This is a genomic window from Anaerobacillus sp. QJM3NY_32 (assembly GCF_056173645.1).
Map to the genome: position 1 here is coordinate 3,511,077 of NZ_CM149684.1, position 114,573 is coordinate 3,625,649.

At 40.5% G+C, this 114,573-nt stretch carries 120 protein-coding genes, 1 tRNA gene, 1 other RNA gene, 1 pseudogene and 1 riboswitch (2 of these 124 running past the window's edge); of the genes and pseudogenes, 25 read left to right on the plus strand and 98 right to left on the minus strand.

What is annotated here, in order from left to right; translation table 11 throughout:
• On the plus strand, window positions 1-267 hold the end of the coding sequence (locus AC0VYH_RS18295; protein WP_475369072.1) for a DmpA family aminopeptidase. The gene continues 750 nt to the left of window position 1, outside the view; 267 of the gene's 1,017 nt are visible here — the last part of the coding sequence; its start codon lies off the left edge, out of view; the stop codon is at window positions 265-267.
• Between the two features lie 43 nt (window positions 268-310).
• Here the strand turns inward: AC0VYH_RS18295 and AC0VYH_RS18300 are convergent, their stop codons facing one another.
• Complete coding sequence (locus AC0VYH_RS18300) at window positions 311-1,069, minus strand: SDR family NAD(P)-dependent oxidoreductase (RefSeq protein WP_475372884.1); 759 nt, start codon at window positions 1,067-1,069, stop codon at window positions 311-313.
• Between the two features lie 96 nt (window positions 1,070-1,165).
• Between AC0VYH_RS18300 and AC0VYH_RS18305 the strand changes: the two genes are divergently transcribed.
• Window positions 1,166-1,534 carry a MerR family transcriptional regulator gene (locus AC0VYH_RS18305; RefSeq protein WP_475367928.1) on the plus strand — a complete coding sequence of 123 codons (369 nt, stop codon included), beginning with the start codon at window positions 1,166-1,168 and terminating at the stop codon, window positions 1,532-1,534.
• Window positions 1,535-1,600: 66 nt separating this feature from the next.
• Here AC0VYH_RS18305 and AC0VYH_RS18310 read toward each other — a convergent pair whose 3' ends face one another.
• The 11 genes from AC0VYH_RS18310 to AC0VYH_RS18360 all read right to left on the minus strand — a co-directional run bounded on the left by AC0VYH_RS18310 (window position 1,601) and on the right by AC0VYH_RS18360 (window position 17,376).
• Complete coding sequence (locus AC0VYH_RS18310; protein WP_475372885.1) at window positions 1,601-2,707, minus strand: glycerate kinase family protein; 1,107 nt, start codon at window positions 2,705-2,707, stop codon at window positions 1,601-1,603.
• Between the two features lie 16 nt (window positions 2,708-2,723).
• Window positions 2,724-5,339, minus strand: a complete 2,616-nt coding sequence (gene mngB / locus AC0VYH_RS18315; RefSeq protein ID WP_475372886.1) for a mannosylglycerate hydrolase — start codon at window positions 5,337-5,339, stop codon at window positions 2,724-2,726.
• A gap of 22 nt (window positions 5,340-5,361) precedes the next feature.
• Window positions 5,362-7,305, minus strand: coding sequence for a PTS 2-O-a-mannosyl-D-glycerate transporter subunit IIABC (gene mngA, locus AC0VYH_RS18320; RefSeq protein ID WP_475372887.1), 1,944 nt, complete (start codon window positions 7,303-7,305; stop codon window positions 5,362-5,364).
• A 119-nt stretch (window positions 7,306-7,424) separates the two neighbouring features.
• Window positions 7,425-8,156, minus strand: a complete 732-nt coding sequence (locus AC0VYH_RS18325; RefSeq protein WP_475372888.1) for a MurR/RpiR family transcriptional regulator — start codon at window positions 8,154-8,156, stop codon at window positions 7,425-7,427.
• Window positions 8,157-8,308: 152 nt separating this feature from the next.
• On the minus strand, window positions 8,309-9,403 hold the full coding sequence (proB, locus tag AC0VYH_RS18330; protein ID WP_475372889.1) for a glutamate 5-kinase: 1,095 nt from the start codon (window positions 9,401-9,403) through the stop codon (window positions 8,309-8,311).
• 157 nt (window positions 9,404-9,560) lie between these two features.
• The gene (locus AC0VYH_RS18335; protein WP_475372890.1) at window positions 9,561-10,598 is read right to left on the minus strand and encodes a ribonucleotide-diphosphate reductase subunit beta; all 1,038 of its coding nucleotides are present in this window, start codon (window positions 10,596-10,598) and stop codon (window positions 9,561-9,563) included.
• 14 nt (window positions 10,599-10,612) lie between these two features.
• Window positions 10,613-12,826 carry a ribonucleoside-diphosphate reductase subunit alpha gene (locus AC0VYH_RS18340; RefSeq protein WP_475373803.1) on the minus strand — a complete coding sequence of 738 codons (2,214 nt, stop codon included), beginning with the start codon at window positions 12,824-12,826 and terminating at the stop codon, window positions 10,613-10,615.
• Between the two features lie 154 nt (window positions 12,827-12,980).
• A riboswitch (cobalamin riboswitch) is annotated at window positions 12,981-13,156 on the minus strand.
• A gap of 358 nt (window positions 13,157-13,514) precedes the next feature.
• Entirely contained in the window at window positions 13,515-14,852 is a 1,338-nt protein-coding gene (locus AC0VYH_RS18345) for a sensor histidine kinase (RefSeq protein ID WP_475372891.1), read from the minus strand.
• Entirely contained in the window at window positions 14,824-15,510 is a 687-nt protein-coding gene (locus AC0VYH_RS18350) for a response regulator transcription factor (protein WP_430244791.1), read from the minus strand. The genes AC0VYH_RS18345 and AC0VYH_RS18350 overlap by 29 nt, the downstream gene beginning before the upstream one ends.
• Window positions 15,511-15,656: 146 nt before the next feature.
• Window positions 15,657-16,187, minus strand: coding sequence for a hypothetical protein (locus tag AC0VYH_RS18355; RefSeq protein ID WP_226615170.1), 531 nt, complete (start codon window positions 16,185-16,187; stop codon window positions 15,657-15,659).
• Between the two features lie 103 nt (window positions 16,188-16,290).
• Entirely contained in the window at window positions 16,291-17,376 is a 1,086-nt protein-coding gene (locus AC0VYH_RS18360) for a mechanosensitive ion channel family protein (protein ID WP_475372892.1), read from the minus strand.
• 135 nt (window positions 17,377-17,511) lie between these two features.
• On the opposite strand from AC0VYH_RS18360, the gene AC0VYH_RS18365 reads away from it, so the two are divergent.
• Window positions 17,512-18,411, plus strand: a complete 900-nt coding sequence (locus AC0VYH_RS18365) for a DUF4349 domain-containing protein (RefSeq protein WP_475372894.1) — start codon at window positions 17,512-17,514, stop codon at window positions 18,409-18,411.
• Between the two features lie 11 nt (window positions 18,412-18,422).
• Here AC0VYH_RS18365 and AC0VYH_RS18370 read toward each other — a convergent pair whose 3' ends face one another.
• The 5 genes from AC0VYH_RS18370 to AC0VYH_RS18390 are packed head-to-tail and all read right to left on the minus strand — an operon-like array spanning window position 18,423 to window position 22,143.
• Window positions 18,423-19,364: an ABC transporter permease gene (locus AC0VYH_RS18370; protein ID WP_242057283.1), complete on the minus strand. Its 942-nt coding sequence runs from the start codon at window positions 19,362-19,364 to the stop codon at window positions 18,423-18,425.
• Between the two features lies 1 nt (window position 19,365).
• Window positions 19,366-20,292 carry an ABC transporter ATP-binding protein gene (locus tag AC0VYH_RS18375; RefSeq protein WP_194218864.1) on the minus strand — a complete coding sequence of 309 codons (927 nt, stop codon included), beginning with the start codon at window positions 20,290-20,292 and terminating at the stop codon, window positions 19,366-19,368.
• A gap of 1 nt (window position 20,293) precedes the next feature.
• Window positions 20,294-20,992, minus strand: a complete 699-nt coding sequence (locus tag AC0VYH_RS18380) for an ABC transporter ATP-binding protein (RefSeq protein WP_475372896.1) — start codon at window positions 20,990-20,992, stop codon at window positions 20,294-20,296.
• Window positions 20,989-21,369, minus strand: coding sequence for a GntR family transcriptional regulator (locus tag AC0VYH_RS18385; protein ID WP_226615176.1), 381 nt, complete (start codon window positions 21,367-21,369; stop codon window positions 20,989-20,991). The genes AC0VYH_RS18380 and AC0VYH_RS18385 overlap by 4 nt, the downstream gene beginning before the upstream one ends.
• Before the next feature lie 3 nt (window positions 21,370-21,372).
• Window positions 21,373-22,143 (minus strand): hypothetical protein, encoded by a 771-nt coding sequence (locus tag AC0VYH_RS18390; RefSeq protein ID WP_430244802.1) that lies wholly within the window; start codon window positions 22,141-22,143, stop codon window positions 21,373-21,375.
• Between the two features lie 186 nt (window positions 22,144-22,329).
• Here AC0VYH_RS18390 and AC0VYH_RS18395 point away from each other — a divergent pair, with 186 nt between their 5' ends.
• Complete coding sequence (locus AC0VYH_RS18395) at window positions 22,330-23,298, plus strand: class F sortase (RefSeq protein WP_226615178.1); 969 nt, start codon at window positions 22,330-22,332, stop codon at window positions 23,296-23,298.
• A gap of 76 nt (window positions 23,299-23,374) precedes the next feature.
• Here the strand turns inward: AC0VYH_RS18395 and AC0VYH_RS18400 are convergent, their stop codons facing one another.
• The 8 genes from AC0VYH_RS18400 to AC0VYH_RS18435 form a co-directional block, all read right to left on the minus strand.
• Window positions 23,375-24,784 carry an alanine/glycine:cation symporter family protein gene (locus tag AC0VYH_RS18400; RefSeq protein ID WP_226615179.1) on the minus strand — a complete coding sequence of 470 codons (1,410 nt, stop codon included), beginning with the start codon at window positions 24,782-24,784 and terminating at the stop codon, window positions 23,375-23,377.
• 209 nt (window positions 24,785-24,993) lie between these two features.
• Window positions 24,994-25,632, minus strand: coding sequence for an SDR family oxidoreductase (locus AC0VYH_RS18405; protein WP_226615180.1), 639 nt, complete (start codon window positions 25,630-25,632; stop codon window positions 24,994-24,996).
• Between the two features lie 82 nt (window positions 25,633-25,714).
• Entirely contained in the window at window positions 25,715-26,764 is a 1,050-nt protein-coding gene (locus tag AC0VYH_RS18410) for a GGDEF domain-containing protein (RefSeq protein WP_475365806.1), read from the minus strand.
• Window positions 26,765-26,954: 190 nt separating this feature from the next.
• Window positions 26,955-28,058 carry an NADH:flavin oxidoreductase gene (locus tag AC0VYH_RS18415; RefSeq protein ID WP_475372897.1) on the minus strand — a complete coding sequence of 368 codons (1,104 nt, stop codon included), beginning with the start codon at window positions 28,056-28,058 and terminating at the stop codon, window positions 26,955-26,957.
• 261 nt (window positions 28,059-28,319) lie between these two features.
• Complete coding sequence (locus AC0VYH_RS18420; RefSeq protein WP_475365808.1) at window positions 28,320-28,787, minus strand: divergent PAP2 family protein; 468 nt, start codon at window positions 28,785-28,787, stop codon at window positions 28,320-28,322.
• Between the two features lie 181 nt (window positions 28,788-28,968).
• Window positions 28,969-29,340, minus strand: coding sequence for a VOC family protein (locus AC0VYH_RS18425; RefSeq protein ID WP_475365809.1), 372 nt, complete (start codon window positions 29,338-29,340; stop codon window positions 28,969-28,971).
• Between the two features lie 129 nt (window positions 29,341-29,469).
• Entirely contained in the window at window positions 29,470-31,401 is a 1,932-nt protein-coding gene (locus tag AC0VYH_RS18430) for an endonuclease MutS2 (protein ID WP_475372898.1), read from the minus strand.
• 415 nt (window positions 31,402-31,816) lie between these two features.
• Window positions 31,817-32,584 carry an SDR family NAD(P)-dependent oxidoreductase gene (locus tag AC0VYH_RS18435; protein WP_475365812.1) on the minus strand — a complete coding sequence of 256 codons (768 nt, stop codon included), beginning with the start codon at window positions 32,582-32,584 and terminating at the stop codon, window positions 31,817-31,819.
• Between the two features lie 196 nt (window positions 32,585-32,780).
• Here AC0VYH_RS18435 and AC0VYH_RS18440 point away from each other — a divergent pair, with 196 nt between their 5' ends.
• Window positions 32,781-34,133, plus strand: coding sequence for an alanine/glycine:cation symporter family protein (locus AC0VYH_RS18440; protein ID WP_404683253.1), 1,353 nt, complete (start codon window positions 32,781-32,783; stop codon window positions 34,131-34,133).
• 38 nt (window positions 34,134-34,171) lie between these two features.
• Here AC0VYH_RS18440 and AC0VYH_RS18445 read toward each other — a convergent pair whose 3' ends face one another.
• From AC0VYH_RS18445 to AC0VYH_RS18475, 7 genes are all read right to left on the minus strand, one after another.
• Complete coding sequence (locus AC0VYH_RS18445; protein WP_475372899.1) at window positions 34,172-35,926, minus strand: ABC transporter ATP-binding protein; 1,755 nt, start codon at window positions 35,924-35,926, stop codon at window positions 34,172-34,174.
• A 219-nt stretch (window positions 35,927-36,145) separates the two neighbouring features.
• Complete coding sequence (locus AC0VYH_RS18450) at window positions 36,146-36,781, minus strand: nitroreductase family protein (protein ID WP_194218849.1); 636 nt, start codon at window positions 36,779-36,781, stop codon at window positions 36,146-36,148.
• Between the two features lie 116 nt (window positions 36,782-36,897).
• Window positions 36,898-37,398 (minus strand): Crp/Fnr family transcriptional regulator, encoded by a 501-nt coding sequence (locus AC0VYH_RS18455; RefSeq protein WP_475365814.1) that lies wholly within the window; start codon window positions 37,396-37,398, stop codon window positions 36,898-36,900.
• Between the two features lie 71 nt (window positions 37,399-37,469).
• Entirely contained in the window at window positions 37,470-37,886 is a 417-nt protein-coding gene (locus AC0VYH_RS18460; protein WP_194218847.1) for an RrF2 family transcriptional regulator, read from the minus strand.
• A 70-nt stretch (window positions 37,887-37,956) separates the two neighbouring features.
• Window positions 37,957-38,307: an IDEAL domain-containing protein gene (locus tag AC0VYH_RS18465; protein ID WP_242057233.1), complete on the minus strand. Its 351-nt coding sequence runs from the start codon at window positions 38,305-38,307 to the stop codon at window positions 37,957-37,959.
• Between the two features lie 84 nt (window positions 38,308-38,391).
• Window positions 38,392-39,399, minus strand: coding sequence for an LLM class flavin-dependent oxidoreductase (locus AC0VYH_RS18470; RefSeq protein WP_475372900.1), 1,008 nt, complete (start codon window positions 39,397-39,399; stop codon window positions 38,392-38,394).
• 218 nt (window positions 39,400-39,617) lie between these two features.
• Window positions 39,618-40,379, minus strand: a complete 762-nt coding sequence (locus AC0VYH_RS18475) for a DeoR/GlpR family DNA-binding transcription regulator (RefSeq protein WP_475365816.1) — start codon at window positions 40,377-40,379, stop codon at window positions 39,618-39,620.
• 285 nt (window positions 40,380-40,664) lie between these two features.
• Between AC0VYH_RS18475 and purU the strand changes: the two genes are divergently transcribed.
• Window positions 40,665-41,531: a formyltetrahydrofolate deformylase gene (purU, locus tag AC0VYH_RS18480; protein ID WP_408962563.1), complete on the plus strand. Its 867-nt coding sequence runs from the start codon at window positions 40,665-40,667 to the stop codon at window positions 41,529-41,531.
• 43 nt (window positions 41,532-41,574) lie between these two features.
• Here the strand turns inward: purU and AC0VYH_RS18485 are convergent, their stop codons facing one another.
• From AC0VYH_RS18485 to AC0VYH_RS18505, 5 genes and pseudogenes are all read right to left on the minus strand, one after another.
• Complete coding sequence (locus tag AC0VYH_RS18485) at window positions 41,575-41,661, minus strand: YjcZ family sporulation protein (protein WP_136948892.1); 87 nt, start codon at window positions 41,659-41,661, stop codon at window positions 41,575-41,577.
• A 119-nt stretch (window positions 41,662-41,780) separates the two neighbouring features.
• Window positions 41,781-41,885, minus strand: a pseudogene (locus tag AC0VYH_RS18490) (YjcZ family sporulation protein); the annotation flags it as partial.
• 377 nt (window positions 41,886-42,262) lie between these two features.
• On the minus strand, window positions 42,263-42,880 hold the full coding sequence (locus AC0VYH_RS18495) for a flavodoxin family protein (protein ID WP_475365817.1): 618 nt from the start codon (window positions 42,878-42,880) through the stop codon (window positions 42,263-42,265).
• A gap of 110 nt (window positions 42,881-42,990) precedes the next feature.
• A complete protein-coding gene (locus tag AC0VYH_RS18500; RefSeq protein WP_194218840.1) occupies window positions 42,991-43,293 on the minus strand; it encodes an EthD family reductase in 303 nt (100 codons plus the stop codon).
• Window positions 43,294-43,378: 85 nt separating this feature from the next.
• Entirely contained in the window at window positions 43,379-43,975 is a 597-nt protein-coding gene (locus AC0VYH_RS18505) for a TVP38/TMEM64 family protein (RefSeq protein ID WP_475365818.1), read from the minus strand.
• A gap of 354 nt (window positions 43,976-44,329) precedes the next feature.
• On the opposite strand from AC0VYH_RS18505, the gene AC0VYH_RS18510 reads away from it, so the two are divergent.
• Window positions 44,330-45,616 (plus strand): hemolysin family protein, encoded by a 1,287-nt coding sequence (locus tag AC0VYH_RS18510; RefSeq protein ID WP_194218838.1) that lies wholly within the window; start codon window positions 44,330-44,332, stop codon window positions 45,614-45,616.
• A gap of 54 nt (window positions 45,617-45,670) precedes the next feature.
• On the opposite strand, the gene AC0VYH_RS18515 is transcribed toward AC0VYH_RS18510, so the two are convergent.
• From AC0VYH_RS18515 to AC0VYH_RS18575, 13 genes are all read right to left on the minus strand, one after another.
• Window positions 45,671-46,450 (minus strand): sulfite exporter TauE/SafE family protein, encoded by a 780-nt coding sequence (locus tag AC0VYH_RS18515; RefSeq protein WP_194218837.1) that lies wholly within the window; start codon window positions 46,448-46,450, stop codon window positions 45,671-45,673.
• 56 nt (window positions 46,451-46,506) lie between these two features.
• Complete coding sequence (locus AC0VYH_RS18520; RefSeq protein WP_194218836.1) at window positions 46,507-46,734, minus strand: sulfurtransferase TusA family protein; 228 nt, start codon at window positions 46,732-46,734, stop codon at window positions 46,507-46,509.
• Between the two features lie 16 nt (window positions 46,735-46,750).
• Window positions 46,751-47,872 carry an MBL fold metallo-hydrolase gene (locus AC0VYH_RS18525; RefSeq protein ID WP_475365819.1) on the minus strand — a complete coding sequence of 374 codons (1,122 nt, stop codon included), beginning with the start codon at window positions 47,870-47,872 and terminating at the stop codon, window positions 46,751-46,753.
• Between the two features lie 80 nt (window positions 47,873-47,952).
• Window positions 47,953-48,516: a sulfurtransferase TusA family protein gene (locus AC0VYH_RS18530; protein ID WP_475365820.1), complete on the minus strand. Its 564-nt coding sequence runs from the start codon at window positions 48,514-48,516 to the stop codon at window positions 47,953-47,955.
• Between the two features lie 20 nt (window positions 48,517-48,536).
• Window positions 48,537-48,845 carry a rhodanese-like domain-containing protein gene (locus tag AC0VYH_RS18535; RefSeq protein WP_194218833.1) on the minus strand — a complete coding sequence of 103 codons (309 nt, stop codon included), beginning with the start codon at window positions 48,843-48,845 and terminating at the stop codon, window positions 48,537-48,539.
• A gap of 11 nt (window positions 48,846-48,856) precedes the next feature.
• A complete protein-coding gene (locus tag AC0VYH_RS18540) occupies window positions 48,857-49,216 on the minus strand; it encodes a rhodanese-like domain-containing protein (protein WP_404683267.1) in 360 nt (119 codons plus the stop codon).
• 12 nt (window positions 49,217-49,228) lie between these two features.
• Window positions 49,229-49,708: a DsrE/DsrF/DrsH-like family protein gene (locus tag AC0VYH_RS18545; protein WP_194218831.1), complete on the minus strand. Its 480-nt coding sequence runs from the start codon at window positions 49,706-49,708 to the stop codon at window positions 49,229-49,231.
• Window positions 49,709-49,761: 53 nt separating this feature from the next.
• The gene (locus tag AC0VYH_RS18550) at window positions 49,762-50,022 is read right to left on the minus strand and encodes a metal-sensitive transcriptional regulator (protein WP_194218830.1); all 261 of its coding nucleotides are present in this window, start codon (window positions 50,020-50,022) and stop codon (window positions 49,762-49,764) included.
• A gap of 138 nt (window positions 50,023-50,160) precedes the next feature.
• Window positions 50,161-50,529 carry a YidH family protein gene (locus tag AC0VYH_RS18555; protein ID WP_226615201.1) on the minus strand — a complete coding sequence of 123 codons (369 nt, stop codon included), beginning with the start codon at window positions 50,527-50,529 and terminating at the stop codon, window positions 50,161-50,163.
• 113 nt (window positions 50,530-50,642) lie between these two features.
• On the minus strand, window positions 50,643-51,770 hold the full coding sequence (msrB, locus tag AC0VYH_RS18560) for a peptide-methionine (R)-S-oxide reductase MsrB (RefSeq protein WP_475365821.1): 1,128 nt from the start codon (window positions 51,768-51,770) through the stop codon (window positions 50,643-50,645).
• Between the two features lie 3 nt (window positions 51,771-51,773).
• Window positions 51,774-52,817 carry a sensor histidine kinase gene (locus AC0VYH_RS18565; RefSeq protein ID WP_194218827.1) on the minus strand — a complete coding sequence of 348 codons (1,044 nt, stop codon included), beginning with the start codon at window positions 52,815-52,817 and terminating at the stop codon, window positions 51,774-51,776.
• Window positions 52,814-53,506 (minus strand): response regulator transcription factor, encoded by a 693-nt coding sequence (locus AC0VYH_RS18570; protein WP_475365823.1) that lies wholly within the window; start codon window positions 53,504-53,506, stop codon window positions 52,814-52,816. Before AC0VYH_RS18570 ends, AC0VYH_RS18565 begins: the two co-directional genes overlap by 4 nt.
• A 12-nt stretch (window positions 53,507-53,518) precedes the next feature.
• Window positions 53,519-54,016 (minus strand): DM13 domain-containing protein, encoded by a 498-nt coding sequence (locus AC0VYH_RS18575; RefSeq protein WP_475365824.1) that lies wholly within the window; start codon window positions 54,014-54,016, stop codon window positions 53,519-53,521.
• A gap of 240 nt (window positions 54,017-54,256) precedes the next feature.
• Between AC0VYH_RS18575 and AC0VYH_RS18580 the strand changes: the two genes are divergently transcribed.
• Window positions 54,257-54,625, plus strand: a complete 369-nt coding sequence (locus AC0VYH_RS18580) for a winged helix-turn-helix transcriptional regulator (RefSeq protein WP_194218824.1) — start codon at window positions 54,257-54,259, stop codon at window positions 54,623-54,625.
• An 89-nt stretch (window positions 54,626-54,714) separates the two neighbouring features.
• Here the strand turns inward: AC0VYH_RS18580 and AC0VYH_RS18585 are convergent, their stop codons facing one another.
• Window positions 54,715-55,692, minus strand: coding sequence for an acyltransferase family protein (locus tag AC0VYH_RS18585; protein WP_194218823.1), 978 nt, complete (start codon window positions 55,690-55,692; stop codon window positions 54,715-54,717).
• A gap of 338 nt (window positions 55,693-56,030) precedes the next feature.
• Between AC0VYH_RS18585 and AC0VYH_RS18590 the strand changes: the two genes are divergently transcribed.
• Window positions 56,031-57,473 (plus strand): carbon starvation CstA family protein, encoded by a 1,443-nt coding sequence (locus AC0VYH_RS18590; RefSeq protein WP_475372901.1) that lies wholly within the window; start codon window positions 56,031-56,033, stop codon window positions 57,471-57,473.
• An 18-nt stretch (window positions 57,474-57,491) separates the two neighbouring features.
• Here the strand turns inward: AC0VYH_RS18590 and AC0VYH_RS18595 are convergent, their stop codons facing one another.
• The 3 genes from AC0VYH_RS18595 to AC0VYH_RS18605 form a co-directional block, all read right to left on the minus strand.
• Complete coding sequence (locus tag AC0VYH_RS18595) at window positions 57,492-58,097, minus strand: nitroreductase family protein (RefSeq protein WP_475372902.1); 606 nt, start codon at window positions 58,095-58,097, stop codon at window positions 57,492-57,494.
• A gap of 176 nt (window positions 58,098-58,273) precedes the next feature.
• Entirely contained in the window at window positions 58,274-59,266 is a 993-nt protein-coding gene (locus AC0VYH_RS18600) for a Gfo/Idh/MocA family protein (protein WP_475372903.1), read from the minus strand.
• Between the two features lie 15 nt (window positions 59,267-59,281).
• Window positions 59,282-59,938 (minus strand): GTP pyrophosphokinase, encoded by a 657-nt coding sequence (locus tag AC0VYH_RS18605; protein ID WP_475372904.1) that lies wholly within the window; start codon window positions 59,936-59,938, stop codon window positions 59,282-59,284.
• Window positions 59,939-60,132: 194 nt separating this feature from the next.
• On the opposite strand from AC0VYH_RS18605, the gene AC0VYH_RS18610 reads away from it, so the two are divergent.
• Window positions 60,133-60,330: a hypothetical protein gene (locus AC0VYH_RS18610; protein ID WP_475372905.1), complete on the plus strand. Its 198-nt coding sequence runs from the start codon at window positions 60,133-60,135 to the stop codon at window positions 60,328-60,330.
• Between the two features lie 43 nt (window positions 60,331-60,373).
• Here the strand turns inward: AC0VYH_RS18610 and AC0VYH_RS18615 are convergent, their stop codons facing one another.
• The gene (locus tag AC0VYH_RS18615; protein WP_475372906.1) at window positions 60,374-61,699 is read right to left on the minus strand and encodes a short-chain fatty acid transporter; all 1,326 of its coding nucleotides are present in this window, start codon (window positions 61,697-61,699) and stop codon (window positions 60,374-60,376) included.
• Window positions 61,700-61,817: 118 nt separating this feature from the next.
• Window positions 61,818-63,260, minus strand: coding sequence for a 4-hydroxyphenylacetate 3-monooxygenase, oxygenase component (gene hpaB / locus AC0VYH_RS18620; RefSeq protein ID WP_475372907.1), 1,443 nt, complete (start codon window positions 63,258-63,260; stop codon window positions 61,818-61,820).
• A 190-nt stretch (window positions 63,261-63,450) separates the two neighbouring features.
• On the opposite strand from hpaB, the gene AC0VYH_RS18625 reads away from it, so the two are divergent.
• Window positions 63,451-64,185: a SurA N-terminal domain-containing protein gene (locus AC0VYH_RS18625; protein ID WP_475365829.1), complete on the plus strand. Its 735-nt coding sequence runs from the start codon at window positions 63,451-63,453 to the stop codon at window positions 64,183-64,185.
• Between the two features lie 25 nt (window positions 64,186-64,210).
• Here AC0VYH_RS18625 and AC0VYH_RS18630 read toward each other — a convergent pair whose 3' ends face one another.
• Complete coding sequence (locus tag AC0VYH_RS18630) at window positions 64,211-64,624, minus strand: acyl-CoA thioesterase (protein WP_475372908.1); 414 nt, start codon at window positions 64,622-64,624, stop codon at window positions 64,211-64,213.
• A 208-nt stretch (window positions 64,625-64,832) separates the two neighbouring features.
• Here AC0VYH_RS18630 and AC0VYH_RS18635 point away from each other — a divergent pair, with 208 nt between their 5' ends.
• Window positions 64,833-65,255: a VOC family protein gene (locus AC0VYH_RS18635; RefSeq protein ID WP_475372909.1), complete on the plus strand. Its 423-nt coding sequence runs from the start codon at window positions 64,833-64,835 to the stop codon at window positions 65,253-65,255.
• Window positions 65,256-65,398: 143 nt separating this feature from the next.
• Here AC0VYH_RS18635 and AC0VYH_RS18640 read toward each other — a convergent pair whose 3' ends face one another.
• Both AC0VYH_RS18640 and ilvD read right to left on the minus strand, forming a co-directional pair.
• Complete coding sequence (locus AC0VYH_RS18640) at window positions 65,399-66,379, minus strand: nuclease-related domain-containing protein (RefSeq protein ID WP_475373804.1); 981 nt, start codon at window positions 66,377-66,379, stop codon at window positions 65,399-65,401.
• A 139-nt stretch (window positions 66,380-66,518) separates the two neighbouring features.
• Window positions 66,519-68,213: a dihydroxy-acid dehydratase gene (gene ilvD, locus AC0VYH_RS18645; protein ID WP_430244867.1), complete on the minus strand. Its 1,695-nt coding sequence runs from the start codon at window positions 68,211-68,213 to the stop codon at window positions 66,519-66,521.
• A gap of 244 nt (window positions 68,214-68,457) precedes the next feature.
• Between ilvD and AC0VYH_RS18650 the strand changes: the two genes are divergently transcribed.
• Both AC0VYH_RS18650 and AC0VYH_RS18655 read left to right on the plus strand, forming a co-directional pair.
• Window positions 68,458-69,252 (plus strand): helix-turn-helix domain-containing protein, encoded by a 795-nt coding sequence (locus tag AC0VYH_RS18650; RefSeq protein ID WP_475372910.1) that lies wholly within the window; start codon window positions 68,458-68,460, stop codon window positions 69,250-69,252.
• Complete coding sequence (locus AC0VYH_RS18655; RefSeq protein WP_475372911.1) at window positions 69,242-69,682, plus strand: SRPBCC family protein; 441 nt, start codon at window positions 69,242-69,244, stop codon at window positions 69,680-69,682. Before AC0VYH_RS18650 ends, AC0VYH_RS18655 begins: the two co-directional genes overlap by 11 nt.
• A gap of 56 nt (window positions 69,683-69,738) precedes the next feature.
• On the opposite strand, the gene AC0VYH_RS18660 is transcribed toward AC0VYH_RS18655, so the two are convergent.
• On the minus strand, window positions 69,739-69,897 hold the full coding sequence (locus AC0VYH_RS18660) for a DUF1540 domain-containing protein (RefSeq protein WP_194218808.1): 159 nt from the start codon (window positions 69,895-69,897) through the stop codon (window positions 69,739-69,741).
• A 171-nt stretch (window positions 69,898-70,068) separates the two neighbouring features.
• On the opposite strand from AC0VYH_RS18660, the gene AC0VYH_RS18665 reads away from it, so the two are divergent.
• Together AC0VYH_RS18665 and AC0VYH_RS18670 are read left to right on the plus strand one after the other, a co-directional pair.
• The gene (locus tag AC0VYH_RS18665; protein WP_475372912.1) at window positions 70,069-71,271 is read left to right on the plus strand and encodes an MFS transporter; all 1,203 of its coding nucleotides are present in this window, start codon (window positions 70,069-70,071) and stop codon (window positions 71,269-71,271) included.
• A gap of 89 nt (window positions 71,272-71,360) precedes the next feature.
• Window positions 71,361-71,903, plus strand: a complete 543-nt coding sequence (locus tag AC0VYH_RS18670; RefSeq protein WP_475367956.1) for a DUF6944 family repetitive protein — start codon at window positions 71,361-71,363, stop codon at window positions 71,901-71,903.
• Between the two features lie 40 nt (window positions 71,904-71,943).
• On the opposite strand, the gene AC0VYH_RS18675 is transcribed toward AC0VYH_RS18670, so the two are convergent.
• A complete protein-coding gene (locus tag AC0VYH_RS18675; protein ID WP_430244874.1) occupies window positions 71,944-72,495 on the minus strand; it encodes a DJ-1/PfpI family protein in 552 nt (183 codons plus the stop codon).
• Between the two features lie 184 nt (window positions 72,496-72,679).
• Here AC0VYH_RS18675 and AC0VYH_RS18680 point away from each other — a divergent pair, with 184 nt between their 5' ends.
• The 4 genes from AC0VYH_RS18680 to AC0VYH_RS18695 all read left to right on the plus strand — a co-directional run bounded on the left by AC0VYH_RS18680 (window position 72,680) and on the right by AC0VYH_RS18695 (window position 75,319).
• The gene (locus AC0VYH_RS18680; protein ID WP_430244876.1) at window positions 72,680-73,558 is read left to right on the plus strand and encodes a LysR family transcriptional regulator; all 879 of its coding nucleotides are present in this window, start codon (window positions 72,680-72,682) and stop codon (window positions 73,556-73,558) included.
• 116 nt (window positions 73,559-73,674) lie between these two features.
• Window positions 73,675-74,106: a carboxymuconolactone decarboxylase family protein gene (locus AC0VYH_RS18685; protein ID WP_475372913.1), complete on the plus strand. Its 432-nt coding sequence runs from the start codon at window positions 73,675-73,677 to the stop codon at window positions 74,104-74,106.
• Between the two features lie 173 nt (window positions 74,107-74,279).
• A complete protein-coding gene (locus AC0VYH_RS18690) occupies window positions 74,280-74,819 on the plus strand; it encodes a PadR family transcriptional regulator (RefSeq protein ID WP_475372914.1) in 540 nt (179 codons plus the stop codon).
• A 14-nt stretch (window positions 74,820-74,833) separates the two neighbouring features.
• Window positions 74,834-75,319, plus strand: coding sequence for a DUF4188 domain-containing protein (locus AC0VYH_RS18695; protein ID WP_475367960.1), 486 nt, complete (start codon window positions 74,834-74,836; stop codon window positions 75,317-75,319).
• An 83-nt stretch (window positions 75,320-75,402) separates the two neighbouring features.
• Here the strand turns inward: AC0VYH_RS18695 and ssrA are convergent.
• The 13 genes from ssrA to rpoN all read right to left on the minus strand — a co-directional run bounded on the left by ssrA (window position 75,403) and on the right by rpoN (window position 89,245).
• Window positions 75,403-75,761, minus strand: a transfer-messenger RNA (tmRNA) gene (gene ssrA / locus AC0VYH_RS18700).
• Between the two features lie 100 nt (window positions 75,762-75,861).
• Window positions 75,862-76,329: an SsrA-binding protein SmpB gene (gene smpB / locus AC0VYH_RS18705; RefSeq protein WP_194218797.1), complete on the minus strand. Its 468-nt coding sequence runs from the start codon at window positions 76,327-76,329 to the stop codon at window positions 75,862-75,864.
• A gap of 98 nt (window positions 76,330-76,427) precedes the next feature.
• A complete protein-coding gene (gene rnr, locus AC0VYH_RS18710; protein ID WP_430244884.1) occupies window positions 76,428-78,755 on the minus strand; it encodes a ribonuclease R in 2,328 nt (775 codons plus the stop codon).
• 38 nt (window positions 78,756-78,793) lie between these two features.
• Complete coding sequence (locus AC0VYH_RS18715) at window positions 78,794-79,540, minus strand: alpha/beta hydrolase (protein ID WP_475372915.1); 747 nt, start codon at window positions 79,538-79,540, stop codon at window positions 78,794-78,796.
• Between the two features lie 362 nt (window positions 79,541-79,902).
• Complete coding sequence (gene secG, locus AC0VYH_RS18720) at window positions 79,903-80,133, minus strand: preprotein translocase subunit SecG (RefSeq protein ID WP_098445013.1); 231 nt, start codon at window positions 80,131-80,133, stop codon at window positions 79,903-79,905.
• A gap of 299 nt (window positions 80,134-80,432) precedes the next feature.
• Window positions 80,433-81,722, minus strand: a complete 1,290-nt coding sequence (gene eno / locus AC0VYH_RS18725; protein WP_224882172.1) for a phosphopyruvate hydratase — start codon at window positions 81,720-81,722, stop codon at window positions 80,433-80,435.
• Window positions 81,723-81,748: 26 nt separating this feature from the next.
• Window positions 81,749-83,281, minus strand: a complete 1,533-nt coding sequence (gene gpmI / locus AC0VYH_RS18730; RefSeq protein WP_475367963.1) for a 2,3-bisphosphoglycerate-independent phosphoglycerate mutase — start codon at window positions 83,279-83,281, stop codon at window positions 81,749-81,751.
• Window positions 83,274-84,035, minus strand: a complete 762-nt coding sequence (gene tpiA, locus AC0VYH_RS18735; RefSeq protein ID WP_475367964.1) for a triose-phosphate isomerase — start codon at window positions 84,033-84,035, stop codon at window positions 83,274-83,276. The genes gpmI and tpiA overlap by 8 nt, the downstream gene beginning before the upstream one ends.
• Window positions 84,036-84,076: 41 nt before the next feature.
• Complete coding sequence (locus AC0VYH_RS18740) at window positions 84,077-85,261, minus strand: phosphoglycerate kinase (protein WP_475367965.1); 1,185 nt, start codon at window positions 85,259-85,261, stop codon at window positions 84,077-84,079.
• 133 nt (window positions 85,262-85,394) lie between these two features.
• A complete protein-coding gene (gap, locus tag AC0VYH_RS18745; protein WP_404683297.1) occupies window positions 85,395-86,402 on the minus strand; it encodes a type I glyceraldehyde-3-phosphate dehydrogenase in 1,008 nt (335 codons plus the stop codon).
• A 47-nt stretch (window positions 86,403-86,449) separates the two neighbouring features.
• Complete coding sequence (locus AC0VYH_RS18750; protein ID WP_430244892.1) at window positions 86,450-87,481, minus strand: sugar-binding transcriptional regulator; 1,032 nt, start codon at window positions 87,479-87,481, stop codon at window positions 86,450-86,452.
• 149 nt (window positions 87,482-87,630) lie between these two features.
• Window positions 87,631-87,867, minus strand: a complete 237-nt coding sequence (locus AC0VYH_RS18755) for a glutaredoxin family protein (RefSeq protein WP_430244894.1) — start codon at window positions 87,865-87,867, stop codon at window positions 87,631-87,633.
• 82 nt (window positions 87,868-87,949) lie between these two features.
• Window positions 87,950-89,245 (minus strand): RNA polymerase factor sigma-54, encoded by a 1,296-nt coding sequence (gene rpoN / locus AC0VYH_RS18760; RefSeq protein ID WP_475367966.1) that lies wholly within the window; start codon window positions 89,243-89,245, stop codon window positions 87,950-87,952.
• Between the two features lie 192 nt (window positions 89,246-89,437).
• On the opposite strand from rpoN, the gene AC0VYH_RS18765 reads away from it, so the two are divergent.
• The gene (locus tag AC0VYH_RS18765) at window positions 89,438-89,716 is read left to right on the plus strand and encodes a hypothetical protein (RefSeq protein ID WP_475367967.1); all 279 of its coding nucleotides are present in this window, start codon (window positions 89,438-89,440) and stop codon (window positions 89,714-89,716) included.
• 164 nt (window positions 89,717-89,880) lie between these two features.
• On the opposite strand, the gene AC0VYH_RS18770 is transcribed toward AC0VYH_RS18765, so the two are convergent.
• Window positions 89,881-89,959, minus strand: a tRNA-Arg gene (locus tag AC0VYH_RS18770).
• A gap of 302 nt (window positions 89,960-90,261) precedes the next feature.
• On the opposite strand from AC0VYH_RS18770, the gene AC0VYH_RS18775 reads away from it, so the two are divergent.
• Together AC0VYH_RS18775 and clpP are read left to right on the plus strand one after the other, a co-directional pair.
• Window positions 90,262-90,648, plus strand: coding sequence for a YhjD family protein (locus AC0VYH_RS18775; RefSeq protein WP_475365843.1), 387 nt, complete (start codon window positions 90,262-90,264; stop codon window positions 90,646-90,648).
• A 164-nt stretch (window positions 90,649-90,812) separates the two neighbouring features.
• Entirely contained in the window at window positions 90,813-91,397 is a 585-nt protein-coding gene (gene clpP, locus AC0VYH_RS18780; RefSeq protein ID WP_098445023.1) for an ATP-dependent Clp endopeptidase proteolytic subunit ClpP, read from the plus strand.
• 206 nt (window positions 91,398-91,603) lie between these two features.
• Here clpP and AC0VYH_RS18785 read toward each other — a convergent pair whose 3' ends face one another.
• The 16 genes from AC0VYH_RS18785 to AC0VYH_RS18860 all read right to left on the minus strand — a co-directional run bounded on the left by AC0VYH_RS18785 (window position 91,604) and on the right by AC0VYH_RS18860 (window position 105,385).
• A complete protein-coding gene (locus AC0VYH_RS18785) occupies window positions 91,604-91,858 on the minus strand; it encodes an HPr family phosphocarrier protein (protein WP_430244900.1) in 255 nt (84 codons plus the stop codon).
• A gap of 322 nt (window positions 91,859-92,180) precedes the next feature.
• Window positions 92,181-93,122, minus strand: coding sequence for a DNA-binding protein WhiA (gene whiA, locus AC0VYH_RS18790; protein ID WP_194218784.1), 942 nt, complete (start codon window positions 93,120-93,122; stop codon window positions 92,181-92,183).
• Window positions 93,123-93,162: 40 nt separating this feature from the next.
• A complete protein-coding gene (locus AC0VYH_RS18795) occupies window positions 93,163-94,131 on the minus strand; it encodes a gluconeogenesis factor YvcK family protein (protein ID WP_226615241.1) in 969 nt (322 codons plus the stop codon).
• 1 nt (window position 94,132) lies between these two features.
• Window positions 94,133-95,023, minus strand: coding sequence for an RNase adapter RapZ (gene rapZ, locus AC0VYH_RS18800; RefSeq protein ID WP_194218782.1), 891 nt, complete (start codon window positions 95,021-95,023; stop codon window positions 94,133-94,135).
• Window positions 95,024-95,068: 45 nt separating this feature from the next.
• Window positions 95,069-95,542: an 8-oxo-dGTP diphosphatase gene (locus AC0VYH_RS18805; RefSeq protein WP_408962562.1), complete on the minus strand. Its 474-nt coding sequence runs from the start codon at window positions 95,540-95,542 to the stop codon at window positions 95,069-95,071.
• A 367-nt stretch (window positions 95,543-95,909) separates the two neighbouring features.
• The gene (gene trxB / locus AC0VYH_RS18810; protein WP_276511794.1) at window positions 95,910-96,869 is read right to left on the minus strand and encodes a thioredoxin-disulfide reductase; all 960 of its coding nucleotides are present in this window, start codon (window positions 96,867-96,869) and stop codon (window positions 95,910-95,912) included.
• Window positions 96,870-96,990: 121 nt separating this feature from the next.
• Complete coding sequence (locus AC0VYH_RS18815) at window positions 96,991-98,571, minus strand: tetratricopeptide repeat protein (RefSeq protein WP_475367968.1); 1,581 nt, start codon at window positions 98,569-98,571, stop codon at window positions 96,991-96,993.
• Window positions 98,572-98,762: 191 nt separating this feature from the next.
• On the minus strand, window positions 98,763-98,900 hold the full coding sequence (locus tag AC0VYH_RS18820; RefSeq protein WP_165994973.1) for a hypothetical protein: 138 nt from the start codon (window positions 98,898-98,900) through the stop codon (window positions 98,763-98,765).
• A gap of 67 nt (window positions 98,901-98,967) precedes the next feature.
• The gene (hisIE, locus tag AC0VYH_RS18825) at window positions 98,968-99,597 is read right to left on the minus strand and encodes a bifunctional phosphoribosyl-AMP cyclohydrolase/phosphoribosyl-ATP diphosphatase HisIE (RefSeq protein WP_194218778.1); all 630 of its coding nucleotides are present in this window, start codon (window positions 99,595-99,597) and stop codon (window positions 98,968-98,970) included.
• A complete protein-coding gene (gene hisF, locus AC0VYH_RS18830; protein ID WP_475365845.1) occupies window positions 99,594-100,352 on the minus strand; it encodes an imidazole glycerol phosphate synthase subunit HisF in 759 nt (252 codons plus the stop codon). Before hisF ends, hisIE begins: the two co-directional genes overlap by 4 nt.
• Before the next feature lie 2 nt (window positions 100,353-100,354).
• The gene (hisA, locus tag AC0VYH_RS18835; RefSeq protein ID WP_475365846.1) at window positions 100,355-101,074 is read right to left on the minus strand and encodes a 1-(5-phosphoribosyl)-5-[(5-phosphoribosylamino)methylideneamino]imidazole-4-carboxamide isomerase; all 720 of its coding nucleotides are present in this window, start codon (window positions 101,072-101,074) and stop codon (window positions 100,355-100,357) included.
• 1 nt (window position 101,075) lies between these two features.
• Complete coding sequence (hisH, locus tag AC0VYH_RS18840; RefSeq protein WP_404683306.1) at window positions 101,076-101,711, minus strand: imidazole glycerol phosphate synthase subunit HisH; 636 nt, start codon at window positions 101,709-101,711, stop codon at window positions 101,076-101,078.
• Window positions 101,712-102,305: an imidazoleglycerol-phosphate dehydratase HisB gene (hisB, locus tag AC0VYH_RS18845; RefSeq protein WP_408962561.1), complete on the minus strand. Its 594-nt coding sequence runs from the start codon at window positions 102,303-102,305 to the stop codon at window positions 101,712-101,714.
• Window positions 102,305-103,576: a histidinol dehydrogenase gene (gene hisD / locus AC0VYH_RS18850; protein WP_475365847.1), complete on the minus strand. Its 1,272-nt coding sequence runs from the start codon at window positions 103,574-103,576 to the stop codon at window positions 102,305-102,307. Before hisD ends, hisB begins: the two co-directional genes overlap by 1 nt.
• Window positions 103,563-104,204 (minus strand): ATP phosphoribosyltransferase, encoded by a 642-nt coding sequence (gene hisG / locus AC0VYH_RS18855; protein WP_427391271.1) that lies wholly within the window; start codon window positions 104,202-104,204, stop codon window positions 103,563-103,565. Before hisG ends, hisD begins: the two co-directional genes overlap by 14 nt.
• Window positions 104,204-105,385: an ATP phosphoribosyltransferase regulatory subunit gene (locus AC0VYH_RS18860; RefSeq protein ID WP_430244921.1), complete on the minus strand. Its 1,182-nt coding sequence runs from the start codon at window positions 105,383-105,385 to the stop codon at window positions 104,204-104,206. The genes hisG and AC0VYH_RS18860 overlap by 1 nt, the downstream gene beginning before the upstream one ends.
• A gap of 305 nt (window positions 105,386-105,690) precedes the next feature.
• On the opposite strand from AC0VYH_RS18860, the gene cax reads away from it, so the two are divergent.
• Together cax and map are read left to right on the plus strand one after the other, a co-directional pair.
• Window positions 105,691-106,761 (plus strand): calcium/proton exchanger, encoded by a 1,071-nt coding sequence (cax, locus tag AC0VYH_RS18865; protein WP_475372916.1) that lies wholly within the window; start codon window positions 105,691-105,693, stop codon window positions 106,759-106,761.
• Window positions 106,762-106,973: 212 nt separating this feature from the next.
• A complete protein-coding gene (gene map / locus AC0VYH_RS18870; RefSeq protein ID WP_194219587.1) occupies window positions 106,974-107,729 on the plus strand; it encodes a type I methionyl aminopeptidase in 756 nt (251 codons plus the stop codon).
• A gap of 36 nt (window positions 107,730-107,765) precedes the next feature.
• Here the strand turns inward: map and AC0VYH_RS18875 are convergent, their stop codons facing one another.
• From AC0VYH_RS18875 to glpK, 7 genes are all read right to left on the minus strand, one after another.
• On the minus strand, window positions 107,766-108,272 hold the full coding sequence (locus AC0VYH_RS18875) for an acyltransferase (protein WP_475365851.1): 507 nt from the start codon (window positions 108,270-108,272) through the stop codon (window positions 107,766-107,768).
• A complete protein-coding gene (gene ppaX, locus AC0VYH_RS18880) occupies window positions 108,269-108,913 on the minus strand; it encodes a pyrophosphatase PpaX (RefSeq protein ID WP_475372917.1) in 645 nt (214 codons plus the stop codon). Before ppaX ends, AC0VYH_RS18875 begins: the two co-directional genes overlap by 4 nt.
• Window positions 108,903-109,853 carry a nucleoside recognition domain-containing protein gene (locus AC0VYH_RS18885; RefSeq protein ID WP_475373805.1) on the minus strand — a complete coding sequence of 317 codons (951 nt, stop codon included), beginning with the start codon at window positions 109,851-109,853 and terminating at the stop codon, window positions 108,903-108,905. Before AC0VYH_RS18885 ends, ppaX begins: the two co-directional genes overlap by 11 nt.
• A gap of 10 nt (window positions 109,854-109,863) precedes the next feature.
• Window positions 109,864-110,676: a prolipoprotein diacylglyceryl transferase gene (gene lgt / locus AC0VYH_RS18890; protein ID WP_475372918.1), complete on the minus strand. Its 813-nt coding sequence runs from the start codon at window positions 110,674-110,676 to the stop codon at window positions 109,864-109,866.
• 36 nt (window positions 110,677-110,712) lie between these two features.
• Window positions 110,713-111,651, minus strand: a complete 939-nt coding sequence (gene hprK / locus AC0VYH_RS18895) for an HPr(Ser) kinase/phosphatase (protein WP_194218766.1) — start codon at window positions 111,649-111,651, stop codon at window positions 110,713-110,715.
• A 221-nt stretch (window positions 111,652-111,872) separates the two neighbouring features.
• Window positions 111,873-113,549 carry a glycerol-3-phosphate dehydrogenase/oxidase gene (locus AC0VYH_RS18900; protein ID WP_430244960.1) on the minus strand — a complete coding sequence of 559 codons (1,677 nt, stop codon included), beginning with the start codon at window positions 113,547-113,549 and terminating at the stop codon, window positions 111,873-111,875.
• A 272-nt stretch (window positions 113,550-113,821) separates the two neighbouring features.
• A protein-coding gene (gene glpK / locus AC0VYH_RS18905) for a glycerol kinase GlpK (RefSeq protein ID WP_430244932.1) crosses the window boundary here: on the minus strand, window positions 113,822-114,573 show its 3' portion. It continues 745 nt past the right edge of the window; only the last 752 of its 1,497 coding nucleotides appear in the window; its start codon lies off the right edge, out of view — the gene reads right to left on this strand; the stop codon is at window positions 113,822-113,824.

The window sequence follows — 114,573 nt, forward strand, 5'->3', positions numbered from 1 at the left end:
GGATCGATTATCACAACAGGTAGTGGTGAAGTTATCATTGGGTTTTCCACCGCTAACACAGTCTCTCATCAATATAAACCGCAAACTCAATCACTAGAAACCATTCATGAAGAAGAAATCGACACCGCTTTTCGTGCCGTTGGGGAAGCGACGGAAGAAGCCGTTCTGAATTCGTTAGTAACCGCCACAAATGTGATTGGACGAAAAGGGAATGAGAGACCAACGTTAATGGATTTACTTCAGAAATTTAGTATGAAACTTACATAAAATAAAAATCCTCCCGTCATCACGACAGGAGGATTTTATTTTATTAACGGTTGCGTGCTACATAAGGATAGATTGGGTTTTTCAATTGGAATTCATACGTATTGCCATCAACGATTCCAACGACCTTATTGCTATCGTAAAGATCTAGCATAAAGTCTGCCATTTCTTTTGCTGTATGGAACTTTGGCACAGTCCATTCATATTCGAAATTATCTACATCCATTGAACGGTTTGCAAATTCTGTCTCCGTCGCTGCAGGTGCCAGAACTTTAGCCTGCATTTTTGCTCCCTGTCCTTGAAGCTCCTGAGCAAGTCCTTCTGTAAAGGCACTTACAAAGAATTTCGTTGCACAATACGTCACGGCATCGGCTACGATCGTATAGCCTCCACCAGATGAAACGTTAATCAATTGCGTTCCTTCTACATTCGCATAGTCACGAACATACAAGGACGAAAGAATCGTTAACGCCTCATTGTTCAAACGAAGCATTGTTTCAATTTTAGGAAGCTTCTGCTCACCAACTGGATCGAAATTACCGAATCCTGCATTGTTAATAAATGTTTCAATTTCAATATTTTCTAAGCTTTCATAAAATGCGTAAACATTATCATTCAAAGATAAATCTGCTTCACGAATAATCACATCAAGGTCAGAATTGATTTTGTGTACTTCGCTTTTCAACTCTTCTAATTTGGCTGTGCGACGCGCAGCAATGACAAGGTTCTTCCCTCTTGCCGCAAACGCTAGTGCAGCTTCATATCCAATACCTGAACTTGCTCCTGTAATAACGGTGTACTTCATGCCAATCCCTCCACTTATTCATTATGATACAATCTTATTGTAGACGTTTGAGTGCACTCTAAGTCAAACGATAACTAAAAAGTAAGAGGCGATTGAATGTACTCGATAAGTGAAATAGCCGAAAAGGTTGACATAAGTGCTCATACCCTTCGTTATTATGAAAAAGAAGGAATCATTAAGCCTGTTCGTAATGATAGTGGTGTTAGACAATTCGACGAAAAGCACTTGCAATGGTTGCAATTTGTTAAGAAATTAAGAGAAACCCAAATGCCCGTATCCCAGATCAAAGAATATACGCGGCTATTTCTAAAAGGAGAGCACACGGCGAATGCCCGTCTTAATCTTCTTGAAGAACACCAGCAGTATATTCGTGATCAAATTGAAACACTGCTCGCGACGGATGACATGTTAACAAAGAAGATTTCAACTTATAAAGAACTCATGAGGAAATCTTTAGTTAAATAATGGAGAGAAAAACCCGATTCCTTTCTTGCGTTAGAAAGGAATCGGGCTTTGATCACTATTCATCGTTTACTTGTCTCTTTCGCTACTCCAAATGCGCATTACTTGTTCAGCTGAAAAAGCAAGTTGTGCTTTCGCGATGTCTGGTTTAAGCGCATGTTGTAGTGAATGGCATCCCTGCTGTATCGAAACAACTCCAGTTAATTTCTCATATAAGTTATGCACTGGTTCAACGACCTGTCCTGCTAATGCAATGCAAGGAACACGATGCTTTTTGGCTAGTTCTCCAACACCAGCCGGTACTTTCCCATAAGCCGTTTGACGATCGATTTGCCCTTCACCAGTAAAAGCAATGTCCGCGACAGACAGCTTTTCCTCTACTTTTAAAAGTTGAAGCATCCACTTTTTACCAGGTACATAAGTTGCGCCAAGAGAATAGAGAGCTCCGCCAATTCCACCGGCTGCACCAGCACCTTTTTGTCGTTCGGATATAGAAAGAAGGTCTGCCACTCTATGAAGGGCAGCATCGTAAGAGGGAATCTCTTCTTTCTTCATCCCTTTTTGTGGTCCAAAAACATAAGCCGCTCCACGTTTTCCTGCGTAAGAATTATCTACATCTGTCACCAAATAGAGGTTAGCGCTCAGCTTCGTGTTACTTTTACGGATCGTCATCGTATGTTGCAAAGGGTTATGGAGGAGTGGCAGTTCTTTACCGGAGTGATCTAAACACGTATATCCAAGTGCTTGTAACATTCCAAGTCCTCCATCCGTAGTACCAGTCCCCCCGAGAAAAACGTAAATGTCACTTGCGCCTTTGGCCTCTGCATCCTGAATTAATTCACCGACACCGTAGCTTGTTAACAGTGAAGGTTTAAGTTCTTCAGAAGAGATCAAGTGTAATCCAACTGCTTCAGCTGATTCAATATAAGCAGTTTGACCCGCTCGATAATACCGAGCATCCCTTAACTTCCCGTCTAGCTGATGAATCTCCGCCGTCTCGAACTGTCCGGGAATTGTCTGGATTGCCTCTAGTGACCCTTCTCCTCCATCTGCCACAGGAATAACTTCAACGAAACTATTTGGGAAGACTCTCTTAACACCTACCTTAACTGCTTCACCTGCGTCCTTCGAGGAAAGAGAACCTTTGAATGAGTCCATTGCAATCAATACATTCATTTCTCCACCTCCCTGGCTATTGAATCAAAAAGCTCTTCACCTGACTAGGTAAAAACAATATGTTGGATTCTTTGTGTTGATTATCAACCCTAACTTCATTTAAATTCGCTTCCCTCACTTTATAAATAGTGGGATGATCTAACCTAATCGTTTGATCTTGACGAGAAGGATTATAATATCGAATGATGAAAGCATCTTCAGATTCAGCCTTTTTCAACGTACTCATCACTAGCTCTGTTTCTTCAAAAGAAAACCAACTGAATTCAGAAGGAACTTGAACGTTTTCTGGATTCAACTTCATTGCATTATGCGGGATTTTGTTATACGAAAGAAAAGGGCTGACATATCTTTTCACACGATGGGCTACTTTAGCTGCATCTCGATTTCCTTCCACATATGCGAATCCAAAGTCAAAGGTATATTCGCCAAGCATTTGTGAATCAGGTGTTGGTAATTTGATTCCTGATGGACGCCCTGGACGTCGAACAAGCTCTTCCTTACCAAGAACACCAACGCTTCTAAAGAGCGTAAGCGCAATAGTGTCATAGGAGTCTCCGATAATCTCATATTCTCGAACGCTTTTCGTCATGACAAACGCGCTCTTCTCCTGATCCTCAAGACCCACATAACTAAGGAAAGGATAAATCGCATCCGGTCGTTCATCCCAACCTTCTGACTCCCAAACCGCCATTCCATCATCGATAACGTTACGATCAATTGTACCAAATTGTTGATCTGCAAAAGAAAAAGAACTGGATATATTTGTTGGAACTAAGACGCGGATCCGGTGATCTTTCACATTATTTTTAACTTTACATGAAACTTCGATCGCATTCCCTTCAATTGGAATCGATAGCTCAATATGGAGATCTAAGGTTTCCATGCGCCCATCATCTTGCTTTCTCGCTTCAAGATCCGCCGGTACAATCCATTGATAAGCGATCTTAACATGATGAGTATGAGGTGTTGACTGTAAACTGATTTGAGCATCAGTTATTTCCTCAGCACTAAAGCGTGGTATTTCTCCTTCTAAAGGAGAGAAATCATATTCATCACCATCATCCCCAACATTCTCAAGTCCAAGAACGCCTTTATGAGTTTGACCAGTCTGTTTATCAGTTAGTGATAACGTACCGTTTTGCTCAAACTGAATCGAGTAAGCAACCGTTTCAACGGAGCGATGGTTTTCTCTTGGAAGTGCTAGCTGATAATCGTTTGTTTCAACTACATAGTAAGTGTGATATCCGATACCAGGAAGTTGGGTTTTCACTTCAATTGTAAATTCTACAAACGGATCATAGTTCCCGTAATGTACGATTTGACGGTCAATTAAACCGGGATCAATCACTTTTGTAGAAAGAATTTCATATTCGAGTTCTTTTCCATGGTCGTCCATGAGTTTAAATGAACTAAACTTTGTCGTGACAGTCGTTGTTGTTACTTCTTCGCGCTCCTCAGGAAGAAGATTAAAGAAAACAAGACGATCCTCTTTGCGATCTGTATTGATATGGTCTGTGATTTTACGTTTATAGAAATCGACCAAGCGGTCTGTCCGTTCTTCAGCATTCTGGAAGCGCGCCATAATTTCCGCATGAACTTTATCAGAACAGCAACATCCGATACTATCATGTGCATGGTTTTTCATAATTTCTTTCCATATCGGCTCAATTAAACCGTGATGATACTCAAATCCTAGTTTGTAGGCGAGTGATGCTAAAGGTTCTAGATGATTCGTCAGTTTATTCTCAATCCGAGTATTTGCTGCTTTTATATCCGCTCTAGTTGAGTAAATACTTCTATGGACTCGCTGGTATTTACCGTGAAGAAACTCTCCGTAAATCTCATCAAGGCCTTCATTTTTCTCGATTCTCTCAAGCAAATCTTCATATCGGCTTAAGAAAAATTCTCTTTCTGGATAAAGCTTTTCTAATACGGAAATGACTTCATATATATTTTGCTGGATGGGCATCTGATCATGTCCATTTGGTAACAGAACGTCATCGCCAGTTGCCCCTCGATCGAGCACCGTAAAGTATTTATCCATTCTTTTCTGTAGTGCTTCCTCTTCTTCTGGTAAGTACTTTCCAATAGCGTACCCGAGCGGCATGAGTTGAACAAGAACTTTTGAGTCACCAGGAGCCGACCAGTAGAATTCAGTTTTATCTGTTCCGTGATTTTCAGAAGTTCCTCTCCAGAAAATTGAATATTTAATGTCAAACCCATTCAGAATTTGTGGCATTTGCGCAGACTGTCCAAACGAATCGGGAAGGTAGCCAATTTTCATCGGCTCCCCAAATTCTGCACTGTCTTTCATACCGTAATAAAGATTTCGTACAATGGACTCTCCCCCAACAACCATCTCGTCCGTCTGCGTGTACCACGGACCAATAATCAACTTACCTGCTTGAACAAGTTTCTTCACGCGTTCTCTTTGCTTCGGACGAATTTCAAAAAAATCCTCTAAAATCGCTGTTTGTCCATCTAATACATAGTAAGGATAATCAGGATCGTTTTCTAATCTTGTTAGAATCTCTTCCATATTATTTACGAGTAAAATCCGTGATTCTTCTGTTGAAAAATACCATTCTCGATCCCAATGCATGTGAGGGACGATGTGGACGTTTTTTGTCATAGCTGCTCACCTCATTTAAAAATTATGCTGCTTGTTGCTTTAATGCTTTTTCATATCCATATTTTTTGATCTTTTGTTTTCTCGTTAAGATAAGAAGGATCGTTGAAATGGCTGCACCAATTACTGCGGCACCAAACCAAATGACTGCATTCATAACCCCGCCCGTTCCTCCTTGAAGGAGAGCAAGTGAGAAAATACCTGCGCCAGGTACGTTTAACCCGATATTCGCTACAGAAATAATCGCTCCGGTCACCGCTGATCCCGCTACAAGTGAAGGAATAACGCGTAATGGGTCATTAATCATAAACGGAATGGCTCCCTCCGTGATTCCTGCTAAACCAAGAATCCACGTCTGTTTTCCAACAGCTTTTTCACTTTGACTAAACGATTTATTTGCAATGATGGTAGCTGCTGTAACGGAGAAAGCGGAAACCATTTTTACTGAAGCGAAAGTGGCATAAGGAATAAAGTTACCGCTCGCCATGGCTCCAATACAAAATGTGTATGCTGCTTTATTGACTGGACCGCCTAAATCAAAGGATACAAACCCTCCAATTAATGCTCCTAAAATAATCGCATTCGTTCCTGTCATACCATCAAGCCAGTTAAGTAGCGTTTCATTTAGCCACGTAACTGGCTCGCCAACGACAAATAACATAATTAAAATGGTGATAAGAGAACCGAGCACCGGATACACCCAAAAGCTTACAAATCCTGCGAAAGTACCACTAGGCTTAATTTTTTGCTTCATGTATTTCAGTAGATAACCAGCAAGGAAACCACCAAGCATCCCACCAAGGAATCCGCTTCCAATCATATTGGCTGCGACACCAGCTGCAAATCCAGGTCCGAGACCAGGTTTATCCGCGATGGAGTATGCCATGTAGGCAGCAAGAATTGGAACCATTAGTGTGCTAAGTAACAGTCCACCTAACGTTTTAACCTGGAATAACCACGATCCCTCGGTTGCTAGCACATCTTCTAACCCAAATCCCTGCGCAATAAGTGTGGCAAATGCTGAAATCATTCCACCTGCGACAATGATTGGAATAATGTAAGAGATCCCCGTTAAAATCGAATCCTTTATTTCAGTTTTAAAAGGTTTGTTATCTTCATCTTCAGTCATATCATCTAAATGCTCCGTGTTTGAAGTAGAAGATTGTTTCCTTTGAAGGACTTTTTCAATTAAACCTTTGCCATCTTTCATAGGTGAAGCGACATTCGTTTTCACAGTTGGTAAGTGTTTGAAGCGTTCTTGATCCTTTACAGCTACATCATTTGCGAAAATTACGCCTACTGCTTCACTTAAGTCTTTCTTTGAATGACGACCTTCAATACCATTCGCACCTTGCTTCTCTACTTTCATTCTTACATTCATTTCTTTTGCAGCCTTCATTAAAGCCTCTGCTGCCATATAAGTATGAGCAATCCCTGCTGGACAGGCCGTAACACCTAGCACAAGCGGTCGAGTCTCCTTACTTGTGACTTCTTCCTCTTGCGGTTTATCTTCAGCGTCACCAAGAGCCTCATATAACTCATTTGCTGTTTTCATTTTGACTAATTGATCTTTATAAGTTGAATCCGATAGGCGTGTGACTAACTCTGCTAAGAGGGAGACATGGGTTGATCCTGCTTCTGCTTCAGGAATAGCTAGAAGAAAGACCAAATCTACCTCGTTAGTCGGATCAACACTTTCCCAATCTTCTATTGGTTTACTTACCGTCGCTACAGCGAAGGCTGCCTCTTTCACACCTTTTGATTTACCGTGCGGAATCGCAAGTCCACCTTCAAAACCTGTCGGTGAAAGCTTCTCTCGTTCTAACACAGCGTTGAAGTATTGATCTCTATCTGATAGCTTTCCTGCTACTTCCAGCGCTTCAGTTAATGATTCAATCGCTTCACGTTTTGTAGCATAATTTTGATTTATCTTAATTAAATCGAGAGAAGTGACGTTTTGTAGATTCATTTTTTTACCTCCCCATCAAGTAATCGCTTACAAACTCATCATAATTGTTTTAAAGGTTCGGATCGCCATTTTGTTAGCGCATTCACAAAAACTATTAGAAATAGATAAGCTCTGTGTATTTATACACAGAGCTTTCGGTAAGATTCAACTAATAACCGGGCAATCATAGCCATAGGAACGAAATTTGTAGTGTTATAGCCTTTTGTCTCTTCTTTTGGAGCGTAACAATATAGCATTAAATCAGCTATCTCAGTTAAGCTACTTTCGCCAATATGACTCATTCCAATGATTCTAGCTCCTTGATTTTTCGCATATTTCCCTAGATCAAGAGTTTGCTCTGTTTCTCCTGATTGACTTAACAGAATGACAACGTCTTTCTTAGTAAAACGTTGTAAGGATGCCATATTCTCATGACGGTGTTCAGAAAAAGTAACATCTTTATGAAATGGCTTAATGTTCATCACAATTAATTCACTTATATAAGAATGTGCTCCCGCCCCAAACACTAGGAGACGTTGAGAATGATGAATCCACTCACTAGCCAATTGAATCAACCGCTTATCCGTTAGTTCCATCGTTCGTTCCATTTCATATTGAAAAGATGGGCTTTTTGTTTCTTTTGTGGCCATTTCATCTTTCAATCTAAGTTTCAATTGCGTAAACCCTTCATACTCCAATTTCTTCATAAGTCTCATAACAGAATTCGGTACTGTATGAGTTTGCTGGGCAAGATGTTGCACTGACATGTTGACAACATCCGATCGATTTTGGAGAATGTATTGAATAATTTGATCTTCGAGATCCGTTAATTGAAATTCAAATTTACGATATCGATCTGCTAAAGATAACATGCTATACCAGTCCTTCAGTTAGATTAGTAGCTCTATTCTACCATCCTTTACTATTATGTACTAAAGCCATATGATTTTTTATATCGTGGATTTTTACTTCGAAGAAAGAGATGCGCCCTCATTCCATCTTCGGACACATCTCTTCTTTTTTCTTATAACCTCATCATCTCTGACACCCATTGATCTCTATGAATGACTTCAACTGTGGCGTTCTCATTCTCGTGATCTTGAATCACGTTCTCCAAGAAAGCAGATGAATATCGAACCTGTCCTTTTCCAAGTTTTCCATTCTTTCCGAGTACTTCCACAACATCTCCAACCTCAAAAGAGCCAACTACTTGCTTGATTCCGCCATAAAGCAAACTTTTGCCATTTAAAACAATCGCTTTTTCTGCACCCTCATCAATATAAAGCTGACCTGATACGTGAGAGTGCATCGCAATCCATTGTTTTTTAATTGGGAAAGATGTTGCTTTCTCTCGACTGATATAAGTTCCATCTCCGACACCAGAGAGAATTCGAAGTAACTTTTCGCAGCCTGTTTCATGACCAATAAAAACTCGAACGCTCAGATTTAAAGCTGTCTTTGCTGCGATTAGCTTTGATTTCATGCCCCCAGTTCCAGCACTCGAACCAGCTCCCCCTGCTTGCCCAATCATCTTGTCGCTAATTTCAGTGAGAGAATGAAACTTGATGGCATCAGGGTTAGTTGCTGGGTTGGAATCATATATACCGTTCACATCCGTCAAAATGATCAATTCATTTGCATGCACAAGTCCACTTACAAGAGCTGAAAGCATATCGTTGTCACCAAACTTTAACTCTTCCGTTGAGACCGTATCATTTTCATTAATAATCGGCATGACCCCTCTTGCCAGCAATTCAGAAAGCGTATCAAACGCATTTTTGTATCGTTCTTGATTCGAGAAATCGGGGCGTGTTAAAAGAATTTGAGCGACTGAAATGTTCCGCTGACTGAATTCCTCTATATAAGATTTAATAAGTAAACTTTGACCAAGAGCGGCTGCAGCCTGCTTTCCTTTTAACGTGACGGGTCTTGCTGGATATCCAAGTTCTTTAAAACCTGCCGCAACTGCGCCTGAAGAAACAAGAAGTACTTCATGTCCTTCCTGACGAATTAATGCGAGGGCGTTAACATGATCAATGAGCTTAACTAGATCAATTTCTCCCTTACCGTTTGTTAATGAACTGCTCCCAATCTTAACAACAATTCGTTTCTTTCTCATGTTACATCTCCTTATATGAATACGTTCTTTCACGTTAAAGTACAAAATGATTTTTAGTATCTTACCACAAAATTTCTTTTTTGTCGTACATTACTTTTACTCTTAATGTCTAAAAAAAGATCAACTCATTATTTGAGTTGACCTTTCTTTCATTTCTTTATAAATCATCAAATCCATTATCATCAGACACTTTTGTATACTGACGTGATTTCTGTTCGAAGAAATCACTTTTCCCAGCGTTCACATCCGCGTAGGCTTTGATCCACCGCATAGGGTTCTCTCGGTGACCTTCAAATGGGCGTTCGATACCAAGCTGATTGACGCGATTGTTTGCCATAAATTTAATGTAGTCATTGAGTTCGTTCATTGTAATACCAGGGAAACGATTACCAATAATGTATTCTCCCCATTTCATCTCAAGCTCAGCAGCTTCACGAAATGTATTCGTGATGAAATCATGATTTTCTTTCGTATTCAGTTCAGGATGCTCATTGAACAATTCTTTCACTATATTAACGAACAACGTCACATGCAGCTGCTCATCCCGATTAATATAGTTAATCATTGTTGAGGTAGACACCATCTTTTGATTTCGAGCAAGGTTATAAAAGAAAGCGAACCCGGCGTAGAAGAAAAGCCCTTCAAGAATAATGTCATAAACAATCGATTCAAAAAACGTTTGTGGTGTTGGATTTTTAACAAATGCTTCATAACCAGAAGCAATAAATTGGTTTCGTTCTAAGAGCACGTCATCATACTTCCAATATTCAAAAATGCGGTCTTGCTCATTTTTATTTACAATGGAAGAAAGTACATAGCTATATGACTGATTATGCACAACTTCCTGGAACGAAAGCACCTGCATGAGCGCAGAAAGGCTTGAATCTGTTAAGTAATCCGCAACCTTACTTGAATAGTCGGTTTGAATCGAATCTAGGAAGGCAAGAAGACCAATAATCTTCTTAAACGTATCTTGCTCATCTTCGCTTAATGCTTCCCATTGCTTCACGTCGTTCGACATATTGATTTCAAACGGAGTCCAAAAGTTTCCTAGCATATTTTTGTACATAGGATATGCCCAGCTAAAGCGGACATCATCCCAGTTTAAAACGTTTGAGCTTTCTCCATTAATAATTCCAGTCGAGCTATTCGGTGCGGAGACATCGTATAGCTTTCTTTGTTGAATCGTAGCCATTTCCAATTCCTCCTTTAGCTTGCGCAGCTTTCACAGTCGTCAATATCTACAGATGTACTTCGTGTATAGTAGGTTGTTTTCAACCCTTTTCTCCAAGCTGTCATATGAATGTTCAATAAGTCCTTCGCTTTTACCGTACTTTGCACATAGATATTAAACGATATTGATTGGTCCACATGACGCTGTCTGGCTGCATTCTGCTCAATACTCCAAAGCTGATCAATGTGATAAGCCGATTTGTAATACCAGGTCGTTTCAGGTGAAAGATCAGGCGCTGTAACAGGAATTTTGTAGTTCTTCTTTTCTTCAGAGTATTCTTTTTGGAAAATCGGATCGATTGATGCTGTAGATCCAGCTATTAAACTTGTTGAACTGTTAGGGGCAACCGCTAAAAGATAGGCATTTCTGACACCATTCGTTTGGACCCTTTCCTTAAGGGACTGCCATTTTTCACTAACGTAACCTCGTTGCTTAAAGTACTCCCCATTTTGCCAATCAGAGCCTTCAAAGAGAGAGTAGCTTCCTTTTTCAACGGCAAGCTCATGACTTGCCTGTATCGTTAAATAATTGATTGTTTCATATAGTTCGTCCGCATAGTCTGCCGCTTCCTGACTTTCCCAGACAATCTCTTTTTTCGCAAGGAGGTGATGCCAACCAAACGTTCCAAGACCAATGCTTCTATACTTCTCATTCGTTAACTGGGCTTGAGGCACTTCGATCGTATTAATATCGATCACGTTATCCAGCATTCTTACCTGAATTGGAATTAATCGCTCTAGTGCATTAGCTGCAACCGCACGCCCAAGATTAATACTTGATAGATTACAAACGACATAGTCACCAGGCGTTTTCGTAATGATAATTTTACCGTCTTTCGTGATTTCCTCTTCAACAGTCGTTGCACTCATATTTTGCATAATTTCCGTACAAAGATTGGAAGCATAGATCATACCAGCATGCTTATTCGGATTCGCTCGATTCACCGTATCTCGATAGAACATATAAGGCGTCCCAGTTTCCAATTGTGATTTCATAACTCGCTTCATAATCTCAATCGCCGGCACGGTTTTTCTTGAAAGTTCAGGATGGTTCACACATTTCCTATATTTCATACGAAACTCTCCTGATCCTTTTTCTTTGTCATAAGCATCTTCAAGAGAGAACCCCATCACCTGACGGACTTCATGCGGATCAAATAAATACCAGTCTCCACGGTCTTCCACTGTTTCCATAAAGATATCTGGAATACAAAGACCCGTGAAAAGATCATGTGTCCTCATTCGTTCGTCTCCGTTATTAAGCTTGGCATCAAGAAATTCGAAAACGTCTTTATGCCAGACATCAAGATATACAGCAACAGCACCTTGACGCTGTCCTAGCTGGTCTACGCTCACAGCTGTATTGTTTAACTGCTTCATCCATGGTAAAACCCCAGATGAATTTCCTTTAAATCCTTTAATATCACTCCCACGAGAACGAATTTTCCCGAGATATGCTCCAATTCCTCCTCCATTTTTCGAAACGGTCGCTACATCTGTATTGCTGTCATAGATTCCTCTAAGACTGTCATCCACCGTATCGATAAAGCATGAGCTTAGTTGTCCATAGCTTTTCCCTGCATTTGAAAGAGTAGGAGTTGCTACTGTCATATATAAATTAGATAGCGCCCAATACGCTTCTTCAATCAGATTTAACCTCTTATCTTTTGGTTCATTTACCATGAGCGTCATAGCAATGACTAGAAAGCGCTCTTGAGGTAATTCATACACATTCTTATCATGATCTGTAGCTAGATAGCGGTCTGCGAGCGTTCGTAGTCCGATGTATGTAAACAAACGATCTCTTGATGGCTCGATTAATTTAGCAACATGCTCTACTTCATTCTTGGAATAAGACTGAAGGAGTGCCTTGTTATAAATCCCTTCATCTGTCAGCTTTTGTAGAAGGCGATAGAAGCTTCCCCCACCATATACCTCTTTCTCAGTTCGATGTGAAAGAGACTTACGATAGAGCGAACGAAGATGAAAAGCTGCTGCCACATAAGTCCAGTCAGGTTCTGTTGCGCTAATTCGTTCAAGGGCATTTAAAACTAGAATATTACCAACCTCTTCTTGCGTTGATTCTTCTGAAATACCATCAATTGTTTTTTCAATAAAACTCTCACTAGCAAGTAACGGGTACTCATCTAGGAGCGTTCTTACTTCCTCTATCATTTTTGTTACTGTCATTTCTGCTACAGTACTCATATACCTCTCTCCTTTATCCATCCAAAATAAAAAGCTCACTCTCGGAAGAGTGAGCCTGGAGAAAACGACAACGTATAAATGAACGTACTCGTACATTTACCCTGCCATTTCTCACCCTCAACCCCCGAAGAATAGAAACGTTTTTGACTATACGGCAGGTCTACTGGCTTGTGCTTCTTCCTTGGCAAGCCTTCCCGGAATTAACTCCAGTGGCTTCTTGCCTTGTCCACACGACAGTTGCGAGGACAGCTCCGGATTCAGACCGGATTCCCTATTAAGTCGTTATACGACACCGCATACTCAATTATTTAATTACGTACAATTTACACCATATATAGTATCTGAAACACTTGATAGTTACTAAATATTGATAACCTCATCTTACATGATGCTTTAATTTAGCACAAGCTTTATTGTTACATTGACTTCGATTTATTTCAACTCTAAAGACACTCACCTATCACTTTCAACATGCTCATGCATATATTGTTGATAACTAAAAAAGTTTCCTAAAGGAAAGAAAGGTGAGTATGATGAAAAGATTATCTTCGGTTAATTTTAAGAAATTGGCTGGCTATACACAACTCTGTCAGAAATTTGGTATTTTGAGTGAACAAGAAAGCAAAGAAATTCTACAAAAGTTAAGTGAGCATAAAACATAAAGTTCTAACTACGATTGAAAAGGAAGCGAGATCACGATCCTTCCTCCCTTTTTATTGTCTTCGGCGTAAATGTTACCATTATGCTTTTCTACTATTGTTTTCGTAATCGATAGACCAATGCCAGAACCTGATTTGTCACCTGTATAGAATCGTTCAAAAACGCGCTGTGGATTCTCGCCAAAGCCTTTACCATCATCTTCAACCTCAATATAAACTTGACCATTATCTTGGTGGACATGTACTTCTATAACGGACGAAGCGAATCGAAGGGCATTACCGAATATATTCATAAAAGCTTGCTTCATTTTATCACTGTCCATCTTAACGTCTATGGCATGATCAGTGTCATACCTTACCTCTATTTGCCGTTGATGTGCAAGTGGTTTTACCGCAGTGATGACTTCCATCAACACGTGATGAAGATCGACTACTTCATAAGTAAAAGATTCATCTACTGTTTCTAACCTAGTTAAATAAGAAATGTCCTGCACGATCTTTTTTAAACGCTGCGTTTCTTTCACGATTACTTCAAGACTATACTCGACGTCCTCTCCTACGATTACTTCATCTAGAATCCCTTCCGCATTCCCTTGAATGGCCATTAGAGGTGTTTTTAATTCATGAGACGCATTTTGAAGGAATTCCTTCTGATCAAAATCATTTTTTCGAAGTTGCTCCGTTAGTTCTTGAAACGTCTTAGCAAGTTCATTGATTTCATCCTTTGTTTTAAGCGTCAACGGGGGTTGTTCCTTGCGCATCGTAAATTCCCTCATGTGGTTGGCAAGTAATCGAATTGGCCCCGCTATTCCTTTCTGCATAATAGCAGCAAGGAGCACGGCAACAGCAGCAGATACTAAAAGACTAACAGCCTGTGATTGCTGAATAATCCGATTGAAACCTTCAAGACTTTCTACCTTCGTAAATAGCACAATACTGCCAACTTGCTCTCGTGAAAGACTAATTGGCACTTCCTCTGTAACGTATAATTTTCCTTTGTTTTCTTCATAATCAATTCGAACTACTTCATCGACATTCGAATAAATTGCCTTCTCGTTTGCATTATAAATTATAAATTGAGATGAGATTAAATTGCCTGCCATTTCAATTCTTCTGCGATCAAGTAACCCATTAGGTGAATTTTCGCCCTTCCACTGTCGATCTTCGAGCATTTGACTAATTTGCAATCCCTCTTTTTGCAGCTGTTCTCTCGTTTCGCGCACAAGATATTCTTGAAACAAATATTGAAATGAAATAGTAGTAATAAGCAGAATAACAACAATAAGAACGATATAACTAAGAAACAATTTGGTACCGATATTAACCTTCTTCATCGATTTTATAGCCATACCCCCAGACTGTCGCAATCTTCGCTTGCGCATTTGCATCTGACATCTTTTTACGTAGCCTTTTCACAAGGTCATCAATAATCCTGCCATCACCTACATATTGATAACCCCAAATGGCTTCAATTAATCTCTCTCTTGTAAACGGTTGTCCTGAATGTTGGAGGAGATAGGCGAGCACATCGTACTCTTTCGGCGTTAAAGCCATTTCTTCCTCATTCACTAATAACAGTCTTTTTTTCTTATTTAAACGTACGTTCTGAACAGTGATTTCTTGTGAAGAATGGTTTTTCTCTAGGCGATTCATCCGTTTGAATAGATTCTTAATACGCACAACAAGTTCTCTAGGGCTAAAAGGTTTCGTTAAGTAATCATCAGCACCAAGTTCAAGGCCTAGTATCCGATCAAGCTCTTCATCTCTTGCGGAAACAACGATAACGGGAATGTAAGAATACTTTCTTAACCGTCGAAGGAGTTCAAGTCCATCAACATTTGGCATCATAATATCTAATACTAATAAATCGGGTTCAATTGTTTCTAGAGCACTTAACACTTCTGCCCCATCTGTAAAGGTTGAGACAATAAACCCTTCTTTTTTTAAATACTTCTCTAAAATATCACGTATATTTTGTTCATCATCTATCACAAAAACGTGCTGCATCTCTCTCAACTCCGTTCCCTTTTCACATCTTAGACGAAATGTGCTTTTCATACTCTTTATATTATCCTAGCCTTATCTGACAGTAAATCAGCCGCATGTCTTCAAGACATACGAAAGAGATAGGGGGCCCCTATCTCTCGCTAAGATTAGCTAAGTTTTTCAATCAGCTGATCAAGTATATCATTTTTTTGTTTCACAATTTCTTGAGCCTGCTCTCGCTTGGCTTCCATCTCTTCGCGCATTTCTTCTCTTGCGGCTTTCTCTTCGTCGGTTAACTCTGGACGCTCTCCACTCTCTTCAAGTTCCTGCTTCTTAGACTCTCTCTCTTCATGAGCAGCCTGTGCTTCATCATGCATCGCATCAAGCTGTGAGTTTAGATCAGCAAGCTCTTTCTGAAGCTCATCGACACCTTCAACACTAGAAGCATCCTGATCAAGCAAAAGGTCGATTAATTGATCTTTTTTCTCAGCAGTTGCCATTTTCAGTTCGCGATCTAGAGAGCGGTCTTCGAAGTGACCTCTTTTCCCATGATGTCCTCTAGGACCTGCCATCTCCTGGGTTTGCCCTACTGTTTGCTCTTCTATTTCAGTTGACTCGTCATCTGCCGCATTAACATTTGCTCCAGCTATCCCCCCAGCTAAAACCATAGAGGCAACACCAATCATCCATTTGTTCATCTTCATCAATCTCCCTTCATAGGTATGTTCTTACAATACCTATTATGGACAACAACTTACGAAGAAATTTGTAAGAATGATGTGAAAATGATGTGAGTTTGCTTTATCTCTTTTTTAATTGGTCGATCACTTTAGCATCCAAACTACGTACATGCAAATCACGCTGTGGAAACGGTATCTCAACGTTGTGATCTGCAAGAATTCGGTTAATGCGGAAGTTTAAATTACTCTTCGTTTCTACCGCTGCTTTTGGTGACGAGATCCAAATGAATAGTTGAAAATCAAGTGATGAATCACCAAAACCAAGGAAATTCACAAAAGGAGGAGGAGTCTCAAGCACATACATGGAATTTTCTTTCTCTTCCACAGCTACTTGAAGCAATAGCGATCTCACAAGCTCCACATCTGAACCGTATGCCACCCCTATTGGTAAAACGAGGCGCAATCTTGAGTCTCCATAAGAGTGGTTCACAACCTGCTCTTCGATAAAATACGAATTTGGCATAATAATCCGTTCATTGTCTAGTGTTCGAATAATCGTGGCACGCATGTTAATTTTTTCAATGTCTCCAATAACATCGTTTATGATCACTCGATCACCTACTTTAATTGGTCTTTCAAATAAAATAATTAAACCAGAAATAAAGTTATTTGCGATGTTCTGCATTCCAAAACCGATTCCAACCCCAAGTACTCCTGCAAAGACCGTTAAAGCACTTAGATCAATCCCGACTGTCGTTAAACTAATAACGACCGCTATCACCATCAATGTGTAATGAAAAACACGATTGAACGTAAATTGCAAGCCTGTATCCAGGCTGTATCGATCATAAAGCGGAGGCATAAGAAAGGAAGTTGCAATCTTTGAAAATCGATTTGCAAGAGTAATGATAAATAGTGCAATTAATATAAGAAACAACGAGATTTCAACACTACCAATTGCAAATAATTGACTAAACATCCAACTGTTATCGGAAAAATAAAATAAAACAAATAGCAGGATGGCATACCCTGTTGTCCAATTTATAAATGAGAGGAAAGCTGGTCGAATACCGTTTGGGTAATTCTCCTCTTTGTCTCGTTTTGTCAGCCATAATTTGATCAGAAATCGAATCAGGAATAGACCTAGTATTACAGAAATTGTAATGACTATGTCCATAATGTTCGCATTTTCTAAAATTGAATGCACAAAAGGCAACCCCTTTTTTATTCAGTTATCCTTTATCATATCATGGAAATTGTAACCTCCGCAGGTCTTACACCGTCTAATTCTTTAAGAAACTTCTAATCGATTTACAAATAATCACGAAGCGGGGACAAACTTATGAGAAGATGGATCCTTCTTATCTGTACATCAATTCTTTTACTAGCAGGATGTAGTTCTAATAATGGAAACTTTTCAAATGAAAGTAGCGATATAGCTACTTCAACTGATCAATCCACAGATGAAAACCAGGGAGGAAATGAAAGAGAAAAAGAGAAAAATTCGTCTTCTATAGAAAAATCAGAAACGCCTGCCTTACAGCAAGATCGCAAGGTAATCTTCAATGCAAACCTTTCCTTAACAGTTGAAGATTTACCTAAGGCTACTGCCAAAATCAAAGATCTAACTAGAACTTATAAAGGTTATGTTGTCGAAGAAAGTATTGCTTCAGAAGAAGATTCTCTTTTTGGATCAATGACCGTACGCATACCCCAACCTGAATTTGACTCTTATCTCAATGAAGTTGAAGGGCTTGGGAAAGGAGCTCCTCAAAAATCGATATCCGGAACCGATGTCACCGAAAACTACGTTGATCTTACCTCAAGGCTGAAAGCAAAGGAAGCTGTTCAAAAAAGACTGGAATCATTTCTTAACGAAGCAACCAAAACAGAAGATCTGTTAGCTATATCTAATGAGCTTTCCCGTGTACAGGAAGAGGTCGAACAGCTGAAAGGTCAAATAAATTACCTCAATAACCAAAGTGAATATTCGACTGTTACGATTTCACTCGAGCAGCAGAAAATCATTGTTCCTTCTATTGATAAGAATGAATTTCAAACGCTAACAGAGGCAAAAAAAATGCTAATGACAACTGTAAATGGGCTCCTTTCCTTTTTCTCCACAGCGGCTGTACTCTTGATTGGTCTCTCACCTATTTTGGTCCCGCTCATTCTTATAGGATTATTTTTCTTGTATAGAAAGCGAAAAAAGAAGAATCAAAAAGCCGATCAGCATACCTGATCGGCTTTTCCTTATGATGCTACATCACGTTTCGTGAATAGTAGCCATGACAATGACAAGAACAAAACAAAGTAGACGAGAAGCATGGTCAACGAGAAACCGAGCGTCATACTTTCAATTATAGGTGAACCATCGAAATAAACACTTAAGTCCGTATTGGCAAAGAGGATATACTTCACCCAATCGTATTGACTAAGAATAAAAGTAAGTTGGCTCCCTGTAAACATAAGGAATATAGCTAATCCAATCGCAAGAGAGGAACTTCTAAAGATACTCGATAGCATGAAAGCAAATGTTACCATCATAAGCAAATTCACACTGGCAAGTGCATATTCAACAATATAATGAATGGCCATACTCGTTTCGGCCACTTCCCCACCTGAATAAGTTAGGTATGGTTGATCGACTGCACTAAAACCAAGGAATAACCCGCCGATAATAAAAGAAGAAATGTATAAGATGACGAGAGAAAATAGCGCAAATAATAGCGTTGAAATAAATTTAGAAGCAAGGATTTTCGTGCGTGAAGCAGGTCTGATCAACAATAACTTAATGGTTCCCCACGAATATTCACTCGCTATAACACCTGCGCCGATAATAATCGTAAAGATGGAAATTAAACTCACAATGCCAGTTGAACTATCCATAAAACTCCATATTGAATCACTTTCTAAAGGGGGAATATCATTCTCTAACCGATATTCATTTATCGCAATAGAACGTTCCTGACTGTCTTTAAAGGCTTTGGGCATTCCCTCTGAATCTTTTAGCGTTTGTTCTGCCTGTTGGATCGCATTTTCAGAATCAGTGCGCCAGTTCGTAGTCTCATCACTCGCATTCATATTAGTAAAAATGCCTGCTACAAGTACGGCTGCCACCACAAGTCCGATCATCACCCACGTTCCAACTCTTCTATAAATCTTCATGTTTTCATTTTGTATTAAATGTAGCATACTAGACAACTTGCTCACCCCCAGTTACTTCCAGGAACACATCTTCTAACGTTTTCACAGAGGATTGAATACCGTATACGCGGACACCCTTTTCCACGAGAACAGCTGTTACCTCTGGAATAAGCTCATGTTCTATTTTAATCGTCAACTTACGCTCCGATTTTTCCATCTCACAATCAGGGAAATTTGCTTTAACAGCGTGAACCGCGTGTTCTACTGGATCGACTTCAAATGAAACCATAACGGCGTGATCATTTTGAACAAAGTCATTCACTCGCTGCACATCGACCATTTTTCCGGCCTGAATAATGCCAATTCGATCACACATGAGTTCGATTTCGGATAATAAATGACTAGAAACAACTACAGCAACATTTTCTTCTCTTGCAAGCGTTCGTAAATATTGTCTGATTTCTCGAATACCCGCGGGGTCTAGTCCGTTTGTTGGCTCGTCTAGAATGAGTAGCTTAGGTCGGTGTAGCAGTGCCTGGGCAAGTCCAAGACGCTGTCGCATTCCAAGTGAATATCCCTTCACTTTTTCATTGATACGACCTTGGAGTCCAACCAATTGAATGACTTCTTGAATGCGTTCTTTTGAAACACCTTTGACCATTCGAGCATAATGAACAAGGTTTTGGTACCCAGTCAAAAATTTGTACATTTCAGGATTTTCAACAATCGCTCCTACTTTTACAATCGCATTCTCGTAATCTGTTTTAATACTGCTTCCATCAATGAGAACTTCGCCTTCCGTCATTCTCATTAGACCAACCATCATCCGAATTGTTGTTGTTTTTCCTGCTCCATTCGGCCCCAGAAAACCAAACACTTCACCTGGGTATACATCAAATGAAAGTTGATCAATGATTGTTTTCTTTCCAATTACTTTTGTTAAATCTCGAATCTGAACAACTGGTTTTACAGCCATTTTACCCCTCCTCTTGATACAACTTTTTCAACCACTCTACTATTCTCATACGATCTCGCTCGCGAATGGTTTCAACATCTTCGAGCGCGAGAACCTTACCATTTCGAATCGCAATAACCGTTTCAAGTAATGGTTCGATTTCCGTTACTTCATGTGTCGTGATGATCACCGTTTGTTTTTCTAAGTCGATAAAAGAAAGTAAACTTTTCACAATTGAATCTCGCACCATCGGATCAAGACCTGATAACGGCTCATCCATCAGAATAATAGGTACATCTCTCGCAAGGGTAAGAGCAATCTTCAATCTCCCACGATTTCCTTTAGATAAATGCTTCACCTTTTGATCCTGATCCACTTCCATAAATTTAACAATATCGTGGGCCTTTTCAAGATTAAAATCGCTAAATTGACTTGCAAAAAAGCGGATTGTCTCTTTCACTGTGAAGAATGAATAGTAAGCGTCTAACTCTGATAAATAAGCAACTTTATTTGCCGAACGCCTCGAAACATGTTCTTCATTAAGCATTACGTTGCCTTCACTAGGCACTACAAGACCTGCGATTATCTTCATGAAAGTAGATTTCCCACTACCATTGGAGCCAACAAGGCCAATGATTTTCCCTTCAGGAATTCTTACGTTCACATCTGATAGAGCTTGTTTTCTAAGATAACGTTTAGATACGTTCTCGAATGTAATCATGATTGATTCTCCTTTTCGTTCGTAACGTAAGTTCGAATACCTTCAATCATATCTTCTCGAGAAAATCCCATTTGCTTCATTTCATCAATGAAATTCTGGATGTGGTTAATCTTGAGCTGTTCTCGAAGTTCGGTCAGTCTTTCTTTTTGCTCCGTTACAAACGTCCCTTGCCCTCGTTTCGTCTCCACAATCTCCATCCTCTCCAGTTCATTGTAAGTTCTCGACACTGTATTTGGATTTACGCCTGATTGAATGGCCATATCCCTTACAGAAGGAAGCTTTTCACCAGTTTTTCGTTCCCCTTTAATAATCTCCCAGCTAATGCGGTCCACTAGCTGCAGGTAAATCGGCTTTGAGGGATTAAATTCTTCTCCCATCCCTTACACCTCCACTTTTCGATCAAGTACCCAGCATGTCATTATGAAAACAAGGATGATAGTAATGAGATCAAATATTACATTCCCAATTGCAAACGGAAATGTTGAAACGGTTAATTCAAATGCCTGCTGACTAACCTCCATATTTAACGGTGACGGTAGCTCCACATACCCCCACTCGATCATCACTTCATAAAGACGAGTCCCACTCAACCATGAACCAAACCAACTGATAAAACCAACAATTAAGAGAATAAGAAGAAGTGCCCACTTGCCGATATACGTTTTCAGAACTTGATACAAAGTCCAATAGAAGATTAGCCAAACCCCCATATAGACTGATCCTGTAATAATAACGGTGAGAAAATAAAATCCGAACAGCCACACATTATCAATTGGAAGTTGAATGAGGCTAGGTTCAAGGTTATAAGCTAGAAGAGATAAACTACTGACAATACCAATAGATAGCAGTAATGCTAATAACCCATTTAGCAATTTAGCTCCGAGTAAACGAGCTCCTGATTGTGGATTGTGTAGCCAGAGGTGTAAGTTCCTTCCTTCAGTGTTCAGACTAATTAATAAATAGAGTGGCAAAAAGAAGACGTGCATCGCCGTTAGTACGGCTCCAATAATAGCTGTTAAATAAGGGATTTCCCATCTTGCAGAGGCAAGAAAAAATCCAATCATTACTAGTAAATCAAACGCTGTAACGCCTAATAGAAGGGCTCTTGAAACACGAAATTCCTTTCGTAATAACCCACTCCAATTCTTCATGATATAGTTCCCCCTCAATGTGTTGGTGTATTAGTTACATAGTACACCAGTACTTTGGAATGGTCAATATTTTTATTTTCAATTTCACAAAAAAATGATCCATTTGAATATTGATTTCGTTAGCTATATAAGAGTATAGTCAATAAAAAATGCTAAGATATAACTTAAGTAAAAGAGGTGAAGAACGTGAAAAAAGTCTTATTGCTCGTAGTTGGTGCGATTATTTGGCTCGTACTCGCAGGGTACAATAACTACGCTGAACCCGTAACGAATACAGCCGTTGAAAAAGAACAAACGAATGCTGCGTTAGAGGTAGAAGAGATAGAGAAACCAGATGTGCTATCAGACGAATTTCTTCTTCTTGATGATCAGAAGAAGAAAATCGAAGAAGCCAAAGAATCCCAAAACGTTCAAGAGGGAATGGAGCCTGTACAAGTAGAGATTCCTGCAATCGATGTTAAAGCTCCCGTTGAAAATGTCGGTATATTAGAAAATGGACAAATGGGTGTTCCCGAGGACATCAACAAAGTTGGTTGGTTTGAACCTGGCTTTAAACCAGGAACAAAAGGAAATGCTGTCTTAGCTGGGCACGTAGATAGTAAAACAGGACCGGCTATTTTCTTTTATCTTGAGAAGCTTTCAAAAGGTGACGAAATTATTTTGACTGATAAAGAGGGGGAAAAAATGACATTCGTTGTCACTGGTAAAGAACGATATCCTTACAACGACTCTCCTATCGAAAAAATATTCGGAACAACTGATTCACGCACGTTGAATCTTATTACGTGTGTTGGAACATTTAATCGCTCAAAAGGAACACATGAGGAGAGACTTGTTGTTTCTACAGAGTTAAAGGAAGATCCGAGTAAAGAGAAAAAAGAAGTAGATCCTAACGAAGTTCCAGATGCTCCAACAAACCTTAGCGTTAGTGGGAATTTCTTATCATGGCATGCTGTTCGCGACGAAAATGTTGTAGGATACCGCATTTACAAAGCTGACGCATACGGTGTTTATAAGCAAATTGAGAGCATTTCTAACCTTGAACGTAAGAGCTTCTCAGATCCCGACGCTTCAACCTCCTCATACTATGTAACTTCTGTAAATATATTTGGAAACGAATCAGCTCCATCTAAAAAAATGACTCCTGAGAAATAACAAAAGCGCGGCTGGATTTTTTCCAGCTGCGCTTTAGTTTCATTAAATGAAGAAAATGTCTCTATACATCAAATGATTAACTCGCTTTTTTCATTTGAGATTCTACAAGATAACGATTAAAATAATCATCTGTTTCGCTTCGTATGACTTTATAAAGTAATAATAACGCAATTAAGTTTGGAATCATCATCAAAGCATTTGCCATATCCGCAAAAGCCCAAACAGTAGTCAGGTTCGCAACTGTACCAACAAAGCATGCCAATACATATACTGCTCCATAATAAATGGTTACTTTCGTACCAACTAGGTATTCAAAGCATTTATAACCATATACGTACCAACCAATAATGGTTGAGAACCCAAAGAAAATAACGGAGAAAGTTACAATATACTCTCCGATCAGACCGAGACTTGAACCAAATGCAGCCGTAGTCAAAGCACCTGCTTCTAGATTCGGATCATGCACGACTCCCGACAGGTCTCCTCCCGTTGGGTCCCAAAATCCAGAGATAAGGAGCACAAGGGCTGTCATTGTACAAACAATGATCGTTACGATAAACGTACCAGTCATGGCTACGAGAGCCTGTTTCACTGGATGATCGGCTTTCGCATTACCAGCAATAAGGGCAGCCGTACCAAGTCCTGCTTCGTTCGAGAAAATCCCTTTGGAAACTCCTGATTTTACAGCTTCCATTACAATAACACCTGAAAATCCTCCTACCGCCGATATAGGTGAAAAGGCATATGTAAAAATCAGCTTCATAGCTGGGATAACAGCATCTATGTTAATGACGATAATAATGAGTGCACCAACTACGTAGAGAACCGCCATAATCGGAACAAAGAAACCTGCAACAGAACTAATTCGCTTTACGCCACCGAAGATGATGAGCGAAGTAAGTGCAGCAAGGATAATCCCAGTTACCCATCCATCAATTTGGAAGCTTTCATCAACAACACTTGCGATTGTATTTGATTGTACGCTATTTCCGATTCCGAGTGAGGCAATCGCTCCAAATAAAGCGAACGAGATAGCGAGCCACTTCCATTTTGACCCTAGTCCCTTTTCGACATAATACATCGGCCCTCCGGCATATTCTCCGTTATCATTTTTCACACGATATTTCATCGCAAGTAAAGCTTCTCCATACTTCGTTGCCATTCCAACAAGACCTACAATCCACATCCAGAAAATCGCACCTGGACCCCCAATTGTAATCGCTGTAGCAACTCCTGCAATATTACCATTTCCTATCGTGGCAGCTAGTGCTGTCATCAGAGCTTTATAGTTACTAACGTCACCTTCAGCACTGCTATCCTCTTCTTTTTCTTTTGAGAATGCTAATTTGAAAGCATATCCCAGCTTTCGAAACTGCAGTCCTTTCAGAATAAATGTGAGAAAGACACCTGTCCCAAATAATAAAATTAGGCTTGGTGCTCCCCAAAGAACTCCATTAATTTTCTCTAGCCAATCTAAGATGTTCATTCTCTCTCTACTCCTTTGTGTTAACGCTTTCATGCACTGACCTTTACCACATTATCATTTGTAAGCTTGAAGCGCAATTCCCACCTTTAAATTTGGGGAAATAGTCACTATTCAATTTTTACTATAGCCCATTAAGAAATTCAATTAGTAACTTTCTCCAACGTAAAAGAGAGACTTAACATAAGTTAAGTCTCTCTAGATAACTGCTCTTACAATTGACCGATGGCATCACTTATCGATTGATCGCCATTTAAAACTTCAAATGTTCGGTTAAACGTATGCTTGTTCTCCAAGACTTCAGTAAGAACAGCAGCCACATCTTCACGTGGTATTTCACCAGATTTATCTTCAAGTGTTTCGGCTGCTCTAATTTGTCCTGTTCCAGGCTCATTTGAAAGACTACCTGGACGAAGAATAGTATAAGTTAAGTTTGTTGCTTTCAAGTGCTCATCGGCACGTTTTTTCGCATGTAAATAAGGCTTCATATTATCTGGACCTTTTTCAGGATAATCAGATCCAACAGTACTTAGCATGACAAAGCGTTTAATTCCTTGTTGCTTCGCTTCATCAACTGCTTTAATCGCACCTTCCTGGTCAATCATAATGGTTTTATCTGCGCCAGTGTGCGGTCCTGAACCTGCAGCGAAGATAACCGCTTCACATCCGTACAGCGCTTGTGAGAAATCTTTTTCAAGATCGCCAAGCACGGTTTTACCGCCTGCATCTTCAATCGCCTTAACTTGATCTGTATCGCGAATCATACCAACTGGCTCATGACCGCGTTCTGCTAATTTTGTAATTAAATGTGTTCCTACTTGTCCGTTTGCTCCAATAACGAGTACTTTCATGACAATTCGTCCTCCTTTAAAAACCTTAACACTTGTTATATTCCGCAAATTCATCTTTTTAAACCAACGAATGTGCAAAATGCTAAAAGCATACTTCGTTTCGCCCATTTTTCTTCGCTCTGTAAAGAGACTTGTCTGCTCGTTCAACGGATGCCATTAATGGTTTTTCAAGATCGAGTTCAGCTAATCCAATTGAAACAGAAACATCCTTTATTTCGTCTCCCATCTCGGTCATAAATCGCTGCTTACTTAAATTGTGCTGCAAATCCTTCATGCGATCATATGCCTCATCTTTCGTTGATGCTTCAAGCATGACAATAAACTCTTCTCCTCCGTATCGTGCAACGAGCCAATTATCGCTTTGATCTGAAAGGAACATGGCAAATTCAGCCAAAACGCGATCCCCGTTAAGATGACCATATTTATCATTAATTTGCTTAAAAAAATCAAGATCAAGCATGGCTACCATTTTTATCAAATGAGTCTCCTGAGCTTTCGCTTTCTTTAGAAAACTTCTCAGATTAAGTAATCCGGTCAGAGAGTCGTGTTCAGCATAAAAGCGAAGTTGCTGACTCATCTCAAGATTATTAGTGCTCATTTGAATAAAGAAATACATAATTAGGGCAGATAGCTGAAAGGAGATAAACCGTATTAAATAAGAATAGAGCGTGATGTCTTCTGAAATGATATAGCCAACGATCGCATCTGAAATAAACCAGATGCCAACAAAATAAAAAAACAGCTTCAAATATGTGAGGTTTCGAAAAAGCTTCTGTCGTACTAGCATTGTTACAACTGTTGGGATTAACAAGGTGAAAAAGATCTCTAAGTAAATAAAGTCACCTGGAAAAGCGAATCGAGCTAGTGTAATGATTATGAGCACGGGAATGCCATATTGATACCCATGGTACAGAATTAGTATTACCATAGGAATGGTTCGTAAATCATATAGATACCCGTCTAACGATACCGGCAACATATAAAGGAAAATAATACCGATTGCCACAATGAATATGTGCGCGACAGCGACAACCTGACTCGGCCACCGCTTCTGAAAGGCAAGATAGTATACGCTTTGGATGCATAGGTGCATAAATAATAAGATGGAAAAGTTCGCTAATAAAGATTGCATCTGCCGTGTCACTTCCATAATGGTTATTTTTTAATCATTCTTACTTATAGATTTTACACCTATCTTAGCATTTTTTGGAAAATAATAGAACGTTATTATCCTATGTATTATGAATAAAACCAAGTATCCCTCTTTCTAGAGAAATACTTGGTTTTATTATAAGCAGTCAAATTATGACCACTTCACTTATTTAGTATAATTTTTGGAGAGCTTCTTTATCAAATGGTAATAAATCATCTGCGCGGCCATCACGTACTTTGCTTACCCATTCAGGGTCCATTAATAATGAGCGACCAATTGCTACAAGATCAAACTCTTCATGATCAAGCTTTTCAATCAAACCATCAAGACTTGTCGTATTTGCTCCAGCAAAGCTTGTAAATTCTCCATCTAGTCCGACTGAGCCTACTGAAATAACCGGCTTACCAGTTAGTTTCTTCGTCCAACCAGCTAGATTCAATTCGGAACCTTCAAATTCAGGCTCCCAGAAACGACGTGTTGAGCAGTGGAAGATATCTACTCCAGCTTCAACGAGCGGCGTTAGGAACTGTTCTAATTCCTCAGATGTAGTCGCAAGCTTCGCTTTAAAATCGTTCATTTTCCATTGAGAAAAACGGAAAATAATCGGGAAGTCTGGCCCCACTTTACGACGGCAGGCTTTGATGATTTCTACAGCAAATTGAGTTCTCCCTACAAGATCGCCACCATAACGGTCAGTCCGTTTATTTGTCTGCTCATAGAAAAATTGGTCGATCAAATAACCATGTGCTCCGTGAAGTTCAATCGCATCAAATCCAAGTCGCTTCGCATCTGCTGCTGCATCTGCATACGCTTCAACTAGCTGTTCCACTTCTTCTGTTGTCAAAGGCTCGTTTACCTTCTCACCAGATAGTGCTAGACCTGAAGGACCAACTGGTTGTGCTTCTTCGTTTGGCAGTTCCCCCATTTTTCGGGTCATCCCAACATGCCAAAGCTGAGGTGCAATTTTACCGCCAGCTTCATGGACTTCTTTCACAACATTTTCCCAGCCTGCTAGTGCTTCTTCACCGTGAAAGACAGGAATGCTCGCACCTGAAACCGATGAAGGATGGTTAATCCCAGTTCCTTCTGTCACTATTAGCCCCACGCCATTTTCTGCTCTACGGCGATAATAACCAGCTACATCTTCACCTGGTACGTTTCCTGGTGAAAAGCCTCGAGTCATTGGCGCCATAACTGTGCGATTTTCTAAAGATAATTTTTCACTATTGAACGTTCTAAATAACGCTTCAGTTGTTTTCGTTGTATGTGTCAATTTATTTCCTCCTCTAACCTGTTTGCATTCATTATTATTTCAAAATCATTCTCCAAAAGAAAGAAATCTGTTTATGTAATGTGCTGGTGATCCGATGATTCCTGTAGAAAGCTATTAATCCCGCGATACTTAGGATATTTCCGCGAAAAGTCGATTTTTTCCGCTATAACTGAAATATATCCGCGATTTTGCGATTATTTCCGCGATCTGCCAATTCACGAAAAAAATCATAGGCGAAGCGCCTATGATTTCCTCTCTCTACTACTTATTCTCATATTTAGCTGAAAGAAAGCCTAAAGCTGACCCTAATATGGCTCCACCTAGGACCTCAACAGGTTGATGTCCAAGAAGCTCTTTCAACTCTTTTTCCCTTTCCACAAATTCCATGCTAGGGTAATCTCCAGAGATCGTCGCTAGATTATCCTCTAGATCGTTTACTAGAGCAGCAATTTCTCCTGTATGACGCCTAACCCCCTGGGCATCGTACATAACAATCACACCGAAAATAGTAGCGAGAGCCGTTTCTGTATGACGAGATCCTTTATTTGAAGCAATGTAAGAAGTAAGGGCTGCAACACCAGCTGAATGCGAACTAGGCATTCCACCCGTTGTCGCAACTTGCTTCACATCCCATTCTCCTTTTAACACCTTATGAGTTAGGATCTTCAAACCCTGAGCAATCGCAATTGAGGAAACTGCTGTTAAAATTCCTCTGTTCATTTTTTGCATCTCTCTCATCCTCCACTTTGCCATCTTTTCTGCCTGAGCAGAATGTTCTATTAGATGCATTACCCTTTAGGAAGGAATTTTACGCAGAGAATTTTTTTTAGGAAATCTACCACGCTTACATTCAAATTTCTTTCATGCAATCAAAGAAATCTTTAGTAGCTGATACAATCGATTCTCGATTTCATCTATGCTGATCAACAAGAATGGGATTGCCATCAGGGTCTTCTATTGTAAAACTCGTTGGCCCTTCACTTGATTCATCCGCTTCAGAAAGAATATTCACTCCGTTTTCTTTTAGCTGCTTTTGAAGTGTTCGAATATCTGTAAACACTTCAAGATTTTCAGCGTTCTCATCCCAACCTGGATTAAACGTTAGAATATTTTTGTCAAACATCCCTTGAAACAGGCCAATGACGGTACTGCCATTCTTCATAATGAGCCAATTTTGAGAAATATCTCCTCCAAACGATTGAAAACCTAATTTTTCGTAAAAATGCTTTGAGGCTTGGATATCCTTTACACTTAAACTTAAAGAAAAAGCTCCGAAATTCATATTCATACCTCCTCATTATAGTTGCTATAAACGATTCTTCTCTATTCCCTCCTTTACTACCTTCTTTTAATTGGATTAAGATAACGTTACTTATAGTGTGGTTCCAAACTAGAATTTTTTCTTTGCTTTTCAATACTCTTCATAATCAATTTTCACACCATCAATATGCTTGCGATTCATCAATTTCTTTTTCTTTCTGTTCTCAACAGTTTCAAATAGGATATCAAAATCATAATTCTCCGGATAAAGCTCGCTAGCAGGCAAGAGTAACTTTACACGCTTCGTATGAATCGTTTCTTTTTGGCCATTTATCATTACAATCAAATCCCCAAAATCGTCCATTGGTTTATAAACGATTCCTTTCTCTTTCAACGAAGGGATCGCTACACTATCTCCAATCGAATAATTCTCAAAAATCTTCTCGACCTCCACTTTTTTCTGGCTTCGCGGTTTCTCTACTTTTTTACTTTTTAGCTGCTGCTCATAGTGCCAGTTATCTTTTTGGTTGAACCCTTCTCGATAGGATTGCTTTTCTTGGTACGTGATTTCATGAGCTCGCTCAATAATATTCGGATGCATACCAAGACGTAATGCGATGGCAAATGCCTGACTTTCCCCTGGAACACCCATCCGTAGTTTAAACGTTGGACGCAATGTCTCTGGATCGAACTCCATTGATCCATTCTCAAAATCTGGATGAGCTGAAGCGAAATTTTTCATTTCACTATAGTGTGTTGTGGATAGAATAGTTGACCCCAGACGATTCAATTGTTCTAAAATGGAAACGGCAATACCCATCCCCTCACCGGGATCTGTACCCGAACCAAGTTCATCCAGAATAACAAGAGAATCCGGCGCTGCTGCTTGTAAAATAGAAATAATGTTCGATATTCGAGAAGAGAAAGTACTCAACGATTGTTCAATGCTCTGTCCGTCTCCAATATCAACTAATATTGATCCAAACATCCCAAAAACAGAAGACTCATCAGCAGGTATGTGTAAACCACATTGCACCATCATTGAAAGAAGCCCGACTGTTTTAATTGATACGGTTTTTCCACCAGTATTGGGACCGGTTATCACAAGTCCTTTATATGCTTTCCCTAACTCAAGGGAAAGCGGTACAGCCTCATGAGAGAGTAAGGGATGACGACCATTTTGTAACTCAAGTATTGGCTCGCTTGATAGCTTTACTTGATTGCCATCAATCGCTACACTATATTTCGCCTTTGCAAAAATATAATCGTAGTGTGTCATTGTTTCAATGTTGATTGAGATCTCTTGCGCATATCGCTCCACTTCTCCAGTTAATCTGCTTAGAATTCGCTGTTCCTCCAAGTATTCATCTGCCTTTACTTCATTTAATTCCATTTGAACTTTACGAACTTCTTCAGGTTCAATATATACAGTCGAACCGCTTGAAGATTGGTCATGAACGGTTCCTTTTATTTGTTTCCGATATTCTTTCTTCACAGCGACAACATAGTGGCCATTTCGATCGCTGATGATCGTATCCTGAAGTGCCTTCCTTTTCGAAGATGAACGCAGAAGATGATTCAGTTTTTCTTTCACTCGTTCTTCATAAACGGTTATTTTCTTTCTAATTCTCCCAAGCTCCTTACTCGCTGCATCATCAATCTCACCATTTCTGATCGCTCGTTTCAATTCTTCTTCAAGATCTGTAATCTCATAAAGAGAATAGATATAAGTTGAAATTGTAGGCGCCAGCCATTCTTTCCCCGTCATAAACTGTTTCAGTTTCCGGCCGCTTTCGATTAAATCAAGCACAGTTATCAGCTGATCTGGCCGTAAAGGAACACCTTTGTTTAATTGTTTCATCACCTGGATAATGCCATGAAGACCATGAAGAGGGACGCTTGAACTTTTCTTAATAATTTCTTTCGCCTCTGTCGTTTCATTTAATCGATTTTGCACAACCTCTTTATCATGCAACGGTCTCATTTTCTGGATCTCACTTTTTGCTTCTTCTGAAAGGGCATAGTGAGCTACTTCGCTTCGAATTTTATCAAATTCAAGTGTTACCATAGTTTGTTCGTTCAATGTTCTTCCTCCTCGATTCGTATATGTTCGCGCATCTTAAGAAAAACTTCCATTCAATTAACATTCATGTCACTTCCTTTCCAACAAAAAAAGAGCTACGAATGAACACAGGTTCATTCGTAGCTCTTCTATAAAAGGGTAGACGACACCCATCCTCCCCATGCTTAAAAAGCATACAAAAAGCTGCGCACAGAGCGCAGCTGGAATGGTTGTTGTCATTCTTGAGCTTTTCTGTGTTCTTAACTAAATTGACAGAAGGCATATTTAAATAAGCATAGAATACATGCTACTTTAAAAGCCAATCCATCTATAAAATTACGTTAGTTAAGAATCACCGATAACATAAAATTTGCCCCTTTTACTTTTCAGGTTACATTTATTATAAATGGGAATCGTTGTTCTTTCAAGTTGCTTTTTAGAAAGCGTGTGAAGTCGTTCCGCCATCAATAACAATATTTTGTCCGGTCGTATAGCTCGCATACGGTGATGCAAGAGATAAAAAGGCTGGAATCAATTCATCTAACCGACCAACTCGATGCATAGGATTACTTCCTTTGATTTTATTTAAAAGAATAGGATTCTCTAATGCTATTTCGTTAAACGGCGTTTTAATAAAGCCAGGACTTATCGCATTAACAGTAATCCCGAGTGGGGAGAGCTCCTGTGATAACTGTTTTGTTAATTGCACTACAGCCGCTTTACTTGGACCATACGGGGTGGAAAAAGGGAGTCCAACTTCACTTGCCATCGATGCAATGTTAATAACCCTAGATCCTTCGCCTTCTTTTAAATCAGGGAGAACTGCTCTAGTCATCATATAAACTGATTTCACATTCGTTTCCATCACATCGTCCCATTCATCCGGTTCAAGATCTTCAATTGTCTTTCGAACAGTTTTCCCAGCATTATTAACGAGAATGTTAATTGTCCCTATGCTTTCATGAATGTCACTTATGATTTGCTGAATACTTCCCTCATTCGTGACATCTCCTACAAATGCAACGACTGATCTATTTGTTTCCTTACTTATTTCTTTTGCTGCATCTTCAAGAACTTCTTTTGTTCTACCAACAATGGCCACAGTAGCTCCCGCTTCGGATAGAGCACGTGCAATTGTTTTACCAATGCCTCTGCCTCCACCTGTAACGACGGCCACTTTATTTGTGAAATCAAAATACTTCATCTAGCATCCTCCTCTACTTTATCTACCATACAAAATATTCTTATTTCCATCCATTAGAGTGCTTCAAAGATGATGTAAAAACCTTATTTGTATCATTATTCGACAGCATCCTAAAATAATTATTTTGTATTTGAAAGGTAATTGTGGTAATTTGTTAGAATATTTAGTATTAAGATACATAAAGGAGGAGTTCTTATTGGAAGCAGCATTAAATAACATTAGTGGATTTGTATGGGGGTGGCCTCTGCTCGTCCTACTTGTGGGAACGGGTATTTACCTCACTATTCGCCTTGGGTTTCTCCAGTTTACCATGCTTCCATATGCGTTGAAGCAAGCCTTCACGAAGAAACAAGATAAAAACGCAGAAGGGGATATCTCTCACTTCCAGGCTTTGATGACGGCACTTGCCGCTACGATCGGAACAGGAAACATTGCCGGTGTCGCAACGGCTGTTTTTGTTGGTGGACCTGGTGCCGTTCTCTGGATGTGGATCAGTGCTCTCTTTGGAATGGCAACGAAATATGCTGAGGCAATCCTTGCTGTTAAGTACCGTTCGGTGAATTCGAATGGTGAAATGTCCGGTGGGCCGATGTACTACCTTGATAAAGGACTTAATATGAAGTGGCTTGGGATGATTTTTGCCTTTTTTGGTGCTTTCGCAGCTTTTGGAATCGGAAATATGGTACAGTCCAACTCAGTAGCAGATGCTGTCGCTACTTTCGGGATCGCTCCGTGGATTACTGGACTTGTCCTAATGTTCTTTACTGGAATGGTTATTCTCGGTGGAATTAAAAGCATCGGTAAAGTGACGGCTTACTTTGTTCCAGTTATGGCCTTATTTTATGTTATTGGTGGATTAGTCGTGATCTTTATGAATCTTAGTCTTGTTCCTGCTGCTGTTTCCCTTATCTTCTCAGACGCTTTTACAGGTGAAGCTGCTGCTGGTGGTGCCATTGGTGCCGTAATCCGTTATGGTGTAGCACGTGGGGTATTTTCGAATGAAGCTGGACTTGGCTCTGCGCCAATTGCGGCGGCGGCTGCTAAAACCGATTACCCAGGACGTCAGGCACTTGTCTCTATGACACAGGTGTTCATTGATACGATTGTTGTCTGTTCCATCACTGGAATCGCGCTCGTTATGGGTGATCTCTATGGTGGAGATTTGAACGGAGCAGCCTTAACGACAGCGACGTTCGAGAAATTCCTGGGTGTTCCTGGAGCGCTCATCGTTACAATTGGACTTATTTTATTTGCTTATTCAACTGTTCTCGGATGGTCCTACTATGGCGAAAAATGCTTCTCTTATCTTTTTGGAGACGCGTCGATTAAATATTATCGTTTCGTTTTCGTATTGGCCGTTTTTGTCGGAACAACGTTAAAACTAAACGTTGTTTGGCTTCTTGCTGATATTTTCAATGGCTTAATGGCACTACCAAACTTGATTGGACTTCTCGGTCTTTCAGGAGTTGTTGTCGCTGAGACAAAACGCTTCCTTGAAAAAGTGAAGGAAGAAAAAAGAGAAGCGCATTCAACGGGTGTATCTAATTAATACTTAAAAAAGGTGTCGGGAGATCCCGACACCTTTTCTTATAAACTTTCTTCAATTTGAAACTGTTGCTGAGCAAGCTCTTTATAAAGACGGCTTGTCATATATAGCTCTTCATGTGTGCCCTGATCTGATACAATACCGTTTTCCATAACTAAGATTTGATCGGCATGAACAACGGTCGAAAGACGATGAGCAATAACAATCGTCGTACGTCCCTTCATTAAATTGTTCAACGCACGTTGAACCTGAACTTCTGACGTACTATCAAGACTAGATGTAGCTTCATCCAACAAGAGAATGTATGGATTTCGAACAATCGCTCTTGCAATTGCAATCCGCTGTCGCTGCCCACCAGAAAGCTTGATTCCTCTTTCGCCAATTTCTGTATCAAAACCGTTTGGAAGATCTTGAATGAAAGGCAGGGCATAAGCTTGCTTTGCTGCCTCTTCAATTTTCTCATCCGAAACATCTTCTTCTAGCCCATAGACAATATTCTCTTTAATGGTTCCTGCTATGAGCGGACTTTCCTGAGAGACATATCCAATTTGCTTCCGCCATGAGACAAGTGAAAAGTCATGAATATTTTTTCCGCCAAGTGCGATTTCACCTTTTTGAGGTTGATAAAATCGTTCAATTAATGAAAATGTAGTCGTTTTACCGCTACCACTTGGACCAACTATTGCAGTGATTTTACCGGGTGGTACTTCAAAGGAAGCCTTTTTCAACACAAGTTCTTTCCCATAGGAAAATTCAACGTTATGAAATGAAAGCACCTTTGCTGGATCTTCAACTTCATCTCCGCTCAGTCGTTCTTCACTATCATGATCAAGTAAAAATTGCAGACGTTCTGTTGCGCCCATTGCTTTTTGGATTGCTGTTAAGAACCTTGCCATTGAGCTGAATGGAATAATGATTTGAAAAAGGTATAAAAGAAAAGCGACAAGCTCTCCAGCTGATAGTTCTCCTGTTGATACGCGAACGCCACCGTAGCCTACAATGACGACGAGAACCCCCATTAACAATAACGTCATAAGAGGCATAAGAAGGGCATAGATTTTCGCTTCCTTCATGCTGTAAGAGAAGACATTTTTAATGCCATTTTTCCCATTCTCTTCTTCCACATTCTCTGCCATCGAGAATTTCACAAGACGAACTTCTGATAATACTTGTGTGATTGTTGCTGTAAACTTAGCCGTTTCTTCCTGCAATCCCTTTGATACTTTATACATTCGCTTTCCGATAAAACGAATCCCAATCATCATAATAGGGACAACCGCAAGTAAAATGGCTGTTAATTTCCAATCAAGGTATAGTAATATCCCAATAGAACCGACAATCGACAGCGTACTCGTTAACAAACTAATTAAATGATTCGAGACAAGATCTTTTATTACTCCAGTATCATTCACAATACGACTTGTCGTATCCCCAACCCTATTGCTGTCAAAATAAGTTATTTGAAGGGAAAGGACTTTCTTCATTAAACGCTCTCTCAACCGAGCTACCACTGTCTCCCCTATATACAACAGGAGGTACATAGATAAACCAGAGAAGATCGCCTGAACAACAAAGGCAGCAATTAATAATGTAATAACTCCCGAAGAAAGCGAGCTACCTGAGAGCTGATCAACTAGATTTTTCGTGAAAAATGGCACGATTAATCCAGCTACGGTTCCAATCATACTCAATGCAATAGCAAGTGCTACAAGAGACTTTGAAGGATTTGTATCACGAATTAATTTTGATAGTCCGCGCCAATTCATTTTTTTCTCCGTATTTGCTTTTTGTTCCATTATATTCCCCCTTACGATCTCTCCTTAGTATACCTTGTCTTATCGTTAAATCAGAAAACGGAATGGAAATCATTCCGACGTTTCATCATTTCTCAAATACACACTCGCTAGAAACACTATGAAAAATAAGTGTAGTGAGACTATTGCGTTTAGCTATCAAGACTATGTTAAGACAGAAAAAAGGAAGGGACAGTGCCCTTCCTTTAACATGATTTAAGATTAGAAGCTTTCTTTCACGACAACACGCTCAAGTGGGAAGCGAGCTGTTCCATGCGCTTCAACAGCTGCTTTACCAACAGAAATAAGCATTGTTGGAACATAACGTGAAGGAATGTTAAACTCTTCTACAAGGGCAACTGGATTAAAACCACCCATTGCCACTGTGTCATAGTCTTTTGCTTTTGCAGCAAGCATCAATTGCATTGCAGCCAACGAGCTATTCTTGATTGCTTCGCTTAAAGCAAAGCCTTCTCTTTCGTAAGCGCCATTGATTTGGCTAACAAGCGTTTCTTTTATAGCATTTTCCATAAATCCTAATTCGACTGCCTGGCCATAAATTTCTTCAGCATGTAGATTAGCTTCAAGGTCTCCTAGAATAACAATAGTAGCAGAGCTATCTACGATTTGCTGCTGATTAAAAGCAATTGGAAGTAGCTTTTCTTTTTGCTCATCACTTTCAATAACAAGGAACTTCCAATGTTGAAGGTTCCAAGAAGACGGAGCTTCAATCGTAGCATTTAAAATCTCATTCATAACTTCCTCAGGAATTTCGATTCCTTTCTCAAATTTTCTTACAGAATGACGATCTTTCATAACATCTAGAACACGATTGTTCTCTTGTACACTAACAGACATCGTTTATTTCTCCCCTTTTTCTATCCATAAAATTTCTCTCAATTGATGGTCTAATAACCTATCTCACCTATACTATAATGTAACATATATCATTACAGTTAGAAAACAAAAAATCATTAGCAATTGTGGCAGTATCTTCCCTTTTTGCTAGTATTTTTATTAATCAAATTCTGAAATCCATTTTTAACCTGCTTCACAAAAGAAGTTGCTGTGCGTTCAGGAAAATCAATGATTAATTTTAATCTTGAAAGCTCCGTTGTTAGTTTAATTGCTAATTCAGGGTAAGCCAGATACAAAGCACGATAGGACGTTTGATCAAGTTGAATGAGCTCAACATTAGTTATTGTTTTTGCATACAAGTTTTGATGTACAAAAATAGAGCGATTGCCCAAAACATCATTCGGCCCAAGAACTGCTAGAGACTCATTCATGTTATCCGCATGATAAATGGCAATATTACCACTTTTAATAATGTATACATCGCGATTTGTATGTTCTGGCTTTATCAAAAATCTTCCGTTGTTTCTCTTAATTAGCTGACCGGATCTTTCTAATCGATTCCAATCTTTCATATTAAGCTTGCTTCCTTCATTTCTTACCACCAGACCTGTACTCATGTCTGCTCACCCCCAATAATTTTATTGAAACTTTTTTTGTTACAGTTAAGATATAAAACAAAAACAATTACTTATAATTGTTTTTGTTTTAGGCTTTGAATAATATCACGAATCGTATATTGTTTCAAGAATGCTGTTAAATGATTCTCAGCATCTGTGAAAATATCGCCCAGTACATTTGATAAATTCGCTCCCACAAGACAATACTGATTCGAATCAGGACACCTTGGTTGGAGAGTACCTATAGAGGTAAGGTTATAGATCTTATCAAGCGTGACATCTTCTACACGACAAGATAAAGTAAACCCACCTCCAGCACCCTCTTTTGAAACGATATAACCGTTTTTCTTGAGTAAACTAAGAATTTTTCTCATACGAACGGGATGGACAGAAGCACTTCCGGCAAGATAATCACTAGTTGCCATCTGCCCTGGCTTAATTGCGAGCAAAGCCAGACTGTGTACGGCGAGAGTAAAATCACTATTCAATTGCAGCGCCTCCCAACACTTTCTTCCACTTCCATCCTATCGTACTTCTTTTGTAGCTGGCAAGAAAATTTTAACAGGGAACTGCTTCCTCCGACTCATGTCGAAGCTGCTTAAGTTGTGCAGAAAGTTCCATGAACCATTGTTTATCTTTCGTAATTAAAGAAACTTCAATAAGGTTTAACAAGAAGGATTCATCCTGTTCAAAATTTGGTTCCTCCAGCTGGGAAATACGATTCTGGAAAGTTTCGATTACTTTTCCTACAGTTTCAGGATTATCACATTCTAGAACAAATACTTTAATCGTTCCAAGATAGTTATTTACAGATTCAACATATCCATGAATTAGTTCATCATGGACTGACTTTCCTTTTACCCAATCACCTTTTTGATATTGAGTTTGTTGATGTAATTGATTCATCATCATTTACCTCCTTATTTGGAAGACTAGTTTGTGTTCCAACTGAGTCAAGGTATAGTGTAATTCTAATTATTACAGTTCATTTTGTCAAGAAGAGGGTTTCTCATCTATTTGAAATGCATCTGCAATGAGTTTATAAGACTTCAGTCGAGTTTGAAAATCGTGTGTAATCGTATTAATGATCACTTCATCTGTTTGATAAGCATTTGCTAATTCTTCAATTTGTTTTTTCACCTGGGTCGGACTACCTACGATCATTCTTTTTCTGTTTTCCCGAATCCGTTCTTTATCAAACACTGTATATGGAAAGCTACGCGCTTCATCAGGGGATGGAAATCCGTCACCTGACTTTCCTTGTTCGATTAATAAGATCGATAAATCCAAACTAGATGCCAAATATTCTGCTTCTTCTTCTGTTTCACCACAAATGACAAATATAGCTACATTTGTTTTCGGTGTCTCGTTAAATTCAGATGGTACAAAACGAGAACGATATTTGTCAACCACATTCGTTCCACCATATCCATTAATGAAATGTGCAAAGGTAAACGCAAGTCCGCGCTGCGCTGCCATCATTCCACTTGCCCCACTTGATCCTAACAACCACATCTCAGGTGCCGTGCTTCCAAGCGGTGTTGCTCGTACGTTCATTCTCTCAGGGTCTTCCCCTTTCAAATAGGCAGCTAGTTCGTTCACCTGCTCTAAATAGTTATCAATCCCCATACTGTTCCCCCCAGCGAGAGCTTTTGTAACATTCGGCATCCCTCCTGGAGCGCGTCCAAGCCCAAGATCAATACGATTGGGATTTAACGTTTCAAGCATACGGAAGTTTTCCGCTACTTTGTATGGACTATAATGTGGTAACAGCACTCCACCAGAGCCAATCCTCAAACGCTTTGTGTTCGCTGCCAGATGTGAGATCAGGACTTCAGGACTAGACCCAGCCAGACTCTTCGTACTATGGTGTTCTGAAACCCAGAATCGATGAAAGCCTAGCTTCTCAACTTCTTGTGCAAGTACTGTTGTTTCTCTAAGTGCTTCTGTTGGCGTATTGCCTCTTGATACAGGTGATTGATCAAGTACGCTTAACTTCATATTCTTTCCGCTCCTTTAATGTAAAAATCATCATTACAGTTTATCTTATCAGATGAAAAATTGTTGACCAATAAATATGCTTACTTTTAGATGAACCTCTTCATACTAGTAGTTACCCTTTTAAGACACAAAAAAACGGACCGTCACGCCCAATTGGTTACGCCGGTCCATTCTTTAGAAAATCATAAGCTCTCTTTATATGACGTCATTCTAGAAACTTAAGTCTCTGCAACAACGAGCTTAACCTGATGTCGCCTTAGCATTTCCTGCACTTTCTCTTCAGGAATTTGATCCGTAATAATAAGATCAATATCTTCAAGATGAGCAAAAGTAAAAAACTCAGAACGATAGAACTTTGAATTATCAGCAAGTGCGATAACATACTGAGATTGTTGAATCATCTTTCTTTTCACCATTCCATCTTCTTCATGAGCAATGGTTAATCCCTGCTCTGAGATTCCTATGACTCCTATAAAAGCAATATCTGCATTGTAGGTCGCCACCTTTTCGACTACAGCCGAACCATATAGGAAACGATGATCTTTCTCGAGTTTGCCTCCAAGAAGATGAATATCAATATGACTTCCGCTCGATAGAATATCTGCTTGATGAATGGAATTTGTAATCACTGTTGCTTGTTTATCAATTAGAAATTCAGCGCATGACTGAACGGTTGTGGATGCATCAAGAATAACGACGTCACCAGCGTTAACATATCCTGCGGCCATTTTGCCTATTCGCTGTTTTTCCTTTGACACAACTTTTAAGCGGTCATGATACGACTGGATCTCATGACGAAGCTGAGGAAGTACGGCTCCACCTCTTGTCCTCGTAACGGCTTCTTCTTCTTCAAGCTTCACAAGATCACGTCTCGCCGTGTCTCTTGACACTTGAAATAACTCGCAAATTTGATCTACAGATATTCTTCCGTGTTTTTTTAGATGATCTAAAATCGCTAGCATTCTTTCTTCTTGATACACTTCCTACACCTCATTTCCATGCACTTACATTATAAGTTTTCGTAAGTAATAAATCAATATTTATTAAGTGTTTTCGATTTTATATAAGTTTTTATAAGTAATTCTGCTTATTCTTATTATTTCCTCTTATTGCCCCATGATGATTTTTCGCATCATTACAATGGTAAACAAGATAGAACTTAAACAGTCAGTTCACAGAAAAATCCTAGACCATAAAATCCTTTTGCGCTTTACCTTGAAATAATGTATTATTGAAAATATTTACTAGATAAATGGAGGCTAATGATGAAGGGAAATTTAGATAAAGGCATTTTATTAATATCTTGCCCAGATAGAGAAGGAATTGTTTCAGCTGTCTCAACGTTTTTATTCACAAATGGTGCAAATATTATTCACTCTGATCAGCATTCGACCGATCCTGTTTTGGGACACTTTTTTATGCGCATCGAATTTAGCCACCCTCAATTAAACGAACAATTAGGAGAACTTAAAAGGGCTTTTGAAGAAACGGCATCTCCATTTCAAATGGAATGGTCCATAACGGCTTCTTCTAAAAAAACTCGTCTCGCTATTTTTGCTACGAAAGAAGATCACTGTCTTCAAGAGTTGATATGGAGATGGCAATTGGGGGAGCTACATGCGGAAATTGGAATGGTTATTAGTAATCATCTAGACTTTAAAGAATTAACGGAAAGCGCTGGGATCCCCTTTTATCATGTTCCAGTGACAAAAGATTCGAAAGCACAAGCAACAGCTGAACATCTTCATTTACTTGAAGAGCAACAGATCGATACGGTTATTCTTGCAAGGTACATGCAAATCATACCTGAAGAAATTATTAACCTTTATCACAACGACATCATTAATATTCATCATTCATTCCTACCAGCCTTTATCGGTGGTCACCCTTATCAACAGGCCTTTGATCGAGGCGTCAAGATCATCGGGGCAACAGCCCATTATGTGAATGCAAAGCTTGATGAAGGTCCAATCATCGAACAGGACATCACTCGTATTACTCACCGTTATAATGTGAACGATTTGAAAAGACATGGCAAAGACATTGAACGCATCGTCCTCTATCGCGCAGTGAAATGGCACCTTGAAAAGCGTGTTATTGTTCACGGCAACAAAACAATTGTTTTTCAATAATGTTCCATAAGAAAAAGCACCCGAATCGGGTGCTTTGCTTATTTTAGTAAGCCCATACTGCGCCAACGATAATCAAAAGAATGAACAATACAACGATTAGCGCGAAACCTTGACCATAACCGTAACTCATGCGTATCCCTCCCTTCATGCTAATTTAACAAGAAAGGTTTAGTAGCCATATCCTCCGCCGTAACCGCCGTAGCCACCTTTTCCGTAACCACCACACTGACCGCCGTAGTTAGCTCCACCAACTGCCGCAGCTCCAACGATAATCAAAAGAATAAACAATACTACGATCAACGCAAAGCCTTTACCGTAGCCTCCGCCATGCCCTTGCTCTTTTCCACCACTCATTAGAAAACCCCCTTTCCTGGAAGGTTACTAATACTATATGTCGTAAGAAAAAGAAGGATTAGGCTGGTGTCCATAGTTAGATAGAATTATCATTTCTACTTATTTGTCACGCTTAAATAATGCCTGCTACAGCAAGTAAAATAATGACAAGAAGAATGAAAAGAATCAGAAACAAAATCAGTTCATCCACTGAGATCCCCCCGTATTTGGTCGTTTAATAACATATGTGACTCTGGGCGCGCCGGTGAATTCGCGTTCTCGTTTTCCAATTCATAACCAGATCATCTTATTGAGATCTCGAATGAGCCGTCATTCAATAATCATTACCATAGCCTAAAAAATGCCCCTTCCTATTGGAAGAGGCTTAGCTCATTGCATTATTCCATCGTGTTCCCTTTAGCAGGAATAGGATTTTCATTAAAGATTCGTGCAAAATGAATTAAGTTATACGCCATTGTTTTCGCATGACTGGTAGAAAAGTCATTCTTTTGACCGTTCGCTTCGATATAAGAAGCGCCTGGTCCGGCTTCTCCAACCCAGTAAGCATCTACGTTTGGAGGAACGGTAATGCCAATATGAGAAAACCCGTATAGCACAGAAGCCGCTGCATGCTTAGCACCATCTTCGTTTCCTGTAATCACGACGCCGCCTACTTTATTGTAGTATAACGACTGCCCTTTCTCATTTGTTAATCCGCTTCCTCCGTATAATCGCTCGATTGCAAGCGTAGCGACACTACTCTTTTCACCTAGCCAGAGAGGAGTACCTAGTATGATAATATCCGCTTCTTTTACTTTTTCAAAAATAACTGGCCATTCATCTCCATGACCTTCATCTTCCGAAACACCATAAGCGATCTTATAATCGCTTATGCGAATGCTTTCAGATTCAATTCCCTCTTTCTTAAAAATCGCTTCTGCTTCTTGATAAAGAGCATCCGTGTTAGAAGTCGTTTCACTCGTTTTAAGAGAACAATTTAGAAATAGTGCTTTCATATTAATAAACTCCTCCTTCACCTTTGGTTATTCCTACCAACTATTTACCTCCTAGAAAAAAACTTAAACAAAAGAGCACTTGAAATAAGATTCAAGTGCTCTTTCCTTTGCTATTCTGTTATAAGTAATAATGGAGCCTCATTTAAGAACTTCATCATGTTTTGTCCATCTTCTGATACTTTTGCCCATGCCGGTGACTGCATTGCTTCTTCTAATTGCTCTTTTGAACTAAATTCAATAGTAGCTGTTAAGAAATAGTTCTTGTCTGTATTCATTGCTGCCGTCACATAGTTAACTTCAGCATTCGTAACGTTCGGGACATCCTTTACAAGAGCCATATGATTGTTCTCATAATAGTTCTTAAACTCATCGACATCTTTCGGTTCTTGATAAATCACTATGATTTTTGCCACTTTTCATCGCTCCCATTGATTTAGTTATTCATCTACATCATAAGGTCAGTGAAGCTGATAAGAAAGTAATATGCACCGCTAAAGTTTATACTGATCCGCTTAGCTTTTTTCGATTCGACCTCTTTTTCCCGAATAGAAGCAGAACAATGATGATCGCACTTGCCCATATAAACCGCGTTTGGTATTTTTCTAAGTTTGCTAAATCATGACCTACAATTGTGTATAAAATGGTTCCAGGAATTTGACCTAGCGCAGTAGCTAACACAAACGATCGAAATGAAATGCGACTTAACCCTGCAAGAAAGCTAATAAAATCAAACGATACAATCGGGACTAATCTGGCTACGAGTATTAAGAAAAAACCATTTTTCCCACTGTACCGATTGGCCTTCTCAAGAAGGTCGCTCTTCTTTGTTACTTTTTCAACAAATGCGGCTCCAAACCACCTTGCCAGCCAAAACATCACGAGAGCAGCTGCCATTCCACCTGACCAAGAAACGAGGAAGCCAAGTGGAATTCCAAAAGCGAGACCGTTAGCTGCTGTAATGACAAAGGATGGGAGCGGCGCGAGAATTCCTTGCGCAATCATTAAAGCAATACTAATAACAGGCGCCCATATTCCTAAGGAGCGAAAGTAATCAGCGAGAAGAGGGAGTGAATCAAGCGAAATAAATGAACGCATTTGAGCCAACCATGGCGGATTGATTAAAAAGGTGATTATAATAACGATTAGGAGACATACTCCTATCCCTATCAAGGGTTTGGTGGACTTTTTCATAATTAACCCCGATTCTGAAAAAACTATAACATAAACGCTCACGATATCATTATCAGGTTGGTGAGGTATGGTCACAAAAATGATCATAGCATCTTATGAATGATAAAATCTATTTCTTACAACCTGGAGCGTTCAAACATTCTCATTGAGGTAGAATTTTTTGTTTTACGTTACCCCAAAAGAGGAAAACATCGTTATAATAACGTTACAATAACTATTACATAGGAGGTGAACCCTTACAACTCTGTAAGGGCCTTATTGGAACTAATCAAAGTAATTGCTGTTCTATTGTTAATTGTATTAACGGCATTTTTCGTAGCATCTGAATTTGCGATCGTAAAAATTCGAAGAACGAGAATAGATGCACTTGCGAGTGAAGGAAATAAGAAAGCCAAAGCCGTTCAAAAGGTACTTGGTAACTTAGATGGGTATCTTTCAGCATGTCAATTAGGTATTACCATTACAGCGCTAGCTCTTGGTTGGCTTGGTGAAGAAACCGTTGAACAGCTTCTGCATCCTTTATTTGAGCTTATTAACCTTCCTGACTCAATCGCTACACCTGTTACGATTGCGCTCGCCTTTGCGATTATAACCTTCCTACACGTTGTTCTTGGTGAGCTTGCTCCGAAGACATTTGCAATTCAAAAAGCGGAAGCTGTTAGTTTACTTCTAGCTGGTCCACTTATCTGGTTCTATCGTATAATGTATCCGTTTATTTGGGCATTAAATGGTTCAGCTAGAGGCGTGGTAAAGTTATTTGGTCTTAAATCAGCGAATGAGCATGAACAAGCCCATTCTGAAGAAGAACTTCGACTCATTTTATCTGAAAGCTACAAAAGTGGGGAAATCAATAAATCCGAAATGGAATTTGTGAATAATATCTTTGAATTTGATGAAAGAATGGCCCGAGAAATCATGATTCCAAGAACGGAAATGACCTGTCTATTTTTGGACAACACTACTGAAGAAAATCTTGAGATCATGAAGAACGGTAAATATACACGTTATCCTGTCGCTGATGGGGATAAAGATAAAATCGTTGGGGTCGTAAACATTAAAGAAATTTTAACACAGTACAAATGGGGCGAAGAGCTTATACTTAATGAATACATCCACCCCATTAATCACGTTATTGAAACAGCTCATATTAAGACACTGCTAGCGAAAATGCAAAAGAGTCATAATCATATCGCGATCGTAGTCGATGAGTATGGTGGAACGGCCGGACTCGTTACTGTGGAAGATATACTTGAAGAAATTGTTGGCGAAATTCAAGATGAATTTGATTTTGATGAAAAAGCGCCTATAAGAGAAGATTCGAATGGACAAACAATCGTCGATGGAAAAGCTTTAATTAGTGATATCAATGAGCTACTCGGAACATCAATTGATCATACTGAAGTGGATACAATTGGTGGCTGGATCTTAACTCATGATATAGAACCGGAACAAGGAACATCATTTACCGTAGACGGCTATCAATTTACAGTTCGTGAAGTTGATGGACATCAGATTAAAGAATTAGAAATTAAGCAACAAGTATAAAAAAAGCTGTCTCCTCAAATTGCATGTAGCAATGAGAGAGACAGCTTTTTTCGATTATGAGAGAAGGTCAATCCAAATCTTAATAGACGTTCCAAGAATAAGGGCAGCAAGCACCCATTGAAGAATTTTTGTATTTATTTTCTTACCAGCATTCGCACCAAGTGGCGAAGCAATTAAGCTTGCGACAATCATTATCGCAGCAGGAAGTAAAAGAACCTGCCCTGTTGCGAGTTTTCCAACCGTCGAACCTATCGAAGAAATAAACGTGATCGCAAGAGAAGATGCAATCGTCATCCGCGTCGGAATCTTTAGCACGACGAGCATGATCGGAACGAGAAGGAATGCTCCTGCGGCGCCAACGATCCCAGCGCCAATACCTACAATAAAGGCAAGAGCTGATGAAAGTAGTTTATTGAATTTCACCTGATCAAGCGGTATATCATCAATGCCTTTTTTCGGTATAAACATCATGACAGCTGCAATCGCAGCAAGCAGTCCATAGACGACATTGATTCCCTGTTCGGACATAATGGTCGAACCATATCCTCCAATAAAACTACCGATTAGAATACTAACCCCCATGTAGAGGATCAATTGCTTATTAAGATAACCACCTTTACGGTAAGCCCAAACACCACCAATGGTTGCGAAGAATACCTGAACTGCACTAATACCAGAAACTTCGTGGGCACTAAATGCCGCAAAACCGAGTAGTGGTGGGATATAAAGTAGCATCGGGTATTTAATAATCGAGCCACCGATTCCAACCATTCCTGAAATAAAAGATCCAATAAATCCAATTGCAAAAATCGTTATTATAAAACTCAAATCCATCCTGTTCACCCCTTACATTAAAACGGAGGTACTTATCCAGTACCTCCTATCATTTACTAAGCTTTTTTAATCCAGAAATAGAACACGCCGTCTGTTTCTTCAGACTTCATTAGTTCATGACCACCTGATTTCGCCCATGCAGTAAGGTCACTTTGAGCTCCTTTATCAGTCGCTTGAACTTCAAGAACTTCACCTGACTCCATGTCTTTCATTGCTTTTTTTGTTTTTACGATTGGCATCGGGCATGCTAGCCCTTTTGTATCTAATGTTTTTTGTGCATCCATTTGTAATTCCTCCTTATTAGTTAACCGCACAGCGGTTTGGTCCAATTTCCATTTCTCTTTTTGTTTCTTCATCAGGGGTAATTTTCCCCATATTTGTTTCACGAATTTCCTGATAAGCATTAGGCTGTGGAGGAAGATTTTCGGTTACCATTTTTCTGAAATCTTCTTCCTTCTCCACATTTAGACCATCATTCTTTTGGTAAAGATCCTGGAGTTTTGCAGACACGGCTCCATTTTCATCAAGCTCAGCCATTTTTGAGAAGTGAGCTGGCAGAACAACTAATTCCCCTGCCATCTCTTTATACCGGTTATAAAGTGTTGTGCGAAGGTCAAGTACCCAATCTTCAGCTTTGCCAGCTAAATCCGGGCGACCAATTGATTCAACAAATAGAATATCACCAGTTAAAAGGTAAGCATCATTGATCATAAGTGACGTACTTCCGATGGTGTGTCCTGGAGAGTAGATCGGTTCAACTGTTACGCTTCCAATAGACACTGAAGTTCCTTCTTTAAGTGCTGAATATTCGAATGTTACTTCACCAGCATCTTCTTCTGGAAGGTAATACGTTCCATTTACCTGGTCAGCTAACGACTTCCCCCCAGAAATGTGATCTGCGTGAAGATGTGTATCAAATGTTGCTTTAATCGTAAGACCTTTGTTTTCTGCAAAGGTTGTGTAATTCTCAATCATTCGGTTCGCATCCACAATAGCAGCCTCTCCATTTGATTCAATCAAATATGAAAGACACCCTTTACCAAGGCGAACAAATTGATAGAGTGCTCCTCCCGGAAGATCGCCTACTTTAACAGGCTCAAGGTATTCACTCCATGCCTTCATTCCGCCAGAAAGATAAGATACATTCTCCATTCCCGCTTCAACGAGTTCTTCACCTACAAAGATCGAAGAACCTTCTTTTGCACATACAACTTGAATTTCTTTATCCTTTGGAAGCTTTGGCAGGATCTCTTCAACGCCGTCAATTAAATCGAAGTAAGGAACATTCATAGACGTAACAGATTCACCTTCGATTTTCCAATCGCCATAAGCTTCTTCATTTCTTACATCGAGAATAAAAAGCTCTTGCTTATTAATCACTTTTTTTGCTACTTCACTTGCATGTTTTTGTTTCAAATCCACCTCATATACCCCCATCCGTATTTATGATTCCAAAAAAAATTAAGTTGTACGCGGGGAAAAAATCCCCGCCCTTTTATCTTTTAAAGATCAGATGTAGTAGGACCATCCCACTCGGACATTCCTGGCACAACATTGATCACATCATAGCCATTTTCAGCTAACTTTTGAGCCGCAAGATCGCTTCTTGTACCTGTACGACAAACTACATAAATCTTCTTCCCTTTATCTAACTCTGCCATACGGTTATCTAAATCGCCAAGTGGCAAAGAAATCGCATTTGGAAGGTGACTGAACGCATATTCTGCTGGCTCTCTTACGTCAACGATCGTCATTTCATCATCTGAGAGTTTAGCTGTAAGATCTGCATTTGAAATCACATGTGGATGACTCTGCTCAAGTGTCGTCTCACCATCTGAAGCCTTACGAAGATAATGTTTCAAAACGTCACCTTCTTCAATTGTTCCAAGATAGTGATGCCCTACTTTGTCAGCCCATGCCTTAAGATCTGCTTTTGATCCTTTATCTGTTGCTAGAATTTCAAGAACGACTCCTGATTCAAGATCCTTCATCATTTTCTTCGTTTTCACAATTGGCATCGGGCACGCTAGACCCTTTGCATCGAGTACGTGATCAGTTTGTATCATTAGTCTACCTCCTGTAGTCGTTATTCTGTTTCTCCAGTCCATTCAAGCATGCCGCCTGTCATATTTAACACGGAATACCCGTTTGATTTTAGAACCATAGAAGCCATGCTGCTTCTGCCACCTGACCGGCAGACGATAATATGCTCTGTATCCTTATCAAGCTCATTCATTCTTCCCTGTAATTCATTAACCGGTAGATTGTAGGCACCAGGAATCTTTCCTTCTGCCACCTCTTCAGGTCCGCGAACATCGACAATACTAATTGATTTATTTTCCTTCAACATGTTATTCACTTCAGTTGGCGTTACATCTTTTACATAACCAGACATTCTAATTCCTCCTATTTCCACATATTCATTCCGCCGCGAACATTCGATACAGACGTGAATCCTTGTCTCTTCAATTCTCCGCAAGCTTTTGAACTTCTCATTCCACTTTGACAAATCACGACGACTTCTTTATTAGGATCCAGTTCTTTTGTGCGTTTGCTAAGTTCGTTGAGCGGCATATTTTTAAATTGCTTCACTTTTTGACCTTTATATTCACCAGGTGTACGAACATCAATAAATTGAACATTGCGATCGCCAAACTTCCTTTTTGCTTCTTCAGAGGTGATCGTTGTTACACCTTTTCCTGGTCCTACCTTTTTATAAATGAACCATCCAGCTATCACAATGACAGCTATTAGCAAAAGTTCCATTCTTTTCGCTCCTTAAATGAAGAGATTGACGTTACCATCTTCAGCGTCGCCTAGATATGCAGCAACACCTGCATACTCGATTTCTTCTAGCAGCTCATCCTTTTGAAGACCTAAAAGATCCATTGTCATCGTACAAGCAACGAGCTTCACTTCCTGTTCTTGCGCAAGCTCAATCAGCTGCGGAAGTTCTGTTACATTGTGCTTCTTAATGACGTTCTTAATCATCTTCTTACCCATTCCACCATAGTTCATTTTTGAAAGACCCATTTTATCAGCACCGCGGGGCATCATTTTGCCAAACATTTTCTCTAGGAACCCTTTATTGACTTCAACTTGCTGATCTTTCCTAAGAGCGTTTAACCCCCAGAATGTATGGAAAATGGTTACCTCATGGTCATATGCGGCGGCACCATTCGCGATAATGTAGGCAGCCATTGCTTTGTCGTAATCTCCACTAAATAGTACAATCGTTGTTTTCTTTTGTTCACTCATTCTATTTCCTCCTCTTATACACCTAGGGGTATATAATGTGTTAAATTTTTTTATTATCGACTTCTTACTAAAAGATTAACAGCTTCCTTCACAACATCATCAGTAGATTCTCCCTGTTCAATCTGTTGGTGAAGACACTGTTCAAGATTTGAACTTACAATTAATCCAATCGAACGATCGATACCAGAACGAGTGGCAGAAAGCTGATTTACAATGTCTTCACAGCTTTTCTCTTGTTCCATCATCTGGATAACACCGCGAATTTGTCCTTCAATTCGCTTCAATCGATTCATAACTGCTTTATCGTATTGCATTTCATTTCCTCCTCACCTTATACCCTAAGGGGTATAAAATCAAGTAAAAAAATTTATCTGTAAATCGAATTCGTTTGTGTTTTTTAATACCTATAGGGGTATTATAACGCACCTGTATGAAATGTCAACACCCTGGTTTTAAGAAAGCCAATTGATTTGAATAATAAAATACGTGGCGATCAGTGCAATCATTAACAACACTACTATAAGAAGAAACACAACAATCCATGAAGAAGAAGGAACCTCAAATTTCATAATGCGTTTTTTCGTTCGGTAGAACTGCACCGCTCCTCCAGCGATCGTTAATAATCCAAAAAATAAAGATGAGAAACTAATGAACACGGCGACCTGATCATCAGCTCTCTCTCCAGCAGCTCTAGTAAAATGTAAGCTTGCTGTTAGAAAACCAATACCAATGATCGCAATAGAAGTTCGAACCCATGCTAGAAACGTGCGCTCATTCGCTAATAACTGTTGCACACGTCCATCTGCCTTTTTATTTTCCACCCTTATTCACCTCACATGATCTGTATTATATACCCCTTAGTGTATGTATTCAATGTAGAAATCTTATTCAACTACTCTTATTCTTCTATCATGAACAAAAAAAGCAGAATCCATTAGGATTCTGCCCCTTCTTCAAATTCATCCAAATATTCTCCGTAACCCTTTTCTTTCATTTCGTCTTTTGGAATAAAATCAAGCGCTGCAGAGTTTAAGCAATAGCGGAGACCTGTTGGTTCAGGGCCATCTTCAAACACGTGACCTAAATGAGAGTCAGCGTTCTTACTTCTTACTTCCGTCCTAACCGTAAACCAGCTTTTATCCTCTTTCTCTACAATGTTCTCAGGTACAAGGGGCTTTGTGAAGCTAGGCCATCCTGTTCCTGATTTATATTTATCCGCTGAACTAAAAAGAGGTTCTCCTGAAACGATATCGACATAGATTCCTTCTTCTTTGTTATCCCAATACTCATTATCAAAAGCTTTCTCTGTGTCGTCCTCTTGCGTCACACTATATTGAATCGGTGTAAGCATCTCTTTTAGCTCTTCATCAGAATACGTGAGATTTGTCTTCGCTTCTGGTGCATCTACCTCAAGATCATCTCCCCATGCTTTCTCAAGAAACTGATCTCGTCCTGAATTATTTCGATAATATTTATAACGCAGTTCATTTTCTTTGTAATAATCTTGATGATACTCTTCCGCTACATAAAATGTTTCTGCTTGTTCGATAGGCGTGACAATAGGTTTATTAAATCTGTTTGACCTTTGAATTTCTTCCTTAGACGCTATAGCAGCTTTCTTTTGCTCTTCATTATGATAGAAAATTCCAGATAAATATTGGTCTCCCCTATCAACAAACTGTCCTTCATCATCAGTAGGATCGATTTGTCTCCAAAATACATCTAACAATGTATCATAGCTCACAACGGAAGGGTCATAATATACTTGGACAGCTTCTACATGCCCGGTTCCACCAGAAGATACCTCTTCATAAGAAGGGTTTTCTGTATTCCCGCCAGTATAGCCTGAGACCGCTTCTCTTACGCCATCTAATTTCTCAAACGGCGGCTCCATACACCAGAAACATCCTCCTGCAAAAGTCGCCACCGCTTCATTATCCTGTACAGCTTGTGCTGGCTCGCTTCCATAAGAACGTTTAAAAATCACATCATAAAGTTTTGGAATAGCAAATACGAGCACTGCCGCAATTCCAATTAACAGAAACCATCTCGTTATCTTCATTCATTATTCCTCCTTCTTCTCAAGTGGAAGCATAAACCAAAATTCGCTGCCATGACCTACGTTACTTTCAACGCCTATCTTCCCTCCATGAAGCTCAATCAATTGTCTCGATATGGCTAGACCCAGTCCGGAACCCCCGTACCTTGTGTTACGCGATTTCTCAACACGGTAAAAACGATCAAAAATCCGTTCTTGTTCTTCTTTCGGAATTCCGTTTCCTTCATCTCTTATAAAGAAGAGAGCAGCTGTCTCAACCTTTTTCAGTGTAATATGGATCGTAGAATGATCATCTGAGAACGCGATTGCATTTTGAATTAAGTTCGTAAGCACGCGTTTGATATGGTCTGGCATCATAGGGATGACACCTAGCTCTTCATCAATTTCAACTGCAAGTTCAATCTCTCTCTCTTGTAGCTTGCGATCGAACTGCTGTAGCGTTTCAACTAAAACGACGTCAGGGTGAACGAATCTAGGTTCATATGGTAAAGTGCCACTTTCTAGTTGAGATAAATTCAACAGCTCTTCAATCAAGTGGCTAAGCCGTTCTGTTTCTCTTTCGATCGTATCTAGATACTGTCTTTTTGTTTTCTCATCTGTAACGACGCCATCTTGAAGTGCTTCAGCAAAGGATCGAATCGAAGAAACAGGTGTCCTTAAATCATGAGAAACGTTCGCAATCAATTCTGTTTTGTATTGCTCCGAACGCTTCACTTCTGAAAACATTAGATTTAGCTTCTCGGACATCACATTGAAATGCTGTGCAAGCTCCTGTATTTCTGTTGGCCCTTGCTCTGCCACCTTGACATCGAACTTTCCTTCAGCGATTCTGCTCGTATCTTCCGTCATCTGATTCACTGACTTCAAAATTTGCGATGTGAATATAAAATGAGCCAACATCGATAGAGAACCAGCTCCAATCGTAATGAACGTAAGGGTGAGGATCAGTTCAGGTGAAAGGACCATTCTTACGTAACTAATAATGAGAAAGACTAGGATAAAAGCAATCGATATCCCATTGGCAAGCATTAGCATCGTTCGCAATTTCATGTTGATTCTCCTTCAAACTTATACCCGATGCCCCATACGGTTTTAATCCATTTAGGCTCTGCTGAATCTTTTTCAATTTTTTCACGTAGACGTCTTATATGAACATTTATCGTATTGCCATCACCGTCGAATTCATATCCCCATATCGCTTCAATCAATTGTGAGCGAGGAAAGACACGTGTAGGATGACTGGCTAACAAATAGAGAAGTTCAAATTCCTTAACAGTCAATTCCACTTCATTCCGATCGACTGTTACCTTTCTTCGAGATTCATCAATTGTAAGCTCACCGTACGTTAAGAAAGAGGCCTTCTCCACATGTTGTCGTTTCGTCCGACGCAATATATTTCGCACTCTAAGAACAAGCTCTCTTGGGCTAAACGGTTTAGTTAAATAATCATCCGCGCCGACCGTTAATCCTAAAAGACGATCTCGTTCCTGACCTAAAGCTGTCAGCATAATAATAGGAACATCATCGACCGCTCGAATCTCCTCCGCCGTTTCCATTCCATCTTTTAACGGCATCATCAAATCAAGTACAATGAGATCTGGCTTCTCTTTTTCCCACCTACTTATAGCCTCTTCTCCATCTGCTGCTGTAATCACGTGATACCCATCTCTCTCCAAATACCTCCTACTAACGTCAAGTATGGATTCTTCATCATCCACTAGTAGGATTTTCTCTGCCAATGCACTTCACCTCTATTCCTTATGAAACAGTTCCGCAAAGCCGAAATCAACTTCAAAAGCTTTGCACCAAACGACAATCCGATCGCCTTCTTCAAGTGAAGACGAATCAGGAATGCGATAGTTCTGACTGCCAACATTTCCTTTCAATTTCCCAAGTATCGTTCCTTCATCTGTTGACTGCCCTTCTTTTACGAGTACAGTATATAAGTCAGGACCATTCGTCACTTCGAAGTTCTCAAACCTAACCCATTGTTTTGAATCGGTGTAAAACGATGTGACGTTACCTGAAGCATGATGGGTATCATCACCATCGACGAATATCCCTGAGTGGGATACAGCTGGTGATTCTTCATCGGATGTCTCTTCAGCATTAGTTGTTGCTTCAATCGTTGTCGGGAGATCTTCATCAACCACTTCATCAAGAAAAAGAGGAGAAACCATCCACCATCCAACTACGATCAAAAGCACAAGAAAGATACTTCCAATCCATCCTTTCTTACTCATCAACATCGTTCCTTCCTCTTATAGGATATCCTCATCATAAGAAATAAAAATTAGTGATTCCTGAAGAAAGTATTACGATTTGATTAACTCTTCTCTAGTGTAACTCATTTTAAACGTTGCGTAGATGTTTGATCGGTTTTGAAAAGGGGTCCGGGTGTATCATCATTTTTCTGGTTAAACAAAGCTATAGGTGATAGGATATGAGTATAGAATTCAACCATATATTTATTGTAAGGAGTATATACGATGAAAAAATATAATATTCCTGTCGAAGCTGCCCTGGAAGTGATCGGAGGAAAGTGGAAAGTCGTCATACTCTGTCATTTAATAGAAGGCACAAAGCGTACAGGTGGACTTAAAAAGTTGATGCCTGGCATTACTCAGAAAATGCTGACCCAACAGCTACGTGAGTTAGAGACAGATGGTGTGATACTAAGAAAGGTCTATAACCAAATCCCCCCTAAGGTTGAATATTCTCTTACGGACTATGGATGGTCTTTAAAAGAAATTCTGGATTCACTTTGCGCTTGGGGAGAACAACATATTGAGAAAACCTATCCGTGTAAAGAAGACGTTCTTCTTCAGCCTGAAGAGCGTGACACAATGAAAGCCTAATTGCCACTCTTTCCACGGAGCTCATATCAGAATCAACCATCCCATATAAAAAACGGTACGCCACTCAATAGTGACGTACCGTTTTTTTGTTATCTTCGTGCAGATGTCAATTTGTCAGGAGATGGTAGCCACCTGTCGAACGCCAATAGTTTCGAAAAGAAAGGCATTGCGAACAAAGTGGAAATAAATAAAGTAAAGACTAAAATAAAAGGTACGCCCCATATCGTGGCGATAACTTCAGACGACTGCTGTTCTAAGAACCATTTAATAACAAATCCATGGAACAAGTAAATCGCAAAAGTTCTTGATCCGAGTGGTGTAAATACAATTGGTCCCTCTGGAATCATTGAAAAGAACAAGAACATCACAATTGCTGTACCAACATAATAAGTTAGTCGAATCAACAAGTCTGTGTTTGATTCATAAACATACGTACCATAAAGTAGATCAGCAAGTCCTTCTATTTTGTATAAATAAAACAGTAGGAACAATCCGCCGAGCACAACAGGGGCTATCCACTTCATATGTGGAAATCTGATCGGTTTTTTTCGACATCCCATGACCATCCCAAGTACGAAGAAAGGCAAGAAAACAAAAAGTCGATCTAATGATAAAAATCTCTCAACATCAAAATAACCCACAGCGAGCCCTGCACCAATACTTAATGGAAGCAAAATGCTTGCTTTCATTTTAAGCAAAAGCGGTGAAATCAGTTTATAAGCGGCTATACATAAAAGGAACCACATTGCCCATCGCGGCGTTAGAAACTCGATTGCAAATGACTTTTGATAAAGGTTTGTATAATAAATCGAATAAACAACTTGAAAAATCACATAAGGTAATAAAAATGTTGTGAATATTTTCCAGAAATACCTAGTTCCAGATGCTTTTCTAGTGAAATAACCAGCTAGGAAAATAAATGCAGGCATGTGAAAAATAAAAATAACGTGGTAGAGACTATACAAAAAACGTGAATCGTCAATAAATGGAGTCAGCATATGTCCGCCCACTACTAACAATATTAATATAGCTTTACTATTATCAAAATACGCAATACGTTCTGACACGAAAAACAACCTCCTCAAAGGATTGAAAGACGATCACACGTATCGTCTTTCTCTATATACCCACTTTTTCGTATTTTCACCCTATATCTTTGTAAGTTATTCGCACCTTACCTATATTAATCTGTCAATATCACCAAAAGAAAGAATATTCAGATGATGTTTTCGTGTAATTCACACCCTTTTTACTAGTTAACACCAGGTCAAACGAACCAATTTTTAGTGAAAACGTTTGAATTAATAGAAAAATGTATTTTTTCTGAATAATTCTATTGTTTTTTCTCCCGGTGGTGAGTAGAATGAATGTTATATTTTCATACATCGAAAAGGAGGCGGGAGACATGATCACATTTGTCGGAGCCATTTGTTTATTGATTGTTGGCTATTACGTTTATTCTAAGGTGGTTGAACGAATTTTCGGCATAGACGATGATCGTGAAACGCCTGCATATACAAAGCAAGACGGCATGGACTTTATGCCAATGAGCTGGTGGAAAGGAAGTTTGATTCAGCTACTTAATATTGCTGGACTAGGTCCTATTTTTGGAGCCGTTCTTGGTGCTCTTTATGGACCAGTTGCGTTTATTTGGATCGTCATTGGTTCCATCTTCGCAGGGGCTGTTCATGATTATTTCTCCGGTATGATGTCGCTTAGACATAACGGTGAACAATATCCATCTCTCGTAGGTCGTTACCTTGGGAAGGGCGCAAAAGGAACAATCAATATTATCTCGATCGTTCTGATGATTCTAGTAGCTGCTGCCTTTACAGCTGGACCTGCCCAGCTGATGGCGCAGGTTACACCGCTTAATTTTACAATGAGCTTAGTCTTAATCTTTGCTTATTTCGTTTTAGCAGCCATTCTTCCAGTTAATAAAATTATCGGGCGTATTTATCCGATTTTCGGCGTCATTCTTATACTGATGGCCGTGTCAATCGCAATCGGCTTGTTCTTTATGGACAATCCTGTACCAAACTTAACATTAGCCAATCTTCATCCAGATAATTTGCCATTATGGCCACTCTTAATGATCACAGTGTCTTGTGGAGCGATTTCAGGATTCCATTCGACTCAAAGCCCAATCATTGCAAGAACAATGAAACGTGAAAGCGATGGAAAAAAGGTTTTCTATGGAGCGATGATTGCAGAGGGAGTCATTGCTCTCATCTGGGCGGCTGCCGGAATGACTTTCTTTGGAAGTACAGGTGGACTTCAAGGTGCCCTTGCAGCAGGAGGACCGTCTGGGGTTGTAAATGAAATCAGTTCATCCTTACTTGGAACGTTTGGAGGCATCTTAGCAATCGTAGGTGTTATCATACTTCCGATTACAACGGGGGATACATCACTTCGATCGTCTCGAATGATGTTAGCTGATTTGTTTACTAAAAAAGGAAAGTCAGAAGCGGCAGATGGAAAAGGCAAAACGCTTTTGTTAACGGCTGCTGTTGCCACACCAACTTTTCTTTTAACCCAAATTGATTACACTTTCCTTTGGAGATACGTAGGATTCACGAATCAGCTTGTTGCCACTGTGATGCTTTGGACAGCGGCCATGTATCTAGTTAAAAAGCAAAAATTCCATTGGATTTGTAGCGTTCCAGCACTTTTCATGACAATGACCGTAGCTACCTATCTCTTTCTTGCACCAGAAGGATTTCAGCTACCTTATGCGACATCCATGTTCTTGGGTGGAGCCATCACATGTTTAACTGCTGGATGGTTTGGTTATCAGCTGTGGAACGCACGCAAAAAAGAAAACGTACCAGTCGAACAAGTAGCATAGAAAAAAGAGCATTCCTCTTCACATAGAAGAGGAATGCTCTTTTTTAGATTGGGGCGCCGTGTCGCAAATTGTGAGGCTGTTTTTAATGGATTTCCGCTCTTTAGGATTCGGAATAACGGCGGGCTTTCCAATATGAAGCATGCCAACAATAACATCATCAGCTTCTAGTCCGATTCCTTCTCGAAAAACCGGATCAAAAATAAATCCATTTGTTTTCCACACGACTCCAAGTCCTTTTGACCAAGAAAGAAGCTGAACATTTTGTATGAACGCACATGTAGCTGCAAAATCTTCATGTCTTTCTTTAGCTGATTCAGAGGACTTCATATAAACAACTAAATGAATGGGGATTTCATTAATGAATTGATTGATTTTCTCCTTCTTCTTCTCGCTCTTCTCTTCATCCAACTCATTACGGACAATGCTTTCCTGCACTTGATCAATGAGTTGACCTTTTCCATCCCCTTTGTATAGGACAACTTCCCATGGTTCTCTAAATTTATGATTTGGAGCCCACTTGGCATCTTCAAGTATTTCAACAATTGTATGTAGAGGAATATCGTCTTGAAGAAATTTGCGAATCGTTCTTCTCGAAACAATTGTATCCTGAATCATCTCATACATGTCTATAGCACCCTTTCTATATATACCTGCTTAATATTGTGGCAATTAGATTTATTCAGATATACTATTCTTACACTTATTTTATTGATAATGATTATCAATGTCAAATGGGGAATCATCATATTATGAATTTTGAGACTTAGATCACTTTTAACGAATAAAAAAGAAGCCTACTATTATAGGCTTCCATTCTTCTGATAATAATTTGCCACAAGCTGATCCATTATTTTACTTGTTCGTAAGGCTGTCTTACCAGTACTTGGTGAATGACCTTCTCCATTCAACTCATTCACGATCGACTGAATCAATGGCTGTTGAACATGCTCAGGGTAGACAACTTCGATTTCACGTTCGCCCTGTTCATCTTTCAGAATCATTGGACGTTCTTGGAGAGTGGAATAGAGGAGTGAACCTTTATCACCAACAATCTCATTCCAATCTTCATTCTTATAAGAATTAAAGCACCATTGCCCCGTACCGTGAACTCCTGATTCAAAGACGTATGAACCAGAGACGATATCTTCAGCCTGATACAGCTCCGCCTGATTCGTTGCAAATCCATTTACACTTTCAATCGGTCCAAGAGCATATTCAAGAAAATCTAACGTATGACTTGCAAGGTCAAAGAAGTGACCACCGCCTGAAATTTCAGGCTGCACGCGCCATGGCAAGTTTCCGTTCTTTTCTTGTTCAGAAGCTTTCTTATGGTGCACCGTTGTAACAAAGCGAATGTTACCAAGAGCTCCACTCTCGATTACTTGCTTCACTTGCAGTAAGGCAGGCATAGCACGGCGATAGAAGGCAACAAACAGTGGCACGTCGTTCTCATCGCATGCCTTAATCATTTCTTCGCACTCCACTGTATTTAGTGCCATTGGCTTTTCAACATAAACAGGCTTTGATGCTCTAGCTGCAAGAATGGCATATTCTTTATGTGTTGATGGTGGCGTAGCGATATAAATCGCATCTACGTCTTCATCATGAATGAGTGCTTCTGCATTTGTGTACCACTTTGGAACATTGTGTCTTCTAGCATAGTCTTCAGCAAGTGTTGCGTCTCGTCGCATAACAGCAACGAGCTCTGAATTCTCGGCTTTCTGAAAACCAGGGCCGCTCTTCTTCTCTGTCACATTCCCACAACCGATGATTCCCCAGCGAATTTTCTTCACACGAACACCCCTAGATTAAGTTATTGTTTGCTTCTCTTCTTTTTCATGCTCTTTAAATTCATTTACTTCGTCTTTAATTCTCATCATTTTGGCATCAAGGTAATGCACAATTTCGGCTGCCTCTTTTAATTCATCACTAAGATTTCCAGGTATTTCACCTTCAAATTTATAATAAATTTTGTGCTCTAAGCTTGCCCAGAAATCCATTGCAATTGTACGCAGTTGAATTTCAACTCTTACTAATTCAGGACCCTTTGATAAAAAGACCGGAATTTCAACAATCAGATGCAAACTTTTATATCCATTCTGCTTTGGATTCTTAACATAATCTTTTACATCAATTAAACGAATGTCATCCTGACTTTCAATCATTTCATAGATTCGATAGATATCATTTGTAAAGGAACACGTCACCCGTACTCCAGCAATATCGTTTATATGTTTTTTTACATTTTCAGTTGTCACTTCAAGACCTTTACGCTCAAGCTTTGCCATAATGCTTTCTGGTGACTTAATGCGAGACTTCACATGCTCAATAGGGTTATGTTGATGTACAAATTGAAATTCATCATTTAAGATAGTTAACTTTGTATTAATTTCATCCAAAGCAAATTTATAAATAAATAAAAAATTCTTCCATTCTTCTATTCGTTCTTGGAATTCCTTCTTCATACTGAAATCATCCTCTCACCACATACGGTACCACATTTTTGTGAATGGAGTATGAACGACCTTTGACGAACTCTAAACAATATTCTTATACATGTCCTTGGATTGATAGTAATTTATCATTCCTGTGGATTTTATTTTTCCACCTAATTCTTTTGATAAATTATGTTAAACTGACAGAAAAAGGAGGGGGAGTAATGGATAAACCGAAATTTCATCCTTTCACGCTGATCAATCTATTCATTAGCGCCGTGGCAATGGGGATGTTTGCCTATGATATGTATAGTGAGAGCAAATTAGCCTACACTTTCACTTTTGTTATACTTTGTCTCTTTTTCAGTTCTTCCGCGATCTATGGGATCATTCGAAACCAAAAGCTAGATCGTGCGAATTAAATCATTTCACTACCCTATTGCAATGGGGAGGAAATCCCCTCCCTTAACTTATGAAAACAAGCCCTAACGAAATCGCCACTCCACTTACGATTAAAACAATAAAGCAGTATCCCATAATGTCTTTTGCTTTTAATCCAGCAATCGCGAGAGCAGGCAATGCCCAAAACGGTTGGATCATGTTTGTCCATGCGTCTCCCCATGCGACAGCCATTGCCGTTTTAGGAACCGAAACTTCAAGCGCCTTAGCTGCATCTAGCATAATAGGTGCCTGAACCGCCCATTGTCCCCCACCAGAAGGGACAAAGAAATTTACAATTCCTGCACTTAAGAAAGCAAAAAACGGGAAAGTAAATTCATTTGAGATGGAAACAAACCCCTCCGATAGCTGAGCGGCAAGACCTGAAGCCACCATCATCCCCATTATTCCTGCATAAAAAGGAAATTGAATAATAATCCCGCTAGCTCCTTTAACTGCATTACCTACAGATTCAAGAAACAGACGTGGTGTACCATGAAAAAGAATTCCCAGGAAGAGAAAACCAAAATTCACAATATTCAAATTCAGTTCAAATCCGGCGTTTACGAAATAATAAACAAGATAAGCAAGCCCAACGAATGAAATGATTATTGAAATGACGCGACTATTCTCGAGACGCTCAGCAGGTGTTAAATCGCCCTCCACAGTTGCAGCTTGAAAGTTCCCTTCTTCTAGCAAAGTGCGATCAATTTGAACACGCTCTTCTTCAGCTGGAGACATAAAGTAATTAATAATGGGTAACAGAATAAATAATGACGCAACAATTACAAGATTAAATAGGGAAAAAATCGTTTCCTTCGTTGATATGGTTCCAATGAGATCGGCTGTAAAATGATCAGGTGTTGCAATAGTCAATGGTATCGATCCAGCTAACCCACCATGCCATACAAGAAATCCACTATAGGCGCTAGCGATTAGCAATCGGTAATCTACTTTTTCTACTTTTTTAGCAAGCTCTTTCGCATATAACGCTCCGATCACAAGACCAAATCCCCAATTGATCCAGCTTGCCACTAGCGAAACAAGTGTGACATACACAATGGCTTGTCCAGGCGTTTTCGCTCTCGCCGCAAGAAAACGGAGGCCTTTCTTGAAAAGAGGACTACTCGCAAGAACATATCCTGTTACAAGAACGAGTACCATTTGCATAGAAAAAGCTAGTAAACTCCAAAACCCTTCTCCAAAGTATTGCACCATCTGAACCGGTGAACTTCCAGTAAAAACAAGTCCAAATGCAAATACCACGAAAGTGAGGATGATCACAAATAAAAACGGATCGGGTAAATAGCGTTGCATGATGCGATTCGAAAATGAAATAGATGCTTTTAGCATATCTTCAACTCCTCTATGTATTGTGCCCCCTTCACATCATTCGTTAATAACAATCCCGTCTCCTTCCACACTCAAGAAAACGCTTACAAATCGAATTAAAAGCCGCACAGCGGCGACTTTATTCTCCTACTTTATTTAAGAATGCCTCAACCATATCGACATATGGCTGAGTATAATATCGGTTGTAATGAACAGCTGCAAGACGGACGGGATCCCCAAAGAAGAACCTTTCAAATTGTGTTTGACGAGAACCAAAGGCGCTCATACCAAGGTCCCAGGCCATTCGAAACAACCTGACTCGCTCTATCGCTTCAATATTCGCTCCTTGCAAATATTGTGCTAAATCTTCTTGGATATCGGAATTGAAATCTTTTTCAGTTGGTATGGAAATTAATCCACTTGCGCCGAGCAACTGAATAATTTCAATTAACCTCGGGTAAACAGTTGGAAAGTATTGACTGGCAGCTTTCAACGGCTGACTATCAGGTACAAGCGTTCCATAGTGATTGAGCTGACTATTGACCTCCGATGCTAGTAACAGAGCTTTCATAATCTCAAGAGTTGTGATAATTTCACTCATTTTTTGCTTCACATGCTCATACTCTTGAATTTGAATGGCATCTCCCATTGATTCGCACAGCCCAAGAATATACTCTAACTTCACAACCTGCCTGCACACTGATTGAAATTGCAGAAACGTGTACATACCAGTCGCATCTTCCATTGCAGCAACGGTCTGGATATTCTTATATATAAAAACACATTCCCATGGTACAAGCACTTGATCAAACACAACAATAGAGTCAATTTCCTCAAATTGTGAGCCTAATGGATGGTCGAACTTCGAATCGCTATAGCAAAATGATTCCCTACATAGAAATTTGAGCCCTTTTGTATTTGATGGAATCATAAAACCAAAGATATACGAATCATCTAACGTATGCCCACCTGCGGGCAAGACAAGCAGTTCATCCGTCAATCCCCCCTGTGTCGCTAACAATCTTGCACCATGAATGACAATGCCTTCCTTCTTTTCTTCTACAACCTTAGCAGCTGTGATCGTAGAGTCATCAAAATATTGACCAATGGACCGATTTACCTGGGGATTAATAAATGTATGCGTTATGGATAGATCTTCTGTTCTTGCTTTTTCATATAATCTTTTGATGTTGTCACCAAAGACTTCCCGGTCCTCAGCAAAATGTTTAGCCGCAACACCAAGCGTCATAAGTAATGTATTCATATAGTCAGGCGAGCGCCCCATTAACCCCGCATTCAACCTTGCCCACTCCTGTGTTGCTTTTCGACGATTGGATAAATCTTTTATTCGTTTTGGTTGATGATAGGAAAACCCATATGCTTCCTTTAAATGAGGTAACGCATAACGAAAAAGCTCTTCATTTTCCTCCTTACACTGATACTCGTATAGAGCAGCTTTGCTTTTCACTATTCCTTTAAATGGTGCTAACTCCGATATTTTGCCTGTGCATTTCTCTCCTGCAATCCATACTTCATTATTGAGCGCATCAATACGCTCAACATACTGCTTCCCATTAATCATGGAGTCTCACCTCTTAGTAATAAACTTCTTATTACTCTATGCGCTAGGCATCCTAGAAGTTAGTGCTTCCACCTGAATCACGAAAGAATGTAATAAGAATGTGGTATTTATCCCATACTTACTGTTAGGGGTTTTCAACTCTATCTTTTTGTGGAACAATAGACACAGCCTTTTGAAAGGAGCATGTGAATTGCGTAAATTAACTTACTTACTCATAACAGGTTTACTAATCGTTGTATTAGCTGCCTGTGGAGGAAATGAAGAAAGCAGTAATGACAAGAAAGAAGAAGATACAAATACAGAAGAACAAGCACAATCCGGAGAGCAGGAACAACCGGAAGTTGATAAAGTTGATGCAGATAAGGTAGTAGCAACCGTTAATGGTGAAGAAATTAAAGGGGAAGATTTCAATGCCCTTTATAGCCAGAGCCAAATGCAGTACGTACAAATGGGCCAGGAAGTGCCTAAAGATCAGCTAGACCAAATGAAAAAACAAGTCGCTGAAAGCATGGTTGGACAGGAATTAATTCTCCAAGCCGCTCAGAAAGAAGGCATTGAAGCTTCCGACGATAAGGTCAAAGAAGAGCTTGCTGGTATTAAAGAGGGCTATGAAGATGAGAAGAAATTCGAAGCAGCACTTGAACAAAGCGACATGACAATGGAAGATCTTGAAAAAGAAATTGCGAAGAACATCCAATATACAACTTACATCGACCAGGAAATCGAAGTGGATGAAGTGACTGAAGAAGAAATGAAAGAATACTATGATCAAGCAAAAGAACAGGGTACTTCAGAAGAAATGCCAGCTTATGAAGATGTGAAACCTCAGATCAAAAAAGGTCTAGAAGATGAACAAAAATCGAAGAAAACTCAAGAATTAGTTGAGAAATTAAAGAAAGATGCTGACGTTAAAATCAACATTTAACTTTTATGAAAAGTCACTAGCGAAGTTACTCGCTAGTGGCTTTTTGAGTTGTGTAAAGATGTGCTTCAAGCTGATTTCGTATGTCATCTGGTATTGGCATGCTTTTTTGTTGATCAAAATGATAGTTCACATACGTGGCCGATCCTGTTACACAAACTTTTTCTTTCTGATGAATTTCCTCATAAACCTCAAAACTCGTTCGCCCAATTCTCTTGATCCAAGTGTATACGGTTATCAGCGTTCCGTAATAGAGTTGGGAGAGGTATGTCGCATTCATTTTTAAAAGGACGCAGTGCCAATCATGAAAGGTTAAATCTGGATTAAACAGTCGAAAAATCGGATCTCGACCAGATTCAAACCACACTGGAATGACCGTATTATTAATATGCCCTGCTCCATCTGTTTCTGAGACCCTTGGATCAATTACTTTCTGATACATAGAACACCTCCTATTGTTTTACTAATTCGCTCTGAAAAGCCACTCTTCCTTTCTTTAAAAGAGCGTGAGTTCCTTTCATATGCCCTACGAAAAACCCTCGTTGAATTGTGACATTTCGTGACGAACGAATGTTCTTTAGTATTTCTATTCATAACGTTATACTAGATTTAGATAGACAAGCGACCTCATTTAAAGGAGAGTGAAGGCTATGAAGCACCATCCGATTCCTTATTTCACATTTGAAGGCACAGCGCGAGAGGCTTTATCATACTACAAGGAAGTCTTCGAAGGCGAGATAACCGATCTCCAAACGTTTGGAGAAGCAGACTTCGAAACACCACCAGAAATGGACAATTACATCATGCACGCACGATTCAAAAAAGATGAGCTCTTTTTCATGGTATCGGATACTTTTTTGAACCAAAACGTAACTGTAGGTAATAACATCTCTCTTGCCCTCGAACTGGATAGCGCTGAAGAAATTGAGGCGCTCTATGTGCGCTTGAAAGAAAAAGGCACCGTTTATATGGAGCTTCAGGATACCTTCTGGGGAGCGACATTTGCGAAGGTTAAGGATGCCTATGGAGTGATTTGGGATCTTAACTTTGAGAAATCCGGGTCGTCTAAATAGTAATGGGGGTCCTCCACGCGTGTGGGGGGCTTTTTTGTGGTTGCTTGGTGGAGGAAATCCAGTTAATTCCGCGATTTTCTGGATAATTCCGCGAAATTCGATTTTATTCCGCGAAAACACGTATTATTTCCGCGGAAATTCAATTAATTCCGCGAAACATCAAAAAACCGAAAATCTAACTTATAGCGTCTTCCTTTTGTGGATCCAGTTGACTCCATTTTTAAAGATTTTAATAAACGAGTAGCAGCATCTCCGGAATCCATCCTCAAAAACCGTCTTGCCTCCTGATTCGTAATCTCTCTAGACACAAGCAACGCATAATCTTGAAGCGCTCTTAAGTGGGCATCACGCGAATAGGCACCACACCTCTCGCAATACCACCTACCGTGCAGCCTCCTCATAGCCAGGCGAGCACACTCTGGACAAGCTACACCAACTAGCAAGTCATTCCGAGAAATTGAAAATCGCTTCAGTACATCTCGGTCAAGCGGCTCATGTAGCTTAACAAGAGTACGCCCCAGCTTTCTTACTTCCTTCATCGTTAACCATAATTCCCCATATCGTTGATCCAGTGACTTCACTTTTGTAGGCAGGTACTCACTTCGAATGACTTTTGAAGAAATGAATTGAACCGCCTCGGTCGCTTTTATAACTGCTCTTCGGTTAGCGATGACAATAAGCGTTTCAATAGGTACTTCTGGGATATTCATTTTTTGAAGTAAAGCGCGAAGTTGGGAACGCTGACGTTCCACCTGAGTGAGGGGATTTGGGAAGGCTTCTGCTTTCGTGTCAGAAATGCGTATTAATTGATTGAATGTAGGATCAAAATGAAGAATGCCTGAAATGTTTTTCACTTCAAGAATCAGAAGATAGTGCTGGCTGATTACAAGCGTATCTATTTGAAAATGATGAACACCGTCAGAAATACGCAAGTCATGATAGATTGAAAACAGCTTATCGTCTAAAAAACTTAGAGGGAAATCCATGGATTTCTCACCTGATATTCCTGCTTGGTACATGGAAAGTTGCTCCTTCACTTCTTCAAAGCGTAGATGATGAGAAGGGAGGCGATCCAATAAGGTACTTAATTTGTGGAGATGTAGCGGGGGATCGTGTTCTTTCATTATCAAATGGGTACTCACTCCTCTAGCTTTTATTTTACCTATACAAATTCATTCTCCGCCGCTCAATCATTTCCTTTGCTGAATAAAATGAAAAAGCCAGCTTCTTCATACAGAAGAAAGCTGGCTTTTGGACGAAAATTTATTCAATATCCAAATCCGTTACGGCACCTTTTGCGGATGAGGAAACGAGTCTTGCGTACTTACCTAGAATTCCTGTTTTGTATCTAAGCTCAGGTCGTACCCATTCTGCACGGCGACGCTGTAGTTCTTCATCTGTCACGTCAAAATTAATTTGTTGCTTATCACTATCGATGGTGATGGTGTCGCCTTCTTTTAAGAGGCCAATCGGTCCACCAACAAATGCCTCCGGAGATACGTGGCCGATAACGAAACCGTGCGATCCACCTGAGAAGCGACCGTCTGTCATAAGCGCTACCTTCCCATTCAATCCTTTCCCAACAATCATGGAAGTAATGGATAGCATTTCCGGCATTCCTGGTCCACCTTTAGGACCTACATTACGAATAACGAGAACGTCACCTTCTTTAATATCATCCGCTTCGATTGCTGCAGTTGCTTCTGCTTCGTTATTATAAACGCGAGCTGGTCCTGCAAAGTGGCTAATCTTTTGACCGGACATTTTTGCAACAGAACCTTCAGGAGCTAGATTACCTCGAAGTACAACAAGTGGTCCGCTTGCTTTAATCGGATCATTAAGAGAACGGATAATTTCTTGTCCTTCTTTTAGCGATGGGGCTTCGGCCAAGTTTTCTGCGACCGTTTTTCCAGTCACTGTGAGGCAATCTCCGTGAAGCAAGCCATGCTCATGAAGAAGCTTCATGACAGCAGGTACGCCACCAATTTCATATAGATCTTGCATCACATATTTACCGCTCGGCTTCATGTCTGCGATGTATGGAACACGTTCGCGAACGCGTTCGAAATCATCCAATGATAAGTCGACACCAGCTGAGTGAGCCATTGCCGTTAGATGCAAGAAGGCATTAGTTGAACCACCAAGGGCCATTACGACTGTGATCGCATTCTCAAATGCTTCTTTTGTCATAATGTCACGAGGGTAGATGTCTTTTTCAAGAAGAGAAACCACTAGTTCTCCAGCCTGACGACATTCAGATTCTTTATAATCATTCACTGCAGGTGTTGAGGATGATCCTGGGATACTCATCCCTAGAGCTTCAACCGCAGAGGCCATTGTGTTTGCGGTATACATTCCACCACACGCTCCTGCTCCAGGACATGCAGAGCATTCAACTTTGTGTAGCTCTTCTTCGTTAATTGTTCCAGCTTGATATTGTCCAACCGCTTCAAATGATGAAACAATGTCGATATCATTTCCATTCAGTTTACCTGGCTGAATCGTACCACCGTACACGTATACGGACGGAATGTTCATACGACCAATTGCGATTAAGCAACCTGGCGTTGTTTTGTCACAGCCGCCAATCGCTACAATGCCATCAAGACGTTCTGCATTTGTGACCGTTTCAATCGAGTCAGCGATAATCTCACGACTTGGGAGAGAATAAAACATTCCTTCATGACCCATCGCAATACCATCAGAAACGGTAATCGTATTAAAAATCATTGGCGCGCCGCCGTTATCCTTAGCGCCCGCTTTCGCCTCACGCGCAAGTGAATCAATATGTACGTTACACGGCGTAACTTCACTCCACGTACTCGCTACACCAATCATTGGTTTTTTGAAATCTTCATCGGTAAAACCGACTGCTCGAAGCATGGAGCGGTTAGGTACTCGATTTACACCTTCACTGATTACTTTACTTCTGATTCGAAGATCTTTTTTGCCTTCCATTCCAATCACCCTTCCACATCACCTATAAAATTAGATAATTGATTCAATTCCAAATTTATATTCTTTGATGATACTAGTTTTCATGCTTTAACGCAAACAAATATCAGAAATTTCTTATAAACATTTGATAGCCAAGTAAATATTCCATTCATTACCTGTCATTCTCACTTGTTGGTTTGGTTAGAATAGCTTACGATTGGGCCACTTATTATGTTACCTTATAGTCACATTTCGGAGTGATGAGATGAACAAAGAAGAAGAACTATCGATCACATTCAGAGCATTAACGCACCCCATTCGAAGAGAGATTTTGGACTTGCTAAATAACGGTCCAAAAACAACGGGTGAAATAAGTGAGGCTTTCGCTAATATAAGTCGCTATGCAGTTATGAAGCATCTCACAATCCTTGAAGAAGCCAACCTTATGCTTGTTCGCCGCAAAGGAAGACAGCGGCTGAATTTTTTAAACGCTGTCTCGCTACAAAAAATGGCTGATCGGTGGATGAGTCATGTTCAATCAAACGTTACTTCCTCTTTATTAACATTACAATCAACTATTGAAAGGGGCATTACTCAAATGGATAACAACTTTAAGCTCGATACGTTTCAAATTGAACAGGAAGTGCGCATTGAAGCACCGATCGAGAAAGTCTTTTCTTCATTGACAGAAGACATTAACTCCTGGTGGGCTTATCGCTTATGTGGAGATGACTCAACACTTTCATTTGAAAATGAAATAGGTGGTCGATTTATAGAAAAGGGAAAAAACAGTCAGGCTCTTTGGGGTACCATCACTTATCTACATGCACCATATGAAATTCGCTTAAATGGCCTTCTTGGCATGACAGGGGCAGTTACGAGTGGCTACGCATATACACTAAAAGAAGATCGTGAAGCAACGATCCTCTCCCTTTCTCATCAAACATCAGGTCTACTTGATCCCAACTGGCATTCCGCTCATGAGGAAGGGTGGAAAGAGCTGTTTGGGACATTCCTTAAAAATTATGTAGAGCAAGGGAAAAGATACAATGCAAACTAAAAAAATCGAAGTGAGAACAAGTATTTTGATTGAGCGGCCACCTGAAGTTGTTTTTAACTACATCACAAATTTCGAAAACAATTCAGATTGGCAAAGCGGTATGGTTTCGGCTACGTTTACGAATGGGGAATTGAGAGAAGGGGCGACATACGATCAAGTAGCTAAATTTCTCGGGAAAGAAATCAAAACCACTTTTATTGTTCGTCAATACAATCCGTACCACAAAATTCAAATCGAAAGCGTTGATAGTACGTTTCCGATTAAAGTCACTAGAGAAGTACAAGTTGCAGGTGAAGGTTGTGTTGTTAAGGCTGTCGTTGAAGGAACTCCAGGAACACTCTTTTCACTTGCTCGTCCTGTTCTGAGTAAATTGGTTCAGCGCTCCATAGAGAAAGACTATGCTCATTTAAAACAACTATTGGAAGCATAAAGAAGAAGCCGCCCTCGCTTGAGGACGGCTTTTTTAATGGTAACGCCTCAAAGAGTTTAAAGGGTTCCAGGCTCAAATGTTTTACAATCCGTTTCTTCACTATTGCTTGCTTGATTTCCTTTATGACTGACAACGTAGATTTCGTCTGCTCCACACTGCTTACCATTTCGGTTGTGGACACAATTTGATACCTCGCACAATACATCCATAGCCATTCCCTTCACCTCCTTCTTTCTAGCATAAACAAAATAAGCTGAAGGCATACCGGTCGGATTATATTAGGTGGTTTACCATTCGTTAGCATTAAAACTTTCTTCGAATTCCGTAATTTATGTTTACCGCTCATGGTATGATATTAGAAACTAAAGAAGATCGAGGTCAAAATGATGTGGCAGAACAAAAATGTCTGGATTTTATTAACCGGTGAATTTGTAGCTGGACTCGGCTTATGGCTCGGTATTATTGGTAACTTAGAATTTATGCAAGAGAAAGTGCCTTCTGATTTTATGAAAGCTGTCATACTTGCGATCGGACTTCTTGCTGGTGTAGCGATTGGCCCCTATGCAGGACGAGTGACCGATCAAGTGAAAAAGAAGACGGTGATGATCGCAGCTGGACTTGCACGAGCCATTAGCGTGATCTTTATGTTAGTGGCTCTTCAAACGGGGTCCGTTCTCTGGATGGTTGTTTTTCTCATTCTTATTCAGACCGCTGCGGCTTTTTACTTTCCTGCTCTCCAAGCCGCCATTCCACTTGTCGTGAAAGAAAAAGAGCTCCTGCAAATGAACGGGATTCATATGAATGTCGCTACACTTTCAAGAGTACTGGGTACAGCTATTGCCGGAATCTTTCTTGTGATTATGTCTTTATCGACTATGTATATTCTTTCTTTAGGAGCCTACCTTATACTTGTAATCTTTACGCTTTTTCTTGCGATCGATGAACCGACCGCCTCTGTTTCGCATCGTTCAAAAGCAGAAAGTGGCTTCAAGCATTTGTTCCCTATTATCAAACAGCTGCCAATTGTGACAATGACACTAATTATGACGATGGTTCCTCTTTTGTTTATTGGTGGTTTTAATTTGCTTGTTATTAGTATTAGTGAACTTCAAGATAATCCTCTCATCAAAAGTTGGATTTACACCGCTGAAGGTCTTTCCTTCATGATCGGTGCTTTCGCAGTCAAAAGGCTTTCTAGGAAACAATCACCATACACAATTTTATTTCTTTTTTCATTTATTATTGGCCTCTCTCAACTGCTGCTCTTTTTCGCAAACAGCCCGATGCTTTCCGTTGTAGCATTTGCGGTATTCGGTTTCTCAGTCGGCTGCTTCTTTCCAACAGCTGCTACCATTTTCCAAACGAGGGTACCTAAAGAATATCACGGTCGTTTCTTCTCATTCCGTAACATGCTTGATCGCATCATTTTTCAAGTTGTGCTCTTATTAACGGGATTGATGCTTGATTTGATCGGACTTCAAATGATGTCTGTCATCTTTGGAATAATGTCGATGGCAATCACAGCTATTTTCTTCATTAAATATCGACAGAACGTCTATGTTAAGCCTTTGAATGTTGATGTGAGTTAGCTTCCAATCAAATCCTCTCATTTGATTAACCGATTTTTCTATTTTGTATAGAATGCAATAGGGCGACTTTTGAAGAAGGCGATCACATCATGAACAATGAAGTAAAAGGTGTATTTGGATCATGGGTACAGGCAATTGGAACGATCTTAGCCGCTATTGGAAGTACACCTATAAAAGAAATCCCCTCCTCAATACTTGATAGTTTAAATCTTATTGGAAATGTGATGCAGGGAACAGGAAACGCTCTAATCGCTGATACGATTACTCCCCCTTCATTAGACAAGATTGGCAATCAGCTTCAGGCAATTGGGAATTCGACGGTTGTGACAGGGATTCTGATTGATTTTGATGATCAAGTGAAGCAAATACTGAATATTGACGGAAACTGGCTTCAAGCTCTTGGTGGAGGGGTATCTCTTGCAGATGCATTAGACGGAGAAGTCTCGGCTTCAGCGTTGTATAGCATTTATGGAAACTTCCTTCAGGCGGTCGGCAATTCGCTTCAAGCGATTTCAGGAATTAAAGAGCTTAACAATGAAGAAGCAACAAATATTAATGTCGTAGGAAGCTGGATTCAGGCGGTTGGCTCTGTTATTTCAGCTATTGGCCAAACGAAATATCCTTCCTCTTAAAGAACCCCCTGATCGATCAATCAGGGGGTTACGTGTATCATTATTTTAATAAACGGAGAAATTCTTTCATGAAGCCTGGTAAATCTGGCCATGCCTGCCCTGAGACGAGATTATCGCGCGTATGGACCTTTTCATCAATGTATGTAGCGCCACATGCGGTTACATCTGGTTTACAAGCTGGATACGCGGTATACTCGCGATCTTTCATAATATCAGGAACCACATTAAGAACCTGTGCCGCATGACAAATTGCACCTACTGGTTTATTTTCTTCAAAGAAATGTCTTACGATGCCAGGTACGCTCTCATCCATTCGAATGTATTCTGGTGCTCGTCCGCCTGGAATAATTAAACCATCGTACTCTGCCGGATTAATTTCTGCAAACGCTGCGTGTGATTCAATTCCATAGGCTTGCTTCTCAACAAACGTTTCCATTTCATCTGTAAAGTCGTGGCATACCGTTTGTAGTTTTTTAGCGGTAGGGGATGCGATCGTCACATCAAAACCTTCCTCTAGACAGCGATAGTAAGGGTAGAAAATCTCAAGTGCTTCAACAGCATCACCGGAAATGATTAATACTTTTTTACTCAAAACGAGCACCTCCATAAGATATTTAATTGCCTTCTTCATTACCCCTCTTTTTTACATATGTAACAGCTCTCGTATAAAATAGGTCTAGAATCCCCGTCTATGGTTGAATTCGCGTATGATTTGCTACTACAATAAACCATAATGCATTTCTCATTCTGATGGGAATAGAGACAGGAGCTTTCATATGGACATTAAGCAGTTAGCCTATTTCGTTGAAGTTGCGAAGCAAAAAAGCTTTACGAAAGCCTCACACTCGCTCTACATCTCACAGCCAACTTTAAGTAAAATGGTGAAAAGTTTAGAAGCCGAGTTAGATGTTGAACTACTCGATCGCTCGGCACGATCGAGCGAACTAACCGATGCAGGAAAAATCGTGTATCTTCAAGGTGAAAAAATACTGAATATGGTGGATGATCTTTCTTCTCACTTATATGACATGATGAATTTAAAGAAAGGGCACATTAAAGTTGGCCTCCCGCCACTCATCGGCGCCCTCTACTTCCCAGGTATTTTGAAAGGATTTCAAGAACTCTACCCCGACATTACGATTGAACTAATGGAGCACGGAGCTAACATTGCTCAACAAAAAATCCTTGATGGAGAACTAGATTTTGCAGTCGGCCTCTTACCTGTCAATGATACAAGATTTGAAACACTTCCGTTTACAAAGGAAGAATTAATGCTTTTTGTGCACAGTTCGCATCCAATCGCCGAAAAAAGTGAGGTCTCAATCAGTGATTTACGAAATGAGCAGATCATTCTATTTAGTGAAGACTTCATGCTCCATGATCAGATGATTGAACAGTGTCGCCAAGCAGGTTTTGAGCCTCAAATATCGTATGTTAGTTCTCAATGGGATTTCATAAGCGATATGGTTAGTCACAATTTAGGAATTACGTTCTTTCCTAAATCTATTCTAAGAAAAATCAATCAAGATAATGTGGTCTCTGTCCCGATTGTAAATCCTTCAATCCCATGGGACCTGGGGATTATCCTCCGAAAAGAAAAATATATCTCTTACGCATCCCGTGCTTTTATAAACTACATTAAGTCTTCTATCTAGTTGTATATCTCATTCGAATAGACTCTAATGAAAAGAGGTATTTCACACAAAAGCTTCCGCGCGGTATAGTAGGACACCTGATCCTACTAAAGGATATATTATAGGATGCTTTTACAATGGAAAAAGATCTCCTGCAGCAAGTTCTAGATAAATTAATGGAATACACATTATCGTCAAATGACGACATATCAACTCATTTGAAAATCTCAGATGATCTGAAGGAAATTGCTCCTGATGTTGGTAAATATATTATCGAATTTGCTTACAGAGACATCTACTCTCGTGATGGGTTAACGAATCAGCAAAGAGCGCTCGTTACTCTTTCATCACTTGTGACTCAAGGAACAGAACCTCAGCTTGAACTTCACATCAATACCACACTCACCTCCGGGCTGATGGCATCAGAGGTTGTGGAAGCTATCATACAACTCATTCCCTATACAGGCTTTCCACGAGTTCTTAATGCGCTTACGCTTGCCAAAAAAGTGTTTACTCAACGCAACCTGGAAGTTTCAGTCCACGAAGAAACCAAAGTAGCATCTGAATAGAAAACCAAACTAGTCGTCCAAAAGGGCGGCTTGTTTTTTTAGATTGTATTTGAACAAGTTGATAAACATAATGCCAACTGTAAATAAAAGCCATTATTCAATTTCCATATTTAAAAAAAACGTGCTATTATATATCTAATTGATACATATCTTTTAGATATAGGGTGAGAAATATGGAAAAACAGTCAAATACGAAATTTGCTATTTTAGGCTTACTAACTACCGGTTGTCGCACTGGCTATTCAATGAAACAAATGATGGATGGTAGCTTGAATCATTTTTGGAAAATCAGCTACGGTCAAATTTATCCGACGCTGAAAAGTCTTTTGGATGAAGAACTTATTACGGTCCAAAAACAAAGCGAATCCGGTAAGCCAGACAAAAAGGAATATGAATTAACACAACTGGGCTGGGATGCGCTCAAAAAGTGGATGGAAACGCCTGTTGAGGAAGTAGCTTTAGAGAAAAATGAGTTATTGCTTAAGCTATTTTTTAGTCAGCATCAAAGTGATGAAGCAGTTGAAAAGCAATTGGAAAGCTATCTCGCCAAACTACTCGATCGCTTCAAGACTTATGAAACCATCGAGGAGATGATTGTACAAACGTATGGTGATCAAGGGGATGCAAAGTTCTGGCTTATGACTCTTGACTATGGGAAACGAACGACAAAAGCTGCTATTGAATGGGCAAAGGTTGCGAAAATAAAGCGCTAGAGGAGGAAATTCAGATGGCAAATCAAGTCTTTAGCGGGCGCTACACGGTGGATAAAGGACAGGACGTAGTAGTATTTCTCATCGGCATGCGAATCAATCAGTGGTGGGCTGTGCATAAATGGCTTCCAGTCTTTCTTGCGATGCCTGGCATGATTCGTGAGCTTAGCACCAATAAACAGTTAGGATGCCTTTCTATGGAAAACTTCTTTAGTTTCCGTACAACGCTACTTCTTCAATACTGGCGCTCATCTGATGACCTACGCCATTATGCGCATGGTCAAGCTCATTTAAAAGCATGGAAAAACTTCAATCAAAAGATCGGAAATAACCGTGCTGTCGGTATTTATCATGAAACATACGTCCTTCCGAGCTCTCACTATGAAACCCTTTATGGAAATATGCCTTCTTTTGGATTAGGAAAAGCACTCGGCCATGTTGCGGTCACCCCTCAAGCTGATTCTTTCACTAAACGACTCCAGGGGAAACAAATTCGTCACTAAAAAAGCGGAGAACGTGAAAGTTCATGTTCTCCGCTTTTTTAGTGAAGTGATTTTTGTAAATAAAAAACCACCAAATATGTATTTGGTGGAGACGGTGGGAGTCGAACCCACGTCCAGAGATATCGGCACTTAAGCTTCTACGAGTGTAGTCGTTATATTAGTGTTTCACTACAATTCTGCCCAACGACAGGCGTCCTTGTAGCTAGTCTGGTTAATCTCTTCCAACTTTCCTCAGACGGTGGATTGTTGGCGTATCCCACTTAAGTTGAGTCCCTTACCCTACCACATGGGCGATGGAGGGAGGAACCGCAAAACAGCTTACGCTGCTAGTGCGAAGTTGTTGTTTTCTTTGCCAGTTATAGGCATGGCGTTTTTAACGTAGCTCGCCAACTCGACTCGCGACTTAAGCTCGACCTATCCCTGTCGAATCCGTAACGTCCCCATATAAGAAATGAGAACCGAAAACGGGAAAGCACTTAAGCTTCATATGTTGTTTCGGTAATAGTTAGTATAACACAGATCAGCTTCCAATCAAATGGAAACTATATCCGCTGACGCTCTTTCAACGCTTTATCCACTTCACGCTTCATCGTTTTATCTTTCAGATCTTGGCGCTTATCGTACTTTTTCTTACCTTTGGCAAGACCTAGAAGTACTTTCGCATAACCATTCTTAATATATACTTTAAGTGGAATAATTGTATAGCCCTGTTCTTTCGTTAAGCCAAGGAGCTTATCAATCTCTTTCCTCTTCATCAATAGCTTACGAGTACGGGTTGGATCGTGATTAAAACGATTTCCCTGCTCATATTCATTGACGTGCATATTGATAAGAAAAATTTCGCCTTTACGAATAATGGCGTGAGAGTCTTTCAGGTTTACGCGTCTTGCCCTGATGGATTTAATTTCAGTTCCTTGTAGAACTAGACCTGCTTCATATGTTTCAATAACAGAATAATCGTGTCTTGCTTTCTTATTTTGTGCAATGAGTCCACCATCACCTTTTGGCATGACCGTCCCCCCTCTCAAACGTCGAATTCCAGTATATCAATTTGGTCAGAATAAGTCAAGATGACTTACTCCGACCGACATGATTGAAATATCCCTAGTTAAGCATTATTATTTCGACGTTTTTTCTTTTTGTTTTTTGCTTTCTTTTTCGTTCCCTGACCATCTTTAGGTGGAGAGAACTTTCTTTTTTTCTGTCCTGCATCAGTTGTTTTATTCGATGACTTCCCACGTTTTTTACGCTTTCCGCCTTCAATAACTTTAGGACTTTCTCTACGACGACGTTCTTTCGGTGGCTTCATGCCAACAATTTCGAAGTCGATCGCTCGTTCGTCAATGTTAACATTTAAGACGCGAATGGCGATTTCGTCACCGATGCGGTATACGTTACCGGTACGTTCGCCGATCATCGCATAAGCACCTTCGTCATAATGGTAATAGTCATCGGTTAAATAGCTAACGTGGACAAGCCCTTCGATCGTATTTGGCAATTCAACAAATAAGCCAAAGTTTGTTACGCCGCTAATCACGCCTTCGAACTCTTCCCCAATTTTATCTTTCATAAACTCAGCTTTTTTCAGATCATCGGTTTCGCGTTCAGCGTCAACTGCACGTCGTTCCATCGCTGAAGCGTGCTGAGCGATTTCACCAAGCGCTTCGCCCCACTTAGAAGTTGTCTGATTGTCGACTTTTTTCTCAAACAGGTACGTACGAATTAAACGATGCACAATTAAGTCAGGATAACGACGAATTGGCGATGTGAAATGCGTATAGAAATCTGTCGATAAACCGAAGTGGCCGAGACTTTCAGGGAAGTATTTCGCCTGTTGCATAGAGCGAAGCATAACCTTACTGATGACCGCTTCTTCTGGCTCACCTTTCACTTCTTCTAAAAGCTTTTGAAGCGCACGCGGGTGCACCGTGTTAGCATTACCTCGTACGACATAGCCGAAGTTTGTAATAAACTCAAAGAATGTATTGAGTTTGTCTGAATCCGGATCTTCGTGAATACGGTACATAAACGGAACTTCCATGAAGTGGAAATGTTGTGCAACTGTTTCGTTCGCTACAAGCATAAATTCTTCAATTAAGCGTTCAGCTACCGAGCGTTCTCGTTGAACAATCTCCTGTGGTGCCCCTTCTTCATCTACAAGAACTTTCGCTTCCGCAAAATCAAAATCAATAGCCCCTCGTTCAAAGCGACCTTTTCTTAAGATTTCAGCTAGTTCTCCCATGCCATCGAAGAATGGAACTAGAGATTTATAGCGCTCAAGTACTTCATCGTCTTCACGTTTAAGAATTTTACGTACATCCGTATATGTCATTCGCTCATTTGTACGAATAACGCTTGGGAAAATTTCATGATTCACAACTTCACCCTGCGTTGTAATTTCCATTTCACACGAAATCGTTAAACGATCCACTTGAGGATTTAAACTACAAATACCGTTTGATAATCGGTGGGGAATCATCGGGATTACACGATCGACAAGATAGACACTTGTACCACGATCAAGCGCTTCTTGATCGATTGGAGAGTTCTCAGTGACATAATACGTGACGTCTGCAATATGAACACCTAATTTATAGTTCCCGTTTGGAAGTTTAACAACGTTAACCGCATCATCAAGGTCTTTTGCATCAGCACCATCAATCGTGACAATCGTTTCTTCACGCAAATCACGTCTACCTTCAATTTCCTTCTCATCAATTTGATCAGGCGTGTCATTGGCCTGTTTCATCGTTGCATCCGGAAATTCACCTGGTAATTCATGTTTATAAATAATGGAAAGAATATCTACTCCAGGATCATTCTTGTGTCCTAGTATTTCTGTAATTCGTCCTTCAGCACTCATACGTCCTTCAGGATACTTCGTAATTTCAACAACGACTTTGTGGCCGTCAACCGCACCACCAGTAGACCCTTTTGGAATAAAAATGTCATGTGGGATTCGTTTATCATCCGCAATCACAAAACCAAAATGCTTGCTGTCAGAGTATGTACCAACTGTGCGCTTAACACCACGCTCAATGATACGAATAACGGTCCCCTCTGGACGTGTCCCTGATGATTTTTGATGTAGTCGTGCGATGACACGGTCTCCATTCATCGCTCCCTCAAGGTCACTCTGGTTAATATAAACATCCTTCTCGCCAGTGTCGCTATCTGAAATCAGGAATGCAAAGCCTTTTGCATGAACCTGTAGCTTTCCTCTTACAAGATTCATTTTCTCAGGAATGCCATAGCGGTTACTTCTTGTTCTTACAATTAAACCTTCTTCTTCCATCCCGTTTAGGGTTTTCACAAACTCCTTAAACTCACTGGAATCTTTCACTCCAAAAACTTCTTCAAGTTCTTGTACAGTTAGTGGTTTATATGCTTCCTCTTTCATGAAGCTCAATATTCTCTGTTCATGTTCTTCTGCCATTGTCTTCCACCTTCTTTCTAGTAAAATATATCCGTAGATTATTCAGACCAATCAAGTCCATCAAGAAATGCGTGCACGTCCTTATGAAGTTCCTCTTTCTCTTTTCCAAGCGTAATGGCGTGTGTTGAATTCTCATACCATTTTAAACTCTTCTCATCTGATTCTACATGATCATGAATAACATTCGCACTCTCCGTATTAATCATCTCATCGTGTCTTGCCTGAGCGACAAATGTCGGAGCATAAATCATATCAATGTTATCACGCACATCATAGATCAGGTCTCGAAGTTCTCCGAGCGTGTTCATTGGGGTTTCTTTGAACGCTTCCATTTCTTCTTCAATTTGTTCAGGAGACTTCCGTTCAAATTTCTTATATTCTCTTGCGTAAGAAAGAACACCCTGATACATCGTTTCTTCATCCTTCATATCCATTGGGGCGCACATGGGTACGATTCCCTTTACAGGAACAGTATAACCGAGCTTTAAAGAAAATACGCCTCCAAGCGATAATCCCACAACAGCTATTTCCTCATGCCCCATGCTTTTAAGCAATTCATACCCCTCTTTGACGTTTTTCCACCAGTCTTGAGGACCTGTATGTACTAACTCTTCTGGGGGAACGCCATGTCCTTCATATTGTGGGGCATGACACGTATACCCCTGTTCCTGCAAATAACGTCCCATCATTCGGACATCTGCTGTATTACCAGTAAAGCCATGCAACATTAGTACCGAGCGATTACCTCCTTCAAATGTAAATGGCTTGGGTGCTACTACTTTCATGATGTGATCCTCCTCTAAATAATCCAGTCCTACTCATTAGTTTGACCTTCAAAAAACGATTTATCCTGTCTATTGAAGTCCTTATATGCATTTTAACGGTTTCCGTCCTCAGTAAAAAGGAATGTGTTCTTCTAGCTTATTTCCCTGTTTCATTCGACAAAAAACTTGCTTTTCTTTCTTCTTTAAAAAAGCACAAGCGCCTATTTCACACGCGACATGCTTAATACGAGCCTCAATGTAGCGCTTTTTGCCACAATGGAGCTTGCCGGCGCCAGATTTCGACTTCACTGAATTTGATACTTTCATTTCCTCCAATGAAAAAAGCAGCAAGTGGTTCAACACCTGCTGCTTCCTTTATCACATTACACGAGATACGCAACGAGAATTGAAAGAACAAAGAACAATACGGCAAGTACTACCGTTACTTTATTTAAAACCGCTTCAAAGCCGCGGGCCTTTTGCTTTCCGAATAATTGCTCAGCTCCACCTGTAATGGCTCCTGATAACCCGGCGCTTTTACCAGACTGAAGCAATACGACAGTAATAAGTAAGATTGAAACGATAACTAATGCAATTGTAGCTGCAAGATGCATGATTCCACCTCCCGGACTATAGCCTTTCCAATACTATCAATTTACCATAAATTTTTCAGTAAAAGCAATCTATTTCGGTAATACAGGACATTCTCATACCTTCTTAACATTGTGTTAACACTTCTTGAACGGTAACGACTGTTTTTGTAGACGTTGTTCCGATAAGAGTGGTGGCTGATTTGCGTGAAATCTCAACTTCACGCAAATCAGCCAGAAATCAACACTGTTCATTAACATAGGTTAAAAAAGAAAAGAACCCATCAAAAACCCCCGCGTTTTCACGCGGGGGTTTTTTCAACTTACTTCTTATCTAAGTTGTAGAAGCTTTTACGGCCACCGTAGATTGCAAGGTGTTCAAGCTCATCTTCGATACGAAGAAGCTGGTTGTATTTAGCTACGCGGTCCGTACGAGACGGTGCGCCTGTCTTAATTTGTCCAGCGTTAGTCGCAACAGCGATGTCAGCGATTGTTGTATCTTCTGTTTCACCAGAACGGTGAGAAATAACAGCTGTGTATCCAGCGCGCTTCGCCATTTCAACAGCATCAAACGTTTCAGTTAGTGTACCAATTTGGTTCACTTTGATTAGGATAGAGTTACCTACACTGCGCTCGATTCCTTCAGAAAGTTTGTTTGTATTTGTAACGAAAAGATCGTCACCAACAAGTTGAACTTTCTCACCAAGAGCTTGAGTAAGTTTCTCCCAGCCTTCCCAGTCGTTTTCGTCAAGACCATCTTCAATTGAGATGATCGGATATTTTTCACATAGCTGGCTGTAGAATTCGATCATTTCTTCAGATGTCTTCACTACGCCTTCACCAGCAAGGTTGTATTTACCGTCGCTGTAAATTTCAGAAGATGCTACGTCTAGAGCGAGCATTACTTCTTCACCAGGCTTGTAGCCCGCTTTTTCGATTGCTTCGATAATTGTTTGGATCGCTTCTTCATTTGAACCAAGGTTAGGAGCGAATCCGCCTTCGTCACCTACAGAAGTGTTAAGGCCTTTTTCTTTCAAAACACCTTTAAGGCTGTGGAAAATTTCAGCGCCAGTGCGAAGTGCTTCTTTGAAAGAAGGTGCTCCAACAGGCATAACCATAAATTCTTGAATGTCTACGTTGTTATCAGCGTGCTCTCCACCATTAAGAATGTTCATCATTGGTGTTGGAAGAGTTTTTGCATTGAAACCACCAAGGTAAACGTAAAGTGGAAGTTCAAGCTCTTCAGCAGCTGCACGTGCAACAGCCATAGATACGCCAAGAATAGCGTTAGCACCTAGCTTGCCTTTATTATCAGTACCATCAAGGTCAATCATCATATGGTCGATTCCAAGTTGGTCATAAACGCTCATTCCTACTAGCTCTGGAGCGATTGTTTCGTTAATGTTAGCTACTGCTTTTTCTACGCCTTTACCAAGGTAGCGATCTTTGTCACCGTCACGAAGTTCAACTGCTTCGTATTCACCAGTGGATGCGCCAGATGGTACCATTGCGCGTGCTTTAACGCCTGCGTCTGTAAATACTTCTACTTCAACTGTTGGATTACCGCGGGAGTCAAGGACCTCGCGTGCATAAACGTCAGTAATGATTGGCATAACGTGTCATCTCCTTTAAATGTAAGTTATTTAATTAATGATTTTCCTGTCATTTCCTTCGGTTGCTTGCCGCCAAGCAAATCAAGAAGGGTTGGTGAAAGGTCCGCAAGAATTCCGTCTGTACGAAGCTCAGCACCGTCTTTAGTAACAATAACAGGTACAGGATTCGTTGTATGAGCAGTCATCGCATCGCCATCAAGCGTCGTGACTTCATCAGAGTTCCCGTGGTCAGCGGTAATAATCGCATTTCCGCCTTTTTCTAAAATTTTATCAACGATCTTACCAAGACATTCGTCAACAGCTTCAATCGCTTTGACTGTCGGTTCAAGCATTCCGGAATGCCCTACCATGTCAGGGTTAGCAAAGTTCAAGATAATCGCATCGTGCTTATCGGCATCGAGCTCTTTCAGTAACGCGTCCGTTACTTCGTAGGCACTCATCTCCGGCTTCAAGTCATAGGTTGCAACCTTCGGAGAGTCGATAAGAATGCGCTCTTCCCCAGGAAACTCTTCTTCGCGTCCACCGCTAAAGAAGAAAGTAACGTGTGGGTATTTCTCTGTCTCAGCAATACGCAGCTGCTTGTAGTCCTGCTGAGCTAGTACTTCACCAAGCGTGTTATCAAGGTTTGTTGGTTTGAAAGCAACGTCTCCTCCAACTGTTTCACTAAAACGAGTGAGTGAGACAAAGTGAAGATCTTTCGGACGTTCTTCCCCACGATCGAAACCGCGGAAATCATCATTCGTAAAGACTTGTGAAATCTGGATTGCTCGGTCAGGACGGAAGTTAAAGAAGATTACTGCATCCTCATCATCTACCGTCGCAATCGGTGAACCGTCTTCTTCTGTCATAACGGAAGGAAGAACGAATTCATCGTAGATTTCATTCTTGTAATTATCATCAATTAACTCATTTGGGTCTTTATAAGAAGGACCTTCACCGTATGCCAGGGCGCGGTAAGACTTCTCTACGCGATCCCAACGCTTGTCGCGGTCCATGGAATAATAACGTCCTGAGAGAGTCGCAAGACGACCTACTCCAACTTCTTCCATTTTTTCCTCTAACTGCTGAATGTAGGTTTTCGCAGATTGTTGGCCAACATCACGACCATCAAGGAAACCGTGAACATAGACATCTTTTAAACCTTGCTTAGCAGCAAGTTCAAGAAGAGCGAAAAGATGTTTAATGTGACTATGAATACCACCGTCAGAAAGAAGTCCGAACAAGTGTAGGCTTGTCCCTTTTTTCTTTGCATGGTCAATAGCCTCTAGAAATGTTTCATTCTCGAAGAAGTCACCTTCTTCAATTGCAAGATTTACTCTAGTTAAGCTTTGATAAACAATGCGTCCTGCACCGATATTCAAGTGGCCAACTTCTGAGTTACCCATTTGTCCGTCTGGAAGTCCAACTGCTTTACCACTCGCTTGTAGGGTAGCGTGTGGGTATTGGTTCCAGTAACGGTCAAAATTCGGTTTTTTCGCATGAGCTACGGCATTTCCTTTTTCTTCATCTCTAAGGCCGAAACCATCTAAGATGATTAAAGCTTCTGGCTTTTTAGGCATTCTGACCAGCCTCCAAAAGCTGAAGGAAAGATTTTGCATCAAGACTCGCGCCGCCGACTAAAGCTCCATCAATGTCGGATTTACCCATAAGCTCGTCAATGTTACCAGGTTTCACACTGCCGCCATATTGGATACGGACCGCATTAGCTGTTTCGTCAGACGTTTCGTCTTTAAGGACGCCGCGGATAAATGCACATACATCATTTGCTTGATCGCTTGTTGCAGTTTTGCCAGTACCAATTGCCCAGATAGGCTCATATGCGATGACAGATTGAGCTACCTGTTCATTTGTAAGACCAGCGATTGCCTTTTGAACTTGTCCTTTAACGATTTCTTCTGTTACGTTGCTTTCACGCTGTTCAAGCGTTTCACCAACACAGATGATCGGTGTTAGGTTATGTTTAAACGCTGAATGAGTTTTCTGGTTAACGATTTCGTCCGTTTCACCAAATAGCTCACGGCGTTCAGAGTGACCAAGAATCACATAGCCTACTCCAAGATCGTTAAGTGCGACAGGGCTAATTTCACCAGTAAACGCGCCATTTTCTTCAAAGTGCATGTTTTGAGCACCTACTTGAAGTGCTGTTCCTTCTAGCTCATCCGTTAAATAATCAAGGAAAAGAGCAGGAGCACAGACAACGGAATCTACGCGATCGCCATTAGGAATAAGTCCTTTCACTTCGTCAACAAAGCTTTTTGTTTCCGTAAGTGTTTTGTTCATCTTCCAGTTACCTGCGATGATTGGTTTGCGCATGTTCACTCACCATCCCTTTATAAATTTAAGTCATAAGTATTTTATTTGTCGTTAAGTGCGACAACACCAGGAAGTTCTTTACCTTCCATAAACTCAAGAGAAGCACCGCCACCAGTAGAGATATGGCTCATTTGATCAGCATAGCCGAATTTCTCAACCGCTGCTGCAGAGTCACCGCCACCAATAACAGAATAGGTATCATTTGCATTAGCAAGTGCTTCTGCTACTGCTTTTGTTCCATTAGCGTAAACATCTAGTTCGAATACACCCATAGGGCCGTTCCAGATAACTAGCTTGGAATCAGCAACAACTTTGCTGTACGTTTCTCTTGTTTTTGGTCCAATATCAAGCGCTTCCCAGTCAGAAGGAATGTCTTCGATGCTTACAATTTTCGTGTTTGCATCATTTGAGAAATCGTCGCCAATAACAACGTCTTCTGGCATATAGAAATTAACGCCTTTTTCTTTCGCTTTATCCATGAATGTTTTCGCAAGCTCAATTTTGTCTTCTTCAAGAAGAGAAAGACCGATTTCATGGCCAAGCGCTTTTACGAATGTATAAGCAAGTCCACCACCGATGATCAAGTTGTCCACTTTATCTAGTAGATGATCAATCACACCGATTTTGTCTTTTACTTTCGCTCCACCGATAATTGCAGTAAATGGACGAGAAGGCTCAGTTAGCGCGCTTCCGAGAACTTCAAGTTCTTTTTCCATAAGAAAACCAGCTACAGCAGGAATATGATGAGCGATGCCTTCTGTTGAAGCGTGAGCACGGTGTGCAGCTCCAAAAGCATCATTTACGTAAAGATCTGCCATTGCAGCAAATTTCTTCGCAAGTTCTTCATCATTCTTCTCTTCTCCAGCTTCAAAACGAACATTCTCAATAAGAAGAAGGTCGCCATCTTCAAGACCTGCAATCGCACGGTCTACTTCTTCACCATAGACTGCATCAGTTTTTGTTACTGTTTTGCCAATGAGGTCGCTTAAACGGTCTGCAACCGGATCAAGACGTAACTCATCAACAGCTTCACCTTTAGGACGACCAAGATGGCTCGCAAGGATGACTTTTGCTCCTTGATCAGCCAAATGCTGAATCGTTGGAAGTGCTGCTTTAATGCGCGTTTCATCTGTTACCTTTCCGTTATCCATAGGTACATTGAAATCAACGCGACAAAATACCTTTTTGCCTTTTAACTCGACATCACGAATTGACTTTTTGTTCATCACGCATGTCCTCCTCTGCATAAAGTTTTAAAAGGTCGTTTATACCACCTTTTAAATATAGCTATATCGTTAGTAATGACAATGGAAAAGGAGGAAGGCTCAAGACTTCCTCCTCCTCTATTAACAATTCTTATTATAGCCCTTTTGCAGCGATGTAGTCGACTAGATCTACTACACGGTTAGAATAGCCCCACTCGTTGTCGTACCAAGAGATAACTTTAACCATGTTTCCATCGATACCCATTGTAGAAAGACCATCTACGATTGAAGAGTTCGGGTTACCGTTGTAGTCTTTTGATACTAGTGGCTCGTCGCTATAACCAAGGTATCCTTTAAGGTCGCCTTCAGCAGCTTCTTTAAGAGCAGCGTTTACTTCGTCAACTGAAACGTCTTGATCAAGTTCAGCTACAAGGTCAACGATTGATACGTTAGGTGTAGGTACGCGCATAGCCATACCATTCAACTTACCATCAAGCTCTGGAAGTACAAGAGATACTGCTTTAGCAGCGCCTGTAGATGTTGGGATGATATTTTCAGCTGCCGCACGAGCACGACGGTAGTCTTTATGTGGAAGATCAAGAATTTGCTGATCGTTTGTATAAGAGTGAGTTGTAGTCATTAGACCACGCTTAATACCGAACTTGTCGTTCAATACTTTAGCAACTGGTGCAAGACAGTTTGTCGTACAAGATGCGTTTGAGATTACGTGGTGGCTAGCTGCATCGTACTTGTCTTCGTTAACACCTAGAACAACTGTAATATCTTCGTCTTTAGCTGGTGCGGAGATGACAACTTTCTTAGCTCCTGCTTCAAGGTGCTTCGCAGCATCGTCACGGTTTGTGAAACGTCCAGTGGATTCGATTACCACTTCAACACCAAGATCTCCCCATCCAAGTTGTGCTGGGTCGCGCTCAGAAAGAACAGTGATTTCAGTTCCGTTAACTACAAGGTTCTCGCCGTTAACTTCTACTTCAACATTAAGTTCTCCATGTACGGAATCGTATTTTAGAAGGTGTGCAAGCATGTTTGCATCTGTAAGATCGTTTACAGCTACAATATCAACACCAGGGTTGTTTAATGCTGCACGGAATACGTTACGTCCAATACGTCCAAAACCGTTAATACCTACTTTTGTTGCCATTGTGTAGTTCCTCCTTGAATTTCCTCGTTTCCCGAGGTGTGGTTTATTTAATAAAGGGAATCTCCCTCTAATAACGCTTTAGCGGCGCCTTCATCAGTCACAAGGATACTTTGAATCCCCGTCTTAAGATAGGCTTCGATGGCTTTTGCTTTCGAACGGCCGCCGGCTACCGCAATGACTAGTTCACTTCGCTCTAAATCTTCGAGCTGCAGTCCGATTGTTTTCACTTTATGAACGACTTCACCAGACTGATTGAAGTAATACCCGAACGCTTCAGCGACAGCATCCTCACGCTCAATCTTATTAATAACATCAAGCGTAGATTTACGCCTTTGCGCCATCGTTCTAGCTTCCCCAATCCCATGAACCACAATACCGGCAGACTTGATAATCTCAAGGATATCTTTCACGCCAGGCTCTTCAATAAGGGATTGGTATGCTTCTTCGCTCAATTGATCTGGAACATGAAGCAAACGGTAGTCAGTATGGGCTTTTCTTGCCATTTTCGCACAAATTGTGTTGGCCTGATTTTCAACCTGTTCTCCTAGGCCCCCTCGAGCCGGAACAAACAGTGTTCCTTCCATATCTGAGGAAGGAATCATCATATCAGCCACACCTGCGAGCGTGGTACCGCCTGTTACAGCAATCACTCTATCTTTTAGCTGAAACTTTTTCAAGCGTCCCACAGCGGCTCTGCCCATTTCTTTCTTTACCCAGGGGGTCACATCACTATCACCAGGGACAATAAATACTTCCGGAATGCCAAGTTTATCTTTCAAGCGTTTCTCGAGATTATCGAGCCCGGAAACTTCATCCATAACCGGTTCAAGCTCAAGAAGTAGCTGTTCGCCTTCCTCCGTCAGTTGCATACCTTGTACAGACATATGTAGGAGCCCCTGATCTTTAAAGAAAGTGACTTCGCTTCTGAGAACTCGTTCGGTTATACCCAGACTGTTCGCAAGACTTCTACGGCCAATTGGCTGCATTAGCCTCAACTGTCTTAATACCCGATAGCGCTTATTCATAACATCTAACATGTCCGGCAATAATTTTTGTTGAAGTGACAATAATGAGCGCATAATTCGTCTCCCCTGCTGTTCTTCTTTTCCTCGAGACGTATTATGTCCCGCTTAGACATTTTTAGTCCCACCTGGATCAAAAAGAACTTCTTACAATTTTCATTGTAGCAGTTGCCAAAAGTATGGGCAACTATGTTATACTGAAATTTTTAAAGTAAGCGTTTTCTTATCGATTTTTTTGAAATTCGACCATAATCCACTACTTCCTCATCGATTTCAACGACGGGGATCATCAGCATAAACTTTTCTAACAGTGCCTCATCCTTATAAATATCAACTATCTGAAGAGAGAACATTTCCTCTTCCTGAAGCTCAAGAAGTAGTTCATATGCTTCATCACAAAGTGGGCATGTCTCTTTCGAATATAAAATAACCGATTTTTCCACACGTTAAACCTCCCTTCATTACTTTACTAGTTTACTCAGACAGCCTTTCGAACGCAAAAAAAAAAAGCGACTAGTGTAGCCGCTACGAAAATCGTTTTCGTTTCGATGAGCTTAAGATCTTTAACTCATCTCGATACTTTGCAATCGTACGCCTCGATACTTCAATCCCTTTCTGGATATGAAGAGCTTCTACAATCTTTTGATCTGATAATGGTTTCATCTTATTCTCGTTCTCCACAAGTTCCTTAATGAATAGCTTTACACTAGAGGAAGAAGCAGCTTCTCCAGACTCACTAGACAGTTTGGAAGTAAATAAGTCCTTTAAGGCGAAAAGACCATGTGGCGTTTGAACGTATTTGCTTTTAATCGCTCGACTTACCGTGGACTCGTGGACATCTGCTTCCATCGCTACTTCCCTCAAGGTTATTGGAGAAAGCTCACTAATCCCATTTCTCAAAAAATTTTGTTGGTGAACAATAAAAACGCCCATTATTGCTCGAAGCGTTTGCTTTCTTTGCTCAATACTTTTTAATAACCAGCTGACTTGCTGATATTTATCCTTTAGATACTCTTCCGCTTCGTTATTTTTAAAAGAACGGTAGGCGTTGCTCACTTTCATTGCTGGTAAATCGTCATCAAGTAATGCAATAGAGAATCTACCATTTTTCTCTTCTATCATGACATCTGGAACAATGTAGGATGGTTTATCAATACCCCACTTTGATCCTGGACGAGGATCGAGATCAGCTACTATATCCGCAGCCCGCTGTATATGCTCCACCGGAACATGAAATTCTCTCGAGAGTTCACGATATTTCTTTTCTGCTAGCGCTTTCAAATGATAGGAAACAAGATCTCGAGCAAGCTCGAAAATTTCTCCCGACTCATTTAACTGTAAAAAGAGACATTCGGAAAGAGAGCGCGCCCCTATACCTGGTGGGTCAAGTAATTGAATCTCTCTAATGGCTTCAGTGATCTCAAAGTGCTCGACATCAAAGTAATTCATTACCTCCGTCTCATTTATTCTTAAGTAACCACTTTCATCAATATTATCAATTAAATAATGCACAACGGCTTCCCTTTTACGTGGAAAGTGTAGACACCTCGCCTGATCGTGTAACTCATCATGCAAACTTTTTCTTGTTTCAGCGTATTCGAGTGGATCTTTTTTAAGCCCCGTATCATAAGAGCGTTTTGAAGAACGAACGCCACCATCCCATGAAGGGGAGTGTAATTCAATTAATGGATTTTCAAGAGCCTGTTCTTTCACGTACTCCAGTAATTCGACCGTAGAATATTGGAGTATAGAAATCGCTTGATGCAACTGGGTTGTCATGACTAATTTCGTTGTCTGCTTTTGTATCAATCCTAATTCCATCGCAATCCCTCCACCTTCATCATACTATATCGCTTCATTTTATGGTATGAAAAAAATGAAAATGACCAGAATTTTCTGTTTTTTAAAAGGGGATTTTGACACCATTTTTAAAGAAAATGATGAAATAGCCCGTCCCTTAGTCAAATTTCTACATAAACTGTCTTATAGAGAGAGAAAAAGGAGGCAAATGCCATGGATTTAGCTGTATATGGAATTGCTTTGCTTCCAGTCATCATTGGAGTTGTACACCTTTTTAAGGTGTTTGGTTTTCCGGTAAGGTTCTTACCGATTCTTTCCATTGGAATCGGAATTGTAATGAGCCACATTTATGTTGAACCGGAAGACTTCAAAAAAGCCTTCTTTATAGGATTATGGCTTGGACTATGCGCTACTGGAATGCACTCAGGCTTCAAACACACGATGAGTGGAGCAATCAGCAAAGGACATGACGATGACAAAGATAAGCCCTGATAGAAGGTAAGACTGATCGCAAGAAGAGTGGACGAGTTCTACTCTTCTTTTTTTCTGTTCAAAATGAAGGATATTATTCATTCCCTGGATCTAAGCGAACAAAGATGACATTTATCATAAAAAAATCCCCTTCACACTAGCGAAAGGGATTGGAATTATGTAATTGGTGCGCCCGGAGGGATTCGAACCCCCGACTGACGCGGTACCGGAAACCACCGCTCTATCCGACTGAGCTACGGGCGCGCTTCATTAGCGCAAGGATTATTATACGATATGCCCCCTTTTTTTGCAAGGTGAATTTCATAGCTTCCAAGTGACGATCAATGAGTAATCAATAGTGTATAAGAGCATTTTATCTATACCATGTTAATGAACGCTGTTGCTTTTTTACTCTGGTGAACGGTGAGGTATTAACAATATTGGCCAAAGCTATTATCCAAACATTTCATTCATATCATAGAAAAGGTATCGCTTCAGTTCTTGACGTCTCACCTGTCTCATAGTAAAGTTATACCAAACATATGTTCTGTTAGGTGGAGATGATCATGTTCCAATTAAGTAAAGAAGAAACGAAGGCATTAAGAAACTACCTCTTACTTCCTTACCTGAAAAGAGTGCTGGAAATTGACACGAAATGGGTGAACCATTCGAAAATGAAACTTCCGCGCCCTTATCTGGAACTAATTCATGCCGCTATAACGTTAGCCTCCTCTGACTTAAAATGGGCAAAAGCAATGCTTCATGATAGAGGAATCCGCGTCTATATAGAAGATACGAAAGAAGATGTTGTGATTTGCAAAGTATATTGTCGAGGTTACAATCAAACATACCGCTATTCTTCCATTCAAATACGTAATCAGGTAGAAAGACGAATTTTAGCCTACTTTTTAGCAGACGATCGATTAAAAAAAAGGAACATTCGCTCTGTTTAAAATAAAGGGATGCGGGGAAAATGGGTGTATGTGGTTAAAGAAAAATCAAACCCTTTTCATCGATTAAAAAATAGGACAGCACTTCATTTGACCTATACTGACCTTTTAGGTATGATGAACATACAGCAACTACATATTCCACAAATATAAGGGAGGAATTTAAAATGGTTTTAATTCCAACGGTAATTGAACAAACAAACCGCGGTGAGAGAGCGTACGACATTTATTCTCGTCTTCTTAAGGACCGTATTATTATGCTAGGAACAGCAATTGACGACAACGTATCAAACGCAGTCGTTGCACAACTTCTTTTCCTTGCTGCTGAAGACCCAGATAAAGACATCTCACTTTATATCAACAGCCCTGGTGGTTCAATCACTGCAGGTATGGCGATTTACGATACTATGCAATTCATTAAGCCAAAAGTATCAACAATCTGCATCGGTATGGCTGCTTCAATGGGTGCCTTCCTACTTGCTGCTGGTGAACCTGGTAAGCGCTATGCTCTACCAAACAGTGAAGTAATGATTCACCAACCGCTCGGTGGTACTCAAGGTCAGGCTTCTGACATTGAAATTCACGCAAAACGCATCATCCAAATGCGCGAGAAGCTAAACAAAATTCTTTCTGAGCGCACAGGTCAACCACTTGAAACAATCGATCGCGACACAGATCGTGACCGTTTCATGGAAGCGACTGAAGCGAAAGAATACGGCTTGATTGATGAAGTAATGGAAAAGAAAGCATAAGATAGACCCTAAAAAGCCTTTCCCTACATTGTTGGGAAAGGCTTTTTCTTTCTTAGAATAGGCGTTGTTTTTGAACCATCTGCTATTTGAGCAGCCAATGAACCACAATGGATGATCCCACTCTCTATAACTCTATTCTCTTAAGAATGTTTCGCAACGTTAACAATTTAATGCAAAACAAAAACCTGGCACACAGCCAGGTTTTGCTAATCTTTTTGAATAAAATCAATTAATGAAGACATCGCATCTTCTTCATCATTACCATCAACAGTTAAAATAACAGAAGAACCAGTACCAACAGCAAGGCTCATGATGCCCATGATGCTTTTGGCATTAACTTTTTTACCGTCCTTCTCAAGGAAGATATCCGAGTTAAATCGGTTTGCTTCCTGTACAAACAGAGCTGCTGGACGTGCCTGTAATCCTGTATCCAAAGTAACCACAACTTCTTTTTGAATCACTTGTTCATTCCTCCCCTTATTTAAAACAGTCGATCAGAACACCAGAAGCGCTATACCAGTTTCCCTTGCACTCGCCACTTTCAAACTAAAGCTATGATAGCTCATTTTGTGGCCTCTCGATTTTAAATTTACTAAAGTGTTAAATTACCTAAAAAAGTAAGCGCTATCTCGAAAGGTGAAAAATTTAGAAAAACGCTATTTCCAATGCTTTCATTAAGAAAAATAGGGTTTTTCTTTGAAGATTCATGCTATCTATTGTACTGCTAGAAAACAACCTTCCACCATTATAGGTGGAAGCTTTTTTCTAACTTGTCCGAAAGGCTTAGGAGATCGGTTTACCATCACGAAGCTTATCAGCAATCTGGTCAATCTTTCGTAATCTATGATTGATTCCTGATTTACTAATAGCTCCTCCAGTAACCATCTCACCGAGTTCTTTCAGTGTAACATCTTGATGCTTCACGCGAAGTTCAGCAATCTCTCTTAACTTATCAGGAAGAATTTCTAAACCAACTTCCTTTTGGATGAAGCGAATATTCTCAACCTGTCGAAAAGCCGCGCCTACCGTTTTATTCAAATTAGCCGTTTCGCAATTCACGATTCGATTAACAGAATTCCGCATGTCTTTCATAATGCGTACATCCTCAAAATAGAGCAGCGCCTGATGGGCACCGACAACACTTAAGAACTCCGTAATCTTCTCGCCTTCTTTGATATAAACGATATACCCTTTCTTTCGCTCAAGCATTTTCGCATTTAATCCAAATTCATTCATTAAGTTACAAAGCGATTCCGTATGCTCTTCGTACATTGAGAAGATCTCAAGATGATAAGAGGTTTCAGGATGATTGATTGATCCCCCCGCAAGAAATGCTCCTCTTAGATAAGAACGTTTGCAACAAGACTTCTTGGTAAAATCCTTTGAGATTACTCTAGTGAACGTAAAGGCGTTATCCATTATACCGAGATCTTCAAGGAGATCTCTTGCTTTGGCTGAGACACGGACAATGTATACATTGTTTTTCTTCAGCCTCATTTTTTTACGGACAAGTAGTTCAACATCGAAGTTGTATATCCGCTTAATGAGCGTATAAATTCTTCTTGCAATGGCAGCATGTTCAGTCGGAATGTTTAGAATCAGCTGTCTGTTACCAAACGAGATCGATCCATTCATTCGAATAAGTGCTGCTAGTTCTGATCTTGCACAGCAAGGTTTACTTTCTAACTGCGTCAATTCTTTCTTTGTATCAGCAGCAAATGACATTGCCATCCCCCCTTTTTCATGCAGGGGCCCCACTGACCCATCATGATCTTTTATCGTCTAATAAGGATAAAAGAATCGATGATATTTCCTTCGCATCATGGCGTACATATTTCTCATCGTATTGAATGATTTTATCACTGATTACATGAAAACCAAAGCTCTTTAGACGATTTTCGTCATATTGCACAACCTCTGCTCGTTCTTGTGCATAACGTTTTGCATAGAAAGATGGAATCATTTCCTCATTTACAATAATCGTATCCATAAGTTTATAGCCGATGTGATCAATGAGTGCCTGCACGTGGTCACTCGCCGTATAGTTTTCCGTTTCACCTAGCTGAGTCATAACGTTACAAACATACACTTTCCTTGCCTTAGACTGCTGAATTTCCTCAGCAATGCCCGGAACAAGTAAATTCGGTAGAATACTTGTATATAGACTACCTGGCCCAAGAACAATCAAATCAGCTTCACGAATAGCTTGTAGAGATTCGGGGAGCGCTTTGATGCCTGGTGGTGAAAGAAATACCCTCTTAATTGCTTTATTTACCTTTGGAATTTGTGATTCACCTTGAACAAAAGTACCATCACGCATTTCAGCATGTAAAACAATACTTCGATTTGATGCAGGAAGAACTTCACCACGTACGTTAAGAACGCGGCACATTTCTCTAACTCCTGTTACAAAATCACCAGTAATGTCCGTCATGGCGGCTAACATTAGGTTGCCAAGGGAATGACCTGATAGTCCATTCCCATTTTTAAACCGATGTTGCATAAGTCCTTCTAACAGAGGTTCAACCTCCGATAACGCTGTAATAACATTTCGTACATCACCTGGAGGAGGTATATCAAACTCATCACGTAATCGACCTGAACTTCCTCCGTCGTCAGCTACAGTGACAATCGCAGTAATGTCGACAGGAAACTTTTTAAGTCCACGAAGAAGTACCGATAGGCCTGTTCCTCCACCAATGACAACAGCCTTTGGCAGATTAGTGTCATCCATATTATTTATGACCCTTCCCTTTTTCGATATCCCTGTGCGTAATATTCGTGCGATACTCTGTTTCGAAATGGTGACCAATGTGTTCTGCAAATGCAACAGATCGATGCTTTCCACCCGTACATCCAATCCCAATGACGAGCTGGCTCTTCCCTTCTCGTTTATATTGAGGAAGCATATACGCAAGCATATCAATTAATTTAGCTAGAAATGTTTGTGTTTCTTTCCACTTAAATACATAGTTCGCGACTTCTTCTTCCACACCTGTTTTTGGACGCAAATGCTCCACATAGTGTGGGTTTGGTAGAAAACGAATGTCAAAGACTAGATCGGCATCGATTGGAATACCGTATTTAAATCCAAACGACATCACATTGACACCAAAGTTCTCTTTCTCATTGTTCGAGAATCGGTCCATGATTTTTTCTCTTAGCTGAACTGGCTTAATGTCGCTCGTATCAATAATTTGCTGAGAGCGCCCTTTTAGCTCTTCAAGCATTTCTCTTTCTTTCTTAATGCCTTCTAGCGGCAAACCTTCTGGTGCAAGCGGATGAGAACGTCTTGTTTCTTTATAGCGCCTGACAAGTGTTGAGTCCTTTGAATCAAGGAAAAGAATCTCCGCATCAAGACGCTCATGTGAATCGAGGTGATCAACAGCTTCCACGAGATGGTCAAAGAAATCCCCACCACGCAAATCCATCACGAGTGCTACTTTATTTAATTTCCCTTCCGAACCGTCAACCATTTCAACGAACTTCGGTAAGAGCGCGGGTGGCAGATTATCAATACAGAAATAGCCGATATCTTCAAAACACTGCATTGCCACTGTCTTACCAGCACCACTCATTCCTGTAATAATGACCATATGAATGCGTTTATCAATCGAATCGGTCATTTTCCCCACTCCGTTTCTCAATTTCTCTTATTGTGACACTTCTATTTAAGACGGATCTAATCGATATGAAAGAAGTTTAAAGTCAGGTGTATAAGTAAATGTACCGTAAATAATGCCGTGACCCTTCATCATATAATCAAGTATATGATAATCACCTGGGGCCATTGGAAGCTCACTAACATCATTTGTATTTACCCAGGAGACTTTTCCTTCATCTGATTTCTCAACTGGCTCGCCATCGTACTCCGTTGCAAGAAACGTAAACATCATCCATTCTGATTTTGTTACTTCATTTTCTTTAATAATGAATGTGAAAATGCCTTTTAGTTTTGGGTTCTTTAAATAGACACCAGTCTCTTCTCGAAACTCTCGGATCACTGAGTCACGGATTGATTCTTCCGATTCCATTTTTCCACCTGGTGCAACCCACCATCCGCGTCTTGGCTTTTGTAGTAAAAGTACTCGATCATTTGCTTCGTCATTTAAAATACAGTTTGTTACACGTTGCACAATTGTCACCTCAATTCAATTATCCGATTTTTATATGAAAGCCTTATGTGCTCAGACTTCTAGATTTTCTATACATAGTATACTATGATTGCTTATCATGAACAATGAGATCGGTTTGGAGAAGCTGTTACGAACCGTCTCAACTCCACAAAAAAAAGAGCACGGAGCATATGCCCGTGCCAATGAATGAATCTATTTAAAGGGGGTTAAATCTATTTATAGTTTACCCCATTTGTATTTCACCGCTGTTACAGCGAAATTAAAAGCGAATGACGCGGTGACAGGCACCACCCGATACCGCTCGAAAGCTGTCGAAATAAGGTTTATGGGTAAATGTAAAGCCGGGAATCATGAAATTCCCGGCTTCGTTTTGGTATTAAACTAACGCTTCTTTTCCAGCGTCTTCTAGTGATTCAATGTAGTGCTGAACAGATTGTGCAGCAATACTTCCATCACCAGTAGCTGTTACGATTTGACGAAGCATTTTGTCTCGAATGTCACCAGCTGCATAGATGCCTGGAACCTTCGTCGCCATGTTTTCATCTGTTACGATATAACCTTCTTCATTTGTAATCTCAAGTCCGCTAACGGCCTGATTTAATGGAAGCATACCGATGTAGATAAAGACGCCATCTGCACTGAATTCACGCTCTTCGCCCGTTACAGTGTTCACAAGAAGCGTTTTGCTCACTTTCCCATTTTCACCTAGAATTTCTTTGATTGTATGATTCCAGATAAAGTCGATTTTTTCATTATCAAACGCACGTTGCTGAAGAATCTTCTGTGCTCTTAGCTGATCACGTCTGTGTACAATCGTTACTTTAGATGCAAATCGAGTAAGATACACACCTTCCTCAACAGCAGAGTCTCCTCCACCTACAACAACGAGTTCTTTGTTTTTAAAGAAAGCCCCGTCACAAACTGCGCAATAAGATACGCCACGACCACTGTACTCAGCTTCACCAGGTACACCAATTTTCTTGTATTCAGCTCCGCTTGTTACAATAATGGCTTTCGCGTGGAATTCTTGATTTCCGGAGACAACTGTTTTGTAATCACCATTATCTCGAATTTCTTTTACATCACCATATTGATATTGAGCGCCAAATTTCTTCGCGTGCTCAAACATTTTTGTAGATAGATCTGGACCAAGAATACTATCAAATCCTGGATAGTTTTCTACATCTTCTGTATTTGCCATTTGTCCGCCCGGAATCCCGCGTTCAATCATAAGAACATCGAGATTAGCACGAGAAGTGTATACAGCTGCAGTCATACCTGCAGGACCGGCACCGACAATAATGACATCATAAATTTTTTCACTCATCTGTTTCACTTCCTTCACGTTTCTAATAGTAATTTAATTATATTCATTATTAAAAAGTAATGTTTCTTATTTAGAATCATATCCGATTAGTAGAAAAAAGTCTAATAGGATGCTCATCATACCTAGTGTTCTAAAGTAATCGAGTTAACTTTTTACGATAGGCATAAACTGTTGACCCAGATACACCGAACGCATTTGCTACGTCGATTTGAGTCACATCCGTTTGGTTAACTTTATGCCACATGTAGAGCATGGCTGCAGCAGTGGCTTTCTGATTCTGAAATGCTTTGCCACTTTCTGAAAGCTTAACATAACAAGGTAACCAGATCATCGCAATTAGCTCATGCAAATCTGAGTCACTGATGTCTGCCTGCTCGAGCTCAGCAATCACACGCATACCTGAAAGAACATGATCAGGGAAGTCTGTCTGTGTGTAAACCATATATTCATCTTTTTCATTTACAATTTGAACTGGTTCATCAGAAAGCGTAAGCGCAATATAAGCTGACAGTTCTTTTACAATAAGGGGCTCATCTTTACGTCTGCAATACGATTGCAGAATTGATGCGCCTTCAGGATCACGTCTTGTATAGAGCAGCATAAGATGCGTCATTCTCGAATAATAATCGTGTTTCGCTTCATGCTCCTCTGCGACCGACATCTGGGATCGATAGCTTAGCTGATTTTTATCAAGCTTCCCTTGCTCTAGTTCAGCAAGATAGCGGCTCGCCATTTCATTAGATGATTCCACTTGCTGCATTTTTTTCCAATTACGTCTCGCAAGATCAGGACGATCGAGGTGAAAAGCAGAGACAGCCAGCCAATGATAGAATGGTGCATCCCATGTGTGTCGTGTTACTTCTGCTTTACGTAGCCAGTGATATGCTAGCTCATGTTGACCTAGGAATCCAAATGTACTCCCTAGCTTATATGAATGATCAGGATGAATCGGATAAACATTCTTCAACCGTTCAAGCATGACATCACGTTTGACATGTTGCCCAAGGAAATCATAGAAAAGCGTGAGATTACAAACCGCATTCAAGTTTCCTTCATTTTTCGTCAGAACATCATCTAGTACTTGAATAGCTTCCTCATATTGCTCGCTATAAAAATAAGCTAGCGCAAGATTGTTATAGGCAGGCCAGAATTCAGAGTAAACCTCCGTCATCCGCTCCAGTAAATCTATGGCATCAAGAAATTGGCCGGATTCAATGGCTTTACGTGCAGCTTCATGTTCTTGAATCAGCTGCTCTTCTTCACCAATCTCCTGAGGTAAATCTTCCGACTGCTCGAATAAAATAAGATCTACGAGCTCTTCTGCGTCTTCAATAAATTCTCCGTCAGGTTCGTGTTCAAGGTAAGTTCGCGCATTCTCTTCCGTTTGTTTAAACAGACCCATATGTGCGTAATTGTTCGCAAGAAAAAAGTAGCAATCATAGTATTCAGGATCAAGATCGTCAAGTACAAATTTGAGCCATTCATTTGATGCTTCATATTCGCCTAATTCCGACAGGACCGCTGCAAGTTGACATATATAATCGACTTCTTCGGGGACAAGTTTAACCGCACGTTCAAGATGCTGTTTTGCTTTATCCAAATTCCGTTGCTGATAGGCTCTCATAGCCTTTTTATAAAAATAATCTCCGTCCTGAACGAACGGAATCAGTCGGCCTTTCATTTCCGAAGAAGCATGAAGTTCTTTCCTCATGTTTCCCCCCAATAATTTCGCTTCGAATAATTCTATTACCAGTCATATCCGTTCAAAAGTATAACATACATCAGGGTGAAGTCATAAAAGAAAATAAGTAGTAAAACCTGGCTAGCGGCACACTCAAGCTAACTAAATTGTTTCTTTCTGTCCCAATTGCCCAAAATAAAAACGAGCTCCGCGGCTCGCTTTTATTTCCACATATCTTTTTTGCGCTTTGAAATTTCTTGCGCAATAAAACCAATTCCCATTCCAAGCAGTACACCAGGTCCTGGCTGTCCGAGAAAAAGCCCAATAGCAAGTCCCACAAACATAAACCCTACAAACATACGACCTCTCTCCATTTCTCGTAATTGAATTTACTCTTATCTACGATCAAAAGAGAATAAAGTTTCATTACTTCGAAGCGTGTCGTTCCTCAAGTACTTGAAGGACGTCATCAAGCGAACATTCCTGCTCTCTTAACAGAACCATCCAGTGGAAAATGAGATCCGCTGATTCCCACGTAAGTTCTTCGTGGTCGCGGTTTTTCGCTGCAATAATAACTTCAGAAGCCTCTTCTCCTACCTTCTTCAGTATTTTATCGACACCTTCCTTAAAGAGATACGTAGTATACGCCCCTTCAGGACGCTCTGCTTCTCTTTTCGCAATCACTTCTTCAAGCGTATTGAGTATGGCGAAGCGATCAGCGTCCGGCTTTACTTCTTCTGAAAGTAAGGAATCATTGAAGCAAGAATAGGTTCCTTTATGACAGGCAGGTCCCGCAGGGTTCACAAGTACAAGGACGGCGTCTTGATCGCAGTCATAACGTAGATCCAATACCTGTTGCGTATTACCTGAAGTCTCTCCTTTATGCCAGAGTTCTTCACGAGAGCGACTGTAAAACCACGTTTCTTTTGTTTCAATCGTTTTCGTAAGGGACTCTTTGTTCATATAAGCAAGTGTGAGAACTTCTTTACTTGCTGCATCCTGTACAATCGCTGGCACTAGACCTTTTTCATCAAATTGGATCATTTCGGTATTCATCGAATCGCCACCCCGTTTTGTTTTAAGTAATCTTTCACATGTGATAGAGAGGTTTCTTTATAATGGAAGATGGACGCCGCAAGAGCAGCATCTGCTGAAGCATCATGGAAGACTTCAAGAAAATCTTCTGATGACCCTGCTCCTCCTGATGCAATCACTGGAATTGAGACGGCATCACCAACTGCTTTCGTTAAAGGAACATCAAAACCATCTTTACTGCCATCCGCATTCATACTAGTTAGTAATATTTCTCCTGCTCCCATTTCCTGTGCTTTGATTGCCCACTCAACTGCATCCCAATCCGTCGCAGTCCGACCACCGTGCGTATACACACGCCATGATTTCGTCTCATCTTCCCACTTCGCGTCAATCGCCACAACCATGCACTGCGTTCCAAAATAATCGGCGCCTTCACGGATCAATTCCGGACGAAGAACTGCTGCAGTATTCATGGATACTTTATCCGCTCCGGCACGAAGTACACGCTTCATATCCTCAAGCTTATTAATGCCTCCACCAACGGTGAAAGGAATGGCAAGCTCTGCTGCAACTTGTCTTACCACATCAACCATCGTTTCTCTTCCTTCATGAGAAGCTGATATATCTAGAAAAACGAGTTCATCAGCGCCTTCTTCATCATACACTCTTGCTAATTCAACTGGATCACCTGCGTCTCTCAGACCAACAAATTGGATACCTTTCACAACGCGGCCGTCTTTTACATCAAGACATGGAATAATTCGCTTTGTTAGCATGTCTAGACCTCCAACGCCTGTTTTAATGTAAATTGATTTGTATAAAGAGCTTTCCCGATGATCGCACCGCTAATCGAATCACTTCTTTGCTGAAGACTAATTACATCGTCAAGATTACTTATCCCACCTGAAGCGATCACTTCTTTCCCTGTAGCCTCACCAAGTTTAGCAATTGCCTCAACGTTTGGCCCAGACAGCGTGCCGTCCTTTGAAATATCAGTGAAAATGAAAACTTCCGCTCCGTGTTCAGCGAGTTCTTTGCCAAGATCCACCGCTTTGACTTCAGAGGTTTTCAACCATCCTTCGACAGCGACATACCCATCTCTTGCATCGATACCAATCGCGATTTTTTCTTTATAACGCTCAAGCATTCTTTTCACGAAGTCAGGATCTGAAATGGCGCTACTACCGAGAATAATACGATCAACACCGTTCTCAAGATAATAAGCGACATCTTCTTCAGTTCGAATCCCGCCGCCAACCTGGACTCGCGCCGATAACCCATTTGCGACTTCAAGAACGTGACGATCATTCACGCGCTTTCCTTCTCTCGCACCGTCAAGATCAACCATGTGAATCCACTCGGCCCCATCATCTGCAAATTGCTTTGCCATATCAAATGGTGAATCGCCGTAAACCGTTTCTTTGTTATAGTCACCTTGCAAAAGGCGTACACATTTGCCGCCTCTCATATCAATAGCAGGATAGATCGTAATTGGCATCTTATGCGTCATTCCCTTCTATGTATTGAGCATAATTCTTTAAGATCTCAAGGCCAGCATGGCTACTTTTCTCCGGGTGAAACTGGGTGCCAAACACCTTCCCCTTACCAACAACTGCTGGAACTTCCTCAGCGTAATCTGCCGTGGCAATAAGAACATCCCGATCGTTCGTATCAACATAATAGGAGTGAACAAAATACACGTGTTCCTCACCGACATCATTCATTAAAAACGATTCTGGCTGCTCGATCACTAGCTTGTTCCACCCCATATGTGGAACTTTATAAGCGTTACCTAAAGAATCTTGTCCGGGGAACTTCTTTACTTTTCCTGGCAAAAAAGAAAAGCCTTCCGCATACCCATTCTCATCGCTTTCTTCAAATAGAAGCTGCATGCCAAGACAAATCCCAAGAAGTGGCTTTCCTGCCTCCACTTCTTTTTCAATAAAAGCCTTTAATCCTGTTTCAGTCAAAATCGCCATTGCGTCTCGAAAGGAGCCGACTCCAGGAAGAAGGAGCCCCGTTGCTTTTGAAAGCTCCTGTTCATCTTCGGAAACGAAATAATCATAACCGAGACGTTCTAGTGCCTTACTAACGCTGTATAAATTCCCCATTCCATAATCAATAATTCCGATCATTTACAGCATTCCTTTCGTTGATGGCACGCCTTTTACACGAGGATCAATAAGTGTTGCTTCGTCTAACGCACGTCCTAGCGCTTTAAAAATGGCTTCAATGATGTGGTGCGTATTGTGGCCATAGTGAACAATTACGTGTAAGTTCATTCTTGCTTCAATAGCAAGCTTCCATAAAAACTCATGAACCAATTCGGTATCAAATGTCCCTACGCGATTCGATGGCAATTCAACACGGTATTCAAGATGAGGACGGTTGCTTAGATCAACTACTACCTGCGCAAGCGCGTCATCCATCGGCACAAACGCATTTCCATACCGCTTAATGCCTTCTTTCGTACCAAGTGCTTGTTTCAACGCTTCCCCTAGACAAATACCAATGTCTTCCGTTGTGTGGTGATCATCTACTTCGGTATCTCCGTTCGCAGCAATGGCTAAATCAAACTTTCCGTGCTTCGTGAACAGATCCAGCATATGAGTAAGAAAAGGAACGCCGGTTTGTAAATCTGTTTTCCCGCTTCCATCTACCCCAAACGAAAGGTTAATCGATGTTTCAGATGTTTCTCTTGAAATCGAACTTTTTCTCTCTTCACCCATTATAAATCCTCCAATCGAAGTTCAACGGCTCTTGCGTGTGCATCCAGACCTTCAAGCTTTGCGAGCGCTGCGATGCTGCTACCGTTTGTTCTCATTGCTTCTTTACTATAAGAAATAACGCTTGATTTTTTAATGAAATCGTCTACTGATAGCGGACTTGAAAAACGAGCTGTTCCGTTCGTAGGTAGTACGTGGTTCGGGCCGGCAAAATAATCACCAACAGGCTCTGAGCTATATGGACCAAGGAAAATAGCTCCTGCGTGACGAATTTTCCCAAGAAGCGTCATTGGTTCCTCTACCATAATTTCAAGGTGCTCAGGAGCGAGTTCATTGACGGCATCGACCGCTTCGGCAAGAAGATTCACGACATAAATCATTCCGTAATCATCAATTGACTTAGATGCAATTTCAGCTCGTGGAAGCTCGACAAGCTGTTGCTTCACCTCTTCTTGAACACGTTCAGCTAGTGTCTCTGAAGTTGTCACTAGAACAGCGCTAGCTCGCTCATCGTGTTCGGCCTGCGATAATAAGTCTGCTGCCACATAAGCTGGATTAGCCTTTTCATCGGCTAGAACAACGATTTCACTTGGACCAGCGATCATATCAATATCAACAATCCCAAATACTTCTCGTTTCGCAAGGGCCACAAAAATATTTCCTGGACCGACGATTTTATCTACGGGTGCGATCGATTCCGTCCCGTAAGCAAGCGCGCCAACAGCCTGCGCTCCACCTACTTTAAAGATTTCCGATACACCCACTTCATTCGCTGCAACAAGTACACCTGAAGGAACATTTCCGTCTGAGTCAGGTGGCGTTACCATCGCAATTCGCTTCACACCTGCAGCGACAGCAGGAATAACATTCATTAATACGGAAGAAGGATATGCAGCTTTGCCACCCGGAACATAAACACCGACAGAATCAAGCGGTGTTACTTTTTGTCCAAGCATTGTACCGTCTTCAGAAGTTGTAAACCATGATTGACGACGCTGGCGTTCGTGAAATGATTGAATATTGCCAGCCGCCTTTCTAATCGTCGTAATGAGTTCATCAGATAAATCGAGATATGCCCGTTCGATTTCTTCATTTGACACGCGAAGTTCTTTCAAATCTGCTCCATCAAACTTCTTTGTATTTTCCTTAACGGCTTCATCGCCAGTTGCTTTAACTTGCGAAAGAATAGAAAGAACAGCCTGACGCTGCTCTTCTGTTCCCTGCTCAATCGATCGTTTGATAGATACCCCTTCGCTCCTATTAACGATTTTCATCTGCGCTCTCTCCTTCCACAACCGCTGAAAGACGCTCGACCATATCGTCAATGATTGCATCCTTCGTTCGATAGCTAACTGGATTCACAATAAAGCGAGATGTGATTGGCTCAATAAACGCCGTTTCCATTAAACCGTTTTCCGTTAACGTTCTTCCTGTTGAAACAATATCGACGATACGATCAGCAAGGCCGATTAGCGGAGCAAGCTCAATCGATCCGTTTAACTTAATAATCTCAACCTGTTCACCCTGCTGACGAAAATAGTTAGAAGCTACGTTCGGATACTTTGTAGCAATCTTTGGTGCAACGCCTTTAATTGGTCCATCAGAAAGACCTGCAACAGCTAAATAGCAGCCACTAATTTTTAAATCTAGTACTTCGTATACATTGCGCTCTTCTTCTAGCATGACATCTTTCCCAGCAATTCCAACATCCGCTACACCGTGCTCCACGTATGTCGGAACATCCATTGGTTTTGCTAGAATGAAACGAAGATTTTCTTCTTCTATATCGAGAATTAATTTTCTTGAATCATCAAACTCAGGGGGAAGTTGATAACCCGCGTTTCGAAGCAATTCTACCGCCTCTTCAAAAATACGCCCTTTTGGCATTGCCATCGTCAGCATTACAACATCCCCTTTCCGTTCTTACCGATTAAATACGTGACGTCATCAAAACGTTCCGAGTAAGCATCAAGGTTTGTGACACCACTTAACTCCTGCACCACAACTTTTTCACCAGTAGCCCTTCGTTCTGACGCCTGTTGAATCGCTTCTTCTCTTCGTTCAGGACTAAAAATAATCGCATATGGGAGCTTTTCCTCACTCGTTACACCAAGTGCTTCAGCAAGATGATCTAAACGAATACCGAACCCTGTTGCCTGTGCCGGACGATCAAAACGCGACAGCAGTTCATCGTAGCGTCCTCCATTGCTTAACGGTACACCAAGGTTATTGGCATATCCCTCAAACACAACTCCCGTGTAATAACTCATATGACTTACAAGAGTGAAATCAAATTTCACCTGCTTAGCTACCCCATATGCTTCAAGCGTATGTAGAAGTGTACGAAGCTCATCAAGAACTCTTTCACCAGCGTCAGTCGGTAGCAAGTCAATGGCTTCTTCTAGTTTTGAACCATCTCCTCTGAGCGTTAAAAGAGCCATAAGTCTTTTTTGATCAATTGTAGAGAGCGGCATTTCTCTTACATGCTGGCGATACCCTACATAGTTTTTTTCATATAAATAGCGGCGTAGAACGGCAGCTCTGTCTTCGTTACCAACGATCGAAAGAAACAGCTCCTGAATAAATCCAACATGGCCAATCGCAATTTGGAAATCTTCAAGACCGGCTTCTTTTAAAACGGCTGCCATTAATGCGATCACTTCTGCATCAGCGCTCGTCGTGCGATCACCAATTAACTCAACACCTATTTGTTCAAACTCTGCCGGTTTTCCACCTTCGTCTTCCTGCGCTCGAAACACATTAGAATCATAAGCAAGGCGCAGTGGAAAAGGCTCATTCTTTAGACTAGACGCCGCGACACGAGCGATTGGCGCGGTCATGTCGGGTCTTAAGACAAGCGTATTGCCACGCTGGTCAAGTAGTTTGAAAAGCTGCTGATCAAGGATAGCAGAAGCTTCTCCGACCGTTTCATAGTACTCTAGCGTAGGGGTGTTCATAAAACGATAGCCCCATCCCTCTGTTACACGCTGAATTCTTTCACGAATGCTTGTTTTCAAGTCATATAGTACCGGTAGCGTATCGCGCATACCGAGCGGCTTCTCAAATACGAATGGTCTTGTCATTTTGTGCACCTCACATTTCCTTTAGTTCGCTAACATACTAACAAGATGAAGTTATTTGTAGTTTACACGCCTTTATTTTTTTCGTCAACCGATAAGGGGCATTATTCCCTTTACTCCTTTTCTGTACTCCAATATGAATCCCCTTTATTTTTTAGGTAATCTTAAGGAATGATGTCGATTTATGACTCTCCTCGTCTTCATCAGGATCACTTATTGATAAATTAGGGTAATAGCTTTGAAAGAAACTTTCTTTTCCAATTTAGGAAATCTATAATGAGGAAAAGAGTAGATAATGAAAAGAGAGGATGTGTCATGTGGTCAATAAAATCTTCTTCTTCTTAGTTATTATTGGCGTACCATTGTCCGTTGCGGGAAGTCTTCTTCACTGGTCGCAAACACTAATGTTTATTGTCTATTGCTTAACAATCATTTCTCTAGCTGCTTTTATGGGAAGAGCAACGGAAAGCCTTGCTGTTATCTCTGGTCCTAGAATTGGCGGGTTATTAAACGCCACATTTGGCAATGCTGTTGAACTGATCATTTCTATCTTTGCACTAAGAGAAGGTTTAATTGAAATTGTGCTCGCTTCGCTAACAGGATCAGTACTAGGAAATCTACTCCTTGTTGCTGGATTATCCTTTTTCGTTGGAGGCTTAAAATTCAAAAGGCAAAAATTCAATGTATATGATGCAAGGCACAACTCAGGATTACTTATGTTTGGTGTCATCGTAGCGTTTGTTATTCCTGAAGTTTTTTCAATGGGTATGAGTGATGCTGAAGCCATTTCATTGAGTACCGGCATTTCCATTATCCTCATCATTCTTTACCTTGCCGCTCTCTTCTTCAAGCTCGTCACTCACCGCGGCGTATATCAGCACGTCTCAGACCAAGAAGGTGGTCATGCACATGAAGAGCCTGAATGGAGCAGAAAAAAAGCAATGCTCGTTCTAGCACTCTCCACAGCCGCCGTTGCATACGTGTCAGAAAGCCTTGTTCATACGTTTGAAACAGTTGGAGAAACGTTTGGATGGAGCGAGTTATTCATCGGGGTGATTATTGTAGCGATTGTAGGAAATGCCGCTGAACATGCTTCAGCTATTATTATGGCCTACAAAAACAAAATGGATGTTGCTGTGGAAATTGCAGTAGGATCAACGCTTCAAGTTGCGATGTTTGTTGCACCGCTACTCGTCCTAATCTCTCTTTTCTTCCCAGTACAAATGCCACTCGTCTTTACATTACCAGAGCTTGTCACTATGGTAACAGCTGTCTTACTTATGATTGTGATTAGTAATGATGGAGAAACCAATTGGTTTGAAGGAGCAACATTACTTGCTGCTTACTTAATCATGGGGATAGGATTTTATTTACTTTAATCAATAGCTATGTTGGCTTATATTGTTAATATCTTTATTTTTGATTCATTAATATAAGCTAAACAATAAACCTGCAATTTGCGGGTTTTTTTGTTACAGTAACTGAGGGAAGTTCTTCCGCATAACGTGTTAGAAAATAAACGATAATAGCCAATAGCAGGTGGAAGAAACACCTAATAGAACAAATGAATACGCAGAAAGTAGGCGAAAATATGATTCACCGTAAAACAAATCGAGAGATTCAATTAATGAAAGAAGCAGGCGAAGTACTTGCCGATTGTCACAAAGAATTACGAAGCATTATCAAGCCTGGTGTAACAACTAAACAAATCGATGACTTCGTTGAACTCTTTCTAGAAGAACGCGGCGCGACACCTGAGCAAAAGGGATACCAGGACTATCCTTACGCAACGTGTGCTTCAGTTAATGATGTCATTTGCCACGGATTCCCAGGTTCAAAAAAATTAAAAGAAGGCGACATCGTTACAATTGATATGGTTGTCAATTTGAATGGCGCACTCGCTGATTCTGCATGGACGTATGCAGTTGGAGAAATTTCAGAGGAAAAACAGCATTTGCTTGAAGCTACGAAAAAGTCCCTCTACCTTGGCATCGAGCAGGCAGTCATTGGCAATCGTATTGGCGATATTGGCCATGCAATTCAAAAATACGCAGAAGCAGAAGGCTTTGGCGTTGTCCGTGACTTCACAGGACACGGCATTGGACCAACGCTTCACGAAGAACCAATGATTCCACACTTTGGTCAACCTGGTACAGGAGCACGATTGAAAGAAGGAATGGTAATTACAATTGAACCGATGCTCAACATCGGTAAACCATATAGCACAATTGACGAAGACGGCTGGACAGCTCGCACAGTAGATGGTTCTACATCAGCTCAGTATGAGCATACGCTTGCGATTACAAAAGACGGTCCAGTAATTTTAACTGATCAAGGTGACGAATAACTAATAAAAATCCCGTAGCATATTGCTACGGGATTTTTATATATCATGCTTTGCTCGTTCTTCTTTCGTATAAATCACCTGCATCGGATTCCCACCAACAAAAGCCCCTGCTGGCACACTTTTATGAACAAGCGTTCCAGCTGAAACAATCGCTCCGTCACCAATCGTAATGCCAGGAAGCAAAGTACTATTTGCTCCGATCATTACGCGATCGCCAATCACAACATCTCCAAGTCGATACTCATCAATCAAATATTCATGAGCAAGAATGGTCGTATTGTAACCAACAATCGAATTCTTACCGACTGAAATTTTCTCCGGAAACATTATGTCGAGCATCACCATTAGGGCAAATGCGGTTTGGTCGCCGATTTTCACTCCAAGAAATGTCTTATATAACCAATTTTTAATCGGAATAAAAGGGGTGTACCGAGCAAGCTGAATAATAATAAAATTCTTAACTACCTTCCAAAAGGGAACTGTTTTATAAATTTGCCAGAGAGCGTTGCTACCAGTAACGGGGTACCGCTCCGTGTTTCTCACTTTTCGACTCCAGCAATCGCAAGAAGTTCTTCCATATGGTCAACAAGGTAATCTGGCTTAAACGACGCCAGGAAGTCGCTCCCTTTAATCGTCCACGAAACACCTACAGTCGTAACACCTGCATTTTGTCCAGCAAGAATATCGTATTGGCTATCTCCAACCATAATCGTTTCTTCTCGAACTGAACGAAGCTTCTTCATTGCTGTTTCAAGCTGTTCTGGATGCGGTTTAGGATTCTCAACTTCATCAACTGTGATGACAACTGGGAAGAACTGATCAAGCTCAGTTAGCTTTAACCCCATTTCAACTGTGTTTCTCATTTTCGACGTCACAATCGCAAGCTTATATCCGTTTTCAGATAGCGTCTTAACCGTTTCAAAAACACCATCGAATTCCGTTACAAGCTTATCGTGATTTGCGATATTATGTTCACGATAAAAAGCGACCATTTCTTCCGCTCGACTTTCATCATGCTTAGCAAATGTCAGATAAAGTGGCTCTCCAATAAACTGCTTCAAATCTTCATCCTCATAACGACCTGGATAAAAGTGTTCAAACGTATGTCTAAATGAAGCCATAATTAAATCATTCGTATTAATTAGTGTTCCGTCTAAATCAAATAAAATTGTGTTAATGCTCATACGATGGTTCCTTTCTTTCTGAAGCGTTCAATTCACGTCGCTTCCATATTACTGAGACGATAATCGTTAAAAGAATGGCTGTTACAAGTCTTACGAGAAGAAGCCAGATAACAGGAATTCCAAGAGGAATGAAAATAAGGGTATCCTCAATGACAGCATGACACGCCACAAGAAAAATAAACGCTAAGTAAAGGTCTTTCTTCTCCACGCCATCTTCTTTTACAGCTTGAATCATTACTCCTGCTCCATAAGCCAGCCCAAAAACAAGACCTGCAGCAAGCGTTGTCGATGTATTTTCTTTCATACCTAACCCCTTCGTCACTGGAGCCATCCAGCGTGAAAACGTCGAAAGCCAGGATAAATCTTTCATAACCTGTATGAAAATCATAAGTGGAATCACGATAAGAGCGAGCTGAAGAACACCTAACGATGCTTTTTCTAATCCTTGAAGAATAATAGAGCCCCAACCGGTAACCATTTCATTCGTTTGAGAAACAAAACCATACGCTGCCTGCTCGCTTCCTCCTTGCCAGACAATATTGATTATAAAAGCAGAGAGGACAGCAAGCCCCAGTCTAACGGCAAGAATAACCCATAACTTTACACCTACTCTTGCAGCTACGCCTGACTCAATTAGCAAATTGTGTGAGAAGGAAAGCATAACAGCCAAAATAAACACCTCTTTGACCGTTAAATCGAGTGTAAGAATGGCTCCGATCCCCGCATAAAGATTCAAGAAATTCCCTACCACAAGAGGAATAGCTGCGTCTCCAGACAAGCCAATCCATTTCATGACAGGAGCGATTAACGTAACGATCCATTCGAGAACAGGTGTATAACGAAGGAGGGTCATTACTAAGGTGATTGGAAAAATAATTTTCCCAAGGTCCCACGTTGTCATGAGCCCTGCTTTTAAGCCCCGTCGCAAAATGCCCACAATGACACTCCTCCTATCCTTTTTCGTTATAAGGCTTTGCTTTCATTACTTTGCGTCGATAAATGATTAAAGCGATCGACACAATAATTAATACGACTGAAATCACCTGTGCTACCCTTAAAGATTCCGTTAACATTAGACTATCTGTACGTAGTCCCTCAATATAAAGGCGACCAATAGAATACCATGTTACGTAAGTAAGGAAAACTTCTCCTCGCTTAACGGCCGTTCTTTGAAGAATCACAAGCAGCACGACTCCAGCTATGTTCCAAAGTGATTCGTAAAGAAATGTCGGGTGATAATAAGTCCCGTCAATATACATTTGATTAATAATAAAATCCGGAAGCATCAGGTTCTCGAGAAATGCTCTTGTGACAGGTCCCCCATGCGCTTCCTGGTTCATAAAGTTACCCCAACGTCCGATCGCTTGCCCTAGTACAATACTCGGAGCAGCGATGTCAGCAATTTTCCAGAAAGATAGTCCACGCTTTCTAGTGAAAATAATAGCTGTAATAACAGAACCAATTAATGCACCGTGAATGGCGATACCACCTTCCCAAATGGCAAAGATGTCACCAGGATTATCCTTGTAGTAGCTCCACTGGAAAATAACATAGTAAATACGCGCTGAAATAATGGCTATGGGGACAGCCCATAAAATTAGATCAACAAAGGTTTCTTTTGGCAGGCCCTGGCGCTTTGTTTCTCTCATAGCTAGAAGCAAGCCAAGGTAAGCTCCAAAAGCAATGATAATGCCGTACCAGTAAATCGAGATCGGTCCCAGCTCTAGCGCGACGCGATCAAGAGGCTGTATTGAGGCTAGCATGTCGTTGTCTCTCCTTTATCCATATCTTGATTAAGATTAGATGCTGTCGTGCTCGTCTCCATCTTCAATCTCTCTTGTCAGTCTTTCTGAAAATTGCTTTGCTGCATTCATCCCCATATTTTTCAGACGGAAATTCATCGCTGCTACTTCTATAATGATCGCAAGGTTTCGTCCTGGACGAACAGGCACAACAAGTCTTGGCACATTCGAATCAATGATTTTCATATACTCCTCTTCAAGACCAAGACGATCATAAACCTTTTTCGAATCCCAAAGTTCTAGATTCATCACTAGGGAGATCTTTTTGTAGTTTCGAATCGCACCTGCACCAAACAATGTCATGACGTTAATGATGCCGAGGCCTCTTATTTCAAGTAAATGTTGAATTAATTCAGGAGCGCTACCGACTAGCGTATTTTCCGCTTCCTGACGGATTTCCACGGAATCATCTGCTACAAGACGATGACCACGCTTCACAAGCTCAAGAGCTGTTTCACTTTTCCCTACGCCACTCGAGCCTGTAATGAGTACACCTACGCCATAAATATCCACAAGAACACCGTGAATTGCAGTGTTCGGCGCAAGCTGACTCTCAAGATAATTCGTTAAGCGGCTGCTTAAGCGAGTCGTTGTCATATTCGATCGTAAAATAGGAACATCTTTTTCTTTAGATGACGCGATCAATTCCTCAGGAACTTCCATATCTCTAGAAAGAACTATCCCAGGTGTTTCGTCTGTACAGAGCTTCTGCATCCGCTCTACTTTCTGCTCATCTGTTAAACCATGAAAGAAGGACATCTCTGTCTTTCCGAGTAGCTGCAAACGTTCTGCTGGATAATATGTGAAAAAACCAGCCATTTCTAGTCCCGGTCGTGAAATATCACTCGTTGTGATCGGACGATGAATCCCTTCCTCCCCACTCACAAGCTCAAGACTGAACTTCTCAATGACATCTTTCATACGAACTTTAACCATTCGTAAACCTCCTATGTAAGAACCAAAAAGACGGTTCCATTTCAACTTCCCCTATTGTACCATTTCCTATTTCAAAGCACATACAGATTTAAAGCCCTTTTTGTGAGTGGGGTCAGGTACGTACCTGACCCCACTCTCACTTGACCCCACTCTCACTCTCCAAAAGATTAACACTCCTTAAAATACAAAAAAACCGAAGCGAATGCTTCGGTTTGAAAAGCTTATTTTACTTTTAATGGCACAACAGCATCATGCATTTGCTTATCTAGCTCTTGAATGTGTGCTTGTTTCATGTCATTTGACCAGTTAAGTCGCTTAGCCATATACTCGATAACTGGCTCTTTCCAGCGACGAACCCAATCAATGTCAAAGTAAAGGGCACTTGTTCTACGATTGAAGTAATCAAGTGGAGTTGCCACCATTTCTTCTTCAATACCATAGATAAGGGTAGCGAATACTTCAAGACTTAAGTTATGGAAATTCGCTTCCGTTCCGACCGTTTCAATGATTTGATAAATTCGTTCAATGTTAGAACCATATCGCTGCACGAGGGTTTCTGCTTCATTAACACTAAGACCAAGTGTTGTACCTCTACGAACTTGTTCTGTTGCATATTCTTTAAAGCCTTTGCTTCCTCCTACATAGCCACCAGAGAGAACCATATTCTTTGTAGTAGAAGCAGGGAATTTCTTATATTTTTCTTCTTTAAATTGATCCGCAATCAGACTAACGACTTTTTCAGCCATTTTGCGATAGCCCGTTAATTTACCACCAGCAATGGTAATCAAACCGGAATCTGATAGAAAGATCTCATCTTTACGAGAAATTTCAGATGGGTCTTTTCCTTCTTCGTGAATCAACGGACGTACACCTGACCAGCTTGATTCCACATCTTCTTTTGTTACATTAATGCTTGGGAACATATAGTTCGCTGCATCAACAATATAATCTCTGTCTTCTACTGTCATCTGAGGATGTACAGGATTTTTCGTATAATGCGTATCCGTTGTACCGATATACGTTTTGCCGGCGCGTGGGATTGCAAACATCATTCGCCCGTCATTAAAAGGCGTGTCGAAATAAACGGCTTGTTGAAGTGGGAATTTAGATTGATCAAATACTAAGTGAACCCCTTTAGTCAGGAACATGTGCTTACCTTTTTTCGATTGATCAAGATCACGAATTTCATCGACCCATGGGCCAGCTGCATTCACAACTTTTTTCGCTCTAATTTCACGTGTTTCACCTGTTACAACGTCTTTAGCTCGTACACCAACAATCTTACCATCTTCATATAAAAGCTGTTCTGCTTTCACATAGTTTACAGCTTTTCCACCGCGATGAACGGCTTCTTTCATAATTTCAAGCGTGAGACGGGCATCATCTGTTCGATACTCAACATAATATCCGCCGCCCTTCACATCACTTTTACGAAGAAGCGGCTCTTTGTCTAGCGCTTCCTTCTTAGAAAGCATGCTTCTTCTTTCTTTCCGTTTAACACCAGCCAGTCTGTCATAAAGTGCAAGACCAGCTCCAGTAGAAAATTTGCCGAATGTACCGCCTTTAATAATTGGTAGTAGCATCCATTCAGGTGTTGTAACGTGAGGAGCATTTTCATAAACGATCGCTCGCTCTTTACCAACTTCAGCGACTAATCCAATTTCGAGATTTTTCAAATAACGCAATCCACCGTGAACAAGTTTCGTTGAACGACTTGACGTACCAGCAGCGAAATCCTGCATTTCGATAACAGCCGAGTTCATTCCACGAGATGCAGAATCAAGTAAGATACCTGCCCCTGTAATTCCGCCGCCAACAACGAGTACATCTAACTCCTCTGATACAATTTGATCAAGCACAACGCTTCTTTGTAATCCTGAAAATGGTTTAACCAAGATGAACACACTCCCTTTTGTTATATAAACACTTACATTTTTAAAATGATTAATTAATACCTCTTCAGTACTTTACCCCTAATGTAGGGTTTCTTAAGCATAAGATTGAACATTCCTACTAAGAAAACTGGTTTAAAGGACAAAAAAAGACCACAACACACCAGAGCATAACAAACTATGCTTGGGCGCTGTGGTCTTCTCCTATTCTCCGACCAGAACTATATTAACTTGTCTCCATTGTAACACAGTTAGAAGACTATGCCTACAGAAAAGGATTATTTAAAAGCCATTGTAGCATTTACAGCTTTCTTCCATCCTCCGTAAAGCTCTTCTCTCTGATCTTCTTTCATTTCAGGATCAAACGTGTGATCAATCATCCATTGCTTTTTGATCTCTTCTTTATTCTTCCAATATCCTGTCGCAAGTCCTGCAAGATAAGCTGCACCAAGTGCAGTCGTCTCACTAACAGTCGGGCGCTCAACAGGTACACCAATGATATCGCTTTGGAATTGCATCAAGAAGCTATTGTTTACTACGCCTCCATCGACGCGAAGTGTTTTCAAGTCGATGCCAGAATCAGCTGTCATCGCATCAAGAACATCTCTTGTTTGATAAGCAAGTGATTCAAGAGTTGCACGAACAAAGTGCTCCTTACTCGTTCCTCTTGTTAATCCAAATACAGCACCTTTTACATCGCTATCCCAATAAGGTGTACCAAGACCAACGAAGGCAGGTACCATATACACACCGTCTGTCGACTCAACGCGTTCTGCATAACGCTCACTTTCTGGCGCTTCGTTAAACATGCGTAATCCGTCTCTTAACCATTGAATCGCTGATCCCGCGACGAAAATACTACCTTCAAGAGCATATTCCACTTTTCCATCAACGCCCCATGCGATTGTCGTGAGAAGTCCATTATCTGACTTAACCGCTTTTTCACCTGTATTCATAAGCATGAAACAACCTGTACCATATGTGTTCTTAGCCATTCCTTTTTCATAACATGCCTGGCCAAATAATGCTG

What these genes read in the sequence shown, in the direction of transcription:
- AC0VYH_RS18670 (WP_475367956.1), top strand. Translation starts at nt 71,361, where the DNA reads ATGAACAATGAAGTAAAAGGTGTATTTGGATCATGGGTACAGGCAATT.
- AC0VYH_RS18820 (WP_165994973.1), bottom strand. Translation starts at nt 98,900, where the DNA reads ATGTTTGTAGGGTTTATGTTTGTGGGACTTGCTATTGGGCTTTTTCTC.
- AC0VYH_RS18695 (WP_475367960.1), top strand. Translation starts at nt 74,834, where the DNA reads ATGGCAAATCAAGTCTTTAGCGGGCGCTACACGGTGGATAAAGGACAG.
- AC0VYH_RS18740 (WP_475367965.1), bottom strand. Translation starts at nt 85,261, where the DNA reads ATGAACAAAAAGTCAATTCGTGATGTCGAGTTAAAAGGCAAAAAGGTA.
- AC0VYH_RS18545 (WP_194218831.1), bottom strand. Translation starts at nt 49,708, where the DNA reads ATGAGTGAACAAAAGAAAACAACGATTGTACTATTTAGTGGAGATTAC.
- AC0VYH_RS18385 (WP_226615176.1), bottom strand. Translation starts at nt 21,369, where the DNA reads ATGGGAGAAGAATTTAATCCCTCAAAGCCGATTTACCTGCAGCTAGTG.
- AC0VYH_RS18635 (WP_475372909.1), top strand. Translation starts at nt 64,833, where the DNA reads ATGAAGCACCATCCGATTCCTTATTTCACATTTGAAGGCACAGCGCGA.
- AC0VYH_RS18410 (WP_475365806.1), bottom strand. Translation starts at nt 26,764, where the DNA reads ATGCAATCTTTATTAGCGAACTTTTCCATCTTATTATTTATGCACCTA.
- hisG (WP_427391271.1), bottom strand. Translation starts at nt 104,204, where the DNA reads ATGCTGACGATGGCAATGCCAAAAGGGCGTATTTTTGAAGAGGCGGTA.
- AC0VYH_RS18345 (WP_475372891.1), bottom strand. Translation starts at nt 14,852, where the DNA reads ATGGCTATAAAATCGATGAAGAAGGTTAATATCGGTACCAAATTGTTT.
- hisB (WP_408962561.1), bottom strand. Translation starts at nt 102,305, where the DNA reads ATGGGTGAAGAGAGAAAAAGTTCGATTTCAAGAGAAACATCTGAAACA.
- AC0VYH_RS18305 (WP_475367928.1), top strand. Translation starts at nt 1,166, where the DNA reads ATGTACTCGATAAGTGAAATAGCCGAAAAGGTTGACATAAGTGCTCAT.
- rapZ (WP_194218782.1), bottom strand. Translation starts at nt 95,023, where the DNA reads ATGACCGATTCGATTGATAAACGCATTCATATGGTCATTATTACAGGA.
- ppaX (WP_475372917.1), bottom strand. Translation starts at nt 108,913, where the DNA reads ATGAGCATTAACACAATTTTATTTGATTTAGACGGAACACTAATTAAT.
- AC0VYH_RS18660 (WP_194218808.1), bottom strand. Translation starts at nt 69,897, where the DNA reads ATGGCTATGGATGTATTGTGCGAGGTATCAAATTGTGTCCACAACCGA.
- AC0VYH_RS18340 (WP_475373803.1), bottom strand. Translation starts at nt 12,826, where the DNA reads ATGACAGTAACAAAAATGATAGAGGAAGTAAGAACGCTCCTAGATGAG.
- AC0VYH_RS18350 (WP_430244791.1), bottom strand. Translation starts at nt 15,510, where the DNA reads ATGCAGCACGTTTTTGTGATAGATGATGAACAAAATATACGTGATATT.
- gpmI (WP_475367963.1), bottom strand. Translation starts at nt 83,281, where the DNA reads ATGCCTAAAAAGCCAGAAGCTTTAATCATCTTAGATGGTTTCGGCCTT.
- AC0VYH_RS18630 (WP_475372908.1), bottom strand. Translation starts at nt 64,624, where the DNA reads ATGTATCAGAAAGTAATTGATCCAAGGGTCTCAGAAACAGATGGAGCA.
- cax (WP_475372916.1), top strand. Translation starts at nt 105,691, where the DNA reads ATGTGTCATGTGGTCAATAAAATCTTCTTCTTCTTAGTTATTATTGGC.
- AC0VYH_RS18590 (WP_475372901.1), top strand. Translation starts at nt 56,031, where the DNA reads ATGATCACATTTGTCGGAGCCATTTGTTTATTGATTGTTGGCTATTAC.
- AC0VYH_RS18465 (WP_242057233.1), bottom strand. Translation starts at nt 38,307, where the DNA reads ATGATGAATCAATTACATCAACAAACTCAATATCAAAAAGGTGATTGG.
- AC0VYH_RS18405 (WP_226615180.1), bottom strand. Translation starts at nt 25,632, where the DNA reads ATGAAAGTACTCGTTATTGGAGCAAACGGACAAGTAGGAACACATTTA.
- AC0VYH_RS18690 (WP_475372914.1), top strand. Translation starts at nt 74,280, where the DNA reads ATGGAAAAACAGTCAAATACGAAATTTGCTATTTTAGGCTTACTAACT.
- AC0VYH_RS18575 (WP_475365824.1), bottom strand. Translation starts at nt 54,016, where the DNA reads ATGTTGATGAGTAAGAAAGGATGGATTGGAAGTATCTTTCTTGTGCTT.
- AC0VYH_RS18390 (WP_430244802.1), bottom strand. Translation starts at nt 22,143, where the DNA reads ATGAAGAATTGGAGTGGGTTATTACGAAAGGAATTTCGTGTTTCAAGA.
- mngB (WP_475372886.1), bottom strand. Translation starts at nt 5,339, where the DNA reads ATGACAAAAAACGTCCACATCGTCCCTCACATGCATTGGGATCGAGAA.
- AC0VYH_RS18605 (WP_475372904.1), bottom strand. Translation starts at nt 59,938, where the DNA reads ATGAAGAAGGAATTCCAAGAACGAATAGAAGAATGGAAGAATTTTTTA.
- AC0VYH_RS18535 (WP_194218833.1), bottom strand. Translation starts at nt 48,845, where the DNA reads ATGTCTGGTTATGTAAAAGATGTAACGCCAACTGAAGTGAATAACATG.
- AC0VYH_RS18750 (WP_430244892.1), bottom strand. Translation starts at nt 87,481, where the DNA reads ATGCGCTCATTATTGTCACTTCAACAAAAATTATTGCCGGACATGTTA.
- AC0VYH_RS18775 (WP_475365843.1), top strand. Translation starts at nt 90,262, where the DNA reads ATGTTCCAATTAAGTAAAGAAGAAACGAAGGCATTAAGAAACTACCTC.
- msrB (WP_475365821.1), bottom strand. Translation starts at nt 51,770, where the DNA reads ATGAAGATAACGAGATGGTTTCTGTTAATTGGAATTGCGGCAGTGCTC.
- AC0VYH_RS18325 (WP_475372888.1), bottom strand. Translation starts at nt 8,156, where the DNA reads ATGTTATCTTTAGCAGATCGATATCGTAAATTTGAATTTCAATTAACG.
- AC0VYH_RS18365 (WP_475372894.1), top strand. Translation starts at nt 17,512, where the DNA reads ATGAGAAGATGGATCCTTCTTATCTGTACATCAATTCTTTTACTAGCA.
- AC0VYH_RS18515 (WP_194218837.1), bottom strand. Translation starts at nt 46,450, where the DNA reads ATGGATTTGAGTTTTATAATAACGATTTTTGCAATTGGATTTATTGGA.
- gap (WP_404683297.1), bottom strand. Translation starts at nt 86,402, where the DNA reads ATGGCAACAAAAGTAGGTATTAACGGTTTTGGACGTATTGGACGTAAC.
- AC0VYH_RS18655 (WP_475372911.1), top strand. Translation starts at nt 69,242, where the DNA reads ATGCAAACTAAAAAAATCGAAGTGAGAACAAGTATTTTGATTGAGCGG.
- AC0VYH_RS18680 (WP_430244876.1), top strand. Translation starts at nt 72,680, where the DNA reads ATGGACATTAAGCAGTTAGCCTATTTCGTTGAAGTTGCGAAGCAAAAA.
- AC0VYH_RS18565 (WP_194218827.1), bottom strand. Translation starts at nt 52,817, where the DNA reads ATGAAATTGCGAACGATGCTAATGCTTGCCAATGGGATATCGATTGCT.
- AC0VYH_RS18505 (WP_475365818.1), bottom strand. Translation starts at nt 43,975, where the DNA reads ATGCGTTCATTTATTTCGCTTGATTCACTCCCTCTTCTCGCTGATTAC.
- AC0VYH_RS18445 (WP_475372899.1), bottom strand. Translation starts at nt 35,926, where the DNA reads ATGGAACAAAAAGCAAATACGGAGAAAAAAATGAATTGGCGCGGACTA.
- hprK (WP_194218766.1), bottom strand. Translation starts at nt 111,651, where the DNA reads ATGGTTAAAGTTCGTATGAAAGATGTCATTGAGAAGTTCAGTCTTGAG.
- whiA (WP_194218784.1), bottom strand. Translation starts at nt 93,122, where the DNA reads ATGTCATTTGCTGCTGATACAAAGAAAGAATTGACGCAGTTAGAAAGT.
- mngA (WP_475372887.1), bottom strand. Translation starts at nt 7,305, where the DNA reads ATGAATCTACAAAACGTCACTTCTCTCGATTTAATTAAGATAAATCAA.
- hisIE (WP_194218778.1), bottom strand. Translation starts at nt 99,597, where the DNA reads ATGAATACCGAAATGATCCAATTTGATGAAAAAGGTCTAGTGCCAGCG.
- AC0VYH_RS18580 (WP_194218824.1), top strand. Translation starts at nt 54,257, where the DNA reads ATGAAAAAATATAATATTCCTGTCGAAGCTGCCCTGGAAGTGATCGGA.
- AC0VYH_RS18650 (WP_475372910.1), top strand. Translation starts at nt 68,458, where the DNA reads ATGAACAAAGAAGAAGAACTATCGATCACATTCAGAGCATTAACGCAC.
- rpoN (WP_475367966.1), bottom strand. Translation starts at nt 89,245, where the DNA reads ATGGAATTAGGATTGATACAAAAGCAGACAACGAAATTAGTCATGACA.
- AC0VYH_RS18435 (WP_475365812.1), bottom strand. Translation starts at nt 32,584, where the DNA reads ATGAAGTATTTTGATTTCACAAATAAAGTGGCCGTCGTTACAGGTGGA.
- eno (WP_224882172.1), bottom strand. Translation starts at nt 81,722, where the DNA reads ATGCCAATCATTACTGACGTTTATGCACGCGAGGTCCTTGACTCCCGC.
- AC0VYH_RS18540 (WP_404683267.1), bottom strand. Translation starts at nt 49,216, where the DNA reads ATGGAACTTTTGCTAATAGCTGTCATTGTGATAGCTGGATGGTTCATT.
- AC0VYH_RS18450 (WP_194218849.1), bottom strand. Translation starts at nt 36,781, where the DNA reads ATGTCTGTTAGTGTACAAGAGAACAATCGTGTTCTAGATGTTATGAAA.
- AC0VYH_RS18375 (WP_194218864.1), bottom strand. Translation starts at nt 20,292, where the DNA reads ATGGCTGTAAAACCAGTTGTTCAGATTCGAGATTTAACAAAAGTAATT.
- clpP (WP_098445023.1), top strand. Translation starts at nt 90,813, where the DNA reads ATGGTTTTAATTCCAACGGTAATTGAACAAACAAACCGCGGTGAGAGA.
- hpaB (WP_475372907.1), bottom strand. Translation starts at nt 63,260, where the DNA reads ATGATTAATGGGAAGCAGTATGTTGAGCGTATTGATGCGCTCAATAAT.
- AC0VYH_RS18595 (WP_475372902.1), bottom strand. Translation starts at nt 58,097, where the DNA reads ATGTATGAGATGATTCAGGATACAATTGTTTCGAGAAGAACGATTCGC.
- AC0VYH_RS18550 (WP_194218830.1), bottom strand. Translation starts at nt 50,022, where the DNA reads ATGCAATACGATAAAGCAGTTATGAATCGATTGAAGCGAATTGAAGGA.
- AC0VYH_RS18530 (WP_475365820.1), bottom strand. Translation starts at nt 48,516, where the DNA reads ATGATACAAACTGATCACGTACTCGATGCAAAGGGTCTAGCGTGCCCG.
- ilvD (WP_430244867.1), bottom strand. Translation starts at nt 68,213, where the DNA reads ATGGAAGGCAAAAAAGATCTTCGAATCAGAAGTAAAGTAATCAGTGAA.
- AC0VYH_RS18310 (WP_475372885.1), bottom strand. Translation starts at nt 2,707, where the DNA reads ATGAATGTATTGATTGCAATGGACTCATTCAAAGGTTCTCTTTCCTCG.
- rnr (WP_430244884.1), bottom strand. Translation starts at nt 78,755, where the DNA reads ATGGCAGAAGAACATGAACAGAGAATATTGAGCTTCATGAAAGAGGAA.
- AC0VYH_RS18640 (WP_475373804.1), bottom strand. Translation starts at nt 66,379, where the DNA reads ATGAAAGAACACGATCCCCCGCTACATCTCCACAAATTAAGTACCTTA.
- AC0VYH_RS18815 (WP_475367968.1), bottom strand. Translation starts at nt 98,571, where the DNA reads ATGAGGAAAGAACTTCATGCTTCTTCGGAAATGAAAGGCCGACTGATT.
- AC0VYH_RS18380 (WP_475372896.1), bottom strand. Translation starts at nt 20,992, where the DNA reads ATGATTACATTCGAGAACGTATCTAAACGTTATCTTAGAAAACAAGCT.
- hisH (WP_404683306.1), bottom strand. Translation starts at nt 101,711, where the DNA reads ATGATCGGAATTATTGATTATGGAATGGGGAATTTATACAGCGTTAGT.
- AC0VYH_RS18685 (WP_475372913.1), top strand. Translation starts at nt 73,675, where the DNA reads ATGGAAAAAGATCTCCTGCAGCAAGTTCTAGATAAATTAATGGAATAC.
- AC0VYH_RS18300 (WP_475372884.1), bottom strand. Translation starts at nt 1,069, where the DNA reads ATGAAGTACACCGTTATTACAGGAGCAAGTTCAGGTATTGGATATGAA.
- AC0VYH_RS18470 (WP_475372900.1), bottom strand. Translation starts at nt 39,399, where the DNA reads ATGAAGTTAAGCGTACTTGATCAATCACCTGTATCAAGAGGCAATACG.
- AC0VYH_RS18455 (WP_475365814.1), bottom strand. Translation starts at nt 37,398, where the DNA reads ATGAGTACAGGTCTGGTGGTAAGAAATGAAGGAAGCAAGCTTAATATG.
- AC0VYH_RS18795 (WP_226615241.1), bottom strand. Translation starts at nt 94,131, where the DNA reads ATGGATGACACTAATCTGCCAAAGGCTGTTGTCATTGGTGGAGGAACA.
- tpiA (WP_475367964.1), bottom strand. Translation starts at nt 84,035, where the DNA reads ATGCGCAAACCAATCATCGCAGGTAACTGGAAGATGAACAAAACACTT.
- AC0VYH_RS18420 (WP_475365808.1), bottom strand. Translation starts at nt 28,787, where the DNA reads ATGCAAAAAATGAACAGAGGAATTTTAACAGCAGTTTCCTCAATTGCG.
- AC0VYH_RS18615 (WP_475372906.1), bottom strand. Translation starts at nt 61,699, where the DNA reads ATGCTAAAAGCATCTATTTCATTTTCGAATCGCATCATGCAACGCTAT.
- AC0VYH_RS18520 (WP_194218836.1), bottom strand. Translation starts at nt 46,734, where the DNA reads ATGGATGCACAAAAAACATTAGATACAAAAGGGCTAGCATGCCCGATG.
- AC0VYH_RS18715 (WP_475372915.1), bottom strand. Translation starts at nt 79,540, where the DNA reads ATGAAAGTAGTAGCACCCAAGCCATTTACATTTGAAGGAGGTAATCGC.
- hisF (WP_475365845.1), bottom strand. Translation starts at nt 100,352, where the DNA reads ATGCTAACAAAGCGAATTATTCCATGTCTTGATGTAAAAGACGGCCGC.
- AC0VYH_RS18370 (WP_242057283.1), bottom strand. Translation starts at nt 19,364, where the DNA reads ATGCTACATTTAATACAAAATGAAAACATGAAGATTTATAGAAGAGTT.
- AC0VYH_RS18335 (WP_475372890.1), bottom strand. Translation starts at nt 10,598, where the DNA reads ATGGCTACGATTCAACAAAGAAAGCTATACGATGTCTCCGCACCGAAT.
- AC0VYH_RS18765 (WP_475367967.1), top strand. Translation starts at nt 89,438, where the DNA reads ATGGATTTAGCTGTATATGGAATTGCTTTGCTTCCAGTCATCATTGGA.
- AC0VYH_RS18355 (WP_226615170.1), bottom strand. Translation starts at nt 16,187, where the DNA reads ATGAACAAATGGATGATTGGTGTTGCCTCTATGGTTTTAGCTGGGGGG.
- AC0VYH_RS18610 (WP_475372905.1), top strand. Translation starts at nt 60,133, where the DNA reads ATGGATAAACCGAAATTTCATCCTTTCACGCTGATCAATCTATTCATT.
- map (WP_194219587.1), top strand. Translation starts at nt 106,974, where the DNA reads ATGATTCACCGTAAAACAAATCGAGAGATTCAATTAATGAAAGAAGCA.
- AC0VYH_RS18495 (WP_475365817.1), bottom strand. Translation starts at nt 42,880, where the DNA reads ATGAAAGCACTATTTCTAAATTGTTCTCTTAAAACGAGTGAAACGACT.
- AC0VYH_RS18425 (WP_475365809.1), bottom strand. Translation starts at nt 29,340, where the DNA reads ATGAATTTCGGAGCTTTTTCTTTAAGTTTAAGTGTAAAGGATATCCAA.
- AC0VYH_RS18485 (WP_136948892.1), bottom strand. Translation starts at nt 41,661, where the DNA reads ATGAGTTACGGTTATGGTCAAGGTTTCGCGCTAATCGTTGTATTGTTC.
- hisA (WP_475365846.1), bottom strand. Translation starts at nt 101,074, where the DNA reads ATGCCAATTACGATCTATCCTGCTATTGATATGAGAGGCGGCAAATGT.
- AC0VYH_RS18860 (WP_430244921.1), bottom strand. Translation starts at nt 105,385, where the DNA reads ATGACAAGACCATTCGTATTTGAGAAGCCGCTCGGTATGCGCGATACG.
- AC0VYH_RS18665 (WP_475372912.1), top strand. Translation starts at nt 70,069, where the DNA reads ATGTGGCAGAACAAAAATGTCTGGATTTTATTAACCGGTGAATTTGTA.
- lgt (WP_475372918.1), bottom strand. Translation starts at nt 110,676, where the DNA reads ATGCTAGCCTCAATACAGCCTCTTGATCGCGTCGCGCTAGAGCTGGGA.
- AC0VYH_RS18400 (WP_226615179.1), bottom strand. Translation starts at nt 24,784, where the DNA reads ATGAACATCTTAGATTGGCTAGAGAAAATTAATGGAGTTCTTTGGGGA.
- proB (WP_475372889.1), bottom strand. Translation starts at nt 9,403, where the DNA reads ATGAGAAAGAAACGAATTGTTGTTAAGATTGGGAGCAGTTCATTAACA.
- secG (WP_098445013.1), bottom strand. Translation starts at nt 80,133, where the DNA reads ATGCATCTTGCAGCTACAATTGCATTAGTTATCGTTTCAATCTTACTT.
- purU (WP_408962563.1), top strand. Translation starts at nt 40,665, where the DNA reads ATGAAGGGAAATTTAGATAAAGGCATTTTATTAATATCTTGCCCAGAT.
- hisD (WP_475365847.1), bottom strand. Translation starts at nt 103,576, where the DNA reads ATGAAAATCGTTAATAGGAGCGAAGGGGTATCTATCAAACGATCGATT.
- smpB (WP_194218797.1), bottom strand. Translation starts at nt 76,329, where the DNA reads ATGCCAAAAGGTGATGGTGGACTCATTGCACAAAATAAGAAAGCAAGA.